Below are 115343 nucleotides of genomic sequence, written 5' to 3' on the forward strand. Positions count from 1 at the left end.
AACCACCTGATCCCATCCCGAACTCAGAAGTGAAAAGCGCCATCGCCGATGGTAGTGTGGGAGATCCCATGTGAGAGTAGGTCGTCGTCAAGCTTTTAATTTAAGAAGCCCTGATCGCTAGCGCGGTCAGGGCTTTTTTACGTCTGTTGAAAATGAAACTAGCTCAGTGATGATCTTCATCAAAGGGGTCAGATCCCTGTAAGTACATCAGTCTCTAATCACTGCAGTCAGTCAAGGGATCTGACCCCTGGAACAATCAAAGCCTTTTCTGCTCAGATGGAGCCGGGTCGTACAAGTAACCCCTTCATCCCCGATAGAATCGGGTCGTACGAGCTATCTCCTGATGGCGATAGCTAAAATATTAGATCCCTAAGGTTATATGATGTTAGTCCGCATGCTAATGCTGTTCTCCTCAAGTATCTTCGTTATGACTGAGCTAAAGCCTTTCAATCTCCTTGCCTCTATTCAAGCTTAATGTCTCCTAATTGCATTGTTTTAAGGATTTAGTTTGAACTGATCGTGTCAAGATAGAGAATTCGCGTGGCACAGTATTCTTATTTCTAATACCTTGGTGCACGAATTATGCAATTTGATATCTATTTAGGAACTCTAATATTCTGTTTGAATCATTTAAGTTTCATGCCTTAACATTACCTTAATATAAATTTGTTAGGTGAAAGCTATGTTCATCCTTAGAGGGTTCATTTATCTGCTGCTACTTGCAGGTGTTGCTCAATGTATTTCCTTAGAAGCTTATGAATTAGGAGCTTTAGCGCAGTATGGAGAGGGTTCTTTAACAGAGAAAATGCAAGATTTTTTTGCTCTTTCTAGCGCTATCACATTCGCTGTATGTGCTTGGTTCTCTAAGGGAATGCGTCAGGCATGCATCCTCTTGTCTGCATTGATGTTGATGATGTTTATCCGCGAGTCAGATTCATTTCTAGATCAATATGTTTTTGACGGTGCTTGGCAAATTGCAGTCTTTATTGTTGCTGCAGTGACAATTTTTAGTTTGCGTAATCAAGTTAAGCTTAGCTATGAATCACTTAAAAAGTTTTCTCAAACTTCCAGCTTTGGCTTTGTTACTGCAGGTCTTGTGATAATAATTGGCTTTTCGCGATTGTTTGGACGTAGTAGTTTTTGGCAGAGCGTAATGGGCGATGCTTATGTTCGCAGTGTTAAGAATATTGTCGAAGAGGGAACTGAATTGCTTGGATACAGTATTGTGATGATCGCTGCAACGGAGTTGCTATTTTTTATTCTAGCGACATTAAAAGAGTATCAAAAGCAAGATATCTCTAACCAGAAACTATCTTCTTATGCGAAGGCAAACTTAGTTCATTAAGTTCACTTCTAAGCCAATGTCTGAGTTGCTTAAGTGCGGGCTCATGTCTACGGCTATGCTTATAGGCGATGTAAAAGCTGTCTGTAGCTGTATGAGTTCCGCATGGCAGCTTTACTAGGCCATCCTTAGGATCTAATTCATTAAACATATAGTCATTTACTAAGGCGACTCCCAGTGAATGTGTTGCCGCTTCATGAGCCAACATCAAATGGCTAAACCTGTGGAATGCAGCGCCCTCTGGGAGTGGTTGCCCTTCTTCAGCAAACCATCTGCGCCAATCTTCTGCGTAACTTTCATACATGCTATATGATGTGATAAGAGGAAATTGGGCGAGTAGTTGTGGGGACTGTTTCAGTTTAGCTTCTAGCTCTTTTTCTGTTTGCGTATTCAGTGCCGACGCAATCTCTTGATAAAGACCCTCGCTGCATACAGGAAAAAGACGCTCTGTGTAAAACCACTCAAAGTCAAAGCCACGTTTTTCTTTATCTATTGTGATAAAGCAGTCGGCCGTGCGATCAGAGAGCTCTGGTTCAGAAAATGTCATCTCAATTGTGAGATCGAGATTAGGGTGTTGTCTTTTTAATTTGCTTAATCTTGGAATGAGCCAATACACAGCAAAAGAACTATACACCGCAAGCCTCAACTTCGTTTCCGTAATGCCTTTGACGTTTTCAGTAGCACGGGCGATTTGGTTTAAAGAACTACTGATACTATCAAGGTAGCTTCGACCTTCGTTTGTAAGCTCTAGTTTTCGACCTTGACGTATGAAAAGTAGCTCACCTAGGTAATCCTCAAGACCTTTAATGTGATGTGACACGGCGCTTTGAGTGATGTTTAGCTCATTAGCGGCCAACGAAAAGCTGTTCAGTCGTGCAACCGATTCAAAAACAGGTAATGACTTGAGTGGCGGTAAATTCATATATTTAAAAAACTAATACTAAAAGAAAATATATCATTTTAATGGATTATAGGTCTTAGATAGACTGGTTGCCAATTCATTCATGGCATACGTGGGAGTATTTGTGTCAGGAAAAACGATTAGTAGCGCGATATTAGTATTAGTGCTTGGTAATTTGATGGCAACAGTCTGTGATGTGTTGGTAAAGTTAGCCAATGCCAGCGATGCGGTATTCCAATTCACCTTTTACCGCGTTCTATTTATGTGCTTAGTCATCACTCCATTTGTAATCCGTAAACAAGTTGCTCGTCCACTTGCAGGACTTGGTTTGCATTTCATCAGAGGAAATTTGTGGGTGCTAACATCTGTTCTACTGGTAATCTCTTTGTCTCAACTGCCATTAGCAACAGCGAACGCCGTGTTCTATACCGCTCCAATTTTCATCATATTACTGGCTGCGATTTTTTATCGTGAAAAAATCAGTAAAACCGTCGTTTTTGCTGCTGTTTCTGGTTTCTTAGGTGTTTTAGTTATTCTAAAGCCTAGTTACATTGGCTGGGGAATGTTGAGTGCACTGGGTTTTGCTTTTGTATTGGCGGTGAATAGTTTGCTAGTTCGAAAGCTTCCCTCGGATCAAGGTGCTATGCATGGCTTGATGATTGCTCAATTGTGTGCGCTGCCTTTATCGGGAGCATTGGCCATATGGGAAGGAGGGCATTTATCATGGGAGCAGTTGGTATTGGCTTTCTGTGCCTCGATTTGCTCTGTAATGTATAGTTTGGGTTGTTTAGTGGGCTATCGTTATGTTGCTTCTAGTCAGGTCAGCTCAGCTGAGTATTCAGGCTTGCTGTTCGCTATCATTGCTGGCTGGGTGATGTTTGCAGAGTCTATTGATGCCAGTCTAATACTTGGTGCAGCACTTATAATATTGCCACTGATTTATATTAGTAGGCGAGACATGGCTGCTGAAAAAGCTAAAAAGCGCGCTATTGCAGCAGCTCAAATAGTTTAATCAAAGGTGACGGACTTAAACGGTCCGTCGCAATCAAATCTAAGGGGCTGGAGCTGTTTGAGCAGGAAGTCCCTCTGACTGGACTGGCGGCTCTCCCGTTTTAAGTAAATTTAGTAGGGTGCTTCTTTCCATGCTGGCTTTTAGTGCTAAGTCCATCTGATACTGATACGTGGTTTCCCATTCCGAGCTTTTCGGAACCAGTTCAGATAGGTCACCTACAGCTTGTCTCATTACCGACAGATAGGCCTGAATATTCTCTTCCTGATTGATTAAAATGTTCTTTAAGGCTGTTGCACTACTATGACGTAAATAGGTTTTTAATTGCTCATTGTTGGTGTTCATGGTTCTGAGTTGAGCATTCTGCTGCTCTATACTTTGCCTTAATGCTGATACTTGGGCTTCAATCTCTGCTTGCTGTTTGCTGATTTCTTCACTTGGGTTGTTCATCGACATTAGGAAGTAGGTGATACCAGCGGAAGATGCAATGCTCAGCAAGAAGCAAATAAGAAAACCGATAGACAGCCCGATCGGGAGCTTCTTCTTACTTTTTGCTGCCACGTTATCGGCATTGGTTTCTTCGTTACTATCAGCTGACTTACTCATAATTTACCCCTAAATCCGAGGTGGTTGTTTAGTAATTGTACATATTGACTAACACTTTAAATATAACACAACAAAAATCTGAGAATTTGTTCAGTTTTGAGTCATATGCGCTTAAAATACGCGAAATTTTTAGCACTTGAACTAATAACCTACTAATTCAGTCGGGTAAATACTTGATCAAAATAGTAGGTTTTGTGTATGATTTGTACCACTGATTAGCATTTGAGTGGAATGTGTATGCGCTTAACAACTAAAGGCCGTTATGCCGTAACGGCGATGCTTGACTTGGCTCTGCACACTGACAGTGGGCCAGTGTCGCTCTCTGATATCTCAAATCGTCAAGGCATTTCCCTTTCTTACCTTGAGCAGTTGTTTGCGAAGCTTCGCAAACAAAGCTTGGTAGTAAGTGTCAGAGGTCCTGGTGGTGGGTATCGCCTGAGTAGAGACCGCAGCGATATTTTTGTGGCTCAGATTGTGGATGCAGTGAATGAATCTGTTGATGCGACAGGTTGTAAAGGGCGTAGCGATTGCCAAGGTGGTAACACCTGTTTAACTCATCACTTGTGGTGTGATCTCAGTGATCAAATACACGACTTTTTGAGCGAGATTAGTCTCGAAAAATTGGTTAAGCGTCAAGATGTCCGCCAAGTAGCGGATAGGCAAGACAAAGATAGTAAGGTGTCGGCTTCAGCTTCTCAAGAGAAGATCTCTGCAGCCCTCATCGGTTAACGAACACAACTAGCAGGGCGTAGCCCTGGAAGAATGAGTGAGTTTCTAATATGACTGAGCAGATTGATAAGGCGTTAGCTCGAGAGTACGAAGCGGGCTTCGTTTCTGCAGTGGAATCAGAAACCTTCGAGCCTGGCCTCGATGAAGACGTGATTCGCCGTATCTCTGAAGTCAAAGGTGAACCTGAGTGGATGCTTGAATGGCGTCTCAATGCGTTTCGTGTTTGGCAAGAAATGGAAGAGCCTGATTGGGCTCATGTATCCTACCCTAAAATCGACTTCCAAGCGGTGTCTTACTACTCAGCACCAAAGAGTATGAAAGACAAACCTAAGTCTCTAGACGAAGTTGATCCTGAACTTTTGCGTACTTACGAAAAGTTAGGTATTCCGCTAGTTGAGCAACAGATGCTAGCTGGTGTGGCGGTAGATGCAGTCTTTGACTCTGTTTCAGTCGTTACCACTTTCCGTGAAAAGCTTGAAGAAGCGGGTGTTATTTTCTGCCCTATCTCTGAAGCGCTTCATAAGTACCCTGATCTTGTGAAAAAGTACCTTGGCAGCGTTGTTCCGACCAAAGATAACTTCTTTGCTGCGCTAAACTGTGCCGTATTTACGGATGGTTCATTTGTGTACATTCCTAAAGGCACCCGTTGCCCAATGGAACTGTCTACATACTTCCGTATCAACGAGCAGAACACAGGTCAATTTGAGCGTACCTTGATTATTGCCGACGAAGGTTCTTACGTAAGTTACCTAGAAGGCTGTACAGCGCCACAACGTGATGAGAACCAACTGCACGCAGCAGTTGTTGAGCTTGTTGCAATGGATGATGCTGAAATTAAATACTCCACTGTACAGAACTGGTACCCAGGTGACGAAGAAGGTAAGGGCGGCATCTACAACTTCGTAACTAAGCGTGGTGTGTGTCATACCAATGCCAAGATTTCTTGGACACAGGTTGAAACTGGTTCTTCTGTGACTTGGAAATACCCGAGCTGTGTACTTAAAGGTGATAACAGTGTGGGTGAGTTTTACTCGGTTGCTTTGACGCGTGGTCGTCAGCAAGCGGATACGGGTACTAAGATGATCCACATTGGTAAGAACACCAAGTCTACGATCATCTCTAAAGGTATTTCTGCTGGTAAGAGTAATAATGCCTACCGTGGCCTTGTACGTATGAATCCAGGTGCAGAAGGCGCACGTAATTTTACTCAGTGTGACTCGCTACTGATCGGCGATCAGTGTGGTGCGCACACATTCCCGTACGTTGAAAGCCGTAACCCATCTGCGATCGTAGAACATGAAGCGACCACGTCTAAAGTGAGTGACGATCAAATGTTCCTTTGTCGTCAGCGTGGTGTTGATCCAGAAAAAGCGGTCTCTATGATCGTAAATGGCTTCTGTAAGGAAGTCTTTAAAGAACTCCCTATGGAGTTTGCTGTAGAAGCAGGCAAACTTCTCGAAATTAGCCTTGAAGGCTCTGTTGGTTAGGTTGAGGAACCCATTGAACATGTCAAACGAAAACACTTTGTTATCGATCAAAGATTTACACGCAAGTGTAGAAGAAAAAAACATTCTCAAAGGTCTCAACCTAGACATTAAACCAGGTGAAGTTCATGCCATCATGGGCCCGAACGGTGCTGGTAAATCTACAACAGGCTATGTTTTGTCTGGCCGTGATGGCTACGAAGTCGATAGTGGCTCGGTTACTCTAGATGGCGAAGACCTCCTAGAAATGGAAGTGGAAGATCGCGCTCGTGCAGGTCTTTTCCTAGCATTCCAATACCCAGTTGAAATTCCAGGTGTTAGCAACCTTGAGTTCCTTAAAGTAGCGGTAGATTCTCAGCGTGAAGCACGTGGCGAAGAAGCGCTAACGTCTGCAGAATTCCTTAAGATGGCAAAAGAAGCTTGTAAGCAAGTGAACCTGCCCGTGTCATTCCTTAAGCGTGGTGTCAACGAAGGTTTCTCTGGTGGTGAGAAAAAGCGTAACGAGATCATGCAAATGATGCTGCTTCAGCCAAAACTTTGCATTCTAGACGAGACCGATTCAGGTCTAGATATCGATGCGATGCAAGTGGTTGCAAACGGTGTAAACAGCCAGCGTTCTCCTGAGCGTAGCTTTATCGTTGTAACACACTACCAGCGCCTGCTTGACTACATTAAGCCTGACTTCGTACACGTTCTAGCAGACGGAAAAATCGTTAAGAGTGGCGATGCGTCACTGGCGAAAGAGCTAGAAGAGCAAGGTTACGCTTGGCTACAAACAGAGCCTACAGAAGACGAACTAGAGGATTAATCATGAGTGAATGGTTACAACAAGCCATCGCTCGTGCCGACAGCATCCAAGATGGTTTTGAAGACCAGCGAGCGACGTCGCTTGCGCTTTTAAAAGACATTAAATGGCCAACACGTAAAACCGAAGCGTGGAAATACACGCCGCTTCGTGCAGTAGAGCGTAGCAAGGCTATTTTCAAGGAAGAATCTCCAGAGCTTGAGCCGGTAGCGGTTGAAGGTCTTGAGTTCCTTGAGCTGACCTTTGTTGATGGCCAGCTGGTGTCTCTTCCAGAAGAGTTACCAGAGGGTCTAAGCATTGAAATGCAAGAATCAAGCTTGTTTGCGACCATTAAGCCAGAGCGTCATGTTTTTGGTTTGGTGAATGATGTGCTGGCGGCAGACGTTGCTGTGGTAACGGTTGCTGAAGGTGTTGCAGTCGAGCAAATGCTTCGCATTAACAACCTGCTGAGTAACGGTGCGCAAGGTCATATCCGTGTCGTGGTTGACCTGAAAGCTGGTTCATCACTTAAGGTGGTGGAAAATGCAGAAGGTCAGGGTGCGTCCCTAACAACTGCTTTTACTGAATACCAAATTGGCGTTGAAGCCAATCTTGAGCATTACCGCTTTGCGTTGCAGTCAGGCGACAATGTTGCTGTGGGCGGCAGTCACTTTAAGCTGTTTGAGAATGCTGTCATGAACAGCAGTATTATCGGCTTTGGTAGCGACCTACAGCGTATTGATACCGACATTGTTTATGCTGGAGAGAAGGCAAACGCCAAGTTGAACGCGATTTACCTGCTGGATGGTAAAGAGCTGTTTGACCTTCACGCAAACGTTGAGCACGCTGTACCAAACTGTACAACGGAAGAAAATATTCGCGGTATTGCTGGTGACAGCAGTCGTGCAGTATTCAACGGTCGTATTCATATTCATCGTGATGCGCAAAAAACATTGGCTGAGTTAAATAACCGCAATTTGTTGATGTCTAACAAAGCGGAAATCAATACTAAGCCAGAGCTTGAAATCTATGCCGACGATGTACGTTGTGCCCATGGTGCGACCATTGCTCAGATTGATAAGCAAGCCCTGTATTACTTGCAAACGCGTGGCGTGAGTCGTTCCCAAGCACAGCTAATGCTAAGCTTTGGTTTTATAAATGAGTTGATCGACCAGATGCCAACTGTTGAATTGGCGGATTGGGTGCGTCCGATTATTCGTGACCGATTTGCTCAGATGGAAGTGAAATAAGCGAGAAGTCCATGAGTCTTGATGTCGCTGCTATTCGCGAGCAGTTTCCAATATTAAAACGCGAAATCGATGGCAATCCTCTTATCTATCTTGATAACGCGGCGACGACCCAGAAGCCGCAGTGTGTCATTGATGCGTTAGTGGATTACTACACGCAATGTAATTCAAATGTTCACCGTGGTGCTCACCGATTAGCGGATGAAGCAACGCGCAAGTTTGAGAATGCACGCGACATCATTAAAGACTTCATTAATGCGCCAAAGCGTGAAGAGGTGATTTGGACGTCTGGTACGACCGAAGGCATCAATATGATTGCCAACGGTTTGGCGAAGCTTCTTAAGCCAACTGATGAAGTCATCGTGACGGGTATGGAGCACCATGCCAACATCGTGACTTGGCAGCAAGCATGTAAAGCTGCAGGTGCTACTTTGCACAATGTGCCAGTGACTGATAAAGGCGAGCTAGACTTAGATGTTTATGTTTCTTTGTTGAACGAAAACACTAAATTAGTTGCTTTCCCGCACGTGTCAAACTCACTGGGTACTGTGAACCCAATCAAGTGGATGACTGAGCAAGCGAAGAAGTTTAGCGCTTGGGTTTTGGTCGATGGTGCCCAAGGTATCGCCCACGGTAACGTTGATGTTCAAGATATCGGTTGTGATTTCTATGCTTTTTCAGGGCATAAAATCTACGGACCAATGGGTATAGGTGTACTTTGGGGCAAAGAAGAGCTACTAGCGGATTGGCCAGTATGGCAAACCGGTGGTGAGATGATCTCTACTGTGACCTTACAGGATGCCACTTGGAATGTGTTGCCATACCGTCTTGAAGCGGGTACGCCAAATGTGGGTGATGCGATTGCGCTAGGTGAAGCGATTCGTTGGTTCAGTGAATTGGATTATGCTGAGGTAGCTGCTCACGAGAAAGCTTTAATGGCCCGTGCTACTGAGTTGGCTAAAGAATTCGATGGTTTGCGCATGATCGGTGAAGCCGAAGAAAAAGTAGGGGCGTTTAGCTTCGTACTAGATCAAGGTCACCCAGCAGATATTGGTTTCTTACTTGATCGACAAGGCATTGCAATCCGTACTGGCGATCACTGTGCGCAGCCGCTGATGGCACGCTTTGGTGTGCCTGGTACCGCACGTATGTCGTTCTCGATTTACAATACGATTGAAGAAGTTGAGCAATTCTTCAAAGCTTTGAAAAAAGTTCACATGATGTTGGCTTAGGAGGCATTATGTCGACGGAAACATTCGATCCGAATCAAACGGTCAGCATGACCGATGCGGCGCGTAAATTTTTTGCGTCAAAACTTCAGGTGCAATCTGAAGGGAGCTTGGTGCGCTTAAGTACCAAAGAGAGTGGTTGTACCGGTTACGCTTACGTTTTAGACATCGTAGAATCAGCGCAAGACGGCGATGCTGTCATGGACTTTGAAGGCGTAAAGCTGGCGATTGATGATAAGTCTCTGACTTTGCTTAAAGGTACAGAGATTGACTTGGTGCGCGAAGGTATTAACCAAGTCGTGAAATTTAACAATCCCAATGTGGTTGCGGAATGCGGCTGCGGCGAAAGCTTTAGTGTGAATTAATAACATGCAGAAAATGGTCGTTACTCAGCGCGAGTGCCCAGCTCGACGAGTACCAAGCGGTGAACCAACCACCATCCCTGAAGGTCAGTTTATTACTATCAACCAAGCGTTGGGTGGTAACTACACTGTCACTTTCCAAGGCAATATGTTGCGTATAGATGGCACCGATGCGGATGCTATTGGTCAAGAGCCTGAAGTATTAAGTTTCAGTGATGATGGCTCAGGTCAAATTGTTGAGGATCAAGTATGGCAGGCATTAGATAGTGTTTATGATCCTGAAATTCCGATCAGTTTGGTGTCTCTAGGTTTGGTGTACAACGTAACCGTGGATCAAGCTGAAAAGCAGGTTGCGATTCAAATGACGTTAACCGCGCCAGGTTGCGGAATGGGGCCAGTGCTTGTTAGCGATGTAAAATATCGCGTGACGAAAGTGCCGAATGTGGCAGATGTTCATGTTGAGCTTGTTTTTGATCCGCCATGGTCACGTGAAATGATGAGTGAAGAAGCGCAGCTAGAAGCAGGCTTGTTCTTCTAACACATACAGTTACAGCGTAAAATCGACTACAATACCGACGGCCAATGATTTCAACCATTGGCCGTTTCTTTTTGTGCTACAGCAATGATGCGAAATAGCGTCTATCGCACTGTTTTATTTAGTAAGCCAACTTAGCGAGGCATTATGTCTTTACCGACAACAGAAGAGATTATCGACGACATTTCTTTCTTTGATGATTGGGAAGAGAAGTACAAATACATTATCGACTTAGGTAAAGCGCTACCTGAGTTTGACGACGCTTGGCGCACGCCAGAGCGCTTGGTGAAAGGCTGCCAAAGCAATGTTTGGATTCAGCCGGGTAGCACGCAAGATGCTGAGAAAGGTGAGGTACTGGTTTTTTCTGTGGACAGTGATGCGGTTATTGTTCGTGGTTTACTTGGCCTTGTGATGGCGGCTTACAACGAGAAAACGCCTGCAGAAGTGCTGGCGTTTGATATTGATGGATACTTTTCGGAGCTAGATCTTGAGCGTCACTTGAGCCCAACTCGTGGGAATGGTCTACGTTCGATTGTTGGCCGTGTTCAAGCCATCGCAAAAGCGTCTGTTTAACTGATTTAGCTTTGTAGCTTTGTTTTAATTTGCGTTACCTTGGAGAGTTCCAATGCAAACACCTGTTTACCTCGACAACTCAGCGACCACACCGGTTGATCCTCGTGTCGCGGAAAAAATGATGCAATGTCTTACTCAAGACGGCAACTTCGGCAACCCAGCTTCACGTTCACACCTATTTGGTTGGCGTGCAGAAGAAGCGGTAGAGGATGCGCGTTTGCAGGTGGCAGAATTGATCGAAGCGGATGCTCGTGAAATTGTATGGACTTCAGGTGCAACCGAAGCGAACAATTTGGCGATTAAAGGCGTTGCTGAAGCCAATAAGCTAAAAGGTCGCCATATCGTGACGTCAATGATTGAGCACAAAGCGGTGTTGGACCCTTGTCGTCAGCTTGAAAAAGAAGGCTTTGAGGTGACGTATCTTAAGCCAAACGCCCATGGTGAGATCACCGTTGATAGTGTGATTGCTGCACTGCGTGAAGATACAATCCTAGTGTCTTTGATGCACGGTAATAATGAGCTGGGTGTGGTAACGGACATTGCGGCGATTGGCCAAGATACTCGTGCGCGCGGTATTTACTTTCATGTAGATGGCGCTCAGACAACAGGTAAAGTAGCGATTGATGTGAACGCTATGAATGTCGATCTGATGTCTTTGACGGCTCATAAAACTTACGGTCCAAAAGGCATCGGTGCGTTGTATGTGCGCCGTTCGCCAAAGGTGAAGTTAGAAGCACAAATGCATGGTGGTGGTCATGAGCGTGGTATGCGTTCAGGTACGTTGGCCACCCATCAAATCGTAGGTATGGGTGAGGCTTTTGCTATTGCAAAGGCTGACATGCAAAATGACTGCGAACGAATCTCTGCGTTGCGAGAAAAACTGTGGAATGGTCTATCTGAAATGCCAGGTGTTCATCTGAACGGTGATTCAGCTAATCGTGTTGCTGGTGTCATTAACGTTGGCTTTGATGGCGTGGAAGGTGAGGTGCTACTGATGTCTCTAGCAGATGTGGCGCTGTCTTCTGGCTCTGCGTGTACATCAGCTAGCCTTGAGCCCTCTTATGTATTGCGCGCTATTGGTTTGTCAGATCAGCTAGCGCATGCGTCACTGCGTATGTCTGTCGGGCGTTTCACTACGGAAGAAGAGATAGATTTCGTTATTGAAACGGTAAAAAACGCTGTGACTCAACTGCGTGGCCTGTAAACATTCGAAAAAGGCGACTTTTCGTTTTTTAACCACAAAAAACGTGGCGAATACATACAAATTTCATAAAGACATGCGTATAATGCGCACGCTTAAAGTTATTAGTCGGTCTCGTAATTTCACGTGACCATTGAAATTCATATTTGGAGTTTAACATGGCGCTAGAACGCACTCTATCTATCATCAAGCCAGATGCTGTTGCTAAAAACGTAATCGGTGAAATCTACACTCGTTTCGAGCGTGCTGGTCTGAAAATCGTTGAAGCTAAAATGATTCAACTAGACGACGAGCTAGCTGGCGGTTTCTACGCTGAGCACAAAGAGCGTCCATTCTACAAAGACCTAGTTGCATTCATGACTTCTGGTCCAGTTGTTGTTTCTGTTCTTGAAGGCGAAGGCGCTGTTCTACGTCACCGTGAACTAATGGGTGCTACTAACCCTAAAGAAGCGGCTGCTGGCACTCTACGTGCTGACTACGCTGAGTCTATCGACGCGAACGCTGTTCACGGTTCTGACTCTGTTGAGTCTGCTGCACGTGAAGTTGCTTACTTCTTCGGTAAGTAATTGATTTAAAGCCTACCTTTTCGTTTTAGAAAAGCAGGTTTATGAGGAAGCGGGCCTATGGCCCGCTTCTTTGCAGAGGCTTCTGAAAAGCGTAATCCCTTTTCAGAAGCTTTTTTGTCTACACTTAACGCTTTAGAGCGAATGATTGATACCTATGACTGACACCCAGAAAGTAAATTTACTTGGCCTTTCACCAGAGAAACTCATCGAATTTTTTGAGTCGATTGGTGAAAAGAAATTCCGTGCTACCCAAGTGATGAAATGGATTCATCAAAAGGGCGCTGAGTCCTTTGAAGACATGACGGATGTTAGTAAGAAGTTACGCGCTAAATTAGAAAATATCTGTGAGATCCGTGCACCGGAAATCGTATCTCAAAATATTTCTAATGATGGTACTCGTAAGTGGATCATTCGTACTGAAGGTGGTCAGAATAACTGTGTCGAAGCGGTTTTGATTCCTGATGGTGATCGCGCGACACTTTGTGTGTCGTCTCAGGTTGGTTGTTCCTTGGACTGTAGCTTTTGTTCAACAGGTAAGCAGGGGTTTAACCGTAACCTAACGGCGGCTGAAATCATTGGTCAGGTTTGGATTGCGATTAAATCTTTTGGTCCTATGGATCCAAGCGGCCCTCGTCGCGTGACCAATGTGGTGATGATGGGCATGGGTGAACCACTGATGAACTTTGAGCCTGTCGTTGATGCCATGACCTTGATGATGCACGACAATGCCTACGGTTTATCGAAGCGTCGCGTAACCTTAAGTACCTCTGGTGTGGTGCCACGTATTTACGACTTGGTAAAACGCACCGATGTGTCGTTGGCGATTTCTCTTCATGCGCCGAATAACGAATTGCGTAATGAGTTGGTGCCAATTAACAAGAAATACCCAATCGAAGAGCTGCTGGAAGCTTGTCAGCATTACCTAGATAACTTGCCTGATAAGCGTCATATCACGATTGAATACACGGTTATGGCTGGTGTGAATGATCAGGAAGAGCACGCGCGTCAATTGTCTAAACTTCTGGAAAACTTGGAATGTAAGATTAACTTGATTCCATTTAATCCATTCCCGCATTCAGGTTACGAGAAACCATCTAATAACCAAACGCGACGTTTCCAGAAAATCCTTGCCGACGATGGCTACACGGTAACAGTCCGTACGACACGTGGTGATGATATTGATGCCGCGTGTGGCCAGTTGGTGGGTGACTTCCTAGATAAAACACGTCGTTCTCAGAAGTATATTGAACTGCGCCAAGTGGCAGATTGATTTTCAAATTTCGATAAAATTAAGTGACGCATTACTGAGATGTCAGTAATGCGTCAAATTCACTTAAATTCTTGCCCCTAATAGAAAAGTTTTTCATCATTTTGGTCTGTTGGGTTTGATGGCTGGCCTCAATCTTGATTTAATACCAAGTGAATAAGTGAAAGCGCTTTTTATCATTATTCAGGCATGGGAAAGCCCGCTCCTCTGGGCCCAAATACAAAGCTGTCAATTGTCTGTCGTCGCGTATTTTTGCACGAAACTGACCATACACCCGACCGCTTAGCGCTTTTGTTAGCCTGTTTCACCAAGGTAATAACATGACAACCGAATTAGAGATGGATATCGCTCAAGAGCAGAATGCGAAAGCATTAGATATTGGCCACATTCTGAAAGCGAAACGTCTAAGTTTGTCGATTGACGAACGCCAAGTCGCAACTGAGCTTAAATTATCTATTGAGCACGTTTACGCATTAGAGAATGCTGCCTTCAACCGTTTCCGTTCCGCAACGTTTGCCCGTGGCTATTTAAAAAGCTATTGCCGTTTATTAGGTCTTGATCATCGCCCAATATTGGCTGCTTTTGATGAACAGCAGTCAGTCAAAGAAAGTAATCTACGACCCGTTGATAACGTTCCTCCACAAGCGTCTGGGCGCGATCCTATTTTTATTATTGTTTCAGCGATCATTATTGCAATCATTGTGTTTGTTGCTTTTTGGTGGCCCACACAATCTTCCGAGCCGAGCTCCCCTGTGGTAGACCAAACTCCAGTGGTTGAGTCAGAACCAGCGCTTGAAAACGAAATTGAACAGACCTCTACTGAACCGGAAGTAGCAATTCCTGCTCAAGAAGTAGAGCAAGAACTCGATGTAAGCGAAGCCTTAGAGCCAGATGAAACCTCGGACGTAGTGACTGGTTTGTCTGCAGAAACAATTGCCTTGCTTGAGGATGCGGGAGTTGACCCAGAGGAAGTGGTTGAGGCAACGAGAGAACCTGAGATTCAGCCAGAACCTATTGTTGAAGACGCTCCTCAGCCTGTTGTGGCGAGTCATGATATTGTGATTCGCTTTGTCGCTGATTGCTGGACTGAAATTCGTGATAGCTCAGGGCGTATTCTTTTCTCTGGTGTGAAGAGTGCTGGCAGCAGTTTAGAGCTTGATGGTCAGGCGCCTTATCGTGTGACGTTAGGTTATGCGAGAGGTGTATCCGAATTCTTATACAAAGGAGAGTCTTTTGACTTCTCCTCTTATGTACGTAAAGATCTAGCCCGATTTGGGCTTGAGTAGAGATAAAATATGCATTTTGAGTCTCCTATTAAACGTCGCCAATCTCGCCAAATTATGGTGGGTGATGTTGCTGTCGGTGGTGGTGTGCCGATTAGTGTTCAAAGTATGACCAATACTGAAACGTGCGATGTTGACGCAACGGTTGCTCAAATCCGTGCGATTCAAGACGCAGGGGCGGATATCGTTCGTGTCTCAGTACCTTCAATGGATGCAGCGGAAGCGTTTAAGTTAATTCGTGAACAAGTCTCTGTGCCTCTTGTGGCAGACATTCACTTCGACTACAAAATCGCGCTTAAGGTTGCGGAATACGGGGTCGATTGTTTACGGATTAACCCAGGTAATATCGGTAACAAAGATCGTGTCCGCGCAGTCGTTGATTGTGCGCGTGATAAGAATATCCCAATCCGTATTGGTGTGAACGCAGGGTCTTTGGAAAAAGACCTACAAAAGAAATACGGCGAACCGACGCCGGATGCTTTGGTTGAGTCTGCTTTTCGTCAAATCGAGTACTTTGATGCCCTAGACTTCCAAGAGTTTAAACTGAGTTTAAAGGCGTCTGATATTTTTATGACGGTCGAGGCCTACCGCAAGATTGCATCGCAAATTGATAACCCACTTCATTTGGGGATCACTGAAGCGGGTGGATTACGTTCTGGTACGGTAAAATCTTCGATCGGTTTGGGGCTTCTTCTAATGGACGGCATTGGTGACACGCTTCGCGTATCGTTAGCTGCAGATCCTGTGCAAGAAGTTAAAGTAGGTTGGGATATGCTACGTAGTTTGAAACTGCGTAATCGAGGCATCAACTTTATTGCCTGCCCAAGCTGCTCGCGTCAGAACTTCGACGTGGTGAAAACCATGAACGAATTGGAAGAACGTCTAGAAGATATTAAAGTCTCAATGGATGTTGCCGTGATTGGTTGTGTTGTAAACGGCCCTGGGGAAGCGAAAGAAGCTGACTTGGGACTTGCCGGTGGCACACCAAATAATTTGGTTTATTTAGACGGCAAACCTAACTCAAAAGTTAAAAATGAAACCTTGGTGGATGATCTTGAGCGTATGATTCGCGCCAAAGCGGACGCTAAAGAGAAAGAAGAATCCAATCTTATCGCTAAGTCATAAGGGCACGAACAGTGGGTCGTAAAGTACAAGCAATTCGCGGAATGAATGACATTCTGCCTGGCCAATCTTCCGTTTGGCAGTACCTAGAAAGAACCGTTTCTGAAGTAGTTAATGGTTATGGATATCAGCAAATCCGTTTCCCTATTGTTGAGCAAACAGAGCTGTTCAAACGTGGTGTTGGTGAGACAACTGATATCGTTGAGAAGGAAATGTATACCTTCGAAGATCGTAACGGTGAGTCTTTAACTCTTCGTCCAGAGGGGACCGCTAGCTGTGTTCGTGCAGCTGATCAGGCAGGCTTGTTGTTTAACCAAACGCAGCGCCTTTGGTATGTGGGCCCAATGTTCCGTTATGAGCGTCCACAAAAAGGCCGTTACCGTCAGTTCCATCAAATTGGTGTGGAATCGTTTGGTATGGCAACGCCAGATATTGATGCAGAGTTGATTATTCTAACCGCTCGTCTTTGGAAGAAGCTTGGCTTGCTTGAGCATGTTGAACTGCAACTGAATACTATTGGTGTTGCCGCAGCGCGAGAAACATTCAAAGCAGCTTTGGTTGACTATCTGACGGAATTCAAAGATCAATTAGACGAAGACAGCCAACGTCGTTTATCGACGAACCCACTTCGTATTCTTGATTCAAAAGATGAAGCGACGCAAAAAGTGTTGCTGAATGCGCCAAGCCTTGAAGATTTTATTGATGATGAATCACGTGAGCATTTCGAGCGCTTGCAAGCGATCTTAAAAGCAAACGATGTACCATTTGTGATCAATCGTAGTTTAGTGCGTGGACTGGATTACTACGGTAAAACCGTATTTGAATGGGTAACCTCTCATCTAGGTGCGCAAGCTACTGTTTGTGCGGGTGGTCGTTATGATGGCTTAGTTGAACAGTTGGGTGGCCGTGCTACACCGGCAGTTGGCTTTGCCATGGGTGTTGAGCGTTTGGTACTTTTGCTTGAAACCCTTGAATTGATCCCTGAAGAAGCGAAAGATGCGACGGATATTTTTGTTGTAAGTTTTGGTGATGAAGCTGAGCTTGCGTCTTTTGTGGTAGCTGAGCAACTACGCAACGCGAATCAAGGCTGGACCGTGCTACGTCATTGTGGTGGTGGTAACTTCAAGAACCAAATGAAGAAAGCCGATAAATCGGGCGCTCGTTTTACCTTGATTTTGGGTGAAAGCGAAGTTGCTGAAGGGATTGTACAGGTAAAAGATATGCAGTCTGGTGAGCAGGTGTCATGTGCTACCGATGCATTAGTGACTACTTTGCTAGAAAAGCTTAACGGCTGATCCATTAATACAGTCGTTCAATGTAGAATTATGAGGAACACGGTGTGTCTGAAGTAAAGACTGAAGAAGAACAAATTGAAGCGTTTAAGAACTGGTGGAAGAAAAACGGTACGTCACTGGTACTTGCGGTAGCAGTTGGTGTTGGCGGTTATTTTGGTTTTCAGGCTTGGCAGAACAGTCAGGCTAATCATTTAGCAGAAGCATCGGCGTTGTATCAGAATTTAACCGAAGCGGCAGCTGATCTAGATAAAGAAGAAAACCAAAAAACGGTTCGTTTCATTGCTAACCAGTTAGCAGAAGACTTTGATGATACTGGCTATGCTATGTTCAGTCAGTTATTCGTAGCTCGTATCGATGCTCAAGCAGGCAATTTCGATGAGGCAGTCTCAGCATTATCCAAAGTTGTTGAGCAATCAGAAGACGCTTCGTTTGATGCCATTGCGAATCTACGTATTGCTCGTCTGCAAGCAGAGCAAGAAAAATACGATGCTGCAATTAAAACGCTTGCATTAGTGACTCAGTCAGAGTTCGCAGCGCAAGTGTCAGAATTGAAAGGTGATATCTTGCTAGCCCAAGGTAAGCGTACGGAAGCACGTACTGCATACCAGAGTGCAGCAGATGCAATGGGTGCTGATGTGCAACATCCATTGTTAGATATCAAACTAAAAGATTTGGTCGAGGGCTGATAAATGATGTGGAAGCCTATCATTGCTGCGGCAGTGCTGAGTTCAGTGTTATTACAAGGTTGTTCAACACGACAGCTACCACCACCCTCTGGCGTTAGCCAAGCTGTGTATTTTGATGCGAACTGGCGAACTAAAGTGAACGGCGACTCTGGTGAGCAGACTGAGACATACAACATCGTGCCTCAGGGCGATACGCTAACCTTAGTCACTAATCGTGGTGCGGTATACGAACTTTTGCAATCGAATGGCTTACAGGTCAAGCACATCGATACCCAGATGAAACCAAGTGCAGGTGTATCTCGTGATGGCGATCGAGTGTTCTTCGGAACTTACGATGGCGAGCTTGTTGCTGTTTCGTTAGCGGATGAGTCTGTACTTTGGCGTAAAACGTTAACGTCTGAAATCTTGTCTGAGACTGGCAACGGTGAAGGCCGTGTTGCAGCCTTAACTGGAGACGGCTGGTTAACGGTGATGGATGCGAGCACAGGTGAAACTCTGTGGCGCGATAAAGAGGATTTGCCTGCTCTGACAGTGCGCGGCACAACTGCACCAGTCATTGTTGACGGTAAAGTGATAGCTGGTTTTGCAAGTGGTAAAGTGAAAGCATACAACTTGCAAACAGGCGATCAGATCTGGGAATACGCTGTCGGTAAACCAGAAGGGCGTTATGAAATTGAGCGTCTTACCGATGTCAGTGGACGCTTTGTCATTGCGAACAATATGCTTTACTCAGTGGCCTATAATGGCACTGTAACAGCATTGGCAATGCAAACGGGTCGCCCTGTTTGGCAGCGTAATATTTCTAGCGCGGTAGGTGTTGCAGTACAAGGCAACGAACTAGCAGTTATCGATCAGGACAATGTTGTTTATAGTCTCAATGCCCGCAATGGTTCGACACTTTGGCAAAATGATACATTGCAAGGTCGTGATTTGGCCTCACCAGTGTTCTATAAAGATTATGTTGCAGTGTTAGATCGTGGTGGCTGGATTCATCTTATGAATCGTGAAACAGGCGTGACTGAAGCATGGACTTTGGCTGACTCTCGACGCCCGGCTGGCAGTCGCATGGTGTCGAATGATGAACAATTGTTTATACTAACGCCAACTGCAAATGTAACGGCGCTTCACTACTGGTAGTGGTAACGCCCTGAGCGTAAGCTCAACGCAATTTTTGAAGAGGCTGCTTCGCTCACAAGGCGTAGCAGCCACTTTGTATTCTAATAGGTTGAAAAAATGATCCCAGTTATTGCATTGGTCGGTCGACCCAATGTTGGAAAATCTACTCTGTTTAACCAGCTAACGCGTTCACGTGATGCATTGGTTGCAGACTATCCTGGCCTTACGCGTGATCGCAAATACGGCGACGGTAAAGCAGGTGAGCATGAGTTTATCGTGATTGATACGGGCGGTATCAGTGGTGACGAGCAAGGTATTGATGAGCATATGGCGCGTCAGTCACTTCTTGCGATTGAAGAAGCGGACGCGGTGTTGTTTTTGGTGGATGGCCGTCATGGCTTAAACCCAGCAGATGAAATGATCGCGAATCATTTACGTCGTTCTGAGAAGCCAGTTTTTCTGGTGGTGAACAAAACTGACGGTATAAATGAAGACATTGCCTTGGCCGATTTTTACGCGCTAGGTATGGGGCAGCTTTACCCTCTTGCAGCGGCTCACGGTAAAGGTGTTCGTTCGCTGATTGATACGGTGATGGAGCTGTTTGCAGAGCGTATTGCTGAAATGCGCGATCAAATAGAGTTTAATGCCAAAGGTATCCGTATCGGTGTTGTGGGTCGTCCAAACGTTGGTAAATCCACCCTAGTTAACCGTATGTTGGGTGAAGAGCGTGTGGTTGTGTACGACATGCCCGGAACCACACGAGACAGTGTTTATATTCCCTATAAGCGTCATGACAAAGACTACACACTGATTGATACAGCGGGTGTGCGTCGTCGTAAGCATGTCAAAGAAGCGGTAGAGAAATTTTCTATCGTGAAAACATTGCAAGCGATTCAAGACGCCAACGTTGTCATCTGTGTGATCGACTCTCACGAAGACTTGGTAGAGCAAGATCTTCATATGATCGGTTACGTATTGGATGCGGGTCGTGGTTTGGTCATTGCGATCAACAAATGGGATGGCCTGAAGAAAGAAGACCGCGAACACATTAAGAAAGAAGTCGAGCGTCGCCTTGGTTTCGTACCTTACGCGAAAGTTCACTACATCTCTGCACTTCATGGTACCGGTGTCGGTGACCTTTACGACACCATCGAAGAGACGTATGAATCGTGTTACGCGAAATGGTCTACTAACCGCCTAACTCGTATTTTGGAAGATGCTGTATCGGAGCACCAACCTCCAATGGTGAAAGGTCGCCGTATTAAGCTTCGTTACGCTCACCAAGGTGGCTCGAATCCACCGCGTATCGTTGTGCACGGTAACCAAACGGATGCATTGCCAGGTAGCTACAAGCGTTACTTGGAAAACAAGTTCCGTACTGTTCTAAACATTACGGGGACGCCAATTTCGTTTGAATTTAAGTCTTCTGATAACCCGTTTGCACCTAAGCGTTAATAAAGCGGTTATAAGAAACATTTAAAAGCCTCGCTTGATAACTTCAAGCGGGGCTTTTTTGTCTCTGCTCGACATTAGTCTTAAAACTATTGTTCCTCGTGCTCCGATCCGCTACCTTGAAGAGGTAAATCAGATGGAAAAACAAGAAAAATAATAAGGGAGAGCCCATGTCACAATCGGTTCAACTCGCATCCTTGCCTTTTGCTAGCCACTTCAAGCTAGGTGTCATTCGGCTGAATTCAGAAAAGACGCTGAATGCGTTGTCTTTAGAAATGATTCATCTAATTCACAGCCAACTGCATGATTGGCAAGAAGATCCATACATCGTTGCAGTGCTTATTGAGGGAAGTGGAGACAAAGCATTTTGCGCGGGCGGTAACGTGGTCGATGTCTATCGATCAATCGTTGATAAAGCGGACGGTGGCGCTTTTAGTCAACATTACTTCAGTCATGAGTATGAGCTTGACCAATATATTCATGAGTATCGTAAACCGGTCCTATGTTGGGGGCATGGCTATGTGATGGGAGGCGGCATGGGATTGTTTATGGCGTCCCGCTATCGATTAGTGATGCCATCAAGCAAACTTGCGATGCCGGAAATTAAAATTGGTCTGTATCCCGATGTGGGAGCAAGTTACTTCTTAAATCAACTGCCAGAACATTTTGCTCGTTTTTTAGCACTGACGGCCTACCAAGTTAATGCTACCGACGCCTGCGAATTAGGGTTAGCAACTCACTATGTTTGTGATGAAGCCTACTATGAAATTTTGAAGCAGTTAGCGTCTGGAGTACTTGATGACAATAGTCATGAGCATGTCATTCAGCATATAGAACGTGTGCTTCATACATTTACTATGTCGGATGAGTTGCCATTACTAAGGCCAGAACTGATCGCCCATGAAAAAGAGCTCGAAAAGCTGATGAGTGGTGACATTGTGAATATATACCATTCGTTAAAAGGCTTTAAAAATGACAGTTCTTCCTTGATGGCTGCGCGAGGTAACTTTTTAAAAGGTAGCCCTTTATCTGCATGCCTGATCATTGATCAGTTGGATTGGGCAAAAGGAAAAAGCCTTGCGGATGTGTTTGAACGCGAGACCTGTTTATCCGTCAACATCAGCCTATATGGAGATTTTTGTGAGGGTGTCAGGGCATTATTGATCGATAAGGACCAAAAGCCCGTATGGAAATATCACTCAGTGATAGAAGTGCCAAAAGATGCACTTGTGAAGTACGTTGAGAAAGTTACTCTGAAACAGGAGGAGTGCTCGAGTTAGTGACTTTATTTCGATAGTCACTCAGTACGATCTCTAGCGCTGCGATCGCTGTTTCGTTAGGGATTTCGTTTTCCTCAAGCAGAGCAATAAGGTCGACGGCGAGTTTGATATGATCTGGTGCGGAGTCTAGTGACATGGATTTATTCTGCATATTTGCTGTCATGTATTTGGAATAGGCGTTTAATACAATGGTGTTATCTAATGTATAGCGCCAATGTATGGCAAGAAATGTTAACACATCCTCGAGGTGCGCGTGGTTACAAATGAATTTTGGTTGGAGCGTTGGCAGTCTGGGCGAATTGGCTTTCATCGAGATGAAGTCAATCCTTGGCTGGTGCAATACTGGCCGCAGGTAGCACGTGGCGCTAGTGTACTGGTGCCTCTGTGCGGTAAATCTGCGGATTTATTATGGTTGGCTAATCAAGGCTATAACGTAACAGGTGTGGAGCTATCGCCCATGGCGGTGGTGGAATTCTTCGGTGATAACGACCTGACTTACCACACTGAGCAAGTGGGTTGTCTCAAAATCCACACGGCCAACGATTTGCCTTTGCGCATTGTCGAAGGTGATTACTTTGACTTTGATGAAACGGGATTTGATGCCTGTTACGATCGAGCGGCCTTGGTGGCAATGCCAGAAGATAAGCGGGAGCAATACGTTCTCCACACTAAGCAGCGCTTAACGCCTCAAGCATCCTTGTTACTGGTTACGTTAAGTTATGATGGTGATCAATCTGGACCACCATTTTCAGTATTGGACTTTGAAGTTACTGAGCTTTGGGGAGAGTGGATTCGTAAAGTGGCTAGCGAAGATTTGCTGCAGGTCGATGAGCGTTATCAAGGCGTTGACCGTACATTTTACGAAGAAACAGTCTGGCGTATTACCAGCTAATAATATCCCTATATACCTGACTAATTTTCTGGGATAATAGCGCCATCAACGATTCCAGATTCACCAATCTCCCAAGCGTTCTCCGCTTGGGATAGAGCTCATATGATCAAACGACACAAAACCGCTCCAGATATTTTTTCTTATTCGCCTTATTGGGCTGAATGTTACGGCGTTGCGCCATTCTTACCGACTAGCCGTGAGGAAATGGATGCCCTAGGTTGGGACAGCTGTGATGTCATCATCGTCACAGGCGACGCCTATGTTGACCATCCAAGCTTCGGTATGGCAGTAATGGGACGAGTCTTGGAAGCGCAAGGGTTTCGTGTAGGAATTATTGATCAGCCTGATTGGCGTAGTCCTGATGACTTTATGCGCCTTGGACGTCCGAATTTATATTTCGGTGTGACCGCGGGCAACATGGACTCGATGATCAATCGATATACCGCTGATCTAAAGGTACGTAATGACGATGCTTACACGCCTTATGGTGAAGGTGGTAAACGTCCTGATCGTGCGGTCATTGTTTACTCTCAGCGTTGTAAGCAAGCGTTCCACGATGTGCCTGTCATGATTGGTGGTATTGAAGCCAGCTTACGCCGTATCGCTCAGTACGATTACTGGAGTGATGAGGTACGTCGTTCTGTATTAGTGGATTCCACTGCAGACATCCTTTTATACGGAAATGCTGAGCGTGCCATCATAGAAGTGACTCATGCGATTGCTAATGGCAAAAGCATGGATGACATCGTGAATGTTCGTGGCACTACGATTATCCGTGATGTTCCGCCGGGTGGTTATACTGAAATTGACTCAACCCGCGTTGACTGGCCAGGCAAGATCGATCAGATCTATAGCCCTTATGAGTACATTCCAGAAGGTAAGTGCCAAACAGGTGAACAGCAGGACGATAGTGATGTGATGCCGATTCGAGTCATCCCAGCACCACTTCGTAAAGGTCAAAAACTGGATGCTGAGAAGACGTACATTCGTCTTCCTTCGTTTGAAAAGGTTTCTAAAGACCCTGTGTTGTACGCACACACGTCGCGTATTTTGCACTTGGAGTCGAATCCGCATAACGCTCGTGCCTTGATTCAAAAGCATGGCAAAAAGGAAATCTGGGTTAACCCGCCACCAATTCCGTTGGAAACCCCAGAAATGGACGGTGTGTTTGATCTGCCTTACGCACGTATTCCGCACCCTAAATACAAAAAAGCACGCATTCCAGCGTATGACATGATCAAAACATCGATCAACATCATGCGTGGTTGCTTTGGTGGCTGTACTTTCTGTTCGATCACCGAGCATGAAGGGCGTGTGATTCAGTCTCGCTCACATGAATCGATCTTGAACGAGATTGAAGACATTAAGCGTAAGGTGCCAGGTTTTACGGGGCATATTTCCGATTTGGGTGGCCCAACGTCGAATATGTACCACCTAAACTGTAAGGACGATGAGATCCAAGCCTCTTGCCGTAAGTTGTCTTGTGTCTATCCGACGATTTGTTCAAATCTAAAAACCGATCATAGCCCAACCACTGAGCTGTATCGTAAAGCTCGTGCAGTAGAAGGCATTCATAAGGTATCGATAGCATCTGGATTACGTTACGACCTAGCCGTTGAAGATCCAGAATACGTTCGAGAGTTGGTGACCTACCACGTCGGTGGTTTGCTAAAAATTGCACCAGAGCACTCGGAAGAGGGCACTTTATCGAAAATGATGAAGCCTGGCATGGGCACCTATGACCGCTTCAAAAAGATGTTTGATAAGTTCTCGAAAGAAGCGGGTAAGACACAGCACTTGATTCCATACTTTATCGCCGCGCACCCTGGCAGTAGCGATGAAGACATGATGAACCTTGCTGTCTGGTTGAAGAAAAATGACTTTAAACCAGACCAAGTACAGACGTTCTACCCATCGCCAATGTCTTTAGCAACGGCTATGTACCACTCAGGTAAGAATCCACTGCATGGTGTGACGTATAAGAGTGAAAACGTACACACGCCGAAAGACTACAAAGAGCGTACGGTACAAAAAGGTTTCTTGCGTTACCATGATCCAAAGAACTGGCCTGCACTGCGTGAAACGCTTCGTACGATGGGGCGAGCAGACCTGATTGGTAATGGAAAAGGTCAATTGGTGCCTGACGAAGAGCAAGACAAGCGTACACCTCGCCGCCCAACGAAAGCGAAGCCAGGCCAGAAAACGGGAGCATCACATACAAGCAACCGTCCAACCATGCAGAAAAACGCTGAAAACGAACGTAACCAGCGCAAGTCGAATAAGGCATCCGGTAACGGTGCAGGTAATAGGCCTGCTGGAGCTCGACCAAACGGCACAAGACCAGCTGGAAAAGGCGGCGCAAATCGCTCGAAGAGCAAATCGCCAGCGGCTCGAAGAGCCCGCTAATTTAAGCAAGTTGAAGCCCTATTTAGTAATGCTGAATAGGGCTTTTTTCTGCACACATTTAACGCCTAAATCGTCCTCAAGTTTCGAAAAGGGTGCATTATCCTCGAAAATCTCGCATAATCACCGCCCATAACTGGTATAGAATCTGCATCGTAACTCATGACACGGTGCTAACCCGCGTTAAGGCCTCCACAAGAGGTTTGCGTTAATAACCTGCGCTTTACCAAAAGTGAGCGTATTGATGATGGGACGATCTTATGAAACTTACACACCAATGGCTTTCAATTCTTGAAGGCTGCGTACTGGTTGCGCTTGGCTTGCATATCCTTAACTCTGTTGGACTGCTGATCAGTGGTACAGCGGGGATAGGTATGATTCTGAACACAGTGACAGACCTGAGTTTTGGTCAGCTGTTCTTTATTTTGAACTTACCTTTTTATGTGCTGGCTTGGCGTGCTCTTGGTAAAGAGTTCGCATTGAGAACTTTTATAGCCGTCAGTACTCTCTCTGGGTTATCTGAACTTCTACGTCACGTGGCACATATTGATATTCATCCTATCGTGTCCGCGGTTTTAGGCGGTCTGCTGGTCGGCTTTGGCTTGATCATTCTATTTAGACACAATGCCTCCCTAGGCGGACTGAACATTCTAGCAGTGTACTTGGAGAGACGTTTTCAAATCCACGCAAGTCGCACGACCTTGGTTGCCGACATTGGAATTTTAGTGGCTGCTATCATGGTTTTAGACGGTTGGCGTCTCATCTGTTCACTGCTTGCTTTCCTTTTGCTAAGCTCCGTTGTTGGCCGTTATCATCGACCACCTACTTGGGCTCAAAATACTGAAACGAAGCACGCTTAATGTACTCAACGTCAATTGCTATACGAGAGTTTCAGAGCACGGAAATCGACTACCGTGCTCTTGTAAATGTATTTCATCGTAGTGTTCACGCAATCCCCGATGTGATTTATTCAAAAGAACAGAAATCTGCTTGGGCACCAGACTGCATAGATGGTGCCAGCTGGAAACTGCGTCTTGAAGAGCACTCTGTTTGGGTTGCTGTTGATGAGCGCAATCAAGAACCTCTGGGCTTTATTGAATTAAACAAAAATGGCGACATTGAATGCTTATATGTATGCCCTAGAGCCCAGCGGCAAGGCATTGCAAAACTGCTCCTGATTACAGCTTTTGAATCCATCCGCAAACACTATCCCGATAAGGCACAGTGGCTTGTTCAGGCATCTGATGTTGCATATGAGTTTTTCATTAAGCACGGTTTCCTGCCTACGAAACGTAATCAGGTAGAGCGCTTTGGTGTGTCACTGGAAAATACGACCATGGCCAAAACGATCGCTTAAGAGTTGATTTAAAGGTTTGCCAAAAAGTGAGCTAATCTCTGCGTTATGAAAGACGCGTAAAAAAGCCCAGAACATCTGGGCTTTTTCGTCAAGCTTTAGAGATACGCTGATCAGATTATTACTGTTTTGGCAGCAGCACTGTATCGATTACATGAATCACACCATTGGATTGTTTAACGTCAGCAATGGTGACTGTTGCCATACGACCGTTTTCATCGGCAAGCATAATGGTGTCACCTTTGTATGTCGCTGTCAGAGTACAACCGCCTAATGTTGGAACTGGATGCGCTCCCATATCATCATCAATCATCGTAGTAATCGCACCAGAAAGCGCTTTAGTGCCGACAACATGGCAGGTTAGCACTTTTTGTAAAGCCGCTTTGTTCTCAGGTTTGAGCAAATTCGCCACGGCGCCGCTAGGTAGCTTGTCAAACGCTGCATTAGTTGGAGCGAACACGGTAAACGGACCGTCACCTTGTAGGGTATCGACTAGGCCTGCTGCCTTAACTGCTGCAACGAGCGTAGTGTGATCTTTTGAGTTCACCGCATTTTCAATAATATTACGGCTCTCATACATCGGTGCTCCGCCAACCATAGGGTTGTCGTTCTTCTCGCTCATACCGTAGTTCTGTGAGCCAGTGCTAGAACAGCCGGTCATGATAAGTGCGCTAGTGATGGTTAATGTAGTTAATAGTTTCATGATGGATCTCCGAGTTTTTTATTGTTGTTACTGCTTGGTATCTATAAATACGGAACCGATCTGAAATAGTTTCAAAAAAATTTAATTAATTTTCATAGAAGGTTAATGCGATACCATTTATACAGTGACGAAGCCCTGTTGGGGCAGGGCCGTCCTCAAAGATATGGCCCATATGGCTACCGCAACGACGACAATGCACCTCTGTGCGAGTAATGAACCAGCTGCGGTCTTCTTTGGTTGCCACAGCGTTCGGTAGGCTGTCATAAAAACTTGGCCAGCCAGTCCCACTATCAAATTTAGTTTTGGAATCATAAAGTGCTAAATCGCACCCTTTACAATGAAACAGGCCTTCGCGTTTTTCATCGTTTAGAGGACTCGTGTACGCTCTCTCAGTGGCTTCTTCCCTAAGCACAGCGTATTCAAAGTCGGTTAGTAGTGCTCGCCACTCGGCTTCCGTTCTAGTGATTTCGAAGTTGGCTTCCTGCACACCTGATGCGATTGCGGTTAGGCCTCGACTCATAAGTGCAATAGCTAAAGTGCCTTGTAGAAAAGTACGTCGATTCATGTCTGAGCTCCTCATGGTTGGTTAACTCTTTGTTAGAAACGATAAAAAAGCCAAGAAAGTTTCAGCTTTCTTGGCTTTAGACGGTGGTTGAACGATGTTTGTTACAGTTGAAGCTAGAGTGCAATGGTATCAGCTACAGCCAGAACCGGGCCTGTTGGCTGGCCTGTAGGTGAGCCACCCTTAGGTTCTAAACTGATTGCCATATGAGCATTGTCTAAGTTATCTATCCAATCGCCATCAAGTGAAAACTGAGCCGAGTTGGTGATGTCCAACACCCCCAGTGATATAGGAGCGCCATCGCCTACAGCTACCCATAATTCATAGTCTCCCTGCTCAGCAGGTTGACCTTTAATGGGGATGATTTTAATGGTCTGATCGTCGACATCGACTAACACGTCGATAACCAGATCAGAGGCGCTAGAGGTCAAGTAGGTCTGATAATTGGCTTCGAAAGTGTTAGGGGATAGCCACCACATCCCAAGAGCAAGCACCAAAGCCGCGGCAATACCCCAAATGGGTGAGCGACTATTCTTCTCTTTCGAGTGTTTATCCATTGATGATGGCAACTCAACGACGGTATTTGTTTCCGTTCGGAGGAAATCATCGATCTTGGCTTTAACGTGTTCAGGTGGCACATGCTCTGGCCACTCACTGGCCAAGGTCGCGAGACGTTCCGACCAGTAAATGTACGCGGATTTCAGTTCAGGGTCCGTCGACATTTGTGCTTCAAATGCTTTTGCTTGTTGATCCGAAAGCAAGCCAAGAGCGTATTCTGCTGCAGTGATGTGATCTTCTGGTAATGAATTCATTGGCTCATACACCCCTTAAGTTTCTGAAGACTGCGACGTAGCCAAGTGCGCATAGTATTCAGCGGCACTGAAAATTTGTCAGCCAAGTCGGCATAGCTTAGGCCTTCTAAATAAGCACCTTTGACCGCTTCAGCTCGTTCCGCTTCTAAGGTGCCTAGGCAGTCTTCTATTTGTCGAGATATTTCATGGGAGTAAGTCACGGTCTCTGGACTGCTTTCTTCCGAATCCAAATCATAGTCATCAATGGATTCAGTGTGTTTGCTAGCCAAGGAACGTTTGCGATCAATGGCGCTGTTACGGGCAATCGTAATTAACCATGTCATAGGGCTAAGGCCATTGACCTGATACTGACTAGCGTTACGCCAGATCTTGATATACGTTTCTTGTAAGACATCTTGTGCCAAACTCTCATCTTCTAAGACACGTAAGCAAATGCCATATAGTTTCGCGCTGGTGCGCTCATACAGTTCGCTCAATGCCAACTTTTGACCTTGTGCAATTTCTTCTAGCAGTTGTTCGACTCTAGAAACATCGTGCATAGTGACTTCCTTTAAAAGTTAGGGGCATTCGGATGTGATTGTTTTATGTACGAATTAAAGTGTAGAAGAGATCGAATACTTTTGAGAGAAAAGCTGGCGTAATGCCAAAAACTGACATAGCATCAGCGACTGCGAATAAGGGCTCGTTTAAGCACCTTGGTTAAATTTGTTTAGGACAATTGAAAATGCCAAAAGCCAGTGAAATCAAACGTAATAATGCCGTTGAATACGATGGTAAAACTTATATTGTGCGTGATATCGAACGCTCGGTTCCACAGGGGCGTGCCGGTGGTAGCTTGTACCGTATGCGCATGTACGACGTCGTCACTGGACGTAAAATCGATGAGACGTTCAAAGATTCTGAGATGCTGAATCTTGCTGATCTAATCCGCCGTCCAGTCAATTTCTCGTACTTGGACGGTGATGAGTATGTGTTCATGGATCAGGAAGATTACACACCTTTTAACCTTCACAAAGATGCGATTGCTGACGAGCTTGAGTTTTTCAACGAAGATACAGCCGGTATCCAAGTTGTTTTGGTGAGCGGTGCTCCCGTTGCGATTGAGTTACCACAAGTCGTAGAATTGACTGTTGTTGAAACAGATCCGTCGATCAAAGGTGCTTCTGCAACGTCACGTACAAAACCTGCGGTACTGTCGACCGGTGCGACTATCCAAGTACCTGAGTACATTGCTAGTGGTGAGCGTATTCGAGTAAACGTGGAAGAGCGCAAGTTTGGCGGTCGTGCTGAAAAGTAAACAGCGCTAGACGCTAGATTTACTTGATCTTATAAAGAAGCGGTTAATGCGATTAACCGCTTCTAATCCTCTAACAATTCCCTTAATCATTATACTCAATGATGGCTGTGCTGATGGCCCGATACTTGAGTTGTGAACAATGATTTCCCTAAGCTTAATCCCAGCAAAATAACCAGTAGCAGTGCGCTTAAGATCGCAAACCAATTGTCATGTGTTGCATCGGTGTATTGCCCTGAAGTGATCACCTGCCAGCCAGTGATGGACAAAACATAATCCACCATAAAACCGAATCCTAGTGCGCAGATCATGACGCCACTTAGGTAACTGAATAGAGCGCGCTTACCCAGCAGCTTGTGGACGACGCCAAGTGTGGCGATGTTCGTAGCAGGCCCTGCCAACATAAATACGAGGACAGCTCCAGGGGAAACGCCTGCAACCAATAAACCCGCGGCGATAGGTGTCGATGCGGTTGCGCAAATGTACATGGGAATGGAGATGACCATCATCACTAGCATGGCGAGCAGCCCATTGCCCCATTCTGCTAAAAAGCTCTGAGGCACATAGGCTTGTACAAGCGCTGCAAATCCCAGCCCTATGACTAACCAAATGGCAATGTCATCGACCATTTCAGTCGCGGCATATCGCATACCACGAATAAAACGCTGGCTTATGCTTAAAGGGGAATCAGGCTTTTTCTGGCTACAGCAACCTTTCGTGGCGCAGGATGAAGTGGTGTTTAAACGATCGTCTGAAGGTGATATAGACTCATCTTTCCCTACGAGAAAGCCTGCTGTCACAGCACTGGTGATGGCTGCAATAGGGCGTATGATCGCCATAAATGGACCGAGCAAAGCCCAAGATAAGGCGATTGAGTCGACCCCTGTTTCGGGAGTTGAGATTAAAAAAGAGGTCGTTGCTCCTTTTGTCGCGCCAGCTTTCCTTAAGCCCGCCGCGGCAGGAATCACTCCGCAAGAACAGAGCGGCAAGGGGGCGCCAATAAACGCCGCTTTGACAACGGAGAAGCGTGATCGACGACCGAGTTGCTTTTCCATCCAGCTCATGGGAACAAACTCTTTTAATAAGCCTGCGATGATCAACCCTAATATTAGCCAAGGTGCCGACTCTAGGAATAACTCAATTAACGCATTGAACCAATTCATAACAGCTCCTTATTCGTGATGGTGTTCAGGGACGATATCGAGTGTTTCAGATTCAAGTGCTTGGAGTATGGTGCAATCTTCAGCGCTTTCATGACCGCCACAACAGGCATTAGATAAGCGTTTCAACGAACGTTGGAAACGCTGTAACTCTTGGATCTTAGCCGTGACTTGGTCCAGCTTATCATCCACTAATGCTTTGACATCCGAGCATTCGCTGTTGGCTTTATCGACTTCAATGGAAAGCAAGGATTTAATCTCTGTTAGCGAAAATCCCACTTCCTTAGCGCGAAGGATAAAACCTAGCGTTTTGGCTTCTTGCTCTGAATAAAGGCGATAGCCATTTGCAGCGACCGAACTTGGACACAATAAGCCTTGTTTCTCATAAAAACGTAGTGTGTCGGCGTTGATTGAAAATTTCTTAGCAAGCTCACCAATACGAAACATGATGTACTCCAAATCTTGATATGCCATCAGTATAAACCTTGGAGTAAACACAAAGGTCAAGCCTAGGTTTCGTATTGAGCCAAATTTTATTGGTATCCTTTTGCTTGCAGGGTGAATAGGTAAGCGTACCGCCCATCCATTTCCAATAATTGACGATGGGTGCCTCGCTCAATGATTTTGCCGTGCTCCATTACAATGATCTCGTTAGCGAGACGCACTGTGGAGAATCGATGGGAAATGAGGATCGCCATTTTACTGGCAGTATGCTCCTGAAAGTGAGCAAAGATTTCCGCTTCTGCTCCTGCATCCATCGCGGCGGTGGGCTCATCCAGTACCAGAATGTCTGCCTTCTCACGCATAAAGGCACGGGCCAAAGCTATTTTTTGCCATTGTCCGCCAGAGAGCTCTTGCCCGCCGCGGAACCATTTGCCTAACTGCGTTTGATAACCTTGGTTTAGATCACTAATAAAGTCTGTTGCTTTGCCGAGCTCAGCCGCGGTTGCCCAGCCTTGTTGATCATCAAAGCGATCGTTATCGCCTGCACCAATATTCTCACCCACAATAAATTGATAACGCACGAAGTCTTGAAAGATGACACCAATTCGACTCAACAAAGCTTGTTCTTGCCATTCGGTAAGGTCTAGACCATCCAGCAATATTCTTCCCTTGCTAGGTTGATAAAGGCGCGTCAATAATTTGATTAAGGTCGTTTTCCCAGAGCCATTTTCGCCAACAATCGCGAGACTATTGCCTGGTTTAATATGCAGCGTGATATCGGTTAAAGCAGGGATATCACTTTCAGGGTAGGAAAACGATACGTTTTCAAAGCGAATGCCATCCCCAGGGCACGGACCGTTTCGTAGACCTTCAATATTTGCGGCTGTCGGTTGTTCCAAGTATTCGTAGAGATTCGATAGGTACAAGTTGTCTTCGTACATACCACTGATACTGGTGAGTGATGAAGCAACCGCTCCTTGGCCTTGCTTAAACAGTAGCAGGTACATGGTCATTTGACCTAACGTAATTGCCCCGACGACTGTTGAGGTGACAATCCAGCCATAAGCACCATAAAACACCGCCGTGCTGAGAATACCGAGCACAAAGCCCCAGAACTCTCGACGAAGAATCAGCTGCTTGTTTTCACGAAAAAGCTTCTCGAAAATGTCTCGATAACGTCCTAAAAATCGATTGCTTAATTGGTACAAGCGCACTTCTTTAATGTGATCTTCACGGGCAAGCAGTGTTTCTAGATAGTTTTGTTGGCGCACTTCAGGGGAGCGCCAACGAGCTAACATGAACGCATCGCCAGAGAACTTTGCTTCGGCAAAAAAAGCAGGTAATGCTCCAAGAATCAGTAATGTCAGAGCCCAAGGTGAAAACTGCCAGAGCAGCACGGCAAAGCTGGCAAGTGACACGCCATTTTGCAGTAGGGTAAAGGTTTTGGTGACAAGCGCGAGAGGGCGGCTAGAGGCTTCTCGTCTTGCTCGAACTAACTTGTCGTAAAATTCTGAATCTTCAAAATCGGCGAGGGTGAGTTGTTGCGCTTTTTCCATGATCATCATGTTCACGCGTTGACCTAAGGAGAGCCTAAGGACTGACTGCAAAGCCACCAAGCCCCGTTGATTGGCGCTGGTCAGTAAAACCAGTGCTCCCTCTAGTAGAACGAACAATAAAGCAGGGAAATACTGTAGGGTTTGTGTTTGTTCATAGTGCTCCATGGCGGCGACTACAGAATCGACAATTAACTGGCCAACGTATGCCATCAGAGCAGGCAATACACCAGCAATCAGAGTCAGTAGCGCTAATCCCAGTGTTAAACGCGGGGAGGTTTGCCAAACGAGGGTGATGGCGCGTTTGCTGTATCGAAAAACACCTAGCATATTTTTATCGATGGTGTTTTTAGGGGGCGCAGCAGGCTTCATGGAACAGTCCTTGATAAATGAATCGAGGTCATTCTAACGCCAATATCGATACTGTTCACGCAACAGTGTGTGTTTTCAATTTGACTTGCTAATGGGGCACGGATAAGGTTCAAACTCAGATTTTATAAAGGTTTCATGAGCGAAGCCTTGGATAGGTAAACATGGCAGACGGTTCTTTTCACAACTTTCCATTCACCGCAGTCGCGGGGCAAGAATCACTCAAATTGGCGTTGGTGTTAACCGCGATCAATCCTCGTATTGGTGGGGTGTTGATATCAGGCCCGCGTGGCAGTGCTAAGTCGACCCTAGCTCGTGGCTTAGCGGGCGTAATGCCTCACCTTGAGAGCAATGAAACCGCGTTTGTGACCTTGCCACTAGGGGCGACAGAAGATCGTCTGCTGGGATCCCTTGATATCGATTCGGTACTCAATGACAAACAAGTGAAATTTCAACCAGGGCTATTGGCGCAAGCGGATCAAGGCGTCTTGTATGTCGATGAAGTCAACCTACTTGCTGACAGTCTGGTCGATGTCTTGCTTGATGTGAGTGCCAGTGGCGTCAACCGAGTGGAGCGTGACGGTGTAAGCCATGTACACGACTCACGTTTTGTTTTAGTCGGCACCATGAACCCAGAAGAAGGGGAGCTGCGTCCTCAGTTGAAAGACCGCTTTGGCTTGATGGTCACGCTGTCCAATCAATATACCTTGGAAGAGCGTGTACAGATCGTGCGGCTACGTGATGAATTCGATCAAGATCCGAAAGGTTTCTGCGATGCGTTCAAGTACAAACAACGCAACTTGCGCCAAAGTATCAGCCATGCCAAAACTCGATTAAATACGATTAAGTGTGCGGATGCACTGCGTATGGACATTGCTAGTCGTTGCCAAGATGCCAATGTCGACGGTGTGCGTGCGGATATCGTGTGGGTGCGTGCAGCCATTGCTCATGCTGCATGGCGTGGCGCAAATACCGTTTCAATTGAAGATGTGCAAGCGGTAGAAGATTTTGTCCTCGCACATCGCCGCCAAACGCCGCCGCAATCAAAGCAATCGCCACCGCCAAGTCCGCCTCCATCTTCACGCCGGCCACCTGATTCTCATAAACAAGATGAGGGCCAAGGGCCGGGAAAGTCTTCACCTTCACCGCAGAATGATTCTGTCGGTGAATGGGGAAGTATGTTGCCAGAGTTACAAGCGACCAGTGACGCAGTGGTCATTGGAACTCAATTATTTAGTGAAGCCCCAGCGCAGAGTGGTAATTCAGCGCTGTTAGCCGGAAAGCAGCGCGGCTCAAGCCAAGGTGGAGCAAACCTTGGTAAGCGTCAGAGCGGCAGTATAGATATGGCACAGACTCTTAGAAGCAGTGCTGGGGAATGGCCCCCAAAGCAACTCGTGCGTCGCAAGGGGCGAGAAGGAAAACCGGTACTGCACTGCATTTTGCTTGATACATCGGGGTCGACTTTAGCTGACCAGACATTTGCCAAAGCCAAAGGTGTGATTTTGAACATCGCTGAACGTGCCTATTTAAGACGTGAGCAAATCAGTATCCTTGGCTTTGGTGGAGACCAAGTGGATTGGCTGCTGCCACAAGTGCGCGCTCCGCAAAATATTCGTGCACAACTGGATGCGTTCAGTGCCGGTGGTGGTACGCCCATGCATCAAGCGTTAGTCGATGCACAGCAATATCTGGTGCAAGCGCTACGGCAGCAGCCAGAGCTTGAGCTAAACAGCTATATTTTAACGGATGGGCGCGTGTCCGGTGATTTTCCTGTCGCTGCTTGGCAAGGTGCTTTGGCTGTCATTGATACAGAACAGTCACCGATTAAACGTGGTCGTGCACAGGAACTTGCCCAAGCATTGAATGCCGATTACCTTTCATTAAGTCAGTTGATGGCTTAAGTTAGCCGAGCCAACGAAAACGAATTTTAGATAAGTGAATAACATGACAACTCAAGTGGCCCATTGCCCTGCATTATTCCTAACCGCGCCAGCATCAAATCAAGGCAAAACCACTATTACCGCAGCCTTGGCACGCTATTTTACCGAGCAGGGGAAAGTGGTGCGTGTATTCAAAACGGGGCCGGATTACCTTGATCCGCAGATTTTAGCGCAAGCTTCCAAGCAGCCCGTCGAGCAGCTCGATATCTGGATGGCGGGCGATGAATACTGTCAAAAAATGCTATTCGATGCGGCTCAAGAAGCAGACCTGATTTTGGTCGAAGGCGCAATGGGGATGTTTGACGGCGAGCCATCAAGTGCCGATCTTGCCGCACGTTTTAACATCCCAGCTGCCATTGTGATGGATGTAAAAGGCATGGCGCAAACCGCCGCTGCGGTGGCGACCGGTTTGGCGAATTTTCGTAGTGATGTCAAAGTAGCCGGTTTAATCGCAAACCGTTGTGGTAGCGAACGTCATGCGCAATTGATCCGTGACGCTTTACCGGAAGATTTACCATTATTAATCAGCTTAAAGCGTGATGATGAAGTGACCTTACCTGAGCGCCATTTGGGCTTGGTGCAAGCTTCCGAAGTGGGCGATGAGCTAGAAGGATGCTTTACTGCCGCAGTGCGTTGGTTAACGGAAACCGAAGATCAAACTCTGCTGACACTGCCTGAGCCAGTAGCATTTTATTCGCCAGAGCAAATGGTCGCTGAGCAAGATGTCGGCACACCGCTCATTGGTAAAACCATTGCCATTGCCAAAGATGAAGCCTTTAGTTTTATCTACGATGCCAACCTTCGTGTTCTAGAAAAGTTGGGGGCTACGGTCACGTTCTTTTCGCCGCTTCATGATCAGCAATTACCGCAGGCGGATGCCCTTTGGTTACCTGGGGGCTACCCAGAACTCCATGCCGAAAAGCTCTCGCAAAACCATAACATGCTAGATCAGATTCAAACGTTTTTTGCGGCGGGCAAACCGATCTTGGCAGAGTGTGGCGGTATGCTGTATAGCCTTGAAACTCTAACGGATCTTGAGGGCAGCACCTATCCGATGCTTGGTTTGCTAAAAGGCGAAGGCGCGATGCGAGGCAAACGTGGCTGTCAAGGGATGCAAACAGCACCACTGCCAGAGGGCGATATTCGTGGTCATGCCCACCATCGTTCTCGCAGTGAGAATACACCTGAGCCATTCAGTCATGGTCGCCGTCAGCGTCACCCTGCACCAGGTGAAGCAATCTACCGCGAAAAAGGACTCACAGCGAGCTACCTGCATTTATTCTTTGCTTCAAATTTCGCGGCCACGGCAGCGTTGTTTAAGGGTGTTTAACGACCTATGTGGCCAGAAAGCAGTGACGAGCCAAAGCCGCTTCGATCAGGGCTGACGACAGGCACATGTGCCACTGCATGTTCGGTGGCGGCTGCCATGGCGTTGCTCACGAAACAGCAAGCGCCTAACGTATTTGTCACCTTGCCCAAAGGCCAAGAAGTGTCTCTTGAGATCATTTCTTATGACATCGCTGATCACTCTGTTAAAGCCGCCACTATTAAAGATGCAGGGGACGATCCTGATGTTACCCACGGTGCAACGGTTTGGGTGAAACTAGCGCTTACCTCAGAACAAGGTATTAAGTTTGTGGCAGGCAAAGGCGTTGGCACGGTCACACGAACAGGCCTTTTGCTTGACGTGGGTGAGCCTGCCATCAATCCCGTGCCGCGAAAAATGATCTCTGATCATTTGAATACCATTGCCCGAGAGCAAGGCTATCAAGGTGGATTTCAGGTGACCGTTGGTGTGGAACAGGGCGAGCAGTTAGCTCTTAAAACCATGAATCCACGTTTAGGGATTCTTGGCGGCATTTCCATTTTAGGCACCACGGGCATCGTGCGCCCATTTTCTTGTGGCGCTTACATCGCTTCGATCCAACAAGGGGTTGATGTGGCTCGTGCCAATGGACATCAATATATTGCCGCCACCACAGGTAATGCCAGTGAAACGGCGATTCAAGAACGTGATGGCTTAGACGATATGGCGTTGATCGAGATGGGCGATTTCGTTGGGGCATTGTTAAAGCATGTGAAACGTTTAGAAAGCAAAGAAGCTCACCTTGAAAAGCTCACCATCTGTGGCGGCTTTGGTAAAATAAGCAAACTGGCGCAGCAGCATATGGATTTAAACTCCCGTGCCTCGTCCATTAATTTAGAGGCCTTGGCAGAGCTCGCCAAAACATTAGGGGCGTCTGAGGCTCTACAAGGTAACATGTGCCAAGCCAACACCAGTGTCGAAGCGTTAAAATTCGCTCAAGCAGAAGGCATCGCATTAGCCGATGCCGTGTGCCAGCAAGCCCTTGAGTTTTGTCGTCGCTTTGTGCCAATGCATATGGCACTTGAAGTACTGGCTATTGACCGTAAAGGTCAGTTTGTCGGACAAGCGCTGGATCAGGGCGTATCGAACTAAAGGAAAGCTATGAAAATTCTTTTATTAGGTGGCACCGCCGATGGTCGACATTTAGCCGAACGCTTCAGCCAGTTAGGCTTTGAAGTGCTGTATTCGATAGCGGGGTTAGTGCGTGTACCGACATTGCCTTGTGAAGTCCTCGTCGGAGGTTTTACCCAGTTTGGTGGCTTGGCCACTTTTCTTAAGGAGCGTCAGATTGATTTAGTCATTAACGCGACGCACCCTTATGCCGCCACCATGAGTGATAAAGCGGTGGCTGCAGGTGTGGAAACCAGCGTGCTGGTTTGGCGTTTCTTACGTCCAGCATGGCAGGCTCAAAAGGGCGATGATTGGCGTTTTTACTCAACGGATGATGACTTATTAGTGCGGTTAAAAGGCTTCAAGCGCCCATTGCTTAGCGCAGGACAAATGTCTTTAGAGCAATTACTTGCGATCACTCAAATAGAAGGCTTTGAGCAAGGCGTGTGGCGCACAGCGGCTCTGCCGAAGTTTGATGTGCCTAACAAAGTTACTTGGCTGAAAGCCATTGGCCCGTTTGATCTCGAGCACGAGAGACACTTATTAAAAGAGCATCAGATTGATGTGATCGTGACCAAAAATAGCGGTGGCGATTCCACGTCCGCGAAGCTTGATGCCGCTCGTGAATTAGGTATCAGCGTATTATTACATCAGCGTCCAGACGTGAGAGACGCAGTACGGACTTTTTTCGACTACTCCCAACTTATTAAAGCGGTGCAGGCATTGAAAGGCCCTGCATCCACTGCTCAGGAATCCCAACAACAGTGACTTATCAGTACGATCCAACGCCACAAGGCATTGAAAACGAAAGCTTCCGCCAAATCCGTGAACTGACACAGCTTGATCATTTATCCCGTGATGCTCAGCAAGTGGTGATGCGCGTGGTGCATAGCCTTGGGTTTCCTGATGTGGCTGAACAAGTGCGTTTTAGTGACCACGCCTGTGAATCAGGACGCGCCGCGCTCGCGCAAAATTGTCCTATTCTTTGTGATGTAGAGATGGTCAAGCAGGGCGTCACTAAACGCATGATTGAGCGTGAGCCGCTGTGCTTCTTGAATGATCCACGTACGGCAGATCTTGCTAAATCTAAAGGCGAGACCCGCTCTATGGCGGCGCTAAGCCTTTGGCAGGAACAGCTGGAAGGCAGTGTGGTTCTGATTGGCAATGCACCGACGGCTTTGTTTCGATTACTTGAAATGATTCGTGCTGGCGCGCCAAAGCCTGCATTGATCATTGGTATGCCGGTGGGCTTTGTTGGCGCCGCTGAGTCAAAGCAAGCGTTATGGGATGATCACAAAGCACTGGGCATTGAGTGCATTACCTTGCTCGGTCGAATGGGCGGCAGTGCGGTGACTTCTGCCAGCTGTAACGCATTATTGCGTTGTAACATCGGCGAGTATTATTAATTAAAGCGGTAAGGGTTAACAGTGAAAATTCACGTGATTGGACTGGGCATCAATGAGCAAGCGCAATTACCAAAAGAAGCGCAGGATGTTCTGGCAAAGCTAACCGAGAACGATAAGCTTGTTGGCAGTGAGCGTCAGCTATCGATGGTCAAAACCTACGGTACTAAAGCGCAGACGCATGTGCTGCCAAAGCTGAATGACCTGAAACATCATATGGATGAGTGGGCGTCTTTAGGGGTTGAACGAGTGGCGATTTTGGCTTCGGGCGACCCTCTTTATTACGGTATTGGTGCTTGGGTACACCGCTCTTTTGCCGATCAAGAAGTACGCTTTTATCCCAATGTTTCAAGCATTCAAGCCGCTTGCCACCGTCTCGGGATCTCCTTACAAAACGCGCAAGTGTTCAGTGTCCATGGTCGACCTTTGGCATCGATTCGTACTCAGTTACACCCTTCCAAAACCTTGTTGCTGTTGACCGATAAAACCAATAATCCGCAGGCGATTGCCAAAGAGTGTGTGGAGATGGGGCTTGGTTTAAGTGAGCTGTTTGTCTGTGAGCGCTTAGGCTATGACCATGAGCGTGTGACCCGCTATACCGCGAACAGCTTAGCGCATGTAGAAGATACCTTTGATCCCCTTAACGTGGTGATCGTCAATACCAGTGCTCAGCCAGGCCGCTTGCCATCGACACCAGGTTTTAAAGATGGGCTTTTCATTACGGATAAAGGCGATGGCCAAGGCATGATTACTAAGCGTGAAGTACGTTTGGCTGTGTTGTCTTATCTAGGTGTCGAAGCCAAAGAAGTCGTGTGGGATATCGGTGCCGGTTGTGGTGGTGTCAGTGTTGAATTGGCTTATTGGAATCCTGAGAGCGAGGTGTATGCCATTGAGCACCATGAAACGCGATTGTCTTGTCTAGAAGCTAACCGCGAGCATTTTGGTGTGGTGAAAAACCTGCATGTCGTTCATGGTCGAGCGCCGGAAGCATTTGCCAATTTGCCAGCACCAAAACGCGTGTTTATCGGCGGCAGTGATGGCGAAATGGCAGAGTTATTAGACGAGGTTTGGCTGCGACTGCCGCTTGGTGGCGTGTTGTTAGTCAACGCTGTGACCGATGCAACCATGATGGAAACCATGGCATTTCTTGCCAAGCGTGACGCGGCACAAGATGCTTACGATGAAAGTTCGACAATTCAGGTTTATCGAAGTGAGCGTTTGGCGGGTAAGCGTATTCGACGCCCCCATTTGCCTGTGAGTTTATGGCGGTTTGAGAAATGTCTACCAGGAGAGCATTTATGAGCGGCACATTCTTTGGCATTGGTGTTGGCCCTGGCGATCCAGAATTAGTGACCTTAAAGGCTATGCGTTTGATTCAGCAGGCCGATGTGTTGGCGTATTTAGTTGGCGAGTCGGGTCAATCACAGGCGAAGCAGATTGCTGTGTTAGCACTAGAAGGTCGTCAATCAAACCATTCTGATATTGTCATTCCTATGCCCATGTCGACTCGCCGTGAGGCGGCCAATAATGCATATGACGAAGGCGCGCAGGCGATCTCTGAAGCGCTTGAAACAGGGCTCAATGTCGCGTTTTTGTGTGAAGGCGATCCACTGTTTTTTGGTTCGTTTACCTACTTGATGGAGCGTCTAGAAGGCAAATGTCCGATTCAAGTGGTGCCAGGGATTTCCAGCATTCATGCGGCGGCAGCTGAGCTTCAGCATCCATTGACGGTATTAAAAGAGTCCTTTTGTGTGGTGAGTGGTCGTCATACAGAGCAACAACTTGTAGAAGCGCTGCACTTACATGATTCGGTTGTGATTATGAAAGCAGGCCGTGCCCGCCCAACGATTATGAAAGCCTTAGCGCTCACCGAACGCATAGAAGACGCTAAATATGTGGAATACGTGGGGCGAGATAATCAGTTTGTAGAAAACGATGTGCGCCGCCTGCAGAATGAGTATGGACCATACTTTTCACTGTTTATTGTTTCACGCAAAGAGCGCGGCACACGATGATTCGTATTATTGCGTTAACTGATGCAGGCCAGGCGCTAGGAAAGCGTCTGGAAGCATTGTTACCAGGCAGCCAATTACATTTTAAGCCCAAGCCATTTACTGAAACCGTTCAAGGCTTTTTTCGCGAAGGCGATCCGCTACTCTTCATTTGCGCTACGGGCATTGTCATGCGTACGTTGGCGCCTGTCATAGAGGGCAAGTTACAAGACCCACCGGTATTGGTATTAGATGAATTGGGGCGCTTTGTGATTCCGCTATTATCTGGTCATGAAGGTGGTGCCAATCAATGGGGCAGTGAGGTAGCTGGTGCGCTGAATGCAGAGCTGGTGATGACCACCGCTAACGCATACTTAAATCCGGTCTATGTCCTTGGTATGGGCTGTGAGCGAAACTGCCCACTAGAATATCTGGAAAGCTTGATGCTCGAAGCGCTGGAGACAGTTGGCTTACAGCCAGATCAGATTGCAGGGCTTTACAGTATCGATATTAAAGCTGATGAAACCCACTTGATTGAGTTAGCTGAAAAATATCAATGGCCTTTTATTACTTACGATGCCGCTGCGCTTAAGACCGTAGAGCCTTTATTGAGTACGCGTTCTGAGTATGTGTTTAAAACGGTTGGGGTGTATGGCGTGGCTGAGTCAGCGGCGCTTCTGGGTGCTCAGAATTTGACGCATGGGAGCCCAGAACTGTGTCTAAACAAGATTAAAAACCCAAAAGCCACCTGTGCGGTGGCTCGGGCGTATCAGTCTTAAATCCTTAGAGAGTAGTAAGGTTTTGCGTCGCTGCAGTCAGTGTGCTGGCTTGCTTGGCAAAACAGAAGCGAACCAAACGCATATCTTCAGGGGGCGTTTGGTAGAACACCGAAATCGGAATCGCTGCGACACCAGCTGCTTCAATTAACCAAAGCGCAAACTCTGTATCTGGCACATCCTTGATGGCGCTGTAATCCATTAATTGGAAGTAAGTGCCAGGGGAGGGTGTGAAAGTGAAGCGGCTTTCACTCATGGCCTTATTGAAGAAGTCACGTTTTTGTTGGTAGAAACTTGGCAGCACTTCATCGTGTTCAGGGTGAGCGTTTAAGAAATCCGCCAAAGCGAGTTGCATCGGTGTACTGGTACTAAAGGTCAGGTACTGGTGCACCTTACGTACTTCTGCCATCAGCTGAGCTGACGCAACACAGTAGCCAATTTTCCAACCTGTAGTGTGGTAAGTCTTGCCAAAAGACGATACGACTACGCTGCGCTTCGCGAGTTCTTTGTGGCGCAACACGCTTTGATGTTCGGCACCTTCAAACACAATGTGCTCGTAGACTTCATCGGATAGCACCAACAAATCATGTTGATCAGCAATGCTGTACAGCGCTTCTAGATCATTAGCCGAAAATACTGTGCCCGTTGGGTTATGAGGTGAATTGACAATGATGGCTTTGGTATTGGGAGTAATTGCATTCGCGACTGTTTGCCAATCAATCGCAAAACTTGGCGGCAGCAAGGCGATATGCACTGGTGTACCACCATTTAAGCGAATCGCTGGGTCGTAAGAATCGTAGGCAGGGTCAAATACAATCACCTCATCACCAGGGCGCACAAACGCAGAGATAGTGGCAAACAAGGCTTCGGTGGCACCAGAGGTCACCGTGATGTCCGTATCTGCATTCGCTTGATAATCGTAGCAACGAGCCAGTTTAGTACTGATGGCTTGGCGTAATGATGGTACACCGGTCATTGGAGCATATTGGTTGGCGCCTTGCTGAATATAGTGATCCACTCGACTCAGCAGCTCACTTGGTCCATCAAAATCAGGAAAACCTTGGGATAAATTGATCGCTTGATGCTTGGCGGCCAATTCCGACATTTGCGTAAAAATGGTCGTGCCGGTACTGGGGAGTTTGCTGTCGAACTGGCGCATGAGTGATTCCTATCTACTGCGTATTAAAATCAAGAGTTCAATCCTAATGCAGTGGCAACACGAGATAAAGATCCAATATGCGTCCGTTAAACAGGTTTTTAAAATCGAAGGTTAGAACATTCTTTTACTGAATCTGGCGTTTAGCTCTGCTATAACAAAGAGATAACTGGAACCAAGAGGTGTATGGATGTCCGACGAAAAAATGCAAACTAAAGGTCGTTTAACGACGCGTACTGTCGCCATGCCAGGTGATACCAACCCTGCAGGGGATATTTTCGGTGGCTGGGTGGTGTCTCAAATGGATATCGCGGCAGGGATTTGCGCTGGTCAGCGGGCGCAATCCAGAGTTGTGACGGTCGCGCTGGATAGTATGAGCTTTATTCGCCCCGTGAAAGTGGGGGATATATTAGGAGTGTATACCTACGTTGAATCTGTTGGGCGCACCTCCATGAATATCCACGTTGAAGCATGGGTTCGCCGTGGTCGCATTGGAAAACGTGAAAAAGTAACCGAGGGTATGTTCAAGTTCGTAGCAATCGATGAGGAAGGGAAATCTATGCCCATTCCAGCAGAGGAAGACTTGCCTGATTACGTTCATGAAACGATGAATGAATTGTATTAACTAGAGCTTGATAGGCCAAAATAAAAAAGCAGCCAATGGGCTGCTTTTTAGAATCCTCAACAACTGACTTAGATCATTGAGCCAATTGCTAGCTGCTCGTTATCAGCATCAATCATTTTGTTCAGATCTAGCAAGATAACCAACTCTTCATCTTTTTGGTATACACCTTGGATGAACATTAGAGCTTCGTCGTTACCCACGCTTGGGCTCTGCTCAATCTCTCCTTGGTATAGATAGAAAACTTCTTTTACAGCGTCTACCAGCATACCAATTTGCTCACCGTCGTGCTCGATAATAATGATGCGAGTGTCATCTGAAATGGTGCATTCAGGTAGACTGAAGCGCACGCGAGTATCAATCACTGTGACAACATTACCACGAAGGTTAACGATCCCTAATACGTACGATTGCGCGCCTGGTACAGGTGCAATCTCATTGTAGCGCAGTACTTCCTTAATCTGCATTACGTTAATGCCGTAGGTTTCATCTAAAAGTTTGAAGGTAAGGTACTGTAATAACTCACCTTTTTTACTTTCTGTTGGCAGATTTCCCGCTTCTTTGATTGTCGCTAATTCAGACATGGCTCTACACCTATTATCAATCCGGTGATATGCGCATACGCGCTGCTCGTTTATTTAGTAGAATAGACGAATTACAGCGCGATGGCTTGATAAATTAAGTAACAATTAGTTGTCTTGTTGTATGCCAACAATCGTCCAATTGCCACGAGCGTCCTCAAGGTTTTTCTCTAGGTGCCAGATCTCGTTAGTTTCATTAGTTTGATCGCCTTCTTTGATCCAACCTGTGAAACGAAGAGAAATAGAAGCTGTAGAGCCGATAAACTCACCGCGAACGAGGTCTACCATCAGGGAGACAACTTCAGTGCGTGGTTTATCTGAACCGTATTTCGCTCGTTCTTGACGCAACATATCACAAAGATCTTGACTAAAGTAGTCGCTAATCTCATCGAAGTTGTTGTCGTCCCACGCTTTTTGCAACGTTACGTAGTGATTTTTTGCTTCTGCGATAAATGCTTGCTCGTTGAAGCCTGGTGGCAGTTGAATCTCAGGTTGCGCACCAAAGCCTGACATGCCAGCCATTGGCGATGGTTGTACATTGTCGCGTGTTGAATTTGGCATTTCACGGTACATGCCTTGTGCGCCAGCGGCTTGTGCTGCTTGACGTTTCTTGGCGAAGAAAAATTTATAAACCAAGAAGCCGATCAGGGCGAACAATAAAATGTCACCAAAAGAGATGCCATCAAATGCGCCAGAGCCTAGTAGGGCTGCGAAAATACCGCCTGCCAGCAAACCACCAAGTAGGCCGCCGCCTAGTCCACCTAAGAAACCAGATTTCTTAGTTGTTGAGCCTGCAGCAGCTGCGGTGCCAGTGTTGTTTGTTCCAGATGTCGCGCTAGAGCTAGTTGGGCTTTTGCTGACAGAGTAGCTTTTACCAAAGCTCTTGCTGCCACCAAGTTTCTTAGCGTGTACATCGGAAGCAAAACCACCAACGCCAATCGCTAATACAAATGCCATTAATAGGGCATATACGGATGTTTTCACTTTTTGTTCTCCAAAGTTAGACGAAATTAACCAAACCAACTGCATTACGAAGGTCAGAGATCAGAGCTCGTGCTCGGGCACGGGCTTTTTCAGCACCGGCCTGTAAAACTGCTTCGATTTCGGCAGGGTTCGCCATGAGCTCAAGATATTTTTCTCTTGGCTCAGACAGTTGACCATTGATCAGTTCAAAAAGTTCCTTCTTCGCTTCACCCCAAGCAATGCCCTCTGCAAACTTCTGACGCATTTCTGCAGTCTGCTCCTCTGTGGCGAAGGCTTTGTAGATATCAAATACCGTAGAGCCATTTGGATCTTTTGGCTCACCAGGTTCAAGAAGGTTAGTAACGATCTTGTTAATGCCTTTTTTCAGCTTTTTCTCGGTATCGAAAAGAGGAATGGTGTTGTTGTAACTCTTACTCATCTTACGACCGTCTAGGCCCTTAAGAATTGCGCTGTCATCTTCTGCCACGACGGCTTCAGGCAGTACAAAGTGTTGACCAAATAGATGATTAAAACGTGCAGCGATGTCGCGTGCCATTTCAATGTGCTGAATTTGGTCACGACCAACGGGTACTTTGTTGGCATTGAAGGCAAGGATATCCGCAGCCATAAGAACTGGATAGCAGAACAGTCCCATTGTGACACCGTAATCAGGGTCTTGGCCGTTGTTGACGTTTTCATCAACGCTGGCTTTGTAGGCGTGGGCACGGTTCATTAGCCCTTTACCTGTGACACAGGTCAGTAGCCAATTTAGCTCCGAAATCTCAGGAATATCAGATTGACGGTAGAAAGTTGCTTTGTCGGTATCAAGGCCACACGCAAGCCAGGTTGCGGCAATCTCTAGACGAGACTGTTTAACACGCTCTGGATCTTGGCATTTGATTAATGCGTGATAGTCAGCCAAAAAGAAAAAAGACTCGGTGTCTTCACGACGGCTTGCTTCGATAGCTGGGCGGATAGCGCCAACATAGTTACCAAGGTGAGGTGTGCCTGATGTTGTAATACCGGTTAAAACAATTTCTTTACCCATTTTCCCTTACTCAATCATATAAAAAGGTGTGTGTACCCTACCATAAAAAGTAGGGTAGACGTAGCTTAAAAAGAGCTCTATGTACTACTAAGGTGATACGGTTTGAATTTGACGAAAAGTCAGGTTAATCCTGGGCGAGTTAACCTTTTTTGTAGTGGGTAAAGAATGCAGCCAGTGGCTCTGAGTTTCGCCTTGCATAACAAGTAAGCTGCCGTGCTCTAATTGGATAGAACGGGTTTCTTTGCTGGTCTTATGTTTAAAGGAGAATTTACGCTCGGCTCCTAAACTGATCGAAGCAATGGTGCCGTTTACCTCCAACTCTTTTTCAGCATCACTGTGCCATGCCATACCTTCAGCTCCATCATGGTACAAGTTAAGTAAGCATGAGTTGAATGACGTATTACAATGCTGCTCAGCCAGACATTTTAATGCCTGTAGTAGTGGTGTCCAAGGCTTCGCCACTTTAGTGGTCTTGGAATAGGTATAGCGAAAGGGGTTGTCGGCATACCATGCTACTTTGCGCTTTGTGATGATGTGTTTACCATAGATGATCGCTTCATCGTGTTGCCATTCTATATCACTTAGAAGGTCACGGTAGTACTGATCGGCTTGTACTGCTGGAATGACTTGACCATGATAGAGAACCGAACCATCAAAAGGTAATAGCTCCAATACTGGCGCTGGCTGCCCAGCAAATAAATCGTCAATCATTACTTCTTACCTGAGATGATTCCCAACCCACCATAGCGGTTTTTCTTAAGCTTCCCCAACGATAGTTACCCAGTTCGCCAGTGTTTCGGATCACTCGATGGCAAGGAATGATGTAAGCGATAGGGTTGTTGGCTATGGCTGTGCCCACTGCCCGCGCAGCTTTTGGCTGGCCAATACGTTCAGCAATCTGGGCATAATTTAAAAGCTGTCCTGTTTCGATGCTTAACAAGCATTGCCATACTTTCAACTGGAATGGGCTTGCTGCGACATGAAGTTTAATCATCGATGGTGGTTGATCTAGTGACTGAAAAAAACTTAGCCCTTGCTGATGAATCGGATGAGGTTGTTTGAAGCACTCGGCGTTCGCAAAAAATGTTATCAGTTCTTGCTCTGCCTTATCCCAGTCATCATGAAAGGCCATATGGCAAATACCAATATCAGTTGTAGCAATAATAAGGGAGCCAAATAAGGTTTCATAAAAGTCGTAATAGATCCTAAGACCAGCGCCTGAAGATTTATACTGTCCCGGAGTCATGCCTTCGATAGAAACAAAGAGATCATGTAGTCGTCCAGTGCTGGATAGTCCTACTGCATGAGAGGTTTCTTGTAAGCTTTTATGGCTTTCCAATAGCGACTTTGCATGTTCTACGCTGATAAATTGTATGAATTTCTTGGGAGAGACGCCTGCCCACTTTTGAAATAGGCGCTGAAAATGGTGTGGGCTAAGATGAACAGCTTGGGCTATTTCATCAAGCGAAGGTTGGCTCGGCCTTGCCAAAATAATGAATTCAATTGCTTTCTGAATACGAAGGTAATCACGAGAATCAGTCATAGAGAGAATTGTATACCAATGAAAACATGTCTTCATGGTAGCGATTTTTATTGAAAGATCGACCCGAAACTTGTGAAGTTTAAATTTTAATAAGAGAGTGTCAAACAGAAGAGATATGATTGGTGGAGCTAAGCGGGATCGAACCGCTGACCTCTTGCATGCCATGCAAGCGCTCTCCCAGCTGAGCTATAGCCCCAAGTGCATTAGTTGTCATGCATTCAGTGAGCAGAATTTTAAATACCAAATAATGCCAATGTCAAATAAAAAATCATACAGAACAATCTGTTACTTTTATGGCTTATAAAATTACTTGTATCATCAGTATAAACGTTGAACAATCAGTCAGCATTAAAAAATATTTTAGCCGATATTGAGCATGAAGCTCTTTTTGTTTTAGGAGCTTACAATGGACGCTGTCACCGATACATTCAACGAACTTCTCATGGCTCAACAGCCAATTTTTGATCGACACAAATCTCTTTTTGGTTATGAACTTTTATTTCGAGGGGATCATGAAGGCGAAGCGCTGTTTCAAAACCCTGAAGTGGCAACGAGCCAAGTATTGGTGAATTTGTGTATGGGCATCAGTACATTGAATGCTCAATTAAGACAGCCTTTTTTTGTTAATATGACCACTGAGCTGGTTTTATCTGATGCCTTTTTCCCGATTTCACCCGATACAGTTTACATTGAGATTCTAGAAGACCAGCAAATTACACCGGATTTTATCGCGGCAGTGAAACGCTGGCATGAGCATGGTTTTCGATTTGTACTGGATGATTACCAATATAGTGAGTCTTACCAGCCGTTGTTACCCTTTATGTCGATGGTCAAGATCGATGTCTTAGCGACAAACCCGCTATCCATTCGTCCCGAAATAGAGCGTTTACAAGCTTTGGGGTTGGCGCTCGTGGCGGAAAAAATAGAAGATCAAGACATGTTTTCGTGCTGTGTAGAGTTGGGATTTGATTATTTCCAAGGCTATTTTTTAAGTCGCCCTGAGGTGATTAAGGGGAAGCGTGTCGCAGCTGACTCCCAAAGTGCTCTGCGTCTTCTGAACGCGCTTCAGGATGTAGAAGTGTCTATTGATGATATTTCTGAGCTGGTGGCGCAGACGCCCGCTTTATCTTTCCAAATGTTGCGTTTGCTCAATAGTCCTGTTGTGGGCTTGGCTAAAGCTGTAGCGTCTATTAAAGAAGCGATCACTTATCTAGGCTTAGTGCAGCTTAAGCGCTGGTCGATGCTGATTACACTGAGTTCAAATAATAACGGCGATCCTGAAAGTGTGAGTCGTTTGTTGGCTAGAGCGAGGTGTTGTGAATTACTCGCTAAGCGTTCAGGACGAGTCAATGCGGAAGAAGCTTTTACTGTGGGGATGATGTCGGGAATGGATACCGTTCTGCAGGTGCCTATGCTGGAGTTGTTAAAGCAAGTCACATTAAGCGATGGATTGCAGGATGCGATACTCAAGTACTCTGGGGATATTGGGAAAGTATTGTACAGCGTGGAGTGCGTAGAACAAGGTAGGCTTGAAAAGCTCGAACGTTTTCCAGAGCCTCTAAGGGTTTCAATTAATGCGTGTTACTTTGAATCTTTAGCTTGGGCGAAGGAAGTGATTCAAGTGTTGCAAAAATAAATCGAACTAAACCATTGACACTAAAGTTAAAAACACTAGAATGTGCCCCACAATTTCAAAGCCAGTGTGGTGGAATTGGTAGACACGATGGATTCAAAATCCATTGCCTATAAAGCGTGCCGGTTCGAGTCCGGCCACTGGTACCATATTAAAAAAGCCGACTTCTTCAAGTCGGCTTTTTTATTTCTATCTTGCCCAATATGCTTGTTCTAAGCTGTCTTCTTTTTCTGGTAATCCTTTTGATAGCCTTGGCGAATGTTGGCTAAGAATTTCGTAACTCACGCGATTTGCGTATTTACAGATCTGCGCAAAGGAAGAATAAGCAAGATGGCTCTCACTGTGTTTACTGCTGTGTGGCACCTGCTGTTGGTGAAAGCTGTTCGCGGCTATGTCGTGTAACAACGCGGATAGAGCGCCATCGCCTGCGCCATTTGTATTGCGAATGCGCTCAGGTCCGCCCATGTAAGGATCAATGTGAGAGTAAACTTTTATAGGACTTTCACAGTCGTGTTTACGCTGTGGTCGCGAGAACTCCCACTGGTTAAAATCGGCAATGTCTTGAGATTTGATGGGATGTGTCGTGGCACGTTTGAACTGATCATCTGTGTATCCGCACAGGTACAGACCGACTGGACCAGCTGTGAGTAACACCATGTCACACCATTCTAGTGTTTGCTCGGCCGCTTTAAGTACCTTGGTTTCTCCCGTAAGCGCTTCGGCTTCTTGCTCATTCATAGCGACGACCGACGCATACTCTTCAATAATTTGCTGGATCTCATCGCGGTACTCTTCTACTAGGTGTTGTGTGCCTAATGTAATAATGACAGGGACGTGATGTTTCTTCGCAAGTTGTAAACATTTCATCAAGGTGGCTTTGATTGGCTTGCCTGCGTGGCGCAAAGGGTATGCGCAAGTCACAAAAGCCGCAGCATTGGCGATAACGTCTTCATTGACGCTTTCAGGCTCTACATCGTCCATAGCATTCGGTGCGATAGCGAAAGTGCGTTCGCCGTCTTCAGTGATGAGAGTAATACCGCGTCCGATATCGCCCGCAACGCCTTGTAAGTGATTCATGTCGACTTTGCTGCTGGTGTCACAAATGTAGTGATACTCTGGTGATTTGAGGTTGATCTGATTTGACATGACACCCAATAGAACAGACTTATCATCCGCTAATACTGAGTAGTTGTGCAAAGTGTTGCCGATGGTGCCGCCTGCGAAATGATCTGAGATACGTTCTTCTGCGACCAGCTCTTGGTAGATCGCACTTGCGGTCTGGGGATCGACTAGGTTTGATAGTCCTTTTCGGATACTATGTCGCGCCAGAAAAGCGTCATCCACCTTAGCGATAACATCGACAATGGTTTCATCTAGGCCCACGATATAAGTGTCTTTAGTGGGTTGGACTTCTGACTTTGGTAAGCCATTGTTTGCCTGTGCAACAGGAAAGTAGTGTTTGATCTTACGGCGACCGGGAAATTTCATCGTTGTTATCCAATGTTTAAGTGTGCGCATTTTAGCAAAAATATTGACCAAACGGGCAGGAAATAAACGGTATGAACGAACAGTCATTGATGCGTTATAGCCGACAAATACTTCTTACCAACTTTGATATTGAAGGTCAGATGAACCTATCTGGCAAGCATGCAGTGGTGATTGGTGCAGGTGGGCTTGGCAACATTGCTGCGACTTATCTTGTTGGCGCAGGTGTTGGGGTGCTTTCTATCATTGATGATGATGAGATTGAGCTGAGCAATTTGCCACGCCAAGTGCTTTATACCGAGCATGATATAGGTAAAGCAAAAGTACAGGCCGCAGCGGCACAGTTACAAGCTCGAAACTCTGATGTGACGATTAATGTGCATCAGTTGAGGTTAACCGCTGACAATATTGATCAGTACTTAGCGGACTGTGATGTTATCTTAGATTGCTGCGATAACTTCTCGACTCGCCAAATAGTGCATCGTTGGGCGCAAAGGCATCAGGTTCCTTTGGTAAGTGGTGCCGCGATACGCTGGGAAGGGCAGTTGGTGGTGTTTCGTTATGATGAACAGACAGCGCCATGCTACGAATGTTTATACCCAGACCTGTCTGATCAGCAGTTGAGCTGTAATACCAATGGTATCATTGGTCCTGTCGTCGGTACGATTGGTGTGCAGCAAGCCTTATCAGCGATCAAGTTGTTAAGTGGGACAGGGACTGTAAAACATGGTGTATTGCAGTTATTTGACGGGTTAAGTGGTGATTGGCGCAGTATGCGACTTTCACAAGATCCCGAATGCCCTTGTTGTGGCCTTCAAAATTCATAGAATACCCCTATTTTATTAATAAATTTTCTTCGGTGTCTATTTGTTAGCGGTTTCTTTATCCTATGCACATAACGAAGCCGTATTACACCTCGGCTAGGATATCTAATTAAGGAGCATTCCAAATGAGCGATGTTAAGCACGCTAAATTAATGATCTTGGGCTCAGGCCCTGCAGGCTACACTGCAGCGGTATACGCAGCACGTGCCAACCTAAATCCGGTAATGATTACTGGTATGCAAATGGGTGGTCAGCTGACAACAACAACAGAAGTTGATAACTGGCCTGGCGATGTTCAGGGTGTTCAAGGTCCTGAATTGATGGAGCGTATGCGTCAGCACGCTGAGCGTTTTGAAACAGAGATCGTATTTGATCATGTGAACAAGGTGGATCTTCAGAATCGTCCTTTCCGTCTTGAAGGCGATAGCGGTGTCTACACTTGTGATGCGTTGATCATTGCAACGGGTGCAAGTGCTCAATACCTAGGTATGGAAAGTGAGCAGAAGTTCATGGGCCAAGGCGTATCAGCGTGTGCAACCTGCGATGGGTTCTTCTACCGTAACCAGGACGTAGCCGTTATCGGTGGTGGTAACACGGCTGTAGAAGAAGCACTTTACCTTGCAAACATTGCTAAGTCGGTAACGGTGATTCATCGTCGTGATAAATTCCGTTCAGAGAAAATCCTTGCGGACAAGATTTTAGATAAAGCTCAAAACGGTAACGTGAACATCGAATGGAACAGTGAGCTAGACGAAGTGCTAGGCGATGATGCTGGTGTAACCGGCGTTCGCATTAAAAATAACCAAACTGGTGAAACAAAAGAGCTTGCAGTGGCAGGTCTATTCGTAGCGATTGGTCACAAGCCAAATACGGATATCTTTGCTGGTCAGCTGGATATGAAAGATGGTTACCTAACTGTTCAATCTGGCACTAAAGGTAATGCGACACAAACAAGCATCGAAGGTGTGTTTGCTGCAGGCGATGTGAGCGATCATATTTACCGTCAGGCGATCACTTCAGCAGGTACTGGTTGTATGGCTGCTCTAGACGCAGAGCGTTACCTAGATGATTTAGAAGCCTAATAAAGACATATAAGTCTGATTACAAAAAAGCCGATCTAGTAGATCGGCTTTTTAATGCATACTGTAATCGAAAGATTACTGAGCGTTGTAAGCTTCTACGCCTTCAACTAGCGCTTTGCGAGCTTCTTCAGCATTCGCCCAGCCTTCCACTTTAACCCACTTACCTTTTTCAAGCTTCTTGTAGTTTTCGAAGAAGTGCTCGATTTGGTCGCGTAGAAGTTGTGGGATATCGTTCACGTCTTGGATGTGACCGTATTCTTTGCTTAGCTTCTCATGTGGTACTGCTACAAGCTTAGCGTCCATACCTGCTTCGTCAGACATGTTTAGAACGCCAACTGGGCGACAACGAATTACAGAGCCAGGAACCACTGGGTATGGCGTGATTACTAGAACGTCAACTGGGTCGCCGTCGTCAGCTAGGGTGTTGTTTACGTAACCGTAGTTCGCTGGGTAGAACATAGGCGCAGTCATGAAACGGTCTACTACTAGAGCGTCCATGTCTTTGTCTACTTCGTACTTAACTGGGTTTGCCTCAGCAGGGATTTCGATGATTACGTTGATATCGTTTGGCACATCGCGGCCAGCAGGGATGTCTTTGAAGCTCATTTTTATATTTCCAATTATGTTAAGGAATGGCGGCAATTATAGAAGTTCACACTTTGGGATGCTAGTCATAGCAAAGTTTAACCGGAAATAATCGATATATAGTCTCAAAAAAACCATGAAAAATAAGGCATTTCATTCATAAGTTATTGCTTTCTTTCTAAATTTAGCTAGTCTAAAGGTGTGATCAAATTATAGTCGAGAGGGCACTGATGACTAAATCTGAACTGATAGAAATGCTTATAGACCAGCAGCCTCATCTACCAGTTAAAGATGTTGAGTTGGCGGTTAAGGCAATGCTGGAGCATATGTCTGAAGCACTTGCAAATGGCGAGCGTATTGAGATTCGTGGTTTTGGTAGTTTCTCACTGCATTATCGTGCGCCTCGTGTTGGTCGCAATCCGAAGACAGGTGAGTCTGTTGAGCTTGGCTCAAAATATGTTCCGCATTTTAAACCAGGTAAAGAATTACGAGAATTGGTCAATTCTGTCGCAGATAGTGAAGAGTTGAGCTAATTTAGTATCGAAATTTTCCTCGCTCAGCGGCATAATAAGCTGAATAGCGCATTGTATGGGTGTTTTATGCTTAAGTGGTTTAAGCGGGCAATACTGATTGTTGTACTGGCTTTCTTTTTATTTATCGGTCTCTTCTTTGCCATTCGCAATGGAAATGTGATTTCTCTTGATCTAGTTCTGTGGCAAGCGCCTGAGCTAAGCGTTGCGTTGTACATGATCATCGCTTTTGGTCTAGGTGTTATTCTTGCGCTATTGTCCTCTGGTGCTTTGTTGTTGCGTCTCGAAGGTAAGTTGAGAAAACAAAATAAACAGATCATTAAACAACAAGCAGAACTTGATAATCTGCGTAAAGCTAATTTGTCAACTGAGTTGGCTGAGCGGGAGTAGCGCTTGACCGAGTTGGGGCTGTTTGCGGTTCTATTTGTGGCGCTATTTATTGGCTGGCTGCTGGGTCGACGCCGCAATCATGACGTAGCGCCCAAGGAACTTAAAAAGGTCCCTAACGATTACTTTCGTGGTTTAAATCATTTGTTGAATGGCCAGCAATCTGAAGCCATTGACGCCTTCGTCGATTCTCTTGAAGTCAATTCTGACACATTTGATATTCATCTCACGCTAGGTAATTTGTTTCGCAAGAAAGGCGAGATTCAAAAAGCCATTAACATCCATCAGAGCTTGCTGGCTCGACCTGACATTTCTCCACGAGATACTCGGTTGGTGCAATTGGAGTTGGCCAGTGATTTTATGTCGGCGGGACTGTTGGATCGAGCTGAGCGCTTACTGTTGAATATTGCGTCTCGAAAAACAGAGTTCCAAAAAGAAATTTTCACTTTACTGGTGGATTTGTATGAGTTCGAGCAAAGCTGGGGTAAAGCTATTAGCATTGCTCATCAATTACAGCTAGATTTCCCAAATCGTCGCCAGGCGCAGAGGCTGGCTCACTTTTATTGTGAACTGGCTGAAGAGGCGGCTAAAAAAGATCAGCTAACGCAAGCATTTCAGCAATATAAGGCTGCGATTGATGTGGATGTGGATTGCGTTCGAGCAAGCATTGGTTTAGCTGATTTGTACATACTGCAAAAGCGCTTTCGGGATGCCATAAAAGAATTGAAGTCTGTGGCGGACCAGGATCATGAATTCCTGCCAATTGTGATACCTAAATTAAGAGATTGTTATCAGAAGGTTTGGAGCAGTGGAGGCTATATTAAGTTTCTGCAAGAGCAGCTTAAAGTTCATCCTTCAGCGACGTTAATTCGTGCTTTGACCGAACATTACGCCCATGATGACAAAGAATTTGCAGAACAGTTTATAATAACCCAACTAAGAGCTCACCCAACTATAAAAGGCTTTCAGGAATTGATCGATATGCAGCGTGCCGACTCCCATGGACACGATCAAGAAAACCTAAGTGTATTGTATGGGCTAATAGAACAATTAACGTCTTCTAAACCAAAACATAGATGTCGACAGTGTGGTTTTTCTGGCCATCAGTTGCATTGGCAGTGTCCTAGTTGTAAAAGCTGGGGAACAGTTAAGCCGATCCATGGTTTAGAGGGTGAATAGTAAAGTATATAGAGGAAAATCAATGAGTTGCCAATCCCCAATCGTTGTAGCATTAGACTACCCAACAATCGATCAAGCTACTGCGATGGCAAAGCGCTTAGACCCTAAATTATGTCGAGTGAAAGTTGGTAAAGAGTTGTTTACCAAAGCCGGTCCAGCCATTTTAGAAGAATTGCACAAGCTAGATTTTGATGTTTTTCTAGATCTTAAATTTCACGATATTCCTAACACGGTGGCGAATGCCGTATCCGTTGCAGCAAAAGAAGGCGTGTGGATGGTAAACGTCCATGCCAGTGGCGGTCGTCGCATGATGGAAGCGTCAGCGAATGCCTTGGCGCAAATTCAAGATCATAATACGCTTTTAATTGCGGTGACTGTGTTGACCAGTATGGATGAAACGGACCTTTCAGAAATCGGTATTGATCTATCGCCGCGTGACCATGTTAAGCGTCTTGCTACACTTGCTCAGTCTTCTGGAATGGATGGTGTCGTGTGTTCGGCGCAAGAATCTGAAATGCTGTCTGAAACACTTGGTAAAGACTTTGTGTTGGTGACACCTGGTATTCGTCCTGCTGGTTCAGATCAAGGTGATCAAAAGCGTATCATGACGCCAGCACAAGCGATGCAGGCAGGTAGTCACTACTTGGTGATGGGGCGACCGATTACCAAAGCAGAGGACCCTATCGCAGTACTAACTCAGGTCAATACTGAGTTAGGTGTGATTGCATAATACTTGAGCAAACTCGTTAGTATGTTATGTTAAAAGCCGATCCTAAGTGATCGGTTTTTTTTATTGGCATGAAGCCGAATTAATAGCATAAGGAGAATGCAATGAAACGCTTACTCAAACGCGCGTGTGCGCTGTGTCTTGTTCTAATCCCAGTGTTTTCAGTAGCAGCTGAGCCGCTTGACATTAACTCAGCAACGGCTGACCAGTTGGCCATGGCGTTATCTGGTGTCGGAAATTCCAAGGCTGAAGCAATCGTGGCCTACCGCGATGCGAATGGGCCGTTTGCCTCTATTGATGAATTGGTCAAAGTGAAAGGAATTGGCCCATCGTTATTGGATAAGAACCGTATAGTGATTCAGGTAAAGAAAGACGCACAGCCTTAACTGCAACATTGTCTACGAAGAAGAGGGGTCATATGATCACTCTTCTTTTGAGCAGATGTCTTCGAAGGCTTGGTTCTGAGTTAGGTAAATGTTGCCGCTTAGGTGTGAGATTAAGGTGGAGCCTTTTAATCTATCCATGACTGGGCCTTTGACTTCTGATAAGTGTAAGCGAATACCTGCGGAGTGCAGTCGTTCGCAAATCATTTCAAGGCTCTCTAAGGCGCTTGCATCAATCATATTGACTGCGGTGCACATCAGCACTACGTCCTTCACTTCTTTATTTTTTGCGATCAATTGCGTAATGCGATCTTCCAGTACGCGAGCATTGGCGAAGAATAAGCTTTCATCGATTCGTATGGTCAATAAATCGTTCGTTGTTTCTACTTGAAAACGTTCAACGTTACGAAAATGTTCTGTGCCAGCAACGCGACCAACCACAGCAATGTGAGGATGGCTGGCATGCCAAAGAAATAGCAATAGCGATAGGCTCACACCAGTGATGATGCCTGCCTCAACCCCGACTAAAAGCACGACCAAAAACGTCGCAAGCAAAGCGCTGGCGTCTTGCTTTGAATAACGCCAAATTTCGATCAAACCTTTTATATCTATCAGCTGAAGTACTGCGACAATAATGGTGGCGGCTAGAACGGCTTTTGGTAGATAGTAAAAAGCGCCAGTCAAAAAGCTTAAAGTGAGTAGAATCAAAATCGCTGTAAACACGCCCGTCATAGGCGTTTTGGCGCCAGCATCAAAGCTAACGACGGAGCGAGAAAAACCGCCAGTGACTGGAAAACCTCCGCTAAAAGCGGAGCTAAGGTTTGCTGCGCCTAGGCCTATCAGTTCCTGGTTCGGATCAATGCTTTGGCGACGCTTTGCGGCGAACGACTGAGCCACAGATACTGATTCAACAAAGCCTACAATGCTAATCAGGACGGCTGCGGGTAGTAAATCCAATGCTAAATGAAGATCCATGCTAGGTAAGGCAAGTGGTGGAAAGCCGCTTGGTACGTCTCCCACAATCTTAACGCCTGCCTTGTTTAGCTGCAGTACTGCGACAATCAGTGTTGCGATAACAACCACTAAAACGGGGCCTGCTTTAGAGGCTAGTTGAGCTTGATGATAGGAGAGACCAAAAGTCCTTAATATGTGTTTGAGGTATTGACGAAGTAGATATAGAGCGACGATGGCGCCTAAGCCAATGCATACGGTGATTAGGTTTGTGGTAAAAAGGTTGTACCACATGGTTTCCAGCATCTCGATTAGGTTATGTCCTGATGCCTGAATGCCTAAGATGTGTTTTGCTTGTCCCAAGGCGATTAAAATAGCGCTGGCACTGATAAAGCCAGAAATTACTGGATGACTTAAAAGGTTTGCCAAAAAGCCAAGTTTGAAAAGCCCCATCAACAGCAAAAATAGCCCAGAAATCGCTGCCAGCAAGATAACAACGGTGAGATATTCCGCCGTATTCGGTGCAGCAAATTGTAGCGCGGCCGTGCCTGTCATCATCGAAACCACGGCAACGGGCCCAACGGCCAGCGTTCGGCTAGAGCCAAATAATGCGTACGCTATCAATGGCAAAATGCTGGCATAGAGCCCTACCGCCGGTGGTAATCCCGCCAGCATGGCATACGCCAAACTCTGTGGGATTAACATGATGGTCACGATGATGCTGGCCATCATGTCGGTTTGCATGTCTGCTCGCGTGTAGTCTTTTAACCATATGCTGGCAGGGATGAGACGATTCAATCGAGTCATTGCGATACCTAAACTAAATTAATCGGCGTTTTTAGGTAACGCATTCCGTTTTCTTCGGCTGGAGGTAGATCGCCTGCACGCATATTGACTTGCACAGATGGCCAAATCAAACGAGGCATGGCTAGAGTGGTATCCTTGCTGGTGCGCATCTGGCAAAACGCTTCTTCAGAAATGCCTTCATGAATGTGCACATTGGAAGCCTTTTGTTCGGCAACCGTTGTTTCCCAAACATATTCTTCGCGTCCTGGTGCTTTATAGTCATGGCACATAAACAGGCGTGTTTCTGCTGGTAAAGCAAATATCTTTTGAATAGAGCGATAAAGCGTCGCGGCATCGCCACCAGGAAAATCACAACGTGCAGTGCCATAGTCTGGCATAAAGAGTGTATCGCCAACGAATGCGGCGTCGCTGATTATATAGGTGACACAGGCTGGTGTATGACCAGGTGTGTGCAACACTTCAACTTTCAAATCGCCAAATGGCAACTCATCACCTTCTTGTACGAGCTGATCAAACTGAGAGCCATCGCGGGCGAATTGTGGTTCAGCGTTTAAGAGTTTGCCAAATGTACTTTGTACCGTAGTAATGTTGTTGCCAATTACAATCTTGCCCCCAAGCGCTTTTTTTAGATACGGGGCAGCAGATAGGTGATCAGCATGGACGTGGGTTTCAAGAATCCAGTTAACCTTTAAGGATTCCCCGTTAACATAAGCGATAATGTCATCGGCTGACTTTGTTGATGTGTGCCCTGATGCATGATCGTAATCTAGTACGGAGTCTATGATGACACATTGTTTGGATGCTTCATCAATAACGACATAGGACACTGTAAAAGTTGCTTCATCAAAGAATGCTTTAACAGATGCTGGAAAAGACATTTAAAACTCCTTTGGTTATAAGGTTATTTCATTATGATATAAGTAAGTTTGTTTATTAGCAACTTCTAAGATATGGGTTTTCGATCTATATGAGTTTGCTTTTATATTGTTTCTTTCTAATGTCACGTTCTTCCTAAGACCTTGAAGCTGAAATTTGTTACTCTGTTGGCTTACCGCTGAATGAAAAGAATAGGGCGTAAAAGTGTCGCAAGAATTTCAAGTTGTTTCGCAATATCAACCAGCTGGTGATCAGCCAAAAGCTATTGAAAAACTCGTTCAAGGGGTTGATGCGGGATTGGCGCATCAAACATTGCTGGGGGTGACGGGCTCGGGTAAAACGTTTACGGTTGCTAATGTGATTGCCCAAGTAAAGCGTCCAACTATTATCATGGCGCACAACAAAACTTTAGCGGCACAGCTTTATGGCGAGTTCAAGGAGTTCTTCCCGAACAATGCGGTGGAATACTTCGTTTCCTACTATGACTATTACCAGCCTGAAGCCTATGTGGCTGCGTCAGATACCTTTATTGAAAAAGATGCATCGGTAAATGAGCACATTGAACAGATGCGACTGTCGGCAACCAAAGCGCTTTTGGAGCGTGAAGACGTCATCATTGTTGCGACCGTATCTGCGATTTACGGTTTGGGTGATCCACAGTCCTATTTAAAAATGATGTTGCACCTAGATCGAGGTGATCGCATTGATCAGCGCTCGATTTTACGACGTTTAGCCGAGCTTCAGTACACACGTAATGATATGGTGTTTGAGCGTGGTAACTTTCGGGTGCGAGGTGATGTGATCGATGTCTTCCCGGCTGACTCGGAAGACGAAGCGCTGCGTATTGAACTGTTCGATGACGAAGTGGATAACTTGGCGGTATTCGATCCATTGACCAATCGCACCATTCGTAAAGTGCCACGGATTACAATTTATCCGAAAACCCACTATGTCACGCCTCGCGAAACCATTCTTGAAGCCATTGAAAAGATTAAAAAAGAGCTAGATGTTCGGCTTGAGCAGCTGAAGTCACTTAATAAACTGGTTGAGATGCAGCGCCTAGAGCAACGCACTAACTATGATTTGGAAATGATGCAGGAGCTTGGGTACTGCTCAGGCGTTGAAAACTACTCCCGATACCTTTCTGGACGACCGGAAGGCGCGCCGCCGCCAACACTGTTTGATTATTTGCCTGCGAATGCGCTTTTGGTGATAGATGAGTCTCATGTGACTGTGCCGCAAATTGGTGCCATGTACAAAGGTGACCGCTCCCGTAAAGAAAACCTTGTCGAGTATGGTTTCCGTCTACCTTCAGCATTGGATAACCGTCCGATGAAGTTTGAAGAGTGGGAACATATAAAGCCGCAGACTATTTTTGTCTCGGCGACACCGGGCAAATATGAAGAAGAGCATCAGGATTGGGTGGTGGAACAAATCGTTCGTCCGACGGGGTTGGTCGACCCTGAGTTAGAAGTTCGACCTGTCGCGACACAGGTGGATGATTTGCTTTCTGAAATTAACCTTCGTCTACCGAAAGGTGAGCGCGTGTTGGTGACCACGTTAACCAAGCGCATGGCGGAAGACTTAACCGATTATTTACATGAGCACGGTATCCGTGTGCGTTACTTGCATTCGGATATTGATACCGTTGAGCGTGTTGAAATTATCCGCGACCTACGCCTCGGTGAGTTTGATGTGCTAGTGGGTATTAACCTGCTCCGAGAAGGTCTGGATATCCCTGAAGTTAGTTTGGTGGCGATCTTGGATGCTGATAAAGAGGGCTTCTTACGTTCAGATCGCTCACTAATTCAGACTATTGGTCGTGCAGCACGTAACGTAAACGGTAAAGCAATTTTGTACGCCGATCGTATTACCGGTTCGATGCAGCGAGCGATGGATGAAACTATTCGACGTCGTGCGAAACAAGAAGCCTTCAACGAAGAGCATGGCATTGTGCCAAAAGGTATTAACAAATCGGTAGAAGACATACTTGAGGGGGCTTACAACCCAGGTGCAGGTGGTCGAAATAAAGGCAAGCAAACTCGTAAAGTGGCCGAGAAAGTCAAAGATTACCAAATTGAAAACATGGATGATGTGGCTGAAGTGCGTAAAGCTATCGTTCAGCTGCAGAAAGAAATGACGCTTGCTTCAGAAGAGCTTCAGTTTGAACTTGCTGCAGGCTACCGTGATCAAATCCGTGTTTTGCAGAAGAAATTAAAAGAGGTAGGGGAGGGTTGAGTTTTTTCTTCATTCACCTTTTAAAAACAAATACTTAAAATTTTATTTAAAGTGCTTGAACTGATAAAAGTGCTGCGTATAATAGCCATCACTTTCTAGGTCTATAGCTCAGTTGGTTAGAGCGCTACCTTGACATGGTAGAGGTCAGCAGTTCGAATCTGCTTAGACCTACCAGAATTTACGAAAAGCCGAGCGCCAAGCTCGGCTTTTTTGTTTCTATCGCCTGTGTTTCGTGTTTCTCTGACTACGTACTTCCCAACGAGTTGAATACTGGGCTGTCTAAGATAATACGCTCAAGTCGTTTGGTTGCCTCGTTGATATTTGTTGCCGTATAAAGCGCCACTTCGGTTTCTGGAAGGGGAGGCAGTCCCTCATGAAGAATAATTAAGTCATCTTCTAGTGTGTGAAGTGGAATGATACCAATGCCGATGCCCGCCCTAACTGCAGCGAGTACGCCAGCTCTACTTTGACTGGTAAAAGCAATACGATGAGAAATGCCTGCGTCTTTTAAAAGTTCAGTGGCATGGAGGCGGTGGTTGCAGCCTTCATTGAAAACTGCAAGGGGGAGAGGTCGCTGCGATATTAAGTTATGATCTCTAGACCCAACCCATACGAGGGCGTCTCGTCTTAGTCGTACACCTCCTTCACTATCTGCCATCATTTCTACTAAAGCAATATCAAGCAGCCCTTTCTCTAAACGTCTCAACAGAGTGTCAGGGCTATGGTCGCAAAATACTTCCAATTCGACTTCAGGGTAACTGAGAACAAATTCTTGAAGTAAGGGAGATAGTGTTCTACTTGCATACTGGTCGTGGCTGCCTAGGCGAACAGCTCCATCAATGTCCATGTTTTGAAATGAGCCAACTATTTGGTCATGTAAATTCAGAAGCTGTTGTGCATGAGCTGTGAGTTGTATTCCTGATGGAGTCAATCTAACCCCATGTTGACCGCGTTCCATTAGAGTGCTCCCAACAAGCTCTTCTAAGCGGCTTAGCTGCATGCTTATGGTGGAGGGAGCCTTATGCAGGTGCTTTGACGCTTCTGTTAAGTTCAATGTTTTAGCGACCATTAAAAATGTTCGTAGAAGGTGAATCGGTAAGTCGCGCATAAGTAATGTGTTTACTCTTTAGATTTCGATAAAGTCGAATGTAGAATTCAATATTATTCGATTTATTGAAGGTGTGCATTCCTCTAAATTCCTTTCATCAATTAAAAGTCAGCTTTGAAAAGTATTATTTGGTGGGGGTGAGTATGGGGATGGCTGCGTTAATGGCGTTTAACCAAGTTGTAAGTCATGGCTTTGGTTTGTTTTTGTTTGTTGCGCTGGTACCAGAAATGCGGATGGATATGAGTATTGAGGCGTGGCATCTTGCTTTCATTGGTGCTGGTAGTCAGGTGTCGTATTTAATAGGCGCTGCACTCTTGGGAGTTTGGGGGCACAAGCTACCGTCAAATAAGTTGCTGCTTGTTAGTGGGTTAGTAACCGCTAGCATCCTTTTGAGCATGATATTTATCCATTCACCGATAGTGATGATATTTGGTCTTTGCCTTATGGCGATCAGTGCCGCTATTTGTTGGGGAGGCATTGTAGAAATAATTGCCGGATGCAGTCAGATGGGGGATAGGTCTACTCACCTTTCGATTGCGTCAAGCGGCACTGCATGGGGGTATGGTTTAAACGGATTGTTGCTTCTCACCGTTGTGCCTGCATTGGGGTGGCAGGCTGCATGGTTTGTGGCTGGAATGATCGCTGTAATGTGCCTGTTGATGACTTCAAAAGTTATCAAAATGAAGTGTGCAGAAGTCAATTCTCTGGTGTCTTTTGAGAGAATGGTGTCACTGCCAGTTGCTCTAAGTACAAAAGAACTATTGAAAGTGGTGCTCATTGAGCCTGTCGCTAGGTCAACATGTTTAATTCTATTCTTAGTCGGATTGGCGACGATGCCTTTCTCCACTTGGTTGAATGTCTATCTGGCAGAGCTTGCTGTGCCTGGCTCTCTAATGGGGTTGGCATGGCTTTCTGTTGGGCTATCTGGGATGGTGTCAGGGCTTATTATTGGGCGATTAGCTGATAGAAAGGGCAGTTCGACGACCTTGTTTTGCATTTTCTCTATCTTTTTTGTAAGTAGTGTTGCCTTTGTTTTGGATCCTGCTAAATGGGTTTTATTGGTTTCTGTAGCCTATGGCTTAATGTATTTTCCGGTTTGGGGAATCTTAGCTGGGTGGGTTAATCGAGCGTATTCATCTAAGGCTACCATGCAAATAAACGGTATTGGTATGATAACTTTTGGCGCAGGTGGTGTTTTAGGGAATGCGCTTGCAGGAGTGGTTCAGCAATATACTGGCAGTATCTCTATTTTGTTTGAAGGAATATGTGTTGTTGGTTTCGCGCTGGTTTTATTTTCAATGTATTTATTACTCAGTGAATTCCTTCTGAGGCGTCATGTGGTTACGTGAGTAACATTATTTATTAGATAGCTTCACACTATTCATTTGCCTCAATGCATGCCCCGTTAATCGGGGCTTAAATTTTCTAAGTCTTTGTTACTTTTCTAGATTCTGAGCTACGCTTTATAGTCATGGCTACGTGTGGTCACATTGATTTAATGATTTGCCGTTAAAGTTGTATCAAAAGCTGTGTATGCAGATGCAAATCATTTATAGTTCTTAAGTAACGGTGTTGCTTTTTGTAATGTTTGGCATAAAAGTCAATAAAATTAATGACTTAATTATTGTAAAGTTTCGTTAGTCGAGGATGAAATGAGTGCGTAAAAGTCTTAATCTTGTTATATGAGATTATTGTCTTCGCGTCATTTGTTGGCTTTAGGTATGGAGCATAGTGCTCAAGGTTGAACGCTAAGGATTTTTTTATGCTGAAATTGTCTTTAACACAAGTTTTTGCTGTGGTTGTAGCGGCAATCCTTGCTACGTCTGGTTATTTTTGGCCTGCGTTTTTCGTTCTTGCCCTGTCAGGGTGCTTATTAGTGTTTCTTGCACGCCCTAAAGTCAGTTACGCTTCAAATGATGATTCGGATTCATCGCTTAATGTAGACCCCATTGCAGCTGAAAAAAATGAAGCCCAGAAGTTATTTCATGATGAGCTTGTTCCTATTCTTGGGGTCTGTAATGAAGACCTAGATAATGTATTAACAACACAGAAAAGTGCCATTGAGCTATTGAGCCAGTCTTTCGATGATACCCACCGTTTGATCGGCGAGCAGACAGAATGCATTCACGCTCTTATTAACGACAATCATGATGGCTCTCGCTCTTACAGTGAAGTGATGCAGGATTTTGCAGATCAGACAGCTAAGACCTTAGATCGATTTATTAATACCACCGTCGAGATGTCCGCTGAGTCAATGGATCTTTTAAGTAAGGTGAGTGAGATCCATGAAGAGATGCCGGTCGTTACTAAAGCCCTAAAAGACATCGATGATATTGCGGAGCAAACCAACTTACTGGCTTTGAACGCTGCAATTGAGGCAGCAAGGGCTGGGGAAGCAGGGCGAGGCTTTGCAGTAGTTGCCGATGAGGTCAGAACATTATCAAATCGTTCCGCTGGTTTTAGTGTGGCGATTCAAACTCAACTGCAAAAGATCCAAAATCAAGTTACGGAATTAACCAAATCGATGGAAAGCTTGGCTGCTCATGATGTGACCTACATCATGGAGTCGAAGCGCAACATGCAAAAAGTTCTAGCGCATATTGTTGAGAAAGCTGAGAGTGACGCAGAAGTTACTTCAAGGTTAGATGGTTTGGCTGGTTCAATTGAAAATGCAATTTTTGGTGCTACAAGAGGTCTTCAATTCGACGACATTAACCGTCAGAACGTCGAGTACACAATTGAGACGTTGAATTTCATTTCTGAGCATCTGGAAACGATCAAACATACTTCTTTTGAAGATTTAGAACATGTACTTAAAGATAGGCTTGAACAGATTAAAGTTCGTAGCCGAGAACGCCATAACCCTGTATCACAGCAGGATGTAGATAGCGGCGACATTGATTTATTTTAAGGATTAGGAAAAGTATGTCTCAGTCACCAATCGTAATTAGTATTCCTGAACGCTTCGATTTTAGTACTCACAAGTGGTTTACTGAAGCTTATGAAGCAGCGCTCACAAAGACCAACCAAGTGGTACTGGATTTCTCAAGTGTGAACTATGTTGATTCATCCGCACTTGGAATGATGGTTTTATTACGCCGCAAAATTAGCGCTGCGGGTGGTAAAGGATTTATCCGTAACGTGACAGGCACAGCGAAAGATATATTAGACATGGCAAATTTCAATGCACTGTTCGAGTACGAATAGGGACAATAAGGGATGCCGCAAGAGAATAAGGTTTTAATTCTTGAAGATGATACCAGTACCCGCTTAATCGTTTCTAAATCCCTTGCAGCACAAGGGATTGAAACCGTTATAGTTGGCACATTAGCAGAAGCTGAGGCAGAAGTTGAAAAACATAGCATTGCCTTGTTCTTATTAGATGTGCACTTGCCAGATGGTGATTCAACGGAACTTGTCCGTAAGCTAAGGATTAGTCACCCTTTGGTACCCGTGTTGGTGATGACCGGGGATTATGAGCAAAATCGAGTATCTGAGTTTTTTGATCTTGGTGTTCGTGACTTTATACGTAAACCTGTTCATCCCATCCTTCTGGCTAGCCGAGTAAGAAGCTTTATACGAAATTATGCGACGGAGCGTGCCCTTTTCGAAGCCAATGAGATGTATCAACGCATTGCGCATGAAAAGGAGCAAGAAGAAGAGCTCGCGCATTATGTTTATAACCACATTCTGGATGTGCATACTTCAAAGATAGATGGGCTGGACGTTGCGATTCGCTCTTCAGGGCGTTTTTGTGGAGACATGATTCTTTCTGCTAAAGCCCCCAATGGGAATCTAGTTGTGATGCTGGCAGATGCCACAGGTCATGGTATGGCTGCAGCGTTAACCATCTATCCGATGGCTTCAACATTTTCCGCTATGGTATCGAAAGGGCTATCGTTAGGTGCAATCCTTAAAGAATTAAGTACTAAACATAACCAATGTATTCCGCAAAACCGTTTTGTCGCTGCTATTTTAATTGAGCTATCACCAGCAGAAAACTCTATAAGAGTATGGAACGGAGGCATGCCTTCGTTATTGATGTTTGGCAATGACGGTGAGTTTACGAAGGTAAGCTCGAAAAATTTAGCGATTGGTATTCTTCCTGATGAGCTTATCAGTACCAAAATGGAAGTTTTTGAGCTAGATAAAGTCCGCAAGATGGCAATGTTTAGTGATGGCTTAATTGAGAATAAAGCCATTGGAGGGCGGAATATTTCATTTGATGAGGCTTACGATATTATTGCTACTCATCTGGATGACCTTCAAGACCTACTAGGCAAAATGCATGACTGCGAACAGTTTGTGAATGAGCTCAATGATCATGATGATATGACACTAGCTGTATTGGATCTTGAGCGCTTAAAAGAAGAACTAAAACAGGTTGAGCAAGAAGAAGATGTGCTTCCAGGGTCATTTGAGTTTGACTTTGTTTTGACAGGAGCCTCGTTGAATAACGATAAATTCGTGTTTGGTTTATCTGAACTTCTGGCGTCATATGGCTTTAACAAAGAATTCTGTCAAAAAGTATTCACTGTTGTCACCGAGTTGCTAGTGAATGCTGTAGATCATGGGATTTTTAATATCCCGTCTAACCTAAAAGAAGAAGATTTTATTGCTTACCTTTCGATGAGGGAAGAAAAGCAATCGACCATAGCCGCGTCGGATAAAGTCTCAATCCAAGTGAAGTGGCAAGAGCCAACGCAAACGCTGGAAATATTTTTATCCGACAGTGGTAATGGCTATGAGTTAAACAGTATAAATAATGATAACGAATTAGATGATCTAGCTTATGGGCGTGGTCTTAAGTTAATTACGTCTTTGAGTCATTCGTTTGATTATGATGAACACACCAATACGACCCATGTGACTTTAGAATATTAGAGGATTTTATGAGCAAGAAACTGCTTATTGTTGATGATTCACCGTCAGTACGCCAAATGGTTGAGATGACTTTAAAAGGGGCTGGGTATTCCGTTAAGGCTGCAAAGGATGGTCAAGAGGCTTTGAATTTCTGTAAAGCAGAGCGCTACGACTTTGTCCTAACGGATCAAAATATGCCTAATATGGATGGTATTACGCTGATTAAATCTCTAAGAGCGATGCCTTCTTACGCGCGAACGCCTTTGATCGTATTAACGACAGAAGCTAGCGATATGATGAAGCAAAAAGGCAAAGCGGCCGGTGCTACTGGATGGATGGTAAAACCGTTTGACCCGAAAAAACTGCTCGAAGTGGTTTCGAAAGTACTACGTTAATCTGAGTCACTTACTACAGTCGTTCGGAGTGTAAGATGGATAACCTAAGTCAGTTTAATGAAGCGTTCTTCGAAGAAGCTCAGGAGCATCTCGAAACGATGGAAACCATGTTGTTGGATTACGACGTGGACTATCCTGATATAGAAGATCTGAACAGTGTGTTCCGTGCAGCCCATTCCATTAAAGGTGGTAGTGCTATCTTTGGCTTTACCGCAATGACTGGGCTGACGCATGTCATGGAAAACATGCTGGACAGAGCGAGGAATGAAGAGCTATCGCTGACCAATGAGTTGATCACGGTTTTACTGGAAACCGTTGATGTGTTGAAGGATATCTTGCACAGCTATCGTAACGATGAAGAGATCGACTGGGATGTAGTTGAAACAAACAAAGCGATATTAGAAAAAGAACTTGATCTCGCAATGAGTGGTCAAGCAGGAAACGATCAGGCTGAATTAGATTCAGATGTTCAACAGGCAGAGTCGGGCGGTAAAGAAGCTTCAGAAGCAGATGAAGGTTTCGGCTTTTTTGACCAATCATATGATAGCGATGACGAGGATGGTTTTGGCTTCTTTGATGAAGACATAAGTGTCTCCGCATCAATTCACTCAGACGAGGACGATCAAGGATTTGGCTTTTTTGATGAGACTTTAGACTCATCCCCCGATGACAGTAATGACGGCTTTGGCTTTTTCGACGATGCACCGGCAGCACCGACGAAGGAGAAAAAAGCAGACGACGATGAAATAGAAGGTTTTGGTTTCTTTGAATCCGAGTCTGATGACGTCAATGATGGAGATGTTGCTTCCAAAGATTCTGACAGCAGTGCAGCAAAGAATCCTTCAGATGCTGGTGCTAAAGATGATGGCTTTGGTTTCTTCGATGAGTCGATGAAAGCTCGGCATGAGCAGGATAAGATCGACGACAAACAAGGCTATGGTCTTTATCCCAAAGAAAAAAATGAGCCTTCCAGTAAAGTAGCGACTGCACCCAGAACAACTAAGACTAAGCCAGCCACAAAACCAGCAGAAACGAAAAGCTCTGAAGCCACTAGTATACGAGTTGAAACCGTTAAGATTGATAAATTAGTGAATCTTGTCGGTGAGCTCGTGATCACTCAGTCCATGTTAAATTTGATCGGCAACGAAGTTCAGGAAAGTGTTGCTGAAAAAATGATGGGAGCTTTAGCTGAACTTGAGCGCAATACTCGAGAGATCCAAGAAGCAGTCATGTCAGTTCGAATGCTTCCTATATCATTTGTGTTCAACCGATTCCCTAGGTTGGTTCGAGACCTCTCAGTCAAAATGGAAAAGCAAATTGAGTTGGTGATTGAAGGTGCTAGTACTGAGATTGACAAAAACTTAGTCGAGAAAATCTCGGACCCGTTGACTCATCTTATTCGAAACAGTGTCGATCACGGCATCGAAAAGCCGGATGTACGCAAGGCCGCAGGTAAACTAGAAAAAGGAACAGTACGCCTATCTGCATTGCAGAAAGGTGGCGAAATCGTCATTTCAATATTAGATGATGGAGCAGGGCTGAATCGGGAACGAATTGTTGCGAAAGCCGAAGAAAAAGGCATCGAGCTTCCAGATCCACTAACTGATGAGGCGGTTTGGCAGTTGATTTTTGCACCAGGCTTTTCAACAGCTGCAGAGGTTACCGATGTGTCTGGTCGTGGAGTTGGCATGGATGTGGTTCGTCGTAATATCGAGTCTCTTGGCGGTCGTGTTGAGATTAATTCTTCTGAAGGTGCGGGCACAGAGTTTGTCATTAGCTTACCTTTGACGCTGGCGATTCTAGATGGGATGTGTGTTGAAGCTGAACAGCAAATATTTGTTGTTCCTTTGGTGAATATTGTGGAAAGCATTCAGCCGATGCCAGAACAAATTCGAGTTATCAAAGGCAGCAAGATTTTGTGGGCTCGCGAGGAGTATTGGCCTTTGGTTGATATTGGCCGTGTGCTTGGCGGTCGTGCGGAAAGCATCGATCAACTGGATTTATCTGAATCCATCATTGTGTTGGTTGAAACTGCCAAGAGCCGCTTTGGCCTTGTGGTCGATACTTTGGTTGGGCAACAACAAGTGGTTATTAAGAGTTTAGAGCGCCATTACCGTCGTGTAGATGGTGTTGCAGGGGCCACCATCATGGGTGACGGTGGCGTCGCACTTATTCTGGATGTCGATTCATTGATACAGTTTATTAGTTCAGATTTGGGAGGGGCATCTTATGCCGTCAGAGCAGCAGGGTAGTGCTTCAACAATGCCAACAAGAGAGTTTTTAACATTTGTTCTAGGCGATGAAACATATGCTCTAGACATTATGACCGTTAAAGAAATTCGCGGTTATGAAGCAACGACGAAAATTGCTAACGCTCCTGAGTTTATAAAAGGGGTGATAAACCTTCGTGGTGATATTGTTCCGATTATTGATCTACGTATTAAATTTGGAATTGGAGAGCCCACTTACAATGAGTGGACCATTGTCATCATGTTGAATATCCACGAGCGCATCGTAGGGATCGTGGTAGATGGTGTTTCGGATGTGATGAATCTCGAAGATGAAGAAGTAAAACCAGCCCCAGAGTTTGGTGTTGCGTTTGATAGTAAATATTTACATGGCTTAGCGACACTTGAAGATCACATGGTCATCATCGTGGATATCGAGGCGCTTATCTCCAGTGATGAATTAGGATTGTTTGAAACTGCCTAGTCAGCAACAGATGTTGCAACTTGGTATTTATCACCATCAACCCTTGCTATGCAAAACGTTGTGGTGTCATACAAACTTAGGTAGGAAGGTTGAATATTATGTTTAAAGGCTTATTTGCAAAACCACTAGAAGATGGACAAGTAATCGTTTCTCAGCAAGAGTTGACTAATTTGCGTGGTCAAATTGAGGCGCTTTCAAAGTCACAGGCGGTTATCGAATTTGATTTGAAGGGTAACATCCTTTTTGCTAATGATAACTTCTTGAATGCAGTGGGTTATCCATTAGATGAAATTGTAGGTAAGCATCATTCTATTTTTGTTGATGACACCATTCGTAACAGTAATGAGTACCGCGAGTTCTGGATGAAACTAGCGCGCGGTGAGTTTCAGGCGGGTGAGTACCCACGGATTACTAAACAAGGTAAGCGAATTTGGATAGAAGCTAGCTATAATCCTATTTTTGATGAAAATGGAAAGCCTTTCAAAGTTGTAAAATTTGCCTCTGATATTACCGCCAAGAAAAACCAGTCTGCTGATTATGCGAGTCAATTAGACGCGATTTCTAACGCACAGGCTGTTATCTCCTTTAATCTAGAAGGGGTTATTTATGATGCCAACAGTAATTTCTTGAACGCCCTAGGTTATTCGATTGATGAGGTTCGAGGTAAGCACCATAGCATGTTTGTGGATGCCGATTTTAGACAGTCTGAAGAGTATCGTGATTTCTGGCGCAGATTGAAATCAGGTGATCATTTTGTTGGTCGCTTCCCTCGCGTAAGAAAAGACGGAAAAACAATTTGGATTCAAGCCAACTACAGTCCGATTCGTGACGCCCTTGGTAATATCTACAAAGTGGTTAAATACGCTACTGATATCACTGCACAAGTAGAAGCTGAGCAACAATTGCAGCTTGCTGTTGAGCAAGTTAATGAAGCCATTGAAGCCGCAACGGCGAACGACTTAACTAAGCGAGTATCTTTAGACGGTAAAACAGGCTCTCTACTTGGCTTATGCCAAGGCGTTAACGGTCTGTTGGTAACCATGACGGATGTCATCACACAAATCAAAGGTGCCTCGGATGCGGTTTATGTCGGTGCTCGTGAGATTTCAAATGGTAATACGGATTTGTCACGTCGTACGGAGCAACAAGCTGCCAACCTTGAAGAAACAGCCTCTAGTATGGAGCAGTTGACCAGTACGGTACGCCAAAACTCTAACAATGCTAAACAAGCGACGAGTCTAGCTTCCAATGCTGTATCGGTTGCCAGCGATGGTGGTGAGTTGATTGAGCAAGTGGTAGTGACCATGGCTTCGATTAATGAGTCGTCGCAAAAAATCTCCGATATCATCGGTATGATTGATGGTATCGCTTTCCAAACAAATATCTTAGCTCTGAATGCCGCGGTTGAGGCTGCTCGAGCTGGGGAGCAGGGACGAGGCTTTGCTGTCGTTGCTTCGGAAGTGCGTACGCTAGCTCAACGCTCGGCTAATGCGGCCAAGGAAATCAAAGACTTAATCTCTGAATCTGGCGCTAAAATCTCGACTGGTAATGAGCTAGTGAATAAGTCTGGCGAGACCATGAAGGAAATCGTCGAAGCGATTAAGAAAGTAAACAGCATTATGAATGACATTTCTTCTGCGTCTTCTGAGCAGGCATCTGGCTTAGATGAGATTGGCAAAGCTGTTTCGCAAATGGATGAGATGACACAACAAAATGCTGCCCTAGTGGAAGAAGCGGCTGCTGCATCGGAAAGCCTATTGAACCAAGCCGATCAGTTGGCGACCAATATGGGACAATTTGTGATTGATGAGAACAGTTCTCACCAGATTTCTGCTCGTCCTGCCTTATCAGCGCCAAAGCGTGCTATTTCAGCACCAGCAAAACCTGCTACGACCGTTAAGAAACCTGCTATTGCCAAAACACCTTCGAAGTCTAAGCCTATTCCAAAGCCAACGGTTCAGGATGATGATGGTTGGGAAGAGTTCTAACTCGTAAATCTTAGAGCCGTGTGTTGGCGAAAAATAGTGCATGTAAATACTGAAAAGGATCATTGGGTGTGAACGCTAAGTTGTCAGTAAAGTTTATTTTATTGGTTTTGGTGACTCTATTTGCAGTAGGCCTTCCTACGTTAGCCTTACTACAGCTTGAACAGTCGCCATCAGCATCTGTATCTGGCCAAAAATTAGAGGAGCTTGCGTTAACATCGCAATTGATTTCTTCGCGTGTTGAAAGTGGCACCTTATCTATTTCAGAAGGTTTTTTACAGCAAAAAGCCATGCTGCAAAACTTAGTGTCAGATCAGACTATTGCGCAATCCAGTTTGAATGATCAGTACTTTGATGGTGGTTCGATTGCTATATGGGCTGCAGCCGCTGGTTTCTTGGCGGTGTTGTTGATTGTTTTGATTGCGGTGAGCATAAAAACCTCTTCTGCCCAACTTTCAACGATTGCACTGGCGATTTCGGCTAATCGTTTTGAAGACGTAGCCAAAGTAAGATCGGAAGGTGAGCTTGATGGTGTGGTGAGGGCGCTGAAAACTGCCGCAATTGAATTAGCGGATAAACAGCAGCAACTATCGGACGACAGTGCAGTATCTCAGCGCAGTTCCTTAGAATCACTTCGTATTGCCCAGGCTCTTAATGTGACGTCTACGAATGTGATGATTGCCGATGAGAATCGCACCATCGTGTACATGAACCGATCCGTTGAGAAAATGCTGCGTACTGTTGAGTCAGAACTGCAGAAAGTACTTCCTCAATTTAAGGTCGACAGCATTGTCGGGTCAAAAATGGATATCTTCCATAAGAACCCTAAACACCAAGCTGACTTACTCGCGGCGCTGGAAGCACGCCACCAAACTCAGATTCAAGTGGCGGGCATGTTTTTCCGATTAACTGCCAACCCGATGTTTGCTGAGGATGGAACTCGTATCGGTACGGTTGTTGAGTGGCTTGATCGAACTGCGGAAGTGTTATCCGAGAAAGAAATCAGTGAGATTGTCAGCCAAGCCGCGGCAGGTAACTTTACCGTTCGAGCCAAAGAAGACAACAAGAAAGACTTCATGTTGTTTATGTCAAAATCTTTAAATGAGCTAATGTCTACTGCGGATCATGGTTTAGCAGATGTTTCTCGAGTGCTAATGGCGATGTCTGAAGGGGACCTTACTCAGAGAATAACAGAGGATTACCAGGGGCAGTTTGATAACCTTAAACGCTTTTGTAATGAAACCTGCGAAAACTTGACTGACATGATTCGTGACATCCAAGAAGCAGCAGAAACAATCAATCATGCTGCCTCAGAAATTGCCCATGGTAATGCGGATTTGTCTTCTCGAACAGAGAGCCAAGCGTCAAGTCTTGAGGAAACGGCTTCCAGTATGGATCAGATGACTGGTCATGTTCGACAAACCTCTGAAAACGCCCGTAGTGCAAGCTCACTTGCGAACGACGCTGCAAAAGTAGCTCTACAAGGCGGAGATCAAGTCAAACAAGTGGTTGTGACGATGTCTTCAATCAATGAGGCCTCTCGTGAAATCGCCGACATCATCAGTATCATCGATGGTATTGCTTTCCAAACCAATATTCTTGCTTTGAATGCTGCAGTGGAAGCTGCAAGAGCTGGGGAGCAAGGTAGAGGTTTTGCCGTGGTAGCATCAGAAGTACGCACGCTAGCACAGCGCTCTGCGAACGCAGCGAAAGACATTAAAGAGCTGATTTCCGATTCTGTTTCCAAGGTGGAAGAAGGCAACCGTTTAGTGAATCAATCTGGTCAGATAATGGAACAGATTGAAGAAGCGATCAAACGAGTGAATGAGCTTATGTCGCAAGTGGCCTCAGCTTCCACTGAGCAAGCCACGGGGCTGGATGAGATTAATCAGGCTGTTGTTAAGATGGACGAAATGACTCAACAGAATGCTGCTTTGGTGGAAGAGGCAGCGGCGTCTGCCGATAGTATGCGCTCTCAAGCGTCCATACTGCAGCAGAACGTACAACGATTTAACATTAACGGGCGTGATGGTGAGCCGTTAATGTTGCCAAGAGCTTAAACGCTTTATAAATCCTTTTAGCGAGAGTCGATGGGGCGGTTATGGACAGAGAGTTTGCATATACCGATGCGGATTTTAATAAAGTACGCGCAGAATTGCGGGCTTTGGCTGGTATTAACTTGGCAGATAGTAAAATATCTCTGGTATATAGTCGGCTCGCTCCCAGAGTACGAAAATTAGGCCTTAATAGTGTTAAAAACTATTTAAGCTATTTAGAAACTCATCCAGATGAGCAAGAACATTTTATTAATGCTCTGACTACCAACCTGACTTCTTTCTTTCGTGAGCCACATCACTTTGAACTGTTGAAAGAGTTTATTCAGTCTGGGGAGCAATGCGAGCGTATATGGTGTGCGGCATCCAGTACGGGGGAAGAGCCTTACTCGATAGCTATGACTTTAGTGGAAGCATTTGGACGGTTCGATGTTACCAGCAAAATCGTCGCTTCAGATATTGACAGTAACGTTTTGAATAAAGCGAGCCAAGGGGTTTACCCAATCGAAAAGGTTGACCCGATCAGCAATAAGAAAAGCTTCTTTCTAAAAGGAAAGGCACACAATCAAGGCAGCGCAAAAGTAGTGCCTCAGCTCAGGAATTTAATCGAGTTTAGGCAGGTCAATTTGCTTGATAATCAATATCCAGTTCAGGAAGGAATGGATGTGATTTTTTGCCGCAATGTGATGATTTATTTTGATAAAGAAACCCAGGTACAGATCCTTGAGAAGTTGCTACAAAAACTTCGTCCAGGCGGACTGTACATCGCGGGTCACTCGGAGAATTTTAATCACCTTGGTCATTTGATAACACCAGTTGGACGAACTGCTTACAGGAAAGTTTAGTAGGGGGATTTATGGCATTACGAGAAGAAGCTCAAGAACATCTTGCGACAAAGCAATATTTTGATCGCCAGTTTGATACGGATGCTATGAAAGTTCTGCCCGGTGAGTACTACGCCACCGCTGATGATATGATGATCACAACCTTATTGGGGTCATGTGTTGCAGTTTGTTTGTATGATCCTATCTCTAAGGTGGGTGGGATGAATCACTTCTTATTGCCTGAAGGTGATCCTAATGATCTGTTGTCAGCATCTGGTCGCTATGGTGTATACGCCATGGAAATGTTGATCAACCATTTGGTTAAGTTGGGTGGGCGTCGTGATCGATTTAGAGCTAAGATCTTTGGCGGCGGAGCAGTTATCCGCGGTATGGTACAGAATAATGTAGGCAAAAATAACGCCGAATTCATACAATCTTTTCTGCAGAATGAAGAGATCCCAGTGGATGCTTCCGATCTGTTAGACATCTACCCAAGACGTGTTAATTTTTTTCCTGTTTCAGGAAAAGCTATGATGAAAAAACTGAAGAATCATTACGACAATGAGTTAATTGATAACGAACTACGCTACAAGAAAGCTGTGGTGGAGAGTAGTCAAACTGACTCAGGCGACATTGATCTCTTCTAAGTAAGGTGTAAACTTGCATGCGACATCAACCAATTAAAGTTTTAGTGGTCGATGACTCTGAAATAATTCGAAGGTTGTTAACGGAAGTTCTAAATGCAGACCCTGACATATCGGTTGTTGGGGCTGCTCAAGATGCCTTTGAAGCCAAAAAACTTGTCAACCAACTATCTCCTGATGTGATCACGTTAGACGTAGAAATGCCGGAAGTAGATGGCATTCGCTTTTTAGAAGTTCTTATGAAGGCTCGTCCAACTCCCGTCATCATGATCTCCACTCTGACACGCTCAAAAGCTGATATAACTCTGCGAGCTCTAGAGCTTGGTGCGGTTGATTATATTGCTAAACCTGTAGTTGATGATTTATCTATGTTCCATCGCTACTCAAGTACTGTCATTAATAAAGTCAAAATGGCCGCTCGCTCAAGAGTAGGCCACTCTCGCTCACCGATCAGAAGACCAGCTTTACCAGCTTCAAAAGCAAACCGTGTGCTCGCCATTGGTGCTTCTACTGGTGGTACTGAAGCCATTAATAGTGTTCTGCAACAGCTTCCTGCTCAGAACTTTGCGGTGGTTATGACCCAGCATATGCCTGCGGGGTTTACGACGACATTTGCGGATCGTTTGGATAGAACGACTGACTTTACTGTCATAGAAGCTCAAGGTGGAGAAAGAATTCGTCCAGGTTATGCATATCTTGCTCCGGGTGGTTTGCATATGCGAGTAGTGCGCCGTGGTAACGACTTATTTACAGATGTATTCGATGGGGACAAGGTATGTGGTCATAGGCCTTCGGTCGATGTGCTATTTGACTCTATTGCATCAGAAGTAGGGAAATTTGCCTTAGCAGCCTTACTAACTGGTATGGGAAAAGATGGAGCTCAAGGATTAAGTAAAATACGCCAAACAGGAGCATACACTGTGGCTCAGGATGAACAATCTTGTGTTGTGTATGGTATGCCAAGAGCCGCAGTAGAACTTAATGCGGTGGAGGCTATTGTGCCTTTGGAGGAGATAGGCTCCAACTTAGTTGAGCATTTATCTGCTCGGCACAGTTCAAGTTAAGTAATTGAATAGAAAATTTTATATGCAAAAAGCCTTTCATTAACGTGATGGGCTTTTGTGTTTTTAACTCCTATACTCCTCTCGAATCCATAAGCTATATTTATAATTAGATTCTTAATATTTTTGTAGCTGTAATTTTATGTTTTCAACGGCTTTTTTAATGTTATAAACCACTAGTTTAGTTAAAATAAAAAAGTCAAATTTATTGAGTGCTTGTTTAAATTGCATTTAAATTAATAAGTTGCGAAATTTATAATTAGATGTAGTCGCTGTAAAATTGTGAGTTTGAGATGCCGCTTTTTCGATACATTGTACGCACGGACTTACGTCGGCTAATATTGCTGTTAACAATTGGCAGTGTATTAGTGACGTTAGGAAACAGTTACTTAGCCATTTACAATGTACAGCGTCAGCTTCTGATGGATAGTACATTAGAAGCGAATCAGAGATATGCAGCTAAAGTCGCCGAGTCTGCACAAATGTTGCTAACCTCTGCACAACACAGTGTTGCTTACAGTGCAGAGCTTCTAGCTCACCAATCCCCTAGTACTTCTCCAGATGAAGAAGTGGCCCGCTTGGTAAAACAATCTGAAATTTTTAATTCGGCGATTGTTATAAATCACAAAGCTGAAGTGGTTTCTGTTTTCCCAGAAGGCACTGTTGAGAAAGGCTACGTGATTCCTGAAAATACTCGCCAGTCTTTTTATGAAAGAAAACCTTTAATCACCAGTCCATTTCATTCGATCTCAGGAAATACACTTATTAGTATTTCGCATCCAATATGGGGTGAAGATGGCCAGTACCTTGGTTATATTTCAGGAACGATTTATCTAAATAAAAATGGTTCTATTTCTCGGCTCATGAAAGAACACTTTTTTACCGATGCTACGTATTTATATGTGGTTGACCAATATGGTGAATTGTTATTCCATGCAGACCCGAAAAGGGTTGGGCAAAATGTGTCACAAATGCCAATCGTACAGCAAGCTATGAGCTTAGCTGAGGGAAGTAAGGAAGCTAAGAATTCCCTGAATATTAATATGTTGGCTGGTTATGCTCCGGTCCCTGCTGCAAATTGGGGAGTAGTCGTGCAGCGACCTAAAGAGCTTGTAATGGGAGCGCTAAACAGTCAGATGCTGAATGTGCTTTGGCGCAGTTTGCCCATTGCGGCGTTAACGTTAATCATTATTTGGGTCATGGCATATTTAATTTCTAAGCCTTTGCGACAATTGGCGCGAAATGCTGGCAATGTTAATGATGAAGATGTGCAGAATCACATTGTTTCAATCCGATCTTGGTACTTTGAAGCTTCGCAATTAAAAATAGCCGTGTTGAATGCTATTGGTCTGTTGAATGAAAAGATTCACAAGCTTGATGCCGACAGCAATACTGATCCGTTGACTCAGTTATATAATCGTCGAGGTATGCAGCGGTGGTTGGATGAATTTGAAGCCAAAGGGCAGCAATTCTCGGTGTTGGCACTTGATATCGACCACTTTAAAGCGGTTAATGATCGCTTTGGCCATGATGTGGGAGATCGAGTTATTCAGCAATTGGCTGCACTGATGACAGAGTTCTTGCGGGAACAGGATCTTGCTTGCCGGGTAGGTGGCGAAGAGTTTTTGATCTTTTTGCCTGATACAAAATGCGACAGGGCGACCAATATTGCGAGATCTCTTTGTGAACATGTCGCCAGTACAAACATGCCAAAAGTTCAGCGTATAACCGTATCAATTGGCGTTGGCTGTATCCATGCTGATGTGGATGCCCGTGCTATTGATTTGGCTATTAAGCAAGCGGATGCCGCTTTGTACGAAGCAAAAAACGCAGGGCGTAACTGTGTTCGAGCAAGCCAGTGTTCTTTGGATAGTTGAGTGCATGTAAGGCTAGTTGAAATGCCTTGGTGGTGCGTGTCTCGGAAGATGAATAAGGTGTAGGCCGAGTTGCTTAGCCTGCTGCACGGCTAAGTGGCTAGGAGAGGCGAGGTGTGCGAGGCTTGCGACTTGAGTACGAGTCGCTTTCATAATTAATTCCGTACTGCAGCGGCTACTCATCAAGATATGGCAATCTTTCAGGGCATGTTGAGCAATCATTGCCTTACCAATAAGCTTATCCAGTGCATTATGTCGACCAATGTCTTCAGCAAACGCTACAATTTTTCCAGATTTGTCCAGCAGCATGGCACCATGAATGGCTCCAGATGCCTGACCAATTACTTGATGCTCCGAGAAAGTTGCTTTAACGCTGAGCCATTTCTCATCAGATAAAGTAGGTATGGGGTGATAAGGTGTCAGCTTAGGGAACGCTTGCTCGACTGCTTCGATGCCACATAAACCGCAGCCGCTGGCTCCGCGTCTTTGTCGCATAATAGAGCGACTTCTTTGTAATGCTCGGTTTGTGAGTACTAAGTTTGCCAATATATGGTGTGGCGAACTGAGTGGGTCGCAGGCTTCAATAGAGCGAAATTCGATGTCTAATATTTCACTAGCTTGATTAATAAGGCCTTCAGAGAAGGCGAACCCCGTTACAAAAGCCTCTACATCAACGTCTGTGACCATGATTACTGCGTAATTTACATCGTTGATACTGATTGCGATGGGGGTTTCTTGAACCAGCTCCGTCTCATGCAAACCATGACTATCCATGTAGCTGTTCGTTACTGTGCCTAAAGACGCCATAATCCTACTCACTGATGCCAGACTGATTTTATGATATTGAATCAGGTACCTTACCTGAAAGATACGACTCACACATGTCTATTTAAGACTGCCAAGTGACTTTGGCAACATAACTTTCAATCTTTAGCTTTATCAGGGCTTCTAGCCATAGGTTTTGGCTGGTCTGAAGGCGGTCGTTCGGCGCTTTCACTTCGATAAAGCGGATGCTTTTTTCCTCTGTCATAAATTGGATTAAGTCAGGCATACCACGTTTATGTTGACGTAAATCCTGCTCCAAATAATCAAACATTCCTCTCAGTTGTTCACTCGAAATGTTGTCTAGCGCAAGGTTGATCAGCTCCTCTGTTAAGCTTGGCCAATGAATAAATGGGCACTGGAGTGAATGTTTCTTGTGAAAATGACGACGAATAATTGCCTGATAGGAGCCATCAACAATGGTCGCTCTAAGTTTAGAAAGCTGATTGGCTCTCGCTTGGAAAAAGTCTTTGCTGTAAATATCCAGTGGCGCCGACTGAAAAGGGTGTAGAAACGCACCTTTAATAGGGGCATAGATGGCCTCCCAGAACAGAAGTGCCCACAAGCTTGGTATTAATCGATTCTCTACATAATATACAGGCGATGACGACGTGCTAAGAGTATGAGCGACGGCGTTCTCGACGCGATAGTCTGAAGCAGGCAGATGGAGTAATAATTCAGGAATCTCTATGGGCTTTGCTCTCTTTACCGGTAGGCCGAGCTTACGCTGTTGGCGGTGTAAGATGCGCTGTAAGTAAATGCTGGTTTCACTGTGCTGGATAGCCTTCAATGCGGACTGAGCGAGTTGGGTAATGCTTTCGGGGGAATCGTAGCGCTCCATAAGTCTAAGTTGGCGAACCAGAGCTGTATTGCTTTGTGTCGCGTCATACAGCGAAACGGCGTCTTTTAAAAGGTTGTTCTTTTCGAAGAGTTGAGCAAGCTTAAAACATACTCTTTTCCGTTTGGCTTCCAGCCACCTATTGTGACAAGCAGACAGTAAAAGAGGATCTATTTCTAAGGTGTCGGCACCATTAAGCAATGTGTTTTCAGTATCGGCTTGTAGGTCATCGAAATGCAAGTATCGGTCAATGTCTGAACGGTTTGTGAATGCTCTGAGCTCTGGTTGATAGGAGATGGATTCGTATTTGATATGCCCAAGCTCTGTCACAATAAACTCAGACCAGTCTTGTGCTAAATTGCCAAAAAACATCAGTTGAATTCGCTTATAAAAACTCGGGTATCGTAAGCGAATCCAATGGTCTGTATCTCCCCAGTCTTGTGCTGTCCTTGGTTTTTCCGCCCATTGAGAGCTTTTTAGACGCTGATACAGCGTATCTTTTCGTTCACTCTTTTTGGGCGGAACAGGGAAATGGCGATGACAAAACGTCCAGATAATTTCTTTGTTAAACTTTGAGTAGGCCTCGTCCAAAGAAATTAAGGGGGCCATCTCAATGAGCTTTAAGTCCTCAAGCAAGGCAACGGCCTGATTGGTGTTCTCAATTTCAGCGTATTGCAGAGTGCCTAGAGGGAACAGCTCCCCTTGACGCATAACCATTCGTACCAACAGTGCTTGGGCATCACGTGGAAGGTTTAAGATATCTTGTAGCTGTTGTATCTCTTCGGTACATAAGCAATCACAGTGATGCTTAAGTACCCACTGCCAAACGGTTAGTGCATTTTCTAAATAGTAAAATGGATTGGACAGTGAAGCGGCTTGTATGAAGTCTGATTTTTGCATATCAAGAATGTGTAAGAGGCTGTATTTTATAGCATTAGTTGATTTTGCAGACTGTCATTTTTTCTGAGACTCAGGCAAGATGTGTCTGTCTTTTAATTATGTATCAATATAATGCTAATCTTCTAAAGCATTATATCTCTCAAGATGGCAGCAGAGAGCTGCCCTGGAAAGAAGTTTACTCTCTATGGTTCAACCAAACAAAAAACTGCGCTGGCTGCCTCGCGGTCCACGATTGTGGGCTCTCCTTATTGTTACGGTCTTTGTGTTGTTTTTGATGATTTACGAAGGCTCCGTTGAAGATGATCAACGGGCTGAAAATTACCGAGCTCTTCCGAATAGTCGCATAGAGCTCACCCCGATTACGACACAAATTGCGACGGCACCACTTCCCCCTGATTTGAATGATCTTGCCCCGCCAACTGGTATAGGGGAGCGTGAACAAGCACCATCTGTTGTCGATCAGGTAGCCCAATCAGCGCCTAAGCCCAGAGTTGTGGAGCACCAAATCAAATCAGGAGACACTCTAGAAGGCATTTTTCAGCGCTACGGTTTTCCAATTAATACTCTTTATAGTGTGTTAGAAGCAGACCAAGAATACTTGGTACTTGAACCGCTTCAAGTAGGAGACAGTTTACGCTTTGAAACGAATGACAAAGATGAGCTGATTCGTATTTCCCGCAAAATTGACCCAAGTAAGACCATTGCATATGTGCAGCATGACAACGGTGGCTTCGTTTATAAAGAAGAATTGAAGCCTATTTCATGGAGTCAATTTACTAAGCACGGCGCAGTAGAAGGGAGTTTTTATCTGTCCGCTAAGCGAGCTGGGTTGTCGGATGCGAACGTGATGACGATCAGTGACTTGTTAAAAGGGCGTTTAGACTTTCGTCGTGATATCCGTGCAGGAGACCCATTTGATGTGGTACTTAAGCAAGGGGATGTAGACGGCGAAAAAGTTGGCAGTGAACAGGTCGAAGCGGTACGTATCAAGGTTCGAGGTCAATACTATCAAGCCTTCCTCAATAGCTCTGATGGCCGATTCTATGATGAGTCGGGGAACAGTTTAACACCGGCTTTGCGTCGTTGGCCTACGTCTGTGACTTACCGTGTTAGCTCTGGTTTCAACCCAAATCGAATGCACCCAGTCACAGGCCGTCCTTCGCCGCATAATGGTACAGACTTGGCTACGCCAAGTGGAACCAAGGTACTGGCAACAGGTGATGGAATTGTTACTCGTACAGCCAACCATCGTTACGCAGGTAAGTACATTGATATTGATAATATCGGTAAGTACAGTACGCGCTTTTTGCACTTGAGTAAGATCCTCGTTAAAAAAGGTCAACGAGTGAAACGTGGGCAAGTGATCGCATTATCTGGTTCCACTGGTCGAGTTACTGGGCCTCACTTGCATTACGAGCTGCATATCAATGGTCGTCCAGTTAACCCTATGAAAGCCAAGATTCCGACTATGCAGTCGATTCCTAAATCAGAGCGAGGGGAGTTTGATAAAGCCATCGCTAGCTGGACTGCAATGATGGATGCGAAAGACATATTGTAGAACGCATAAAAAAACCTGCCGCGGCAGGTTTTTTTGTGGAAGATAGTGCTACTCAGAAAGGCTGTGCTTTCTCGCTCTCGCTTCAGAGTGAGCACTTCGATGAAACTTATCGTGGGGTTTGGATTTTTGCCCCCCATCGTCATCTTGGAAGAAACTTGAGCGTTTAAACGCTTTCACTCGTTGTTCTTCAAGTTCACCTTGTTCAACGGCCTGCTTAACAGCACAGCCCGGTTCATTGGAGTGTGTGCAGTCATTAAAGCGGCATTTCTCCGCAAGCTTGGCGACTTTCTCAAGGCCAGAGACGGCGCTTAACGCTTCGTTAGCCTGCAACTCTCGTAGAGCTGGAGAATCCAGTAAAACCGCACCATTAGGAAGTCTAAATAAGGCATCTTGCTTGACTGAAAAGTGCGTTGTATCCGCCTCGACATCGATTAGGCTTCGTACTAAGCGAGACTTGCCTGACCCCGGAGCCCCCAAAATGGCAACGGTCTTGCCCTTTTTAAAGAAACCTTTTAAAGCTTCTAGTGGTTCGTCAGATTTAGTGTTTACCGTCTCAATCATCAGCAGAGGGTTTAATCGCTGAACTTGATCGCGTTTTTCTTCTACGCTGTCGCAAAGGTCTGCTTTGGTAAGGACCACAATGGCGTCTGCTTCCGCATCGTGAACCAGTTCTAAGTAACGTTTGATTAAGTCCAAATTAAATGACTCATCAAGAGCGCTGACAATTAAAACTGTGTCGATATTGGAAGCAATTAGATGTTGATCCTGATTGAAAAGCGCACTTCGGTCTAATTTTCGAACGAACTGGCTAGCCGCATCGACCACCACCCAATCCCCAATGGTCATGTTAGGCTGTGAGGTGTGTTTGGATAAAGAGATCAAGCCGTTTTCTGAAAGCAGAGCGTACTGTGAAGATTCTACTTGGCAAACACGTGCAATTTTGTGCAATTCTAGGTCATCCAATGACAACTGTTGCTGGAAGTAGGTTTGCCATCCTAGTTCAAACAAAGAGATAGATGCATCCATTAAGATAACTCCAGGTGCATAAACACCAACAAACGAGATAAAGAATAGCCACTAGAATGCAAAAGTAGCCGTTCCTGTGAACAATTGACTATGGTTAAAGAGTATCCAATAACAGCAAGTCAATCATATTCGAGAGTAGCACAGTGTTTAACCAGTACAAATGTCTTTTTTGAGTTTTGTGATTTTTCATAATGTGTAAGTTCGTGCATTAAAATAGGCATATTCTGTGCTTTGATTTACGGGTATTGCCGTTATCGATAAGGTAAGTAGTTACGGATATAAATAATGATGCCTATAAGCATTTTCTAGGGAGTCATAAGTATGTTGCTACACACAAATGTCTATCTGTTACTTGCGCTAGTCTTTGTCTTTTTAAGTATCAGTACGGCTGATGTCTATTTTCGAAGTGCTTGGGTGTGGGCTGCGGCTTCATTTTTTGCAGTCAGTCTTGCTTACCTGTTGAATAAACCTACCATTTTTCGCAAACGTGCAAATGGCACCATTCCAATAGCGATTCGTTGGCTACTGTGGCCTTTCCTTTGGATGACACAATGCTATAACGCGGTTGCCCGTCGACGTGACAAGGTGCCTGCAATCCAAGAAGTGGAGCCAGGGCTATTTTTAGCACGTCGCTTATTTCCTTCGGACATACATTTTCTTCGTTATCACGATATCGGTGCAGTCTTAGATGTCACGGCAGAATTTGATTCCCTTAATTGGACTTTGTTGGGGGAAGAGATTGATTACTTGAATGTCCCTATTTTGGATCATTCAATCCCCACTGAAGCTCAAGTAGAGCGTGCTCTGAATTGGATTCATACTCACCGAAAAGATGGTCGTAGCGTAATTGTTCACTGCGCTCTGGGCAGAGGTCGTTCAGTATTTATGATGGCGGCTTACTTGCTTAGTCAACATCCAGATAAAACGCCCGCCAGTGTTCTGAAGCAGATCAAAGCTGTTAGGAAAAGTGTTCATCTAAATAGAAAGCAACTGCATGAACTGACAACATTGCATCACAAGCACACCTTAAAGGTGAAAAATAGCGCTTGGTTGATCGCAAATCCAGTTGCTGGAACACGCCAATGGGAACATAGCAAAGCGCAGATTCTTGAGTTATTAAGCCCTTACTATGATCTCAACATAAAGACCACTTCAGAGGAGCGGAATGGTAGTTTTTGGGCCAAACAAGCGGTTGCAGCAAAGCCTGACCTAATCATTGCCTGTGGTGGCGATGGAACCGTGGCGGAAGTTGCGCAAGAGTTAGTGAATACACGAATCAAACTGGGGATCATTCCTCTCGGCACAGCGAATGCATTGAGTTATGCGCTGTGTGGGATTGGGGTCAAAATCAACCCGATTCAAACTGCCTGTATGGCATTAATTGAAGGGATTGAACGTCGCGTCGATACAGCCAAATGTAATGACGAGGTGATGCTCATGCTTTGTGGTGTTGGCTTTGAGCAGCAAATGATTGTCAAAGCTGATAGGAGTAAGAAAAATACCAGTGGTCAATTGGCTTATCTGCAAGGCCTCTCTGAAGCAATTAGTGCAAATGAGTCTACGACTTATCAAGTCTGTATTAATGATCATGAAACCATTGAAATTAATACGCCGAGTTTGACGATCGCCAATGCCGCGCCAGTGACTACATTGCTTGCACAGGGTAAAGGTGCGCCAGATATCTCTGATGGTGTGATGGATTTGACGTGGTTGTCCCCAGACAGAGCCCAATTACTGAATTTATTGGAGCTTGTAGGACACGGCCTAACAAATCGGCTGGAGGATCATGTCTATGAAGGGGTCAACCATACCACTGCATATCGTGTGTCTTTGAAGTCCAGTAGTACGATGGAATATGTTTTGGATGGCGAGAATCGTAGCGCTGATCAAATTACGATAGAGATGATTCCAAAATCTCTTTCTGTGATGGTCCCTGCGAAACTTGAGAGTACGAAGAGCAAAGTTGAAGAGCGTTTGATGAAGCACTCTTCATAAACACTCTTCACAAAGGAGATAGGTACGTTACTCGCTTTCTAATCGGAGCTTTAATGTACCTGAAACTTCACCTGCACCATCTGCAGTTGGTGCATCAAAATCCAGCTCATATTTACTTCGGGTGGGGGCAAATGTTCCGATCAATTTCTGGTTGATAACGATCTGGTAGGACTCTGTAAACGTTACATTAAGAGGTTCTGACATAGCATTTTCGACCAGAAAGTTTTCTGTCAACTTTACAATACGAGACTCACCACGAACCCATTTTCCAACGAGAGATGGTGCTTTGAAGGCGCGGTCTTTCGCCACTTCAACAGCGGATAAGTGTAGCTGCAGCACGTCACCTTTATTAGGGTGCTCACGACGTTGCTCTACACGCTGATCAAGTTCAACAATCTGCGCAGTCAGTTGTCCGGTATAATCTTTTAGCTCACTAACTTTACTTTTCAATAAAGCTGAGTCATCCGTGGAAGGGATGGACAATTCCTTTTTGTCGACTGAGTGACCAAGTCTTTTTTCTAACTCTTCTACATTTTGCTTCGCGAGTAGCTCAAGTCTTTTGTATTGAGCTAACAACTCATCATGAGATTCAGCGTTGTTCTCTTGAGAGGCTTCAATGTTGCTAACAACGGCTTCTTTAGCCGTTTGCTTTGGCGTTAGCGCTTCACTTGGCTCAGTCGTTTTCACTACCGGCTCTTGGGCAGGCGCTCTGTCTGACGTGGAAATAGTGGGTAAGGAACACGCTGCCAACAATAGTGGAAGAAAAAGAAAACCAGTGCGTAAGATCCTCATGTTCAAAAAAATTCCTAAAGTGAATGAAATATGCGCCAAGTATGCGGTAATGGGGGAGTGATGTCGAGTCAGGGAATGCGCAACAAATCGAGGGATCTTAATGTTCCCTCGATTTGTTGCTTAGCGTTTATTGCTGCTGGTTCCAGCTAATGCAATCTTCTAAAGAGATGCCTTTGCCACCAAAGATATCTAATGCACTGCCAATGGTTAAATCCACTTCACCATTTGACAATTCATGCACTCTCTTAAGGTCGTTCAAGGATCGTGCTCCACCAGCATAGGTGACGTCGATAGGGCAGCCTTGACCTAACAAAGCTACTAACTTCTCATCAATGCCAGCTTGCAGGCCTTCAACGTCTGCCGCATGAATCAAGAACTCGTCACAGTGATTGGCAAGCTCAATTAAGTTTTCCAAATTGACTTCAGTTGAGGTCACTGTTTGCCAGCGGTCAGTTGCAATAAACCAACTGTCACCCACTTGACGGCAGCTTAAATCAAGTACCAAACGGTCGGTCCCTGTCTCACGCTTAATCTTGTCTAAGCGGTCCCATGAGAACTCTCCGTCTTGAAATAGATAAGATGTCACGATGACGTGAGATGCACCGGCTTTTAGATATTCAGCGGCATTTTTTACGGTCACACCACCGCCATATTGGAGGCCGTCAGGATAAGCTCGTAATGCGCTTAATGCTTCCAATTTGTTTTGTTTGTCTTTGCCCAGTGCAATAACGTGGCCACCGGTGAGGCCATGTTCACGATATAGGTTGGCGTAATAGGCTGCATCATAGTCGCTAATGAAGTTTTCTTTTGCGCCAGTATCATTCAAGCTCCCGCCTACAATTTGCTTAACTTTACCCTGATGTAGGTCGATGCATGGACGAAATAGTGTCACTGAAGGCTCCAGTATCCAATCAAAAAGGACAGTGATTGTAACGAACTTGTCAAAAGATGCGAAGCAAGATTATGAAACCTGCGTCTGCTGTTACAATACACTGCTCACAAATAACCTCTCTAGAGAACCTTATGTCGCTGAAAATCTCCAATACTGTTGAAATTCCTGATCATGAAATTGAGATGACGGCGATACGGGCGCAAGGGGCTGGCGGCCAAAATGTTAACAAGGTCTCCAGTGCCATACATCTACGCTTCGATATTTTGCAGTCGTCTTTGCCTGAGCGTATTAAAGAACCATTACTTGCTTTAAAAGACAGCCGTATTTCAAAAGACGGGGTCATTATTATTAAAGCGCAGCAGTTTCGCACTCAAGAAGCGAATCGTGAAGATGCCTTAAATCGTCTGCAAGGCTTAATTCTTGAGGCCATTCGTCCACAAAAAATGCGTCGCCCAACTAAGCCAACCAAAAGCTCGCAGAGAAAACGTCTTGATAACAAAAAAGCACGAGGTGCTATCAAAAGTCAGCGACAGGCAAAGTGGTAAATCAAGGTTTTATTATTAACAACTGATATAAGAAAAAATAGCTTATCTCTAATTGATATAAGCTTATTACTTTTTGTGTTGACTATCTTAGTTAATGAGACTCTAATGTAGCCCGCTGCGATGCACTGGGTGGCGTTGGCCGCTAGGTGTTGAAATTCTTATTGTAAAGAATGTGTAAGTTGGCTCTAAGTGAACTCATTAGTGACATTTATTGATCTAACGCAATGACCCATAAGCGCAGCTAATAAATAATTCGCATGTATGCTAACCATACATTCAGTGAATGACTTGGCATTAGTTGGCGACCAAAAGAAATAAGAGCATTGAAGTGCCTAGGAAGCGCCGCCGTTTTCTTACGTTAGACATGGGTTAAGATCATGATTAATGAAGCAGTTGTAGAGCTTTCGCGATTACAGTTTGCGCTCACAGCCATGTACCACTTTTTGTTTGTACCTCTGACTTTAGGCCTCTCTTTCCTTCTCGCGATTATGGAGTCTGTGTACGTCATTACTGGCAAACAGGTGTACAAAGACATGGTGCGCTTTTGGGGTAAGTTGTTCGGGATTAACTTCGCCCTAGGTGTTACAACCGGTTTGACTATGGAGTTCCAATTCGGAACAAACTGGTCTTACTACTCTCATTACGTAGGCGATATCTTTGGTGCGCCATTGGCGATCGAAGGTTTGATGGCCTTCTTCCTAGAATCCACATTGGTTGGTTTGTTCTTCTTCGGTTGGGATCGTTTAAGCAAAGTGAAGCACTTAATGGTGACTTGGCTGGTTGCACTAGGGTCTAACTTATCTGCATTGTGGATCTTGATTGCCAACGGTTGGATGCAAAACCCAGTCGGCTCTGAGTTTAATTACCAAACCATGCGTATGGAGTTGGTGGACTTCGGTGCTTTGTTATTTAACCCAGTGGCGCAGGTGAAATTTGTACACACTGTTTCAGCGGGTTATGTAACCGGTGCGATCTTCGTACTTGTTATTTCAAGCTACTACCTGCTTAAAAACCGTGATCTAGCCTTTGCTCGTCGTTCTTTCGCCATCGCTTCAGCGTTCGGTTTAGCCGCTACTTTAAGCGTTATCATCCTAGGTGACGAATCAGGTTACGAGCTAGGTGAAGTACAGCGAGTAAAACTGGCGGCGGTTGAAGCGGAATGGGAAACTCACGAGCCACCCGCACCGTTTACCGTGATTGGCTTCCCGAATCAGGAACTTGAAGAAACAGAATATGCTTTGCGTATTCCTGGGCTGATGGGCTTGATTGCCACACGTTCTCTCGATGAAGAAGTGGTAGGTATCAAAGAGCTAAAAGAATACCACCGTCAGCGTATCATTAACGGTATTTACGCTAATCAGTTACTAGCTGAACTGCGTGCTGGTAACGAAGATCCGTTGCTTAAAGAGAACTTTGATAAGGTGAAAGATGACTTAGGCTACGGTCTATTGGTGACAGCTTTCACTGAAGATCTTGATAACGTCACACCAGAGCAATTAGATATGGCGGTCGATTACTCGATCCCTAAAGTGGCGCCGTTATTCTGGTCATTCCGCATCATGGTGGCAGCAGGCTTCCTGATGTTGGTGACTTTCGCTGTAGCTTTCTACCAAAATGCCCGTCGCCGTATTGGTCAGAACCGTTTATTCCTCAAAGCCATCATGTTCACGCTACCACTACCATGGATTGCCTGTGAAACCGGTTGGTTTGTCGCTGAGTACGGTCGTCAGCCTTGGGCCATTGGTGAAGTACTGCCTGTTCACGTGGCGGTATCGAATCTAACAACAGGCCAGATTTGGTTGTCACTAGGTCTTATGACTGCTTTATACACTGTGTTCTTGATTGCAGAAATGTACTTGATGATCCGCTTTGCGAAACAAGGTCCTTCAAGTCTGCACACTGGCCGCTATGCGCTAGAGAAAGAAACAGACCAGCTTAAAGCGCAGGAGGTTTAAGATGGATTATGAAATGCTGAAAGTCATCTGGTGGGTATTGGTTGGCGTATTGCTGATCGGTTTTGCCATCACTGACGGTTTTGATATGGGCGTAGGGTCGCTTTTGAACGTTATCTCTAAAGACGATTCAGAGCGCCGCATTATGATCAACTCGATTGCCCCTCACTGGGATGGGAACCAGGTATGGTTTATCACAGCGGGTGGTGCTTTGTTCGCGGCTTGGCCTGTGGTGTACGCGACTTCGTTCTCAGGCTTTTACATGGCGATGATATTAACCTTGGCGGCTTTGTTCTTCCGTCCAATTGGTTTCGATTATCGTTCTAAACTTGAAGGCACTAAGTGGCGTAAAAACTGGGACTGGGGCATTGGCTTTGGTTCGGCTGTTCCGCCAATTATCTTTGGTGTGGCGTTTGGTAACCTGCTACAAGGGGTGCCATTCCAGTTTGATGAATACCTTCGTGTGACGTACACAGGCTCATTCTTTGCACTGCTTAACCCATTTGCGATTCTATGTGGTCTAGTGAGCTTGCTAATGCTGGTGACACAAGGTGGCGCTTGGTTGCTACTAAAAACTGAGGGCAACCTGTTTGCTAAAGTTCGTAAAGCAACCATGGTGTCAGGTGTACTAACGGCTGTGTTGTTTGCGTTAGCAGGCGTTTGGTTAGCCTACGGCATCGATGGCTACGTGATCACAAGTGAGTTCGATGGTAACTCTGCTATGACGCCATTGATGAAAACAGCTGAGGTTCAAGCGGGCGCTTGGTTGGCTAACTACAGTGTTTTCCCTGCCTTAATCTTAGCGCCGATTGTTGGCATTGCCGGTATGTTGCTAGCGGGTCTGATGGGCGCAGCGGGTCGTGGTGGTATGGCGTTCCTACTATCATCACTGGGTATTGCTGGCATCATCATGACTGCGGGTGGCTCTATGTTCCCATTCCTAATGCCGTCTTCTACTTTCCCAAGTATGAGTCTGACTATGTGGGATGCGACATCAAGTGAAACGACTATGATGATCATGTTTGTCGTGGCGTGTATCTTTGTCCCAATCGTGTTGTCTTACACTGTTTGGAGTTACTTCGTGATGTTTGGTCGTCTCTCTAAAGAGCACATCGCTAAAAACTCACATTCACTTTACTAAGATGCAATGGGGTAGGGAACCTGCCCCGCTATAAGGAGACATTATGTGGTATTTTGCTTGGGTGTTGGGTGTGCTACTAGCGTGTTCATTCGGCATCATCAATGCTGTCTGGCTTGAGTTTTCTGGCTACGACGGTGAATCTCCAGACGATTCAATGTAATCAAACTAAGGTTCAAATGACCTTATGATGTAAGGCTTTCGCGATGCGTAAACGACTAAAGACACCAGAGCAGCAGTTTCTATCTGAACTACAACAAGCAGAAAAGAAGCGCTTTCAGACTGTAAAATGGTTGGGCGTCTTAATTGCGTTGACGATCGTTGCGCAAGCCTTAGGTTTGGCAAAAGTCATCGCAGACTTGGTACTTGAGGGGAGCTTTCCCCTCAGTGCCGCATTGCTTGCAGGTGGCGCGTATCTTTTAAAAGTCGTGGTGCAATTTGTACGTGAACAACTATGTGCCAGTGCCAGCCGTAATATTCGTTTTTCACTTCGTAAACGCTTAATTAATCATTTAACGAAACTTGGTCCTAATCGTCTGCAATTGGACGAAGATGCAGGGCTATCGACTCGCGTTTATGAACAAGTTGACGCACTTGATGACTATTACAGTCGTTATGTGCCACAAGTTTTCCTAGTCACTTTTATTCCTTTGACGATCATGTTGGCTGTGCTGCCCGTATCATGGATCGCCTTTTTTATCTTTGCGTTTACGGCGCCATTAGTGGTGTTCTTTATGATACTCGTTGGTCATAAAGCTGCGAACGCCAACCGTAAGCAGTTTAAGGTGTTATCGCTGCTATCGAATCAGTTTATGGATTTGAACCAAGGTATGGCGGAGTTGAAGCGTCTTGGTCAAACTCAAAGTGCTCGCGAGCGTTTGTCGCTGACAGCTTCTGAGTATCAGAAGACCACCATGGGGGTGTTGCGTTTGGCATTTCTGTCTACGGGAACACTAGAACTCTTTTCATCCGTAGCGATTGCCATGGTTGCTTTGTATTTAGGGCTTGGCTTGTTAGAGCAACTGCCTTGGCAAACAGGTGTGTCGCCGGTCAGTTTATTTGCCGCATTTTATTTATTGTTACTTGCTCCAGAGTTTTATTTACCGCTTCGTCAGCTTGGCAATGACTACCATGCTAAGCAAAAAGCCGAGGCGGCGGCGACCGACATTCAAGCAATTCTTGATGTTGAATTGAATGCATCAAGTGAGCATAAGCAAGTATCGGTACATGAAGTATCAGCACTTTCATTGACGCCTATGATTGAGCTAGTTGACTTACATTGGCAACAAAATGGTCGAACTCGATTGGCTAATATCTCGGCTGCTATACAGCAAGGTGAGCGGGTGTGGCTAAGAGGAGAATCTGGAGCAGGTAAGTCAAGCTTGATGTCTATTCTGCTTGGTTTTGAACAGCAATATCAAGGATCTATCTTGATTGAAGCTACGCCACTTTATCCGATGGATATGCAAGCTTGGCGTCATCGTTTGGCTTGGTTGCCGCAACAGCCGGAATGGGTGCAAGGCACGATTCGTCAAAACCTAGAGCTTGGACTTGGTCATTGTAGTGACGATGCATTACGCACGGCTTTGATTAAATCCCATTGCTGGGACTTTGTTGGCCAGCTGAGATTTGGTTGGGATACCCCGATCAGCGAAGCAGGAACAGGGTTATCTGGTGGACAAATGCAGCGTTTGTCTATCGCCCGAGCTCTGCTAAGTCAGGCGGATATTTGGTTATTAGATGAGCCTTGTTCTGGGCTCGATTCAGAAACGGCTGAGCAAGTTTTGAATACTCTCGACGAAGCGAGCTTCGGAAAAACCGTATTGATCATCAGTCATGATACGCATCCTGTTGTGTGGGCAAATCAGCAATGGGTAATGACAAAAGAAGGTGTGCATGTCGAAACGCAAACCCCAATCTCTTACGTTTAAATCATTGCTGCTAGAAAACCCTTTTGGGTTATTGGTGGCAATGTTAGTTGGCATTATTTCAAGCCTAGCGGCCGTTGCGTTGTTAGGGATTTCTGGCTGGTTCCTCTCCGCAGCAGGTCTTGCTAGTGCAATGGGCGCAGCGCTGGTGTTTAACTTTTTCACACCGGGCGCATTGGTGCGTCTGATGGCCATCCTGAGAACCGCTGGACGTTATGGTGAGCAAGTGTTTTCCCACGATCATTTACTAGGCTTATTACGTAGTCTGCGTTTATGGGTGTGGGATCAGAGGGTTAATACGCCACAGGCCAAAGTTAATAAACAAACCAAAGGCGACTTGTTACAGCGCCTAGTTGGCGACTTGGATCAAATTATTAAGTGGCCATTAGCGGTCGTTATGCCATGGGTATATGGCTTAATCGGGTGTCTTGGCTTGTTGGCGTTGGGAGCATTTGTCTCGCCTGTGCTGATGCTGCCCATTGCCGTTTATGGTGTGGTGCAGTTATGGCTGATGCCATGGTTAGCTAATAGAGCCGCGTTGTTATCTGTTTATACGATGCAGGCTTTATCTGTGCACCGTCGAAGCCGTTTTATGTCGGTGTTTTCAGCTCTGATTACGTTAACCATTCGTGGTCATTGGCAACATTACAGTGAGCGCTTGGACAACTTAGATGAGCGTCAACGTAAGCTTCAAGCTCGTTTGCAGCGCAGTACGTCAATGACTAAATTGATCAGTCAATTAATGAGTTTTTTGTTAATTGGTAGTTTCTTCGTTTTATGTTTAGAGATCTCTGATCAAGGCATTAGTATTCAAGCTGAGGTGGAAGCCACATGGTTAGTGGCATTAGTGTTGGCAGCATTAGGCGTTAATGAGCTGATGCAACCCATTGCCAATGCTGTGTTGGCTCAAGGCCAGTCTAAAGTAGGCCTTAAGCGATTGAATCAGCTCGCGATATCACGCGCGAAACATGAATTAGAGCATGTGCAAGTTCTACCTTTTGCCAGCATTTCTCTACGCGAATTTAGCGGTCGATATGAGACATCTACCATTCATCTGCCGAAAGTGAATTTTGCTCTGGCTCGAGGTGGTTCAATGCGCCTTGTTGGCGCGAGCGGCTCGGGTAAGAGTACATGTTTGGCGGCGATAGCGGGAGATTTGAGTTATGACGGTGAGGTTTGGTTGGATGACCAGCGACTGACCCATTTAGATGCGCCATCATGGCGTAATCAGCTAGCCTATCTATCGCAGCAGTCGGTTATTTTCCAGCAGAGCTTAAGAGCGAACTTGTGTCTTGGTAATGCGACAGCAACGGATGCAGAGTTGTATCAAGTACTTCATACCCTAGGTTTAAAAGAGTGGGCCGAAGCTTTACCAAACGGCCTTGATACGCTTTTAGGTGCGCAAGGGCGTGATATTTCCGGTGGCCAGGCTCGCCGCATATGCCTTGCAAGAGTGTTGCTGCGTGGCTCACCACTGCTGATACTAGATGAGCCCTTTGATGGCTTAGACAGCGTTAGTATTGAGCGAGTGTGTGAGGCCTTAACTCATGGTCCATATCGTCCTGATTTTCTGATTTACGTGAGCCATATTGATACTGCCTTAGACCAGTATTCAAATTCGTGTTCCTTGAATTAAGGTCGGTTACGATTTCTTAATAGTTAATCGAGCTGCCAAAATGCAAAAAGCCCACTTCATGTGGGCTTTTAGGTTGAATATCAACTTGTGCCTAAGCAGTTTCTTCCGCCGCTTTAGCTTTTCTAAGCATGTCATGCAGAGTGTCCTTTAAATGCAGACGACGCTTCTTGAACTCTTCTTCTTCCATTGTGCTAGCTAGAACAATCTCTTTTTCGATGTTTTCAATTTCGTTTGTTAGGAAATGGTACTCATCAAATAAACGACGGAAATGAGTGTCGTGGACCTTCAAGTCATGAATTTGCTCTTTGTACTCAGGGAACTCATTTAGCAAGCTGTGATTTTCGATAGGCATTGTTCTTCTCCTTGATTGTTCTCTTAATCTCTAACTCAAGAGTACGCTTCTTTTGACTCAGGTAAATTGATTTCGGTCATTTGTAGAATAAATGCATAATTTTGGCGTTTTCAGGAAACTCTTGCCTATTTGAACAATATTACACTGCCTGCTTAGCACAGCTTGATGTCAAGCGTGCGTCATTCAAAAGAGCAATGATCTGTTGGGTTGGAGAGCACCTGACTTCGTCGTAATAGGCGTAGGTTGGGTGAAGAGCAGATGCGCTATTGAATTAACGATAAGAATAAATACGCCAGTACGTATAACGTTTAACTATCTTGCAGGTAATAAATTTATGACTTCAATTGAGCAACTTAAAGCCGCTCGCGAAAGCGCGCTTTCTCTCACTCAACATGGCGCTCCACAAGCAACAAGCAATCAGTTTTTTGGTGTTGGTCCAATCACCGACATGGCATTAAATGAAGTTGATGCTCGTCAACTTCGTTTTGAGTTCGACGCGTGGTTAGAAGAAAATTATCCAAAGCTGGATGACAAAGGGAATCGTATTGGCAGCTTTACAACGGCTGAAATCGGTCGTGGTATGCACCGTGGTTACCCTGCAGATAAAGTCCTAAACGACATGATGCGTGAAATTCACCGCTACTTTGGCTTCCCTAAAGCAAATAGCATGGCGGTTGGTCTGGGTGGCGGTCACAGTGGCTTCACTGCCGCAGCGCTTCACCTAATGACGGCGAACGATCCTTCTCAAATCGTTTACGTTGATACACCAAAGCCTGAATCAGAAGAAGGCAAAGCGGGTGGTTTCTTCCGCCAATCATGGGGTACTCAGTTAACTGAACTTCAGCGTTACGCTGCGAACGGTGATGAAAACCGTATCCTTTTTGCTGAGGGCGAAGGCGCGATCCCAAGTGCTTCTTTCTTACTTGAGAAAGGCGTTAAACTATTCTTCGGTGTCGGTCACGAAACAACGGGGGCGACCACTTACACGGAACAAGAAATCCGCAACCTTCTAGAATGGGTGGATGCTAACCCAGAAGAGCACCATGCGGTAATCGATGCGACGTCTCTTCTTGGTGCGATGCCATGGGCACAAGAGCTAGTAGATGGTGTGTTGACGAAATGTAATATGTTCATGCCATTCCAAAAGGCCATCGGTGGTATCTCAGGTTACTTCATCGTATCGCTAACTAAGCCAGCGCTAGCTCGTATCAATGCGAACCAAAAAGATCCAGCATGGGCGATCCCACGTCAGCTGAAAATTGCCGTGCCACGCGATGCAAAAGCACCTCTATCAAGCGAAAAAACAACGGATCTTGGTCCAATCTACGACGCTGAAAAAGATCAAATGCTGGGTGGTATCATCAACACATTCAGTACACTAGCGTTCGCAGAAACAACGTTCGCAGTGCTACGTAACGAGCGCATGATCGGTGATGTTTACACCCTAAACGCACGCTCGAAAGCAAACCGTGATCTTGTAAATCAGTGGATCGACAACAGCGAACTGTTCGAACTAGGCGTATCTAACACTGATTCTCGTGGTGCTGCGGTAACACTTCTAAAAGTCACTGACAGCGATATCACTGATGCAGACGTTCACAACCGCATCATCGTGAAGTCTAAGCAAATGCTTGGTTACGAAGGTATCACTCACGTAGACGGTACGCATGAGAAAGGTCTGGACGTTGCACGTTACGTGAACGCATTCCCAGGTTCTCCAGGTGACTACCGTGCTTGGATCGGTGGCATCCGTCCAAACGAAGATATTACTGCACTACTGGACAACATCCAGTACTGCTACCTACGTGCGAAAATTGCGGTTCTTGAGGAACTACTCGCTGAGCAAGGCGAAACGGTTGAAAGTGCCGTATCTGCTTCTGCTGGCGCTGATGTTCGTCTTGACGACGCTGACCGTGCTTACAAAGTACTGATCGCGGATCTCGTGGGTATGGTTTTCGATGCCGATGGACAAGCAGATTGTCGTGAAGTAGCAGCCTACATCAAATCTCAAGGTGGTGAGTTCCACTTTGGTTCCGTTTCAGAAGCAGGCGACCTAGAAAAAGGTAAAGTACACTTCTTCTACCAGCCAAGCCTAAGCCGTGAAGACGAGCTACTAGCTGAAACGGGCGAAGGTCAATACGACGCTGTGATCGCTGCGGCAACATTCTTCCCAGCTGAATCTAAATTCGAGCTAGGTGGCGTACGTATCGGTGCCGGTACTGGCAACATGGGGTCTGCTAGCTGGGGTGGCGGTAACGGTGAAGGTGGTGTTGCACCACTGATGAATACGCCAAGCTTCAACTCTCGTGCGACGGCACAAGCAGCCATGAAAGCGCTTCTTAAAGTGCTTCCAGATCTACAAGTCAGCGCAATGCACGATCGCGTGGTTGCGGGCGACTTTGACACAGGTAAGAATCTAGCAGAGTTCCCAACAACGAAACTTGAAGGTAAGAAACTTGCGGTGGTTGGCTACGGCAACATCGGTCGTGAAGTAGCGAAACTAGGGGCAGCATTCGGCATGAACGTATCTGTATACGCTCGTCCAGCTCATCAGAAGTGGATCGAATCTGAAGGCTTCACTTACGCTGCTAGCATCGTTGAAGCGGCACAAGATGCTGACGTTCTTAGCCCACACACTGGTCTAGGTGCATTCAACGCTGAAACTGGCAAGTTTGCTAACTCTGACATCATCAACGCAGAAGTATTCTCTGCAATGAACCAAGGTGCAGTACTCGTGAATTACGACCGCGGTGAAGTGGTTGACATCGAAGCGCTTGACGCGGCTCTAGCAAGCGGTCAAATCCGCTATGCTGCAATCGACGCTGACCTATTCAAAGATCCTGAAACGGGTGCTTTGTCTGGTCCAATGGTGCCATACCGCAACATCTACGAGAAACACGTCGGTAAGATGGAGCTTCTACCACACGCTGCAGCGGACACTGAGCATGTTTCTCGTGTAGAAGGTGCTAAGCAAGCCGTTGATCAGATTCTATCTGTGATCAAGTACCGCAAAGTCGTGAACCTTAAAGGTGATCTACCAGCTGGTTACACAGATGGTGGTGCGAAGACAGTTAACGGTGTAGGCAAAGTGAACTCAAGTTCTGTTGCTAGCCTATCTGACGAGCAGATCAAACAACTTGCTGACAGCGCGACGCAATTAGCGGCATACTGGGGAGCAATCAACGCAACTCAAGACGCAGACAAACGTGCGGCACTTGTGGCTGAATACACTGAAATGATGGTGTTGAACTCGAATATCTACGGTACGCTGCTAGCTCAGAACGGCCTTCAAGGTCCATTTGGCAAATAATAGTAGTATCTAGTTACACTTAGATATCTCAGAAGCCGCATCAACGCCGTGACGTAAGTCCTGTTGATGCGGCTTTTTGATAGGGGGCCATTAGATACATAAGGGGGATAGATTGAATTCAATGGAAAAAGAATCCGCCATTAAGATTTTTGATGCAGCGATTGATGCGGTAGCAGGCTTTAATGCAACGCAGCGTGCGGTTGCTGCATTTGATGGTTTTGTGCCAGATCAGATCATTGCAGTGGGTAAAGCGGCCAGTGGCATGTGTGCAGGCGCTTTAGCGGCACTTGGTAATGATTGTCCTGCGTTTCTAGTTACCAAGTATGACCACACGGAACAAGCCATGTGGGATGCGAAAAATGTGACGGTGATTGAATCTGCGCACCCAGTGCCAGATCAGCACTCGTTAGACGCTGGCTTACAGATGCTGGATACCGTTGAGTCTATGTCAGCAGGAAGCAAGCTACTGTTGTTGGTTTCTGGCGGTACCTCGGCGCTTTCTGAAGCCTTGCCTGAGGACGTCACACTAGAAGACTGGCAACAGCTAACGGATCAAATGTTGGCGGCAGGCTATAACATTGGCCAAATCAATGCTCGCCGTAAAGAAACGTCTTTGATTAAAGATGGTAAATTGCTGGCAAATTTTAAAGGCGCAGAAGTTCGCGTCTTAGCCATTTCTGACGTTGAAGGCGACAGTATCAGCACCATTGGTTCAGGGACCGGTGACACAAAACGCTGTCCGTCGACTGCAAGTATTGATTTGATTGCAACCAACGAAGTGGCTCGTATGGCTGCTGCGGATAAAGCGAAAGCGCTTGGCTTTACAGTCAAAGATAACCAAGAGTGTTTATACGACGACGTGGCCGTTTTGTCTGAACGCATTGGCCAATATATCGCGAAAGCAGAGCAGGGGGTTTATATCTACGGTGGTGAACCAACAGTGAAACTGCCTGAAAAACCTGGTAACGGTGGTCGTAACCAAGCGCTAGCACTAGGACTTGCTCAGCATATCGTAGGTCGTGATGATGTGTTGGTATTGGTGGCGGGTACCGATGGCAGTGATGGCCCAACAGATGCTGCGGGCGGCATTGTTGATGGCTCAACGGCAGCGGATATTGAAGGGGCTCGTGATGCGCTAAAACGTGCTGATGCAGGAACATACTTGCGTGAGCATGGTGGCATCTTTATCACAGGCCCGACCAATACGAATGTAATGGATATTGTGATCGCGATTGTTCGCTAATTAATAAAAGAAGACAGTCATAAAAAAGCTCCAGTCCTATTAGGGCTGAAGCTTTTTTGCTCTATTAAAGAGTTGCTAATTAGAATGTAAAGGTTACATGTGGCGCGGCATTATTGTCATCTTCGATAGAAGGTGAACATAAGAATACGCGAGAAGACTGAATGCCATTATCAACCAGATAGCGTTTTAAAGACTCGGCACGCTGATTGGCAAGCTCTAATAATTCCGCCTTTTCGTCTTCGGTTAAAGATTTGTAGGTCTTATCTTCACTAATGTCTTTTACGACTGATACACCACACGCTTTTAACTCTGCACCCTTACGATCTTTCATCAGTTTGATCATCTGATCTAAGAAGGCTTCTTGCTCCGGTGCAGTGATGTCCTCTTCTCCTAAAGCGTATTGCAACGGTTCTACGCGAAGACGTAGGGCTTGTTCGCCCGCAAACTGCACCAGCGAAATCACGTTGGCATAAGGGACAAAGGTTTGCATTAAGTAGGTACTTGAGGCTTTAAATAGTCCTTGTCTGATCGGTAACAAGAAGAAGTTCTGCCACTGGAAGTTTGGGTTTTCTATATCACCTTTCATGGGCAGATCTAAGACAATGTTATTGTCGCTGTTCTTCAGTGCATTGACAGCCAAATCTAGTGGTATTGCGCCAACTTGCAGTAGGGCATTGCTGTCTTTTTGTCCCCCCAGATCAAATTGTCGTAACACAATATGGGTATTACCGCTTAGCTCACCTTGATTGGCCGTAAGGTCTAAGTCCATATTAAGTTGCCCCGATTGAATCTGGTAGCCCAATGCGCTGGAAACGTAGGGTGAGACTGGCGGTAATTCGACTTCTCGAACCGTCGCTTTAGCCTGCATTGTCAGGCGCTCCGCCATCGGTTTAATGGAAGCGTTACTTTCGATGGTGGCATAGGCTCCATTTTTCGCTTTCAACTGAATAGTGGCGGCAGTGTCAGGGTCACGAGTATTGAGCTGATTAACGGTTAATTGCTCAATGTCTAAGACTCGACTCAGGGCAGGTGAAATACCTTTGTCAGAGAAACTAAATTGAGAGCCTGGCGATAACTCGATGCGATCAACCACCACATAGAATGGAGAGCTTTCGCTGCTCGAACTGTCCGTTGCTAGTTTTTCTGCTGTTTCAGCTTCACTTGTTGTAGCTTGTGATTGCCAGCTTTTTGGCAGTACTAAGTTAGCTATTTCTCTAGACTCGGACAGCGCCACTCCAGAAATAAGCTTATCAAACAGCACACTGTCTACGTTGATACCATCTTTTTGGACTTGAACTCGTTTAATGGTCAATGTGTCAAACTTGCCCAGAGCTGGTAAGTTTTGTTCTGAGTTTGGTTGAGAAGCGATTAGTCCATCAAGCTGAATCTGATCAATAGAGGCTTTAGCGCCTTCAGTGTCGACGCTGATCGATGGGGCATTACTAGAGATGCCTTTCAGATTCAGTAGCGTGCCTTTGTCCGTCGCACTACTGGTCAGGTTCGCCATTTCAAGGGTATTTTTCTTTGCCTCAAGTTTCTCTAGGCCTTGGTCATTTAGGCTCAGAAGAATCGACTCATTTACCAAGTTCAATTGATCCAGTAGTCCTGTCAGAACCTCATTTTGGGTGATGCCTAGCTGATTAAGAATGAGCTGATTCTGCTGAGCGTTGAGCTGCTGTTGGCCGTCTAATTGCTGCCACGCTAATTGGCTGTTTAATGAAATAGCATCGTAGCTAACGGACGTATTAGGTTGCTCATTTGGCAGGTTACGCAGCTCCAAATTTAATCCTTTGGAAGTCAGTTGTGTACCTGTTTTCACCGACAGGCCTTTATCAGACTGAGTGAATTCAGTGTTATTAAGTTGCAAATCAAGGTCTGCCAGAGCTGCATTGATATCAGGATTATCGAAAGCGAACGTACTTAACTGCACCGTTGTGTTGTTACTTTGAACATTCAATTGTTGAGCAGACTGGGTGATCTTGGCTTTGTTAAGTGCTAAACCAATGGACTGCAGTTGACCTGATAGATTCGTGCCTGCCACTTTGGTGTTGTCTAAATCAAAGCGTAATTTATCAAGCGTCACTGTCTGGCTTTGTTCTTCTAAATCCACATTAACAGGAAGATCCAGAGCCAAAGAGGCTGCTTCTAGCTGCTCTCCTGTTGGTAACTTTCCTGTCAGTCCTTCAGCCGTTAAGGCCACTACCGTGGCAATATTGCCTTGAGAATTTGCCAAATCTAACTGCGTCGCAACATCACTTAGTTGAAGTTCAGACTTCGTGATGTCGGCGCTGGTTTCACCAGAGCGCCATTTTGTTGAGCCTAGGGCGATAGTTGTATCACCATTGTGAACCGTCAGCTCGTCACCCGTCTTAGAAAGGTTTAACTCGTTTTTGAGGGCTAGGTTCTCTGTTTCTAATTGTTGATCGCCAAGTGTTACTTTCAAACCTTCAATATTGATCGAGCTGTTTGCTTGCGCATTGAGGCTTTGCGTTGTGTTCATCGACACGGTCACGTCGTTTAACTGAGTATCGAAGGTATTCCAAGCAATATTTTGATCGTTCTGCTGCAGACTGATATTTGAGCTGCCAACACTGATGCGAGGGGACTCAAAGGTCAATAGTGGCGCATCTTTAAAACGATAAGTGGTTTTAGTAGTGCCTTCCAATCGCAAGTCATTGGCTTGAACGGTGCCAATTTGATTTGGTAAAAAGTGCTTGAAATCAGTACTGGAGACGAGGATGTTCTCTAGATCTATCGATGCATCCAGCTTTTCTTTATCGGCTTGAATGTCGCCAGTTAAGTTAGCGATGGCATCATTCATGGAGGCGTTTAGCTCAAAAATACCTCGCCATTGAGAGAGCTCATGGGACACTTCAGCGATACTTAGGTGGTTGATGGCAAAGGTGTCGGTCCCTTTCTCTGTGCTGAGCGAAACGGAAATGTCCTTTATGTCAGCATTTCGAACAAAAAAGGTTGGGACGATGGTTGCTTCTTTGCCTGACTCAGCTTCTTCATCGTCTGCGGTGTTAGCTTCGGATGGGGGAATCGTAATGCCTGCAATGGTTAAGCTGTCTTCTAGTTGATTGACCTGAGTTTTGAATCCATTAATGGTCACATGGTTAACATGGAAGGCACCGAGGAAAAGTGGCCAAAAGTCTAGGCCTACACTTAAGTGCTCAAGGTGTAATGTTTCTTGCTCTTTTTGCTCAATGCTGACGTTGCTTAGATTAACTCCGATAGGAAACAGGTCAGGATTAATCTCATCAGCTGTCAATACCGCGTCATATTGCGCAAGGTAACGATTAGCCGCCCACTTGGTTAATACTGGGATTAATGACCAAATTAAAACCAATGTAATCAATATGGCGCTAATGATTAAAGCAGCTTTTTTGTGCCATGTTTGCATTGTAATGGCCTTATTTGCCATGAAGTTCTCCTTGCTGACAAGCTCAAGCGCGAAACGTCAATTATTTTACTGAGATAAAGAGAATAGTGTAAGACCAAGACTTCGTAAGTATTGTTCAGTAAAGAAGATGCTTACTCAGTAGAAGGGGGGGAAGATTCCGTATTGGATTCTTTACGCAATGGCATTCTTAGCAGATGAATGCTGACGGCAATGCCTATCACACATAAACCGACGGTGGCCCAGAAGCGCGCAACGATAAACATTGATAGAGTCATGCCGGCCCACATGAAAATAAGAGCGCGGTTACGGGCTTTTTTAGGAATCCCTTGATCTGATTGCCAATCAGAGACTATAGGGCCGAAATACTTATGCTGTATCAGCCATGCGTGAAAACGTTCAGAGGATTTTGAAAAGCACCATGCAGCAAGGAGCACCAAAGGTGTTGTTGGCAACAAAGGCAAGAAGATGCCAATGATGCCTGTGATGAGCGATAGCCACCCAAGGATGATCAATGCAAGTCGTTTACCAGTCATATTGGGTCATCGCTACGTGTTCAAGTAAGTCCGTTATGACCTCTTACCTTGAAAAGTAAGAGCCAGTTTGTTTGGTGCGTTTAATTCGCTGCACCAAACAATGATTCCATGGTATCGCCTTCAGTTTCAGTTACCAAGCTCCAACCACCGAGGCGTTTCCAGCGGTTGACGATTTCACAAAACAGTTCCGCTGTTTTTTCCGTGTCGTATGCAGCGGAGTGCGCTTGAGAGTTACTAAAACTAATGCCAGCAACTTGGCAAGCTTTCGCTAGTACAGTCTGACCAAAAGCCAAGCCTGACAAGCTTGCCGTATCAAAGCTTGAGAAAGGGTGGAATGGGTTGCGTTTAATCTCGTTTCGCTCAATGGCAGCATTTAAAAAACCATGATCGAATGCCGAATTGTGACCAACCAAAATAGCTCGTTTACAGCCGGTTGATTTCAGCTCTTTACGTACCTTGCTAAACATCTGCGTTAGGGCATCTTTTTCAAGAATATCATCACGATCAGCGGCGAATGGATCAATACCTGTGAACTCTAGGGCTTCTTTTTCTAAATTAGCGCCTTCGAATGGTTTAATATGAAAGGACATGGTTTCATGGATATAAAGCTCGCCATTTTCGTCCATGCGCACAATGCTTGCAGCCAATTCTAATAAAGCATCGGTTTTTGCATTAAAGCCAGCCGTTTCTACGTCGATAACAATGGGTAGGAAGCCGCGGAATCGATCTTTGATTTCGTGATTAGACAAAAGAGAATCCTTAATTCTGCCGAATGCTCAGAAAATAAATGAGTAGTTTGGGGAAGATGATAACATACATGGCAAGTCGAGAACGAGAACTCATATCGTGATAGTCAAACCTTTACTGAAAACCGCATTGTTACTCTCGAGCTGTATTTTTGCTATGCAAAGCAGTGCGTTGACGCGTTACGAGTCAACGATTGAAGAGTCGAAATGGTCTCTGTCCGGCGACATTTTTGCTTGTACCTTAGAGCACCCGATTCCACATTTTGGTGTGGGGGAATTCATTAAAGAGGCGGGCGAACCTATGAAGTTTGTTCTGCAGCCCCACAATGAAAAGATGGGTCCGGGACAAGTGTACATTATTTCTCAAGCACCTAGCTGGGTGCCGGGTATTTCACCTGAAACATTAGAGGTCATGCCTTACCCAGGCTATGGTTTGACCGTTGAAGTTGGCGGGCAGGTCGCAGAACAAATGCTAACCTCACTTGACCGCGGACGTCACCCGGTAGTGACAGGGTCGGCATGGGAGAATGGCCGAGAAAGTGTCGAGGTTGCACTCAGTAATATTAATTTTAATCCCGCTTACGATGAGTTTCGACGCTGTATGGCAAGTCTATTGCCAGTCAATTTCGATCAGATCGCGCGTACAGCAGCGCTATTCCCATCAAATGGCACAGAGTTGACTGAGCGAATTAAACGACGCCTCGATCTGGTGGCGATTTATGTGGCCGCGGATCCAACCATTGAGTACATCTACATTGACGGTCACACGGACGTGGTTGGCTCCCGTCGTGATAACCGAGAGTTATCCAAAACACGGGCAGAAAAGGTAACGGCCTACCTGTTACAGAAAGGTATTCCGCCAGAGAAAATCGTTTCTCGTTACCACGGTGAGCGTTATCCTGCGGCCGATAATCGAACCAATGATGGGCGAGAACGTAACCGTCGTGTGACCATCCGACTTGAGCGAACCAATAACAATGCTCAATCCTTGTCGGAGCCGAGTCAGTAAGCGACCTTTAACAGGTAACAATCCGTTCTATTTTCCCCCGCGCCCCTTGCTATGCAAGGGGCGAAATTTTACACTAACCGCCTATTTTATTTAGTTGTGCAGTCTAATTTTGGGACTGTTCGAGTTCGTTGAGGAGAAAGAACATAATGTCTGACGTGAAGAAGGTAGTGCTAGCCTACTCTGGCGGCCTAGACACTTCCGTAATCGTGAAGTGGCTTCAAGAAGAGTATCAGTGTGAAGTGGTAACTTTTACCGCTGACTTGGGTCAGGGCGAAGAAGTGGAGCCAGCTCGCGCGAAAGCTCAAGCGTTAGGTGTAAAAGAAATCTTCATCGAAGACCTACGTGAAGAGTTCGTTCGTGACTTCGTATTCCCAATGTTCCGTGCGAACACTGTATACGAAGGTGAGTACCTACTAGGTACGTCTATCGCTCGTCCACTTATCGCTAAGCGTTTAATTGAAATCGCTAACGAAACAGGTGCGGATGCGATCTCTCACGGTGCGACAGGTAAAGGTAATGACCAAGTTCGTTTCGAACTAGGTGCTTACGCGCTGAAACCAGGCGTTCAAGTTATCGCTCCATGGCGTGAGTGGGACCTAACGTCTCGTGAAACGCTAATGGCTTACTGTGAAAAGCACGACATCCCAGTTGACTTCTCTAAAGCTAAGAAGAAGTCTCCTTACTCAATGGATGCGAACCTTCTTCACATCTCTTACGAAGGTGATCTACTAGAAGATCCATGGACAAGCGCTGAAGAAGATATGTGGCGCTGGTCTGTATCTCCAGAGCAAGCGCCAGATGAAGCAACAATCATCGAGCTTGGCTTCGAAAAGGGTGATGCAGTTTCTATCAACGGCGAGAAAATGTCTCCAGCAACTATCCTTGAGACTTTGAACAAAATCGGTGGCGCAAACGGTATCGGTCGTGATGATCTAGTTGAAAACCGTTTCGTTGGTATGAAGTCTCGTGGTTGTTACGAAACTCCAGGGGGGACAATCCTTCTGAAAGCACACCGTGCAATGGAGTCTATCACTCTAGACCGTGAAGCAGCTCACCTTAAAGATGAGATCATGCCGAAGTACGCTAAAGTGATCTACAACGGCTTCTGGTGGTCAGAAGAGCGCCGTATGCTGCAAGCATTGATCGACGCATCTCAAGAATTCGTAACAGGTACTGTTCGTCTTAAATTGTACAAAGGCAACGTAATTGTTGAAGGTCGTGAGTCTCCATACAGCCTATTCGACAGCACAATCGCTACTTTTGAAGACGACGCTGGTGCTTATGATCAGAAAGATGCAGCTGGCTTCATCAAGCTAAATGCTCTACGTATGCGTATCGCAGCTCAAAAAGGTCGTACTTTTCTAGATCGCGACTAAACCATTTCGCTGCGGCGAAAGTTGAAATACGAAACGCCCGCTCCTCACAGAGCGGGCGTTTTTTTATGTGTCTTGATCTTTGTGTTCAGCAAGCTATTTTAATCAGAGCAGAAAAGTGTTCTTATTGACTGTTTGGTTAATAATATTAAAACAAGGTAGCCTATGACCGTTTTTAACATCGGTTCGATTAATATCGACCACTTATACCAAGTGGATCATTTTGTTCGTCCAGGTGAGACTATGAGCTCATCCAGCTATCAACAAGTGCTGGGTGGCAAAGGCGCCAATCAATCCGTAGCGTTGGCGAAAGCAAAAGCAGATGTACAGCACATTGGTGCGCTAAACCGCTCTGATCAGCATATTCTTGCTCAGCTACAAGAGTATGGCGTGAATACAGATCAAATTGCGCAATTGGACGAGGCGTCTGGTCACGCCATTATTCAGCTGACACCGAGTGCAGAAAACAGCATTATTTTGTACCCCGGTAGCAATCATCGTTTAACAGAGCAGCAAATTAAGTCTGCCCTGAATAATGCAACAAAAGATGACTGGGTGCTGCTTCAGAATGAAACCAACTTGGTCGCAGAAACGCTAGAGTGGGCGCAGCAAGCTGGTGTGAAGGTGGCTTTTAACCCTGCGCCAATGGATGCTGAGCTGACTCGCAGAGTGTTGTCATTCATTGATTTACTAATCGTCAATGAAGTCGAAGCAATGGATCTTGCTGGTGTTGACACCATTGAAGAGGCTGCGCAAATACTTCCTGAGCAATATCCCGATCTTGCGGTGATGATGACTCTAGGCAAAGAAGGCGTGCGCTATTTCTCCAAGGCAGAGGATCTTCAAGTCAAAGCGTTTGTCGTTGAAGCGAAAGATACGACCGCTGCTGGAGATACTTTTATTGGTTTTTGTTTGGCGGAATTAGCAAGAGGTGCTTCTTACGAAGTAGCGATGCGCACTGCTTGCGCGGCATCAGCCATTGCAGTGACCCGAGTAGGTGCTGCACCTTCTATTCCAACGCTTGATGAAGTTACCGAATTTTTGGCAAATCAGTCTAAATAGATTTAACGAGAGAACCATGACACGAAAAATTATTATTGATACGGATCCAGGCATCGATGATGCAATGGCGATCTTTTTTGCTTTTCAAGCAAAAGAACTAGAGGTTTTAGGTCTCACCACGACGTATGGTAACGTGCCAGTTGAGATTGCAACGCAGAATGCCCTGACCTTAACAGAAATCGCCGGCGTCAATGTACCTGTGGCGGGCGGTGTGGCCGTGCCTTCGAAGATTACACCACGTCCTTTTCCTGATTTTGTTCATGGTGCGGATGGCTTTGGCAACATTGATTACCCAGCGCCAAAGACTAAAGCTCTAGAGCAAAGCGCTGCCGAATTTATCATCGAGCAAGTACGTAAATACCCAGGTGAGGTAACACTTGTCGCGCTTGGGCCTTTGGGCAACCTTGGCAAAGTGTTAGAGCTTGATCCTGAAATCGCAAACCTAGTTGATGAAGTGGTTCTGATGGGTGGCGCTGCTATTGAGTATGGTAACGTGTCACCCGTTGCGGAAGCTAACATCATCAACGAACCTCATGCTGCGGACGCGGTGTTCACGGCACCTTGGCAGGTTACTATGGTCGGCCTTGATGTGACCCACCAAGTATTGCTAGACAACTCAGTACTTGAGCGTATCAAAGCGAAAAGCCCAGAACAGGGCAGTTTCTTATATGACTGTGCTCAGTTCTACATTAATTTCTACAGTGATCGTTTCGGTATCAACGGATGTTACTTCCATGATGCGTCGACGATCGCTTACTTGCTAGACCCTAGTATTTTTGAAGTTGAGTTAGGGGCTGTACGGGTTGCTTGTGAAGGCATTGCTATTGGGCAAACGATCTTCGCACCACAAGGTGTTTCTTACCCTGAACCGCATTGGAATGACGTGCCAATGACACAAGTCTGCATGGAAGTAGACGGTGAGCGGATGCTTAAACTGTATGAAGATGTGATGGTTGGTGCGCTTTAAGCGTGGATTTGTGAAATGTTGAAAAGGCGCCTCGGCGCCTTTTTTATTTTTAACTATGAATGCGCTTTAACAAACTTATCGATGAAAGTTCGTTCTTGCTCTGAAATCCTATGAAAGCTCATCTTCACATAATGCTTGTCATGCTCATTCAGAATATCTGCAGAGGGAATGCAGATAGCTTTGATAAGTAAGCGTTTGCCTTCTTGCATTGCATTTAGTTCAAGCTTTACTTTCTTTGATCCCTGTAAGCCGATGGGGGATTCTACTTCGATTAAGTCGTGAGAGATGTGTGTGCAGTGGATGTCTGCAACTTGGCCATTGGTTAGGAACATCTTTCCTGTCCAGAAGCAGCGTACATAAGGTGAAGAGTGCTGTTTAACCACGTTTTTATTATCCGTTAAATCGTCTAAAACTAAACTCGACACATTATAGTGCTTTATGCTGATGTTGTAACAGTCTGTTACGTCAGTAGAAAGCTGCTAAGTAGAGGTTTTCTCTTTAAATTCACACAAGTCTTCTATTATGCAGGCATCACATTTTGGTTTACGTGCGGTGCAGATATAGCGGCCGTGAAGGATTAGCCAATGGTGAGCGTCCAGCAGGAACTCTTTTGGTACAAAGCGTAGCAGTTTGTCTTCTACTTCCAGTACGTTCTTACCAGGGGCTATTTTCGTGCGGTTGGAAACGCGGAAAATGTGGGTGTCGACCGCCATAGCAATCTGACGAAAAGCCGTGTTCAGTACCACGTTAGCAGTCTTGCGACCAACGCCCGGAAGTGCTTCTAGCTCTTCGCGGGTTTGTGGAACTTCACTGTTGTGCTTTTCGATAAGGATTTTGCATGTCTTGATAGCGTTCTCAGCTTTGGCGTTAAATAAGCCGATAGTCTTGATGTATTCCTTTAGGCCATCGACTCCTAGTGCGTACATTTTCTCTGGGGTGTCTGCGATAGGGAAAAGGTGGCGTGTAGCTTTGTTCACGCTTACATCAGTGGCTTGTGCCGAGAATAAAACAGCGATCAGTAATTCAAAAGGGGAGCTGTATTCAAGCTCAGTGACAGGATTTGGGTTCTCTGCACGTAAACGTGTGAAGATTTCTTGTCGCTTGGCTTTGTTCACGGTTTCCCCTTTTATAAATGATCTAGTCGGTTACACGAACACGACGAGAAACTTTTTCTTGGCCTGCTTGTTCAGCAGCAATGCGTTTCTTCTCTTTCTCATCGTAGTAGTTCTTGATAGCAATCAGCAGCCCCAGTCCGATAAACGCGCCTGGGGGTAAGATGGCAAACAACACATTCGGATAATCACTGAAAATCGTCAGCTTCCAACTGGTTGCCATATCACCAAATAACAAATGCATATCAGAGAATAGAGTCCCCTGACCAATCAGCTCACGCATACCGCCAAGTAACATTAAGACGATAGTAAAGCCCGCGCCCATATATAAACCATCTGCGATGGAAGGTAGTAAAGGGTTACGACTGGCAAACGCGTCGGCACGTCCTAGAATCGCACAGTTGGTCACGATCAATGGGATAAAGATACCTAGAATCTGGTAAAGCTCGTAAGTATAGGCCTGCATGATTAACTCTATACAGGTGGTGAACGAGGCGATAATCATAACGAAAGCTGGTAAACGTACTGCTTCCGAAACATAGTTACGAATCAGAGAAACAACCATGTTAGAGCCAAGCAATACAACGGTGGTTGCCAGACCTAAGCCAATGGCATTGACCACAGTACTGGTAACCGCCAGCAATGGACAAAGGCCGAGAAGCTGAACCAGGGCAGGGTTGTTCTTCCAAATGCCGTTGTAAAGAATTTCACGGTAATCTGGGCCCGTTGGTGCTGGGTTCTCAACGGGAGTATCTGGGGCTAAAGAGTCTTGAGCGCTCATAATCGATCCTAACGCGACAACAACGCGTCTTTGTTCTCATTAAAATAAAGTAACGTATTTTTCACCGCACGAACGACCGCTCGTGGCGTGATGGTGGCGCCTGTAAACTGGTCGAATTCACCACCATCTTTTTTCACGTTCCATTGCTTTAAGCTTGTGTTCTCAAGGGACTTGTCACCAAACGATAAAATCCATTTGGACTTTTGCAAATCCACTTTATCACCAAGTCCAGGGGTTTCTTTGTGGCTAATAACACGAGAGCCTGTGACGACACCGTTACGATCCACTGCCACGAGCAGATCAAGGTTGCCGTTATAGCCACCTGGAGCAATGGTCTCGAAAATGATTGCGCTTACTTGCCCATCTTTGCGAGCAATAAAGGCTTGCACAGGTTCCGCGGAACCTAGCAATGGGTCTGCATCGAGCATGATATTCGCTTCAGCAAGGTTATTATCATAACGATCAGCCGGTAGGATCTCGTTAAACGCTGATAGCTGTGCTTGCACAATATTGTCTTCGATGGTGTGTTCAGTCAGCTGGTGTGTCACCGCAATGAGGCCCGCAGTCATGACTGCGAAGATGCCTAAGCCGATACTGTTTTTACGAATAGAGTGGATGATATTCATTATTTCTCACCCCCAATCGTTAGGCCTTTCTTGGCTTTCTTATGACCGTAGGCACGAGGCTGTGTGTAGTAGTCAATCAATGGCGCAGCAAAGTTCATAAGCAGCACACCGAATGCGACACCGTCAGGGTAGCCGCCCCAAGTACGAATCACGTATACCAAAATACCAATGCCAGCACCGTATACCAATTTACCACGGTTACTGGTGCAAGAGCTCACTGGGTCAGTGGCAATAAAGAATGCGCCCAGCATCGCTGCGCCAGAGGTTAGGTGAAAGACTGGTGATGCTGCATTGCTAGGGTCAATGATATAGAAAAGACCAGAGATCAGCGCCAGAGACGCCAACATCGCCACAGGCGTATGCCAAGTGATGATGCGCAGTGCAATCAGGGCTAGACCGCCAACAAGGTAAGCTAGGTTAACGAACATCCAGCTAGATAGATTGGCATCTTGAAGGCCTGGAACGCTGGCAAAGGCTTCACTCGACATCAATCCTTCTTTGTGTTTGAAAGCATCCAGTGGCGTCGCCATGGTGTAGGAATCCACCGTTGGCAGTGTGCCAAAGATCGCCGCTAAGCTGTCGCCAAAGCTTGGTGTCGCGCCTGCTTGGATTAAGTCTGAAGCGCCAATCCACTGGGTCATCGGCACAGGAAAAGACACAAGACAGATCGCATAACCGACCATCGCTGGGTTAAATGGGTTATTGCCCAAGCCGCCGTAGACTTGTTTCGCGAAAATCACTGAAAAGGCGACGGCAGTCACGGTTAGCCACCAAGGTACGGTAGGTGGTAACGCGAGTGCCAGAAGTACCGCAGTCAATAATGCACTGTAGTCCTTTAAGAAGAAACCAATCGGGCGATTACGCAGCTTTAAAATAAGCGCTTCACTGAGCAGCGCTGTGATCCCTGCGATCACAAGATTGATTAGGGTGCCATAACCAAAAAGCCATGTTTGTACCAAAAGACCTGGTACAGTGGCCAATATCACCATTTGCATGACCCAGGATGTACGTTGGCCTGCACGATGTGTATGAGGTGAGGTGATACGCAATAATGCCATTTAACGATTCTCTTGCGTGTTAGTTAACTGTTCTAGTTTCGCTTCTTCTTCCTGCTGCTTTTGTTCGGCAGCGGAAAGTTCCTGTTGCAAAGATTCTGCAGAAGGATCCGCGTCTAGTTGACGTTTAAGTTTATTGACCTGTGCTTTTGCCAGTGCGGCCGCTACTTTTTGTTTCTTGAGACGCTCTTTAAATTCCGCATCGCCACTGCCATTGCTGTTCGCTTCAGCGGGTTTATTTGCGACTTGACCGCCGTTTTGTAGTGCTTGTTCAAGTTCTTCCGCGCGCGCTTTTGCTTTGCTGACTTGCTGCTCAAGACTGTCTTGGTCATCAGAGCCGAGTTCAACCGCTTTGGCTAACGCTTTTTCGGCTTTCTTAACCGCTGCTTTTGCGATGGCTGCATCGATTTTTAGTTTGCGAAGTGCATCTTCATCCACTGCGGGTGCTGCATTGTCAGCCGGAGCTGAATTGGCAACAGGTGCTGCCGTCGGTGCTTCAAGGGCTGCTAAGCGTGCTTCGGCGTCTTTTAGGTTCTTTTCAAACTCAACCACTTTGCCTTGCAGTTCACTGTTTTGCTCGTCTTCGGCTAACTGCTTTTGCAGTTTCTTCAGCTTGGTGCTGGCAAGGGCAACGTCGACTTTGGCCTTTTTGTACTCATCAGACATAGCGGGCTTCGCGGCCGGCGTGGCTTGAGCGGCTGGCGCGGTATCCAGACCGGCAAGTCGAGCTTCTGCTTCTTTAAGGGACTTTTCGAAGTCAGCCGCTTTGGCTTTTAACTCTGCGTTGTCAGGATCTTCTGTCAGCTGTTTCTGAACCTTTTTCAGTTTAGTGCTGGCGAGGGCAACATCGACCTTAGCTTTTTTGTACTCATCAGACATGGCCGGTTTCGCTGCTGGAGTGGCCGCTGCTGGTGCTGAATCAAGCTTGGCAAAGCGTGCTTCCGCTTCTTTCAGATCTTTTTCAAAGCCTTCTACCTTGGCTTTGATCTCAGCATTGTCAGGGTCTTCGGCCAATTGCTTCTGGGCTTTCTTAAGCTTGGTGCTGGCTAACGCCACATCGACTTTGGCTTTCTTGGCTTCATCGCTGAGTGCAGGTCTCGCGGTTGCCGCAGGCGCTGCTTTGGCATTGCCGCCAAGCTTGTCGAACTTTTCTTCTGCTGCTTTCAAATCAGCTGCAAAGCCTGCAACTTTGTCTTTCAGCTCTTGGTTATCTGGGTCTTCCGCTAACTGTTTCTGAGCTTTTTTCAGCTTGGTGCTGGCCAATGCTACATCGACTTTGGCTTTCTTCGCTTCGTCACTTAGCGCTGGTGCCGCAGGCTTGCTAGCAGCGGGTGCTGGCGCTGCGGCAACTTTGGCTTCGAGATCCGCGATATCTTTCTTCACAGCATCGACTTGCAGTTGCAAGGCCGAGATTTCTTCGGTGTGCTCTTTTTCTTGAGCTTCTAGCAGTGCTTTTTCCAGCTTCTTCAATTTAGCTTTGGTAATGGCTAAGTCGACTTTGGCTTTTTTCGCTGCATCGTCAGCAACTGGCGCTGCGGCAGCTGCCGCTTTCTCAGGCGCTGGCTTCGCTGGTTTTTTAGCGGCAGGTTTTGCTGCGCCTTGACGTGCTAAACGCTTCGCTTCTTTTTCAGCCGCTTCTGCTTCATGGCGTGCTTTACGTGCTTCAAAGCGTTGTTTAGCAATGTCTGACTTCACTGCAGCTTCGCGGGCATCACGAATTTCGGCTTTTGTATGACGGTAGTATTGCACTAGAGGAATGCTACTAGGACAAACGTATGAACAGGCGCCACACTCGATACAATCAAATAAATTATAGTGCTCAGCTTTCTCGTGTTCTTGGCTCTTTGAGAACCAAAGTAATTGCTGAGGCAACAGACTTGCAGGGCAGGCTTGTTCACACATGCCGCATCGAATACAAGCTTGCTCAGGGTTGGGTGGTGGCAATTCTTTCTTGGTCGCCGCGAGTACACAGTTCGTGGTTTTTACCACCGGAACGTTCGCAGAATCGAGCGTAAAGCCCATCATGGGGCCACCCATGACTAAGCGGCTGAGTTTATTGTCCTCAATGTCCGCATAATCAAGTAAATGATCAATCGGCGTACCCAATAGTACTTCAACGTTTTGCGGTGCTTTTAGTGCATCTCCCGTTAAGGTTGTAAAGCGAGAAATCAGTGGGCGTCCGAACTGAATGGCTTCGTATACGCTGACACAGGTGCCGACGTTTTGACACAAAATACCGATATCCGCTGGGTATTGACCACTTGGGACTTCTTTATCAGTCAGCAGTTTAATTAACTGCTTCTCGCCACCGGAAGGGTACTTGGTGGGCACGACTGCAACTTGAATGCTGCTCTGGCGTTCACGAATGATCTGTTGCAGAGCAGCGATCGCTGTAGGCTTGTTATCTTCAATACCGATGACGACA

The 115343-nt window shown here is 45.7% G+C and carries 105 protein-coding genes, 3 tRNA genes, 1 rRNA gene and 1 pseudogene (1 of these 110 running past the window's edge); 73 read left to right on the forward strand and 37 right to left on the reverse strand.

Annotated features, from left to right (window positions below):
* Together rrf and C8D85_RS13700 are read left to right on the forward strand one after the other, a co-directional pair.
* Positions 1-93, forward strand: a 5S ribosomal RNA gene (gene rrf / locus C8D85_RS13695); the annotation flags it as partial.
* Between the two features lie 589 nt (positions 94-682).
* The gene (locus C8D85_RS13700) at positions 683-1345 is read left to right on the forward strand and encodes a hypothetical protein (protein ID WP_133563703.1); all 663 of its coding nucleotides are present in this window, start codon (positions 683-685) and stop codon (positions 1343-1345) included.
* On the opposite strand, the gene C8D85_RS13705 is transcribed toward C8D85_RS13700, so the two are convergent.
* Positions 1299-2264, reverse strand: a complete 966-nt coding sequence (locus C8D85_RS13705) for a LysR substrate-binding domain-containing protein (RefSeq protein ID WP_133563705.1) — start codon at positions 2262-2264, stop codon at positions 1299-1301. The genes C8D85_RS13700 and C8D85_RS13705 overlap by 47 nt on opposite strands.
* Before the next feature lie 103 nt (positions 2265-2367).
* Here C8D85_RS13705 and C8D85_RS13710 point away from each other — a divergent pair, with 103 nt between their 5' ends.
* A complete protein-coding gene (locus tag C8D85_RS13710; protein ID WP_133563707.1) occupies positions 2368-3255 on the forward strand; it encodes a DMT family transporter in 888 nt (295 codons plus the stop codon).
* Between the two features lie 39 nt (positions 3256-3294).
* On the opposite strand, the gene C8D85_RS13715 is transcribed toward C8D85_RS13710, so the two are convergent.
* Positions 3295-3858 carry a hypothetical protein gene (locus tag C8D85_RS13715; RefSeq protein WP_133563709.1) on the reverse strand — a complete coding sequence of 188 codons (564 nt, stop codon included), beginning with the start codon at positions 3856-3858 and terminating at the stop codon, positions 3295-3297.
* A gap of 237 nt (positions 3859-4095) precedes the next feature.
* On the opposite strand from C8D85_RS13715, the gene iscR reads away from it, so the two are divergent.
* From iscR to C8D85_RS13805, 18 genes are all read left to right on the forward strand, one after another.
* Positions 4096-4587 (forward strand): Fe-S cluster assembly transcriptional regulator IscR, encoded by a 492-nt coding sequence (gene iscR / locus C8D85_RS13720; protein WP_133563711.1) that lies wholly within the window; start codon positions 4096-4098, stop codon positions 4585-4587.
* A 50-nt stretch (positions 4588-4637) separates the two neighbouring features.
* Positions 4638-6074, forward strand: a complete 1437-nt coding sequence (gene sufB / locus C8D85_RS13725; protein ID WP_133563713.1) for a Fe-S cluster assembly protein SufB — start codon at positions 4638-4640, stop codon at positions 6072-6074.
* Positions 6075-6093: 19 nt separating this feature from the next.
* A complete protein-coding gene (gene sufC, locus C8D85_RS13730) occupies positions 6094-6879 on the forward strand; it encodes a Fe-S cluster assembly ATPase SufC (protein ID WP_133563715.1) in 786 nt (261 codons plus the stop codon).
* Positions 6880-6881: 2 nt separating this feature from the next.
* On the forward strand, positions 6882-8105 hold the full coding sequence (sufD, locus tag C8D85_RS13735; protein WP_133563717.1) for a Fe-S cluster assembly protein SufD: 1224 nt from the start codon (positions 6882-6884) through the stop codon (positions 8103-8105).
* An 11-nt stretch (positions 8106-8116) separates the two neighbouring features.
* Entirely contained in the window at positions 8117-9334 is a 1218-nt protein-coding gene (locus C8D85_RS13740; protein ID WP_133563719.1) for an aminotransferase class V-fold PLP-dependent enzyme, read from the forward strand.
* Positions 9335-9342: 8 nt separating this feature from the next.
* A complete protein-coding gene (locus C8D85_RS13745; RefSeq protein ID WP_133563722.1) occupies positions 9343-9696 on the forward strand; it encodes a HesB/IscA family protein in 354 nt (117 codons plus the stop codon).
* Between the two features lie 4 nt (positions 9697-9700).
* The gene (gene sufT, locus C8D85_RS13750) at positions 9701-10231 is read left to right on the forward strand and encodes a putative Fe-S cluster assembly protein SufT (RefSeq protein ID WP_133563724.1); all 531 of its coding nucleotides are present in this window, start codon (positions 9701-9703) and stop codon (positions 10229-10231) included.
* 144 nt (positions 10232-10375) lie between these two features.
* Complete coding sequence (locus C8D85_RS13755; RefSeq protein WP_133563726.1) at positions 10376-10801, forward strand: SufE family protein; 426 nt, start codon at positions 10376-10378, stop codon at positions 10799-10801.
* A 52-nt stretch (positions 10802-10853) separates the two neighbouring features.
* Entirely contained in the window at positions 10854-12005 is a 1152-nt protein-coding gene (locus tag C8D85_RS13760; protein WP_133563728.1) for an IscS subfamily cysteine desulfurase, read from the forward strand.
* Between the two features lie 155 nt (positions 12006-12160).
* A complete protein-coding gene (gene ndk / locus C8D85_RS13765; protein ID WP_115468729.1) occupies positions 12161-12568 on the forward strand; it encodes a nucleoside-diphosphate kinase in 408 nt (135 codons plus the stop codon).
* Positions 12569-12722: 154 nt separating this feature from the next.
* A complete protein-coding gene (gene rlmN, locus C8D85_RS13770) occupies positions 12723-13838 on the forward strand; it encodes a dual-specificity RNA methyltransferase RlmN (protein ID WP_133563730.1) in 1116 nt (371 codons plus the stop codon).
* A 317-nt stretch (positions 13839-14155) separates the two neighbouring features.
* Complete coding sequence (locus C8D85_RS13775; protein ID WP_133563732.1) at positions 14156-15121, forward strand: RodZ domain-containing protein; 966 nt, start codon at positions 14156-14158, stop codon at positions 15119-15121.
* A 9-nt stretch (positions 15122-15130) separates the two neighbouring features.
* The gene (gene ispG, locus C8D85_RS13780) at positions 15131-16243 is read left to right on the forward strand and encodes a flavodoxin-dependent (E)-4-hydroxy-3-methylbut-2-enyl-diphosphate synthase (protein WP_133563734.1); all 1113 of its coding nucleotides are present in this window, start codon (positions 15131-15133) and stop codon (positions 16241-16243) included.
* An 11-nt stretch (positions 16244-16254) separates the two neighbouring features.
* On the forward strand, positions 16255-17535 hold the full coding sequence (gene hisS / locus C8D85_RS13785) for a histidine--tRNA ligase (protein WP_133563736.1): 1281 nt from the start codon (positions 16255-16257) through the stop codon (positions 17533-17535).
* Between the two features lie 44 nt (positions 17536-17579).
* Positions 17580-18221, forward strand: coding sequence for a YfgM family protein (locus tag C8D85_RS13790; protein WP_133563738.1), 642 nt, complete (start codon positions 17580-17582; stop codon positions 18219-18221).
* A 3-nt stretch (positions 18222-18224) separates the two neighbouring features.
* Complete coding sequence (gene bamB / locus C8D85_RS13795) at positions 18225-19358, forward strand: outer membrane protein assembly factor BamB (RefSeq protein ID WP_228191213.1); 1134 nt, start codon at positions 18225-18227, stop codon at positions 19356-19358.
* 96 nt (positions 19359-19454) lie between these two features.
* Positions 19455-20792, forward strand: coding sequence for a ribosome biogenesis GTPase Der (gene der, locus C8D85_RS13800; protein ID WP_133563740.1), 1338 nt, complete (start codon positions 19455-19457; stop codon positions 20790-20792).
* A gap of 167 nt (positions 20793-20959) precedes the next feature.
* Positions 20960-22069, forward strand: a complete 1110-nt coding sequence (locus C8D85_RS13805) for an enoyl-CoA hydratase/isomerase family protein (RefSeq protein WP_133563742.1) — start codon at positions 20960-20962, stop codon at positions 22067-22069.
* Here C8D85_RS13805 and rsmS read toward each other — a convergent pair.
* Complete coding sequence (gene rsmS / locus C8D85_RS13810; protein ID WP_133563744.1) at positions 22038-22205, reverse strand: pleiotropic regulatory protein RsmS; 168 nt, start codon at positions 22203-22205, stop codon at positions 22038-22040. The genes C8D85_RS13805 and rsmS overlap by 32 nt on opposite strands.
* A gap of 117 nt (positions 22206-22322) precedes the next feature.
* Here rsmS and C8D85_RS13815 point away from each other — a divergent pair, with 117 nt between their 5' ends.
* The 4 genes from C8D85_RS13815 (at position 22323) to C8D85_RS13830 (ending at position 26721) form a co-directional block, all read left to right on the forward strand.
* Positions 22323-22961 carry a class I SAM-dependent methyltransferase gene (locus C8D85_RS13815; RefSeq protein ID WP_133563746.1) on the forward strand — a complete coding sequence of 213 codons (639 nt, stop codon included), beginning with the start codon at positions 22323-22325 and terminating at the stop codon, positions 22959-22961.
* Between the two features lie 102 nt (positions 22962-23063).
* Positions 23064-25367: a YgiQ family radical SAM protein gene (locus tag C8D85_RS13820; protein WP_133563748.1), complete on the forward strand. Its 2304-nt coding sequence runs from the start codon at positions 23064-23066 to the stop codon at positions 25365-25367.
* Between the two features lie 257 nt (positions 25368-25624).
* Positions 25625-26224, forward strand: coding sequence for a DUF6198 family protein (locus tag C8D85_RS13825; protein ID WP_133563750.1), 600 nt, complete (start codon positions 25625-25627; stop codon positions 26222-26224).
* A complete protein-coding gene (locus C8D85_RS13830) occupies positions 26224-26721 on the forward strand; it encodes a GNAT family N-acetyltransferase (RefSeq protein ID WP_133563752.1) in 498 nt (165 codons plus the stop codon). The genes C8D85_RS13825 and C8D85_RS13830 overlap by 1 nt, the downstream gene beginning before the upstream one ends.
* Before the next feature lie 118 nt (positions 26722-26839).
* Here the strand turns inward: C8D85_RS13830 and C8D85_RS13835 are convergent, their stop codons facing one another.
* The 4 genes from C8D85_RS13835 to C8D85_RS13850 form a co-directional block, all read right to left on the reverse strand.
* Positions 26840-27421, reverse strand: coding sequence for a fasciclin domain-containing protein (locus C8D85_RS13835; RefSeq protein ID WP_211342202.1), 582 nt, complete (start codon positions 27419-27421; stop codon positions 26840-26842).
* 85 nt (positions 27422-27506) lie between these two features.
* A complete protein-coding gene (msrB, locus tag C8D85_RS13840) occupies positions 27507-27986 on the reverse strand; it encodes a peptide-methionine (R)-S-oxide reductase MsrB (RefSeq protein WP_133563754.1) in 480 nt (159 codons plus the stop codon).
* Positions 27987-28099: 113 nt separating this feature from the next.
* The gene (locus C8D85_RS13845) at positions 28100-28795 is read right to left on the reverse strand and encodes an anti-sigma factor (RefSeq protein ID WP_133563756.1); all 696 of its coding nucleotides are present in this window, start codon (positions 28793-28795) and stop codon (positions 28100-28102) included.
* Positions 28792-29334, reverse strand: coding sequence for a sigma-70 family RNA polymerase sigma factor (locus C8D85_RS13850; RefSeq protein WP_133563758.1), 543 nt, complete (start codon positions 29332-29334; stop codon positions 28792-28794). The genes C8D85_RS13845 and C8D85_RS13850 overlap by 4 nt, the downstream gene beginning before the upstream one ends.
* A gap of 185 nt (positions 29335-29519) precedes the next feature.
* Between C8D85_RS13850 and efpL the strand changes: the two genes are divergently transcribed.
* A complete protein-coding gene (gene efpL, locus C8D85_RS13855; RefSeq protein WP_133563760.1) occupies positions 29520-30092 on the forward strand; it encodes an elongation factor P-like protein EfpL in 573 nt (190 codons plus the stop codon).
* A 95-nt stretch (positions 30093-30187) separates the two neighbouring features.
* Here efpL and C8D85_RS13860 read toward each other — a convergent pair whose 3' ends face one another.
* The 3 genes from C8D85_RS13860 to C8D85_RS13870 are packed head-to-tail and all read right to left on the reverse strand — an operon-like array spanning position 30188 to position 33618.
* Positions 30188-31252, reverse strand: a complete 1065-nt coding sequence (locus C8D85_RS13860; protein WP_133563762.1) for an SO_0444 family Cu/Zn efflux transporter — start codon at positions 31250-31252, stop codon at positions 30188-30190.
* Between the two features lie 9 nt (positions 31253-31261).
* Positions 31262-31723 (reverse strand): Zn(2+)-responsive transcriptional regulator, encoded by a 462-nt coding sequence (gene zntR / locus C8D85_RS13865; protein ID WP_244937022.1) that lies wholly within the window; start codon positions 31721-31723, stop codon positions 31262-31264.
* A gap of 59 nt (positions 31724-31782) precedes the next feature.
* A complete protein-coding gene (locus C8D85_RS13870; protein WP_133563764.1) occupies positions 31783-33618 on the reverse strand; it encodes an ABC transporter ATP-binding protein in 1836 nt (611 codons plus the stop codon).
* 161 nt (positions 33619-33779) lie between these two features.
* Here C8D85_RS13870 and C8D85_RS13875 point away from each other — a divergent pair, with 161 nt between their 5' ends.
* From C8D85_RS13875 to C8D85_RS13910, 8 genes are read left to right on the forward strand one after another with little or no spacing between them, the layout of a single operon-like run.
* Complete coding sequence (locus C8D85_RS13875; protein WP_133563766.1) at positions 33780-35516, forward strand: ATP-binding protein; 1737 nt, start codon at positions 33780-33782, stop codon at positions 35514-35516.
* Positions 35517-35559: 43 nt separating this feature from the next.
* A complete protein-coding gene (locus tag C8D85_RS13880; RefSeq protein WP_133563768.1) occupies positions 35560-36885 on the forward strand; it encodes a cobyrinic acid a,c-diamide synthase CobB in 1326 nt (441 codons plus the stop codon).
* A 6-nt stretch (positions 36886-36891) separates the two neighbouring features.
* On the forward strand, positions 36892-38013 hold the full coding sequence (locus C8D85_RS13885) for a cobalt-precorrin-5B (C(1))-methyltransferase (RefSeq protein WP_133563770.1): 1122 nt from the start codon (positions 36892-36894) through the stop codon (positions 38011-38013).
* A gap of 9 nt (positions 38014-38022) precedes the next feature.
* Positions 38023-38799, forward strand: a complete 777-nt coding sequence (locus tag C8D85_RS13890; protein ID WP_133563772.1) for a precorrin-6A/cobalt-precorrin-6A reductase — start codon at positions 38023-38025, stop codon at positions 38797-38799.
* Complete coding sequence (locus C8D85_RS13895; protein WP_133563774.1) at positions 38796-39437, forward strand: precorrin-8X methylmutase; 642 nt, start codon at positions 38796-38798, stop codon at positions 39435-39437. Before C8D85_RS13890 ends, C8D85_RS13895 begins: the two co-directional genes overlap by 4 nt.
* A 21-nt stretch (positions 39438-39458) precedes the next feature.
* Positions 39459-40736, forward strand: a complete 1278-nt coding sequence (gene cbiE / locus C8D85_RS13900; RefSeq protein ID WP_133563776.1) for a precorrin-6y C5,15-methyltransferase (decarboxylating) subunit CbiE — start codon at positions 39459-39461, stop codon at positions 40734-40736.
* On the forward strand, positions 40733-41449 hold the full coding sequence (gene cobI, locus C8D85_RS13905) for a precorrin-2 C(20)-methyltransferase (RefSeq protein WP_244937023.1): 717 nt from the start codon (positions 40733-40735) through the stop codon (positions 41447-41449). The genes cbiE and cobI overlap by 4 nt, the downstream gene beginning before the upstream one ends.
* The gene (locus C8D85_RS13910; RefSeq protein WP_133563780.1) at positions 41446-42204 is read left to right on the forward strand and encodes a cobalt-precorrin 5A hydrolase; all 759 of its coding nucleotides are present in this window, start codon (positions 41446-41448) and stop codon (positions 42202-42204) included. Before cobI ends, C8D85_RS13910 begins: the two co-directional genes overlap by 4 nt.
* Before the next feature lie 4 nt (positions 42205-42208).
* Here C8D85_RS13910 and C8D85_RS13915 read toward each other — a convergent pair whose 3' ends face one another.
* Positions 42209-43360 (reverse strand): methionine aminotransferase, encoded by a 1152-nt coding sequence (locus C8D85_RS13915; protein ID WP_133563782.1) that lies wholly within the window; start codon positions 43358-43360, stop codon positions 42209-42211.
* 187 nt (positions 43361-43547) lie between these two features.
* Here C8D85_RS13915 and C8D85_RS13920 point away from each other — a divergent pair, with 187 nt between their 5' ends.
* Positions 43548-43982, forward strand: coding sequence for an acyl-CoA thioesterase (locus C8D85_RS13920; RefSeq protein ID WP_133563784.1), 435 nt, complete (start codon positions 43548-43550; stop codon positions 43980-43982).
* A 68-nt stretch (positions 43983-44050) separates the two neighbouring features.
* Here the strand turns inward: C8D85_RS13920 and C8D85_RS13925 are convergent, their stop codons facing one another.
* The 6 genes from C8D85_RS13925 to C8D85_RS13950 all read right to left on the reverse strand — a co-directional run bounded on the left by C8D85_RS13925 (position 44051) and on the right by C8D85_RS13950 (position 48310).
* A complete protein-coding gene (locus tag C8D85_RS13925; RefSeq protein ID WP_211342203.1) occupies positions 44051-44563 on the reverse strand; it encodes a chemotaxis protein CheW in 513 nt (170 codons plus the stop codon).
* A 105-nt stretch (positions 44564-44668) separates the two neighbouring features.
* Positions 44669-45544 carry a Tim44 domain-containing protein gene (locus C8D85_RS13930; protein WP_133563786.1) on the reverse strand — a complete coding sequence of 292 codons (876 nt, stop codon included), beginning with the start codon at positions 45542-45544 and terminating at the stop codon, positions 44669-44671.
* Positions 45545-45560: 16 nt separating this feature from the next.
* Positions 45561-46571, reverse strand: a complete 1011-nt coding sequence (locus C8D85_RS13935; RefSeq protein ID WP_133563788.1) for a tryptophan--tRNA ligase — start codon at positions 46569-46571, stop codon at positions 45561-45563.
* Between the two features lie 87 nt (positions 46572-46658).
* Positions 46659-47282: an alpha-ketoglutarate-dependent dioxygenase AlkB family protein gene (locus C8D85_RS13940; protein ID WP_133563790.1), complete on the reverse strand. Its 624-nt coding sequence runs from the start codon at positions 47280-47282 to the stop codon at positions 46659-46661.
* Entirely contained in the window at positions 47275-48114 is an 840-nt protein-coding gene (locus C8D85_RS13945) for a bifunctional transcriptional activator/DNA repair enzyme AdaA (protein WP_133563792.1), read from the reverse strand. Before C8D85_RS13945 ends, C8D85_RS13940 begins: the two co-directional genes overlap by 8 nt.
* Before the next feature lie 120 nt (positions 48115-48234).
* A tRNA-Ala gene (locus C8D85_RS13950) sits at positions 48235-48310 on the reverse strand.
* A 210-nt stretch (positions 48311-48520) separates the two neighbouring features.
* Between C8D85_RS13950 and C8D85_RS13955 the strand changes: the two genes are divergently transcribed.
* Entirely contained in the window at positions 48521-49750 is a 1230-nt protein-coding gene (locus C8D85_RS13955) for an EAL and HDOD domain-containing protein (RefSeq protein ID WP_133563794.1), read from the forward strand.
* 60 nt (positions 49751-49810) lie between these two features.
* Positions 49811-49896 (forward strand) — tRNA-Leu (locus tag C8D85_RS13960).
* Between the two features lie 40 nt (positions 49897-49936).
* Here the strand turns inward: C8D85_RS13960 and C8D85_RS13965 are convergent.
* On the reverse strand, positions 49937-51235 hold the full coding sequence (locus tag C8D85_RS13965; protein ID WP_133563796.1) for an inosine/guanosine kinase: 1299 nt from the start codon (positions 51233-51235) through the stop codon (positions 49937-49939).
* 71 nt (positions 51236-51306) lie between these two features.
* Here C8D85_RS13965 and C8D85_RS13970 point away from each other — a divergent pair, with 71 nt between their 5' ends.
* Both C8D85_RS13970 and trxB read left to right on the forward strand, forming a co-directional pair.
* Positions 51307-52059 carry a HesA/MoeB/ThiF family protein gene (locus C8D85_RS13970; protein ID WP_133563798.1) on the forward strand — a complete coding sequence of 251 codons (753 nt, stop codon included), beginning with the start codon at positions 51307-51309 and terminating at the stop codon, positions 52057-52059.
* A gap of 122 nt (positions 52060-52181) precedes the next feature.
* Positions 52182-53138 carry a thioredoxin-disulfide reductase gene (gene trxB, locus C8D85_RS13975; RefSeq protein WP_133563800.1) on the forward strand — a complete coding sequence of 319 codons (957 nt, stop codon included), beginning with the start codon at positions 52182-52184 and terminating at the stop codon, positions 53136-53138.
* Between the two features lie 75 nt (positions 53139-53213).
* On the opposite strand, the gene ppa is transcribed toward trxB, so the two are convergent.
* Positions 53214-53744 (reverse strand): inorganic diphosphatase, encoded by a 531-nt coding sequence (gene ppa, locus C8D85_RS13980; protein WP_055463314.1) that lies wholly within the window; start codon positions 53742-53744, stop codon positions 53214-53216.
* Positions 53745-53953: 209 nt separating this feature from the next.
* On the opposite strand from ppa, the gene ihfB reads away from it, so the two are divergent.
* From ihfB to C8D85_RS14005, 5 genes are all read left to right on the forward strand, one after another.
* On the forward strand, positions 53954-54256 hold the full coding sequence (gene ihfB, locus C8D85_RS13985; RefSeq protein ID WP_133563802.1) for an integration host factor subunit beta: 303 nt from the start codon (positions 53954-53956) through the stop codon (positions 54254-54256).
* Positions 54257-54322: 66 nt separating this feature from the next.
* Complete coding sequence (locus tag C8D85_RS13990; protein WP_133563803.1) at positions 54323-54643, forward strand: lipopolysaccharide assembly protein LapA domain-containing protein; 321 nt, start codon at positions 54323-54325, stop codon at positions 54641-54643.
* Between the two features lie 3 nt (positions 54644-54646).
* Positions 54647-55819, forward strand: coding sequence for a lipopolysaccharide assembly protein LapB (lapB, locus tag C8D85_RS13995; protein WP_133563804.1), 1173 nt, complete (start codon positions 54647-54649; stop codon positions 55817-55819).
* A 22-nt stretch (positions 55820-55841) separates the two neighbouring features.
* Positions 55842-56549, forward strand: a complete 708-nt coding sequence (gene pyrF, locus C8D85_RS14000) for an orotidine-5'-phosphate decarboxylase (RefSeq protein ID WP_133563805.1) — start codon at positions 55842-55844, stop codon at positions 56547-56549.
* Between the two features lie 101 nt (positions 56550-56650).
* Entirely contained in the window at positions 56651-56932 is a 282-nt protein-coding gene (locus tag C8D85_RS14005; RefSeq protein ID WP_133563807.1) for a ComEA family DNA-binding protein, read from the forward strand.
* Positions 56933-56968: 36 nt separating this feature from the next.
* Here the strand turns inward: C8D85_RS14005 and C8D85_RS14010 are convergent, their stop codons facing one another.
* The gene (locus C8D85_RS14010) at positions 56969-58687 is read right to left on the reverse strand and encodes a SulP family inorganic anion transporter (RefSeq protein WP_133563809.1); all 1719 of its coding nucleotides are present in this window, start codon (positions 58685-58687) and stop codon (positions 56969-56971) included.
* A gap of 8 nt (positions 58688-58695) precedes the next feature.
* Positions 58696-59565 (reverse strand): MBL fold metallo-hydrolase, encoded by an 870-nt coding sequence (locus C8D85_RS14015; protein WP_133563811.1) that lies wholly within the window; start codon positions 59563-59565, stop codon positions 58696-58698.
* Positions 59566-59767: 202 nt separating this feature from the next.
* Here C8D85_RS14015 and uvrB point away from each other — a divergent pair, with 202 nt between their 5' ends.
* Positions 59768-61801 (forward strand): excinuclease ABC subunit UvrB, encoded by a 2034-nt coding sequence (gene uvrB, locus C8D85_RS14020; RefSeq protein ID WP_133563812.1) that lies wholly within the window; start codon positions 59768-59770, stop codon positions 61799-61801.
* A gap of 97 nt (positions 61802-61898) precedes the next feature.
* A tRNA-Val gene (locus C8D85_RS14025) sits at positions 61899-61975 on the forward strand.
* Between the two features lie 70 nt (positions 61976-62045).
* On the opposite strand, the gene C8D85_RS14030 is transcribed toward C8D85_RS14025, so the two are convergent.
* The gene (locus C8D85_RS14030) at positions 62046-62909 is read right to left on the reverse strand and encodes a LysR substrate-binding domain-containing protein (RefSeq protein WP_133563814.1); all 864 of its coding nucleotides are present in this window, start codon (positions 62907-62909) and stop codon (positions 62046-62048) included.
* A 143-nt stretch (positions 62910-63052) separates the two neighbouring features.
* Here C8D85_RS14030 and C8D85_RS14035 point away from each other — a divergent pair, with 143 nt between their 5' ends.
* The 13 genes and pseudogenes from C8D85_RS14035 (at position 63053) to C8D85_RS14095 (ending at position 79324) form a co-directional block, all read left to right on the forward strand.
* A complete protein-coding gene (locus C8D85_RS14035) occupies positions 63053-64258 on the forward strand; it encodes an MFS transporter (RefSeq protein WP_133563817.1) in 1206 nt (401 codons plus the stop codon).
* 965 nt (positions 64259-65223) lie between these two features.
* A pseudogene (locus C8D85_RS18180) lies at positions 65224-65820 on the forward strand (methyl-accepting chemotaxis protein); the annotation flags it as partial.
* A gap of 14 nt (positions 65821-65834) precedes the next feature.
* Positions 65835-66116 carry an STAS domain-containing protein gene (locus C8D85_RS14045; protein WP_133563821.1) on the forward strand — a complete coding sequence of 94 codons (282 nt, stop codon included), beginning with the start codon at positions 65835-65837 and terminating at the stop codon, positions 66114-66116.
* Between the two features lie 12 nt (positions 66117-66128).
* Complete coding sequence (locus C8D85_RS14050; protein WP_133563823.1) at positions 66129-67793, forward strand: ATP-binding SpoIIE family protein phosphatase; 1665 nt, start codon at positions 66129-66131, stop codon at positions 67791-67793.
* Between the two features lie 8 nt (positions 67794-67801).
* Complete coding sequence (locus C8D85_RS14055) at positions 67802-68167, forward strand: response regulator (protein ID WP_133563824.1); 366 nt, start codon at positions 67802-67804, stop codon at positions 68165-68167.
* Between the two features lie 35 nt (positions 68168-68202).
* Positions 68203-70419 carry a chemotaxis protein CheA gene (locus C8D85_RS14060; protein ID WP_133563826.1) on the forward strand — a complete coding sequence of 739 codons (2217 nt, stop codon included), beginning with the start codon at positions 68203-68205 and terminating at the stop codon, positions 70417-70419.
* On the forward strand, positions 70397-70879 hold the full coding sequence (locus C8D85_RS14065; RefSeq protein ID WP_133563828.1) for a chemotaxis protein CheW: 483 nt from the start codon (positions 70397-70399) through the stop codon (positions 70877-70879). The genes C8D85_RS14060 and C8D85_RS14065 overlap by 23 nt, the downstream gene beginning before the upstream one ends.
* A gap of 98 nt (positions 70880-70977) precedes the next feature.
* Positions 70978-72867, forward strand: a complete 1890-nt coding sequence (locus C8D85_RS18220) for a methyl-accepting chemotaxis protein (protein WP_133563830.1) — start codon at positions 70978-70980, stop codon at positions 72865-72867.
* Positions 72868-72935: 68 nt separating this feature from the next.
* The gene (locus C8D85_RS14075) at positions 72936-74924 is read left to right on the forward strand and encodes a methyl-accepting chemotaxis protein (RefSeq protein WP_211342204.1); all 1989 of its coding nucleotides are present in this window, start codon (positions 72936-72938) and stop codon (positions 74922-74924) included.
* 41 nt (positions 74925-74965) lie between these two features.
* On the forward strand, positions 74966-75763 hold the full coding sequence (locus C8D85_RS14080; RefSeq protein ID WP_133563833.1) for a CheR family methyltransferase: 798 nt from the start codon (positions 74966-74968) through the stop codon (positions 75761-75763).
* 11 nt (positions 75764-75774) lie between these two features.
* Complete coding sequence (gene cheD / locus C8D85_RS14085; RefSeq protein WP_133563834.1) at positions 75775-76389, forward strand: chemoreceptor glutamine deamidase CheD; 615 nt, start codon at positions 75775-75777, stop codon at positions 76387-76389.
* Between the two features lie 17 nt (positions 76390-76406).
* Positions 76407-77450 carry a protein-glutamate methylesterase/protein-glutamine glutaminase gene (locus C8D85_RS14090; protein WP_133563836.1) on the forward strand — a complete coding sequence of 348 codons (1044 nt, stop codon included), beginning with the start codon at positions 76407-76409 and terminating at the stop codon, positions 77448-77450.
* Positions 77451-77740: 290 nt separating this feature from the next.
* Positions 77741-79324: a sensor domain-containing diguanylate cyclase gene (locus tag C8D85_RS14095; RefSeq protein WP_133563839.1), complete on the forward strand. Its 1584-nt coding sequence runs from the start codon at positions 77741-77743 to the stop codon at positions 79322-79324.
* A gap of 12 nt (positions 79325-79336) precedes the next feature.
* Here C8D85_RS14095 and C8D85_RS14100 read toward each other — a convergent pair whose 3' ends face one another.
* On the reverse strand, positions 79337-80128 hold the full coding sequence (locus tag C8D85_RS14100; RefSeq protein WP_133563841.1) for a formate dehydrogenase accessory sulfurtransferase FdhD: 792 nt from the start codon (positions 80126-80128) through the stop codon (positions 79337-79339).
* An 82-nt stretch (positions 80129-80210) separates the two neighbouring features.
* Entirely contained in the window at positions 80211-81881 is a 1671-nt protein-coding gene (locus C8D85_RS14105; protein WP_133563843.1) for a VRR-NUC domain-containing protein, read from the reverse strand.
* Between the two features lie 184 nt (positions 81882-82065).
* Here C8D85_RS14105 and C8D85_RS14110 point away from each other — a divergent pair, with 184 nt between their 5' ends.
* A complete protein-coding gene (locus C8D85_RS14110; protein ID WP_228191169.1) occupies positions 82066-83439 on the forward strand; it encodes a peptidoglycan DD-metalloendopeptidase family protein in 1374 nt (457 codons plus the stop codon).
* 48 nt (positions 83440-83487) lie between these two features.
* Here the strand turns inward: C8D85_RS14110 and rsgA are convergent, their stop codons facing one another.
* Positions 83488-84465 carry a GTPase RsgA gene (gene rsgA, locus C8D85_RS14115; protein ID WP_133563846.1) on the reverse strand — a complete coding sequence of 326 codons (978 nt, stop codon included), beginning with the start codon at positions 84463-84465 and terminating at the stop codon, positions 83488-83490.
* A 321-nt stretch (positions 84466-84786) separates the two neighbouring features.
* On the opposite strand from rsgA, the gene C8D85_RS14120 reads away from it, so the two are divergent.
* Positions 84787-86460, forward strand: coding sequence for a diacylglycerol kinase family protein (locus tag C8D85_RS14120; protein ID WP_133563849.1), 1674 nt, complete (start codon positions 84787-84789; stop codon positions 86458-86460).
* A 27-nt stretch (positions 86461-86487) separates the two neighbouring features.
* On the opposite strand, the gene C8D85_RS14125 is transcribed toward C8D85_RS14120, so the two are convergent.
* Entirely contained in the window at positions 86488-87147 is a 660-nt protein-coding gene (locus C8D85_RS14125) for a hypothetical protein (RefSeq protein ID WP_133563852.1), read from the reverse strand.
* Positions 87148-87379: 232 nt separating this feature from the next.
* Entirely contained in the window at positions 87380-88144 is a 765-nt protein-coding gene (gene hisA / locus C8D85_RS14130) for a phosphoribosylformimino-5-aminoimidazole carboxamide ribotide isomerase (RefSeq protein ID WP_133563855.1), read from the reverse strand.
* Positions 88145-88275: 131 nt separating this feature from the next.
* Between hisA and arfB the strand changes: the two genes are divergently transcribed.
* From arfB to C8D85_RS14160, 6 genes are all read left to right on the forward strand, one after another.
* Positions 88276-88689 (forward strand): alternative ribosome rescue aminoacyl-tRNA hydrolase ArfB, encoded by a 414-nt coding sequence (gene arfB, locus C8D85_RS14135; protein ID WP_133563858.1) that lies wholly within the window; start codon positions 88276-88278, stop codon positions 88687-88689.
* A 377-nt stretch (positions 88690-89066) separates the two neighbouring features.
* Positions 89067-90644 carry a cytochrome ubiquinol oxidase subunit I gene (locus C8D85_RS14140; protein WP_133563861.1) on the forward strand — a complete coding sequence of 526 codons (1578 nt, stop codon included), beginning with the start codon at positions 89067-89069 and terminating at the stop codon, positions 90642-90644.
* Position 90645: 1 nt separating this feature from the next.
* Positions 90646-91782, forward strand: coding sequence for a cytochrome d ubiquinol oxidase subunit II (gene cydB, locus C8D85_RS14145; RefSeq protein ID WP_133563863.1), 1137 nt, complete (start codon positions 90646-90648; stop codon positions 91780-91782).
* A 43-nt stretch (positions 91783-91825) separates the two neighbouring features.
* Complete coding sequence (gene cydX / locus C8D85_RS14150; protein ID WP_133563865.1) at positions 91826-91942, forward strand: cytochrome bd-I oxidase subunit CydX; 117 nt, start codon at positions 91826-91828, stop codon at positions 91940-91942.
* Positions 91943-91985: 43 nt separating this feature from the next.
* Positions 91986-93710, forward strand: coding sequence for a thiol reductant ABC exporter subunit CydD (gene cydD, locus C8D85_RS14155; protein WP_133563867.1), 1725 nt, complete (start codon positions 91986-91988; stop codon positions 93708-93710).
* Positions 93676-95343: an amino acid ABC transporter ATP-binding/permease protein gene (locus C8D85_RS14160; protein ID WP_133563870.1), complete on the forward strand. Its 1668-nt coding sequence runs from the start codon at positions 93676-93678 to the stop codon at positions 95341-95343. The genes cydD and C8D85_RS14160 overlap by 35 nt, the downstream gene beginning before the upstream one ends.
* Before the next feature lie 91 nt (positions 95344-95434).
* Here C8D85_RS14160 and C8D85_RS14165 read toward each other — a convergent pair whose 3' ends face one another.
* Positions 95435-95695, reverse strand: a complete 261-nt coding sequence (locus tag C8D85_RS14165) for an HP1242/YdcH family protein (protein WP_133563872.1) — start codon at positions 95693-95695, stop codon at positions 95435-95437.
* Positions 95696-96029: 334 nt separating this feature from the next.
* Between C8D85_RS14165 and C8D85_RS14170 the strand changes: the two genes are divergently transcribed.
* Together C8D85_RS14170 and C8D85_RS14175 are read left to right on the forward strand one after the other, a co-directional pair.
* Positions 96030-99005, forward strand: coding sequence for an NAD(P)-dependent oxidoreductase (locus C8D85_RS14170; protein ID WP_133563874.1), 2976 nt, complete (start codon positions 96030-96032; stop codon positions 99003-99005).
* A gap of 121 nt (positions 99006-99126) precedes the next feature.
* Positions 99127-100248, forward strand: a complete 1122-nt coding sequence (locus tag C8D85_RS14175; protein WP_244937024.1) for a glycerate kinase type-2 family protein — start codon at positions 99127-99129, stop codon at positions 100246-100248.
* Between the two features lie 79 nt (positions 100249-100327).
* Here C8D85_RS14175 and C8D85_RS14180 read toward each other — a convergent pair whose 3' ends face one another.
* The 3 genes from C8D85_RS14180 to rnt all read right to left on the reverse strand — a co-directional run bounded on the left by C8D85_RS14180 (position 100328) and on the right by rnt (position 104936).
* Positions 100328-103675, reverse strand: a complete 3348-nt coding sequence (locus C8D85_RS14180) for a DUF748 domain-containing protein (protein WP_133563878.1) — start codon at positions 103673-103675, stop codon at positions 100328-100330.
* Positions 103676-103785: 110 nt separating this feature from the next.
* Positions 103786-104187 carry a YbaN family protein gene (locus C8D85_RS14185; RefSeq protein WP_133563880.1) on the reverse strand — a complete coding sequence of 134 codons (402 nt, stop codon included), beginning with the start codon at positions 104185-104187 and terminating at the stop codon, positions 103786-103788.
* 80 nt (positions 104188-104267) lie between these two features.
* Complete coding sequence (gene rnt / locus C8D85_RS14190) at positions 104268-104936, reverse strand: ribonuclease T (RefSeq protein ID WP_133563882.1); 669 nt, start codon at positions 104934-104936, stop codon at positions 104268-104270.
* A gap of 97 nt (positions 104937-105033) precedes the next feature.
* On the opposite strand from rnt, the gene C8D85_RS14195 reads away from it, so the two are divergent.
* The 4 genes from C8D85_RS14195 to C8D85_RS14210 all read left to right on the forward strand — a co-directional run bounded on the left by C8D85_RS14195 (position 105034) and on the right by C8D85_RS14210 (position 109344).
* Complete coding sequence (locus tag C8D85_RS14195; RefSeq protein WP_244937025.1) at positions 105034-105942, forward strand: flagellar protein MotY; 909 nt, start codon at positions 105034-105036, stop codon at positions 105940-105942.
* A 146-nt stretch (positions 105943-106088) separates the two neighbouring features.
* Entirely contained in the window at positions 106089-107318 is a 1230-nt protein-coding gene (locus tag C8D85_RS14200) for an argininosuccinate synthase (RefSeq protein ID WP_133563886.1), read from the forward strand.
* Positions 107319-107480: 162 nt separating this feature from the next.
* Positions 107481-108377, forward strand: coding sequence for a ribokinase (locus C8D85_RS14205; RefSeq protein WP_133563888.1), 897 nt, complete (start codon positions 107481-107483; stop codon positions 108375-108377).
* 16 nt (positions 108378-108393) lie between these two features.
* Positions 108394-109344, forward strand: coding sequence for a nucleoside hydrolase (locus tag C8D85_RS14210; protein WP_133563890.1), 951 nt, complete (start codon positions 108394-108396; stop codon positions 109342-109344).
* Positions 109345-109397: 53 nt separating this feature from the next.
* Here C8D85_RS14210 and C8D85_RS14215 read toward each other — a convergent pair whose 3' ends face one another.
* The 6 genes in view from C8D85_RS14215 to rsxC are tightly spaced (at most 54 nt apart) and all read right to left on the reverse strand, a layout consistent with a single transcriptional unit that may run on beyond the window.
* The gene (locus C8D85_RS14215; protein ID WP_228191949.1) at positions 109398-109769 is read right to left on the reverse strand and encodes a hypothetical protein; all 372 of its coding nucleotides are present in this window, start codon (positions 109767-109769) and stop codon (positions 109398-109400) included.
* A gap of 54 nt (positions 109770-109823) precedes the next feature.
* On the reverse strand, positions 109824-110459 hold the full coding sequence (nth, locus tag C8D85_RS14220; protein ID WP_133563892.1) for an endonuclease III: 636 nt from the start codon (positions 110457-110459) through the stop codon (positions 109824-109826).
* Positions 110460-110481: 22 nt separating this feature from the next.
* Positions 110482-111237, reverse strand: a complete 756-nt coding sequence (locus tag C8D85_RS14225; RefSeq protein WP_133563894.1) for an electron transport complex subunit E — start codon at positions 111235-111237, stop codon at positions 110482-110484.
* Positions 111238-111245: 8 nt separating this feature from the next.
* A complete protein-coding gene (rsxG, locus tag C8D85_RS14230) occupies positions 111246-111863 on the reverse strand; it encodes an electron transport complex subunit RsxG (RefSeq protein WP_133563896.1) in 618 nt (205 codons plus the stop codon).
* Positions 111863-112921, reverse strand: a complete 1059-nt coding sequence (gene rsxD, locus C8D85_RS14235) for an electron transport complex subunit RsxD (RefSeq protein WP_133563899.1) — start codon at positions 112919-112921, stop codon at positions 111863-111865. Before rsxD ends, rsxG begins: the two co-directional genes overlap by 1 nt.
* Positions 112922-115343: the 3' portion of an electron transport complex subunit RsxC gene (gene rsxC / locus C8D85_RS14240; protein WP_133563900.1), read on the reverse strand. It continues 608 nt past the right edge of the window; 2422 of the gene's 3030 nt are visible here — the last part of the coding sequence; its start codon lies beyond the right edge, outside the window; its stop codon occupies positions 112922-112924.

This window comes from Marinomonas communis, from assembly GCF_004363305.1.
GTDB classification, from domain to species: Bacteria; Pseudomonadota; Gammaproteobacteria; order Pseudomonadales; family Marinomonadaceae; genus Marinomonas; species Marinomonas communis.

Coding starts and splice junctions, on each gene's coding strand:
- C8D85_RS13700 (WP_133563703.1), top strand. CDS start 683: ATGTTCATCCTTAGAGGGTTCATTTATCTGCTGCTACTTGCAGGTGTT.
- C8D85_RS13705 (WP_133563705.1), bottom strand. CDS start 2,264: ATGAATTTACCGCCACTCAAGTCATTACCTGTTTTTGAATCGGTTGCA.
- C8D85_RS13715 (WP_133563709.1), bottom strand. CDS start 3,858: ATGAGTAAGTCAGCTGATAGTAACGAAGAAACCAATGCCGATAACGTG.
- iscR (WP_133563711.1), top strand. CDS start 4,096: ATGCGCTTAACAACTAAAGGCCGTTATGCCGTAACGGCGATGCTTGAC.
- sufB (WP_133563713.1), top strand. CDS start 4,638: ATGACTGAGCAGATTGATAAGGCGTTAGCTCGAGAGTACGAAGCGGGC.
- sufC (WP_133563715.1), top strand. CDS start 6,094: ATGTCAAACGAAAACACTTTGTTATCGATCAAAGATTTACACGCAAGT.
- sufD (WP_133563717.1), top strand. CDS start 6,882: ATGAGTGAATGGTTACAACAAGCCATCGCTCGTGCCGACAGCATCCAA.
- C8D85_RS13740 (WP_133563719.1), top strand. CDS start 8,117: ATGAGTCTTGATGTCGCTGCTATTCGCGAGCAGTTTCCAATATTAAAA.
- C8D85_RS13745 (WP_133563722.1), top strand. CDS start 9,343: ATGTCGACGGAAACATTCGATCCGAATCAAACGGTCAGCATGACCGAT.
- sufT (WP_133563724.1), top strand. CDS start 9,701: ATGCAGAAAATGGTCGTTACTCAGCGCGAGTGCCCAGCTCGACGAGTA.
- C8D85_RS13755 (WP_133563726.1), top strand. CDS start 10,376: ATGTCTTTACCGACAACAGAAGAGATTATCGACGACATTTCTTTCTTT.
- C8D85_RS13760 (WP_133563728.1), top strand. CDS start 10,854: ATGCAAACACCTGTTTACCTCGACAACTCAGCGACCACACCGGTTGAT.
- ndk (WP_115468729.1), top strand. CDS start 12,161: ATGGCGCTAGAACGCACTCTATCTATCATCAAGCCAGATGCTGTTGCT.
- rlmN (WP_133563730.1), top strand. CDS start 12,723: ATGACTGACACCCAGAAAGTAAATTTACTTGGCCTTTCACCAGAGAAA.
- C8D85_RS13775 (WP_133563732.1), top strand. CDS start 14,156: ATGACAACCGAATTAGAGATGGATATCGCTCAAGAGCAGAATGCGAAA.
- ispG (WP_133563734.1), top strand. CDS start 15,131: ATGCATTTTGAGTCTCCTATTAAACGTCGCCAATCTCGCCAAATTATG.
- bamB (WP_228191213.1), top strand. CDS start 18,225: ATGATGTGGAAGCCTATCATTGCTGCGGCAGTGCTGAGTTCAGTGTTA.
- der (WP_133563740.1), top strand. CDS start 19,455: ATGATCCCAGTTATTGCATTGGTCGGTCGACCCAATGTTGGAAAATCT.
- C8D85_RS13805 (WP_133563742.1), top strand. CDS start 20,960: ATGTCACAATCGGTTCAACTCGCATCCTTGCCTTTTGCTAGCCACTTC.
- rsmS (WP_133563744.1), bottom strand. CDS start 22,205: ATGTCACTAGACTCCGCACCAGATCATATCAAACTCGCCGTCGACCTT.
- C8D85_RS13820 (WP_133563748.1), top strand. CDS start 23,064: ATGATCAAACGACACAAAACCGCTCCAGATATTTTTTCTTATTCGCCT.
- C8D85_RS13825 (WP_133563750.1), top strand. CDS start 25,625: ATGAAACTTACACACCAATGGCTTTCAATTCTTGAAGGCTGCGTACTG.
- C8D85_RS13830 (WP_133563752.1), top strand. CDS start 26,224: ATGTACTCAACGTCAATTGCTATACGAGAGTTTCAGAGCACGGAAATC.
- C8D85_RS13835 (WP_211342202.1), bottom strand. CDS start 27,421: ATGAAACTATTAACTACATTAACCATCACTAGCGCACTTATCATGACC.
- msrB (WP_133563754.1), bottom strand. CDS start 27,986: ATGAATCGACGTACTTTTCTACAAGGCACTTTAGCTATTGCACTTATG.
- C8D85_RS13845 (WP_133563756.1), bottom strand. CDS start 28,795: ATGAATTCATTACCAGAAGATCACATCACTGCAGCAGAATACGCTCTT.
- C8D85_RS13850 (WP_133563758.1), bottom strand. CDS start 29,334: ATGCACGATGTTTCTAGAGTCGAACAACTGCTAGAAGAAATTGCACAA.
- efpL (WP_133563760.1), top strand. CDS start 29,520: ATGCCAAAAGCCAGTGAAATCAAACGTAATAATGCCGTTGAATACGAT.
- C8D85_RS13860 (WP_133563762.1), bottom strand. CDS start 31,252: ATGAATTGGTTCAATGCGTTAATTGAGTTATTCCTAGAGTCGGCACCT.
- zntR (WP_244937022.1), bottom strand. CDS start 31,723: ATGGCATATCAAGATTTGGAGTACATCATGTTTCGTATTGGTGAGCTT.
- C8D85_RS13870 (WP_133563764.1), bottom strand. CDS start 33,618: ATGAAGCCTGCTGCGCCCCCTAAAAACACCATCGATAAAAATATGCTA.
- C8D85_RS13875 (WP_133563766.1), top strand. CDS start 33,780: ATGGCAGACGGTTCTTTTCACAACTTTCCATTCACCGCAGTCGCGGGG.
- C8D85_RS13880 (WP_133563768.1), top strand. CDS start 35,560: ATGACAACTCAAGTGGCCCATTGCCCTGCATTATTCCTAACCGCGCCA.
- C8D85_RS13885 (WP_133563770.1), top strand. CDS start 36,892: ATGTGGCCAGAAAGCAGTGACGAGCCAAAGCCGCTTCGATCAGGGCTG.
- C8D85_RS13890 (WP_133563772.1), top strand. CDS start 38,023: ATGAAAATTCTTTTATTAGGTGGCACCGCCGATGGTCGACATTTAGCC.
- cobI (WP_244937023.1), top strand. CDS start 40,733: ATGAGCGGCACATTCTTTGGCATTGGTGTTGGCCCTGGCGATCCAGAA.
- C8D85_RS13910 (WP_133563780.1), top strand. CDS start 41,446: ATGATTCGTATTATTGCGTTAACTGATGCAGGCCAGGCGCTAGGAAAG.
- C8D85_RS13915 (WP_133563782.1), bottom strand. CDS start 43,360: ATGCGCCAGTTCGACAGCAAACTCCCCAGTACCGGCACGACCATTTTT.
- C8D85_RS13920 (WP_133563784.1), top strand. CDS start 43,548: ATGTCCGACGAAAAAATGCAAACTAAAGGTCGTTTAACGACGCGTACT.
- C8D85_RS13925 (WP_211342203.1), bottom strand. CDS start 44,563: ATGTCTGAATTAGCGACAATCAAAGAAGCGGGAAATCTGCCAACAGAA.
- C8D85_RS13935 (WP_133563788.1), bottom strand. CDS start 46,571: ATGGGTAAAGAAATTGTTTTAACCGGTATTACAACATCAGGCACACCT.
- C8D85_RS13940 (WP_133563790.1), bottom strand. CDS start 47,282: ATGATTGACGATTTATTTGCTGGGCAGCCAGCGCCAGTATTGGAGCTA.
- C8D85_RS13945 (WP_133563792.1), bottom strand. CDS start 48,114: ATGACTGATTCTCGTGATTACCTTCGTATTCAGAAAGCAATTGAATTC.
- C8D85_RS13955 (WP_133563794.1), top strand. CDS start 48,521: ATGGACGCTGTCACCGATACATTCAACGAACTTCTCATGGCTCAACAG.
- C8D85_RS13965 (WP_133563796.1), bottom strand. CDS start 51,235: ATGAAATTTCCCGGTCGCCGTAAGATCAAACACTACTTTCCTGTTGCA.
- C8D85_RS13970 (WP_133563798.1), top strand. CDS start 51,307: ATGAACGAACAGTCATTGATGCGTTATAGCCGACAAATACTTCTTACC.
- trxB (WP_133563800.1), top strand. CDS start 52,182: ATGAGCGATGTTAAGCACGCTAAATTAATGATCTTGGGCTCAGGCCCT.
- ppa (WP_055463314.1), bottom strand. CDS start 53,744: ATGAGCTTCAAAGACATCCCTGCTGGCCGCGATGTGCCAAACGATATC.
- ihfB (WP_133563802.1), top strand. CDS start 53,954: ATGACTAAATCTGAACTGATAGAAATGCTTATAGACCAGCAGCCTCAT.
- C8D85_RS13990 (WP_133563803.1), top strand. CDS start 54,323: ATGCTTAAGTGGTTTAAGCGGGCAATACTGATTGTTGTACTGGCTTTC.
- pyrF (WP_133563805.1), top strand. CDS start 55,842: ATGAGTTGCCAATCCCCAATCGTTGTAGCATTAGACTACCCAACAATC.
- C8D85_RS14005 (WP_133563807.1), top strand. CDS start 56,651: ATGAAACGCTTACTCAAACGCGCGTGTGCGCTGTGTCTTGTTCTAATC.
- C8D85_RS14010 (WP_133563809.1), bottom strand. CDS start 58,687: ATGACTCGATTGAATCGTCTCATCCCTGCCAGCATATGGTTAAAAGAC.
- C8D85_RS14015 (WP_133563811.1), bottom strand. CDS start 59,565: ATGTCTTTTCCAGCATCTGTTAAAGCATTCTTTGATGAAGCAACTTTT.
- C8D85_RS14030 (WP_133563814.1), bottom strand. CDS start 62,909: ATGCGCGACTTACCGATTCACCTTCTACGAACATTTTTAATGGTCGCT.
- C8D85_RS14035 (WP_133563817.1), top strand. CDS start 63,053: ATGGGGATGGCTGCGTTAATGGCGTTTAACCAAGTTGTAAGTCATGGC.
- C8D85_RS14045 (WP_133563821.1), top strand. CDS start 65,835: ATGTCTCAGTCACCAATCGTAATTAGTATTCCTGAACGCTTCGATTTT.
- C8D85_RS14050 (WP_133563823.1), top strand. CDS start 66,129: ATGCCGCAAGAGAATAAGGTTTTAATTCTTGAAGATGATACCAGTACC.
- C8D85_RS14055 (WP_133563824.1), top strand. CDS start 67,802: ATGAGCAAGAAACTGCTTATTGTTGATGATTCACCGTCAGTACGCCAA.
- C8D85_RS14060 (WP_133563826.1), top strand. CDS start 68,203: ATGGATAACCTAAGTCAGTTTAATGAAGCGTTCTTCGAAGAAGCTCAG.
- C8D85_RS14065 (WP_133563828.1), top strand. CDS start 70,397: ATGCCGTCAGAGCAGCAGGGTAGTGCTTCAACAATGCCAACAAGAGAG.
- C8D85_RS18220 (WP_133563830.1), top strand. CDS start 70,978: ATGTTTAAAGGCTTATTTGCAAAACCACTAGAAGATGGACAAGTAATC.
- C8D85_RS14080 (WP_133563833.1), top strand. CDS start 74,966: ATGGACAGAGAGTTTGCATATACCGATGCGGATTTTAATAAAGTACGC.
- cheD (WP_133563834.1), top strand. CDS start 75,775: ATGGCATTACGAGAAGAAGCTCAAGAACATCTTGCGACAAAGCAATAT.
- C8D85_RS14090 (WP_133563836.1), top strand. CDS start 76,407: ATGCGACATCAACCAATTAAAGTTTTAGTGGTCGATGACTCTGAAATA.
- C8D85_RS14095 (WP_133563839.1), top strand. CDS start 77,741: ATGCCGCTTTTTCGATACATTGTACGCACGGACTTACGTCGGCTAATA.
- C8D85_RS14100 (WP_133563841.1), bottom strand. CDS start 80,128: ATGGCGTCTTTAGGCACAGTAACGAACAGCTACATGGATAGTCATGGT.
- C8D85_RS14105 (WP_133563843.1), bottom strand. CDS start 81,881: ATGCAAAAATCAGACTTCATACAAGCCGCTTCACTGTCCAATCCATTT.
- C8D85_RS14110 (WP_228191169.1), top strand. CDS start 82,066: ATGGTTCAACCAAACAAAAAACTGCGCTGGCTGCCTCGCGGTCCACGA.
- rsgA (WP_133563846.1), bottom strand. CDS start 84,465: ATGGATGCATCTATCTCTTTGTTTGAACTAGGATGGCAAACCTACTTC.
- C8D85_RS14120 (WP_133563849.1), top strand. CDS start 84,787: ATGTTGCTACACACAAATGTCTATCTGTTACTTGCGCTAGTCTTTGTC.
- arfB (WP_133563858.1), top strand. CDS start 88,276: ATGTCGCTGAAAATCTCCAATACTGTTGAAATTCCTGATCATGAAATT.
- C8D85_RS14140 (WP_133563861.1), top strand. CDS start 89,067: ATGATTAATGAAGCAGTTGTAGAGCTTTCGCGATTACAGTTTGCGCTC.
- cydB (WP_133563863.1), top strand. CDS start 90,646: ATGGATTATGAAATGCTGAAAGTCATCTGGTGGGTATTGGTTGGCGTA.
- cydX (WP_133563865.1), top strand. CDS start 91,826: ATGTGGTATTTTGCTTGGGTGTTGGGTGTGCTACTAGCGTGTTCATTC.
- cydD (WP_133563867.1), top strand. CDS start 91,986: ATGCGTAAACGACTAAAGACACCAGAGCAGCAGTTTCTATCTGAACTA.
- C8D85_RS14160 (WP_133563870.1), top strand. CDS start 93,676: ATGTCGAAACGCAAACCCCAATCTCTTACGTTTAAATCATTGCTGCTA.
- C8D85_RS14165 (WP_133563872.1), bottom strand. CDS start 95,695: ATGCCTATCGAAAATCACAGCTTGCTAAATGAGTTCCCTGAGTACAAA.
- C8D85_RS14170 (WP_133563874.1), top strand. CDS start 96,030: ATGACTTCAATTGAGCAACTTAAAGCCGCTCGCGAAAGCGCGCTTTCT.
- C8D85_RS14175 (WP_244937024.1), top strand. CDS start 99,127: ATGGAAAAAGAATCCGCCATTAAGATTTTTGATGCAGCGATTGATGCG.
- C8D85_RS14180 (WP_133563878.1), bottom strand. CDS start 103,675: ATGGCAAATAAGGCCATTACAATGCAAACATGGCACAAAAAAGCTGCT.
- C8D85_RS14185 (WP_133563880.1), bottom strand. CDS start 104,187: ATGACTGGTAAACGACTTGCATTGATCATCCTTGGGTGGCTATCGCTC.
- C8D85_RS14200 (WP_133563886.1), top strand. CDS start 106,089: ATGTCTGACGTGAAGAAGGTAGTGCTAGCCTACTCTGGCGGCCTAGAC.
- C8D85_RS14205 (WP_133563888.1), top strand. CDS start 107,481: ATGACCGTTTTTAACATCGGTTCGATTAATATCGACCACTTATACCAA.
- C8D85_RS14210 (WP_133563890.1), top strand. CDS start 108,394: ATGACACGAAAAATTATTATTGATACGGATCCAGGCATCGATGATGCA.
- C8D85_RS14225 (WP_133563894.1), bottom strand. CDS start 111,237: ATGAGCGCTCAAGACTCTTTAGCCCCAGATACTCCCGTTGAGAACCCA.
- rsxG (WP_133563896.1), bottom strand. CDS start 111,863: ATGAATATCATCCACTCTATTCGTAAAAACAGTATCGGCTTAGGCATC.
- rsxD (WP_133563899.1), bottom strand. CDS start 112,921: ATGGCATTATTGCGTATCACCTCACCTCATACACATCGTGCAGGCCAA.